Origin of the sequence: Zobellella taiwanensis, from assembly GCF_003012795.1 — a bacterium.
GTDB classification, from domain to species: Bacteria; Pseudomonadota; Gammaproteobacteria; order Enterobacterales; family Aeromonadaceae; genus Oceanimonas; species Oceanimonas taiwanensis.
In genome coordinates this window covers 56,302-167,803 of sequence record NZ_PXYH01000005.1, presented here as the reverse complement: position 1 = coordinate 167,803, position 111,502 = coordinate 56,302, and the positions used below count along the sequence as shown (strand labels likewise).

Genomic DNA, 111,502 nt, shown 5'->3' with positions numbered 1-111,502 from the left:
CTGGCCCGGGTGGACGTGGCCGATCCCCAGTTGCAGAGCCTGGCGGTCCAGCTCGGGCTGCAGGCCCTGCCGGCTCTGGTGGCCTTCAAGGACGGTCAGCCGGTGGATATCCTCGAAGGTCCCCAGGACGAAGCTGCCGTCAGGGCCTTCCTCCAGCCCTATCAGCCGAACGAGGCGGACCTGCTGCTGGAGCAGGCCAAGCAAACCCTAGGGCAGGATCCCCAGGCCGCCTACAGCCTGCTGCAACAGGCCCGCGCCCTGGACGACACCCCGGCCATCCGCCTGTATCTGGCGGAAGCGGCCCTGGCCCTGAACAAGCTGGAAGAAACCAAACAACTGCTGGCCACCATCGGCATGGCCGACCAGGACAGCCAGTACCAGCACATACTGGCGCGACTTGAGCTGGCGGAAGAAGCCGCCGACAGTCCCGAACTGCGCGAGCTGGAGCAGAAACTGGCCGAAGATCCGGACAACATGGCACTGAAAGAGGAACTGGCGGTACTCTTCTTCCAGGCCGGACGCCAGGAAGAGGCGCTGCAACTGCTGATCGAGGTGCTGCAAAAGGATCTGGCCTTCGGCGAGGCCAAAAAACATTTCCTCGACATGCTGACCACCATGGGCGCCGATCCGGTCGCTTCCCGCTACCGCCGCAAGCTTTACAGCATGCTCTACTGACCTCCGGGGACTGGGGGCTGGGGCAAAAATCCCCAATCCCCAATCCCCAATCCCCAATCCCCAATCCCTAATCCCTAAGGCTGCCTCACCAGCTGGCACCGATCACCAGCAGTACCAGCAACGGACACACCAGCCGCACATACCAGGGCCAGATCCGCCAGAACAGGCTGGAGGCAAGCGCCGGCGAACCCTGCACCAGTTCCTCGAACAGTTTGGCCCGCCCCCACATCCAGCCGCCCAGCAGGCAAAAGCCCAGGCCCACCAGGGGCTGGATGTTCTGGGTAGAAAGCCTTATCACAAACCCGAACAGGGTGCCGAAATTCAGGCAGATGACCACGCTGAACAGTGCCAGGACGCTACCCAGCAGCCAGGTCATCCGTGGCCTGGAAGCCTGGAAACGCTCGGTGGCATAGGATACCGGCACCTCCAGCATGGAAATGGATGACGTCAGGGCGGCGATGCCCATCAGCACGAAAAACACCAGCGCCATCACCAGGCCAACGGGTCCCATGGTATCGAACAGGGCCGGCAGTACCACAAACACCAGGGTGTCGGCACTCAGCAGGCTGCCGTCTTCGGCGTAGATGGTAACCCCGTTGTTCATGGCCACGAACATGGCCGGCAGTATCACCAAGCCGGCCAGGAAGGCCACGCCGGTGTCGATCAGCGTCACCTGGAAGGCCGTGTTGGGGATGCTCTCCTGCTTGCTCAGGTAGGAGCCGTACATCAGCATGGAACAACCGCCGATGGTGAGCGAAAAGAAGGCCTGGCCCATGGCACTGATCAGCAGATCCGGATCCATCACCTTGCCGAAATCAGGCACCAGATAATGGCGCAGCCCCGCCATGGCGCCGTCCTGGGTAAGGATGTAAAAGAACAGCAGCAGGAACAACACGAACAACGCCGGCATCAGCCGGGCCGACCAGCGCTCTATGCCTTTGCGTACCCCGGCCTGCACCACCAGTATGGTGAGCAGGTAGAACACCAGGGTCCAGACGATATTGCGGCCCAGACCAAAGGCCTGCAGCCAGGCGGTGGCCGCATCCCAGCCCAGCATACGGGTCAGGCTGGCGGCCAGGAAGGCCAGCAGCCAGCCGGCGACGATGGCATAAAACGACAACACCAGGCTCGGCACCAGCATGCCCGCATAGCCCACCAGGGAAGCCATGGTCTGCTGGCCGCGGCCGCGACCCAGCTTGCGCACCGAATCCACCGGGTTGGCCTGGCCAAAACGGCCTATGGCCACTTCCATCACCAGCATGGGGAAGGCCAGCGCCAGCACCAGCACCAGGTAGGCGATGAGGAAGGCGCCACCGCCGTTGCTCGCCGCCTGGGTGGGGAAGCCCCAGATATTGCCCAGCCCGACCGCTGCCCCGGCGGCGGCCATGATAAACCCGAAGCGGGAGCCGAAATGTTCTCTCACTGTCTGTTCCTTAACGTCTGTGCATGCAAGTGGAAAGTCAGGCCTGGCCGGCCGGCATATCGTCGTGGTGGGGCCAGGCGTTGATCACCGCCTTGACCAGGGTGGCCAGGGGAATGGCGAAAAACACCCCCCAGAATCCCCAGAGTCCGCCAAACACCAGCACTGCCACTATGATGGCGATGGGGTGCAGGTTGACTGCTTCGGAAAACAGGATGGGTACCAGCACGTTGCCGTCCAGCGCCTGGATGATGGCGTAGGCGACGATTACGTAGAAAAAGGGCGGGGTGAAGCCCCACTGGAACAGGGCCACCATGGCCACCGGCACGGTGGCGGCGGCGGCACCGATATAGGGGATCAGCACCGAAAAACCGACCAGCACCGCCAGCAACAGGGCGTAGTTGAGCCCGAGCAGGATAAAGGTGATGTAGCTGACGCCGCCGACAATGAGGATCTCGATCACCTTGCCGCGCACATAGTTGGCGATTTGGCCGTTCATCTCCAGCCACACCCGCGACACCAGCTCCCGATTGCGGGGCAGGAAACGGCTCATGCCGTCCAGCAGGTGGCGCTTGTCCTTGAGCATGAAAAACACCAGCACCGACACCAGAATGAGATAGACCAGCAGCACAGCGGCGTTGGTCAGCGAGCTGATGGACACGCCCAGCACCGCTTCCGCCGATCCCAGCAGCCGGCTGCGCAGATCGTCGAGCACACTCTGCACCAGGGTCACGTCCACCAGCTCAGGATATTGCTCGGGCAGGGTCAGCAGCGCCTCCTGGGTACGGTTGATCATGGTCGGCACCTCCCGCGCCAGGTTGGCGGTCTGCACCAGAAAGGAGGGCACTATGCTCACCAAGGACAACACCAGCAGCAGCGCGAACAACAGCAGCACCACGCCGGCGGCCAGCCCCCGGCCCAGCCCTAGCCGCTCCATCCGGCTGACCGGCCATTCCAGCAGGTAAGCCACCACGATGGCGGCGAAAAAGGGCGCCAGAATATGGCCCATGAAATAGACCACCACAAAGCCGAACAGCAGCAGCAGGAACAGGGCCACCGCCCCCGGATCGGAAAACCGTTGTCGGTACCAGTGCTTGAGGACATCCAGCATGAAGCGCTTTCCTTATGGGTGTTTGGTGATGATGAGTTCCAGCCGGTCGGGATGGTCGGCCACCACCTCGACGCTCTGGCCGGCCCGCTCAAGGTAGCCGGGCAGGTCCTGGCGGGAGCCGGGATCGGACAGTCGCAGCCACAGTTGCTGGCCCGTCCGGGCCGCCTTGAGCCAGAGCTTTACCCGCAACAGTGGCAAGGGGCAGCGCAGGGCGCTGGCGTCCAGCCTGTCCATTCGTCATCCTGCCAAAAAGAAAGCATTATCCCCTCCTTCGCCCCGCCAAACAATGCTTGTTCCGGCCGTACCGGCCGGTTATTCTGCTGGCAAACAGGCAGCAACAAGGTTTTCGCAATGGCTTTTCGCACCACCACAGCGGCCCTGGCCCTGGCCCTGGCCACCGCCCTGCCGGCCGCCGCCGACAACAGCCTGCCCGATATCGGCACCGCCGGGGTCAGCGCCATGTCGATCGAGCGGGAAGCGCGTTTCGGCCAGGCTTTCAGCCGCTTCGCCCGGGCCAACCAGCCGGTGGTGGACGATCCCGTGCTCAACGAGTACGTCACCGGGCTTGGGCTCAAGCTGCTGTCCCAGGCCGATTCAGTACGCTTTCCTTTCCGCTTCCTGCTGATCCGCGACGACAGCATCAACGCCAGCGCCTTCCTCGGCGGCGTGGTGCAACTGCATACCGGCCTGTTCCTCAATGCCGCCAATGAAAGCGAACTGGCCTCGGTCATGGCCCACGAAATCACCCACGTCACCCAACGTCATATTGCCCGCTATCTGGAATCCCAATCCCGCAGCACCCCGCTCACCATCGCCGGCCTGGTCGGCTCGGTGGCGCTGGCCGTGGTCAACCCCCAGGCCGGCATGGCCGCGCTGCAGACCACCCTGGGGCTCAAGATGCAGTCGGCCATCAACTATACCCGGGACAACGAATTCGAAGCCGACCGCCTGGGCCTGCGCCTGCTGTACAACGCCGGCTTCGATCCCAACGCCATGGCCACCTTCTTCCAAAAGCTGGCCGAGCAATACCAGTTCGCCAGCACGCCGCCCCAAATGCTGCTGACCCACCCGCTGCCCGCCAGCCGTATCGCCGAAGCCCGCAGCCGGGCAGCCGAATACCCGGTGCGCCAGTATGCTCCGGATCTGGATTTCCAGTTTGCCAAGGCCAGGATCATGGTGCGCTTCCAGCAGTCGGGAACCACAGAACTGCACAACTACTTCGCCCGCGCCGCCGGAAGCGGCGGCGACTGGCAGCCGGACGCCGCCCGCTACGGCCAGGCGCTCGCCCTGCTGGCGATCAACCGCAACGAAGAGGCGGAGCCGGTGCTCGCCGACCTGGCCGGCCGTCACGGCAGCAACACCTTTGTGCTCGATGCCTTGACCGATCTGGACAACGCCCGCAAACGCCACGACGCCGCCATCGCCCGGCTGCAGCAGGCCGCCCAGCGCCAGCCCGACAACCAGGTGGTCATGATCAACCTGGCCGACAGCCTGCTGCAGGCCGGCCGCCACCAGGAAGCGGCCGAATTGCTCGACGGCTACCTGCGCCGCCATCCGGAAAATCCCCTGGCCTGGGAGCTGATTGCCCAAGCCTACCGGCCGCTCAGCGACGAATCGGCCTTCCGCCAGGCCCAGGCCGAAGTGGCCGCGCTCAAGGGCCGCTACGAGGTGGCGGTGGATCAGATGGAGCTGGCCGCCAACCTGTCCCAGGACGCCATGCAGCGGGCGCGGCTGGGCGCCAGGCTGGAACAGTTGCGCCAGCAGCAGAAGGACTGGGATGCCCTGCGCAACTGATACTCCCTAACCCCGTCGTTATTCCCCCCAGTACAGCGCCCGCCAGTGGTCAATATGCTCGGGGTGCAGCTCTCCCCTGTGCTCGGCCGCCAACCGGCCGTCGGGATCGATCACAAAGGTGGTGGGCAGCACCCGCGGCAGTTCAAAGGGCCAAGGGCCTTCCAGCCCGGCCGCCACCGGCATCAGCATCCGGTATTTTTGCTGCAGTTCGCCCAGAGCCTGGGCCGGCAGGGCATCGAAGCTGACCGCCAGCACAGCGGGCTCGGCGGCCTCGCTCAGGGCGTTAAGCAAGGGCAGTTCCCGCAGGCAGGGAGCGCACCATTCGGCAAAATAATTGACCACCAGCCAACGGCCCTCGTAATCGTCAAGCGCCTGACGCTGACCGTCCGCCAGGGTCAGGGTGGCCGCTTCCCGGCACCCCGCCAGCACCAGCACCGCCAAAAACAGGGCATGATGTTTGCCCATATGCAGTCCCCTTCTATACAATGCCCGCAGCCTTGCCACAGGAGTGAATCATGAGTGTACGTATCTACCATAATCCCCGTTGCTCGAAAAGCCGGGAGACCCTGGCCCTGCTGGAACAACGGGGCCTGACGCCGGAAATTATCAAATATCTGGATACCCCGCCCGATGCAGATCAACTGAAGGTCCTGCTCGAGCAGCTGGGCATGCGCTCGGCGCGCGAGCTGATGCGCACCAAGGAAGAAGAATACCGGACCCTGGGCCTGGCCGAGGTGACCGACGAGGCCGAACTGATCGCCGCCATGGTCGCCCATCCCCGGTTGATCGAGCGCCCCATCGTGGTCAAGGGTGAGCGGGCCGCTCTGGGCCGTCCGCCCGAGCAGGTGCTGGACATCCTCTGATGACCACCGGACTCGCACGCAGGCTGGCGCTGGCCGGCTACCTCGGGCTGATTGCCTGGGTCGGGCTCTGGCACGGGCTGATTTCTCCCCACCCGGAGCTGGGCCCGGGCTTTATGCTGATGCTCTGGCTGCCCTGGCTGTTCATCCCCATGGCCGGCATGCTCAGGGGCAACCCCTATACCCATGCCTGGGCCATTTTCCTGATCATGCCCTACTTCCTGCACGCCCTCACCCTGCTGTGGGTGGATGAGGGCGAGCGATGGCTGGCACTGGTGGAGTTGCTGCTGGCCAGCACCATGTTCGTGGGCAATATCTACTACGCCAAGTTCCGCGGCCGCGAACTCGGCCTCAGCATCCGCAAGAAGAAAAATCAGAATTAGGGACTCGGGACTCGGGACCAGTAATAGTGGCTCTCGAATCCCCAGTCCCTGCCTTGGCGTACCGCCCTACAGTCCCAGGATTTCCCGGGTAAAGGGCAGGCTCAGCTTGCGCTTGGCCTGGAAAGAAGCATTGTCGAGCAGATCAAGGGCGGCCAGCAGGGTACTCATGTCCCGGGACAGGCGGCTGAGCAGCAGCCGGCCTACGTCGGTAGGCAGCTTGAACCCTCGCAGTTCGGCACGCAGTTGCAGGGCGCCGAGCTTGCCCTCGTCGTCCAGCGGCTTCAACTGGTAGGCGACCCCCCAGTCCAGGCGCGAGGCCAGATCCGGCAACAGCAGTCCCAGGTTGCGGGAAGCCGTGCTGGCGCTTACCACCAGCGAGCCGACGCCTTTTTCGCGCCGGCGGTTGAAGAAATTGAACACCGCCCGCTCCCACTCTTCCACTCCGGCGATGGCATCGAGATTGTCGAGGCAGACCAGTGGCAGCAGCTCCATGCCGTCGAGCAGGCGCGGCGACATCTGCCGGTGGCGCTCCAGCGGCAGGCTGGCGGCGGCATGGCCGCAGGCATTGACCTCGGCGCAGGTGGCGTGCAGCAGGTGCGAACGGCCGCCGCCGGCCTGGCCCCAGAGGTAGATCACCTCTTCGCCCTGGCCCACGGCGGCGTTCTTGAGCGCGGTCAGCAGTTGGGCGTTGTCGCCGGGATAGAAGCTGGCAAAGGTCTCGTCATCCGGCAACTGCATGGCCAGGGCGAGCTGCGCCGGCTGTCCCTCGTCCTCGTCTTCCTTATTCAACCTGGCTTCCCGTCCACCGATACATCCGCTCGCCCTGTGCCGTCAGGCCGCTACCGGCCAGCGACCGCAACACCGCCTCGGGCGATGCCGACAGTTGCAGCCTGATCCTGGCCTGATCGCCGGCGCTGTCCAGCAGCAAGGCCCGGCCAACGCCCTCAAGCTCCGCCAGGCGTTGCTCCAGGCGGACGATATCGGCGAACTGGCGCAGCCCGGATACCACTATGGTCAGTTCGCCCGGGCCATCCTGGCCCGGCTCCAGTGCCTGGGCCGGGCGGGGGTTGTCGGGCCGGGGCGGTTCGCGTCCCGCGGCTGCCGCAATCCAGTGGCGATTAACCGCGGCCAGCACGCCGGCAGGCGAGTCTTCCTCGCCCCCGGCCAGGGGGCTGTCTTCACCGGCGGCGAACAGTTGCCAGTGCCAGCGCGACTGGCCCGCCTCAACCGCCAGCCAGTGCCCGGCCCCATAGCGGCCACTGGCCCCGGCCAGGACGCCGGCATCGAACAGCCGTTGCTTGTCGATATCCATGTGCTCCTGCAGATCCCACAGCGGCCACAGCAGCGGCATCGGATACTGCTGCTGTGCCCGCTGCCAGGCGGCGTCGGCTTCGCTCCGGGCCTGGCCCTGCTCGATCAGCCACACCAACAACGCCGGACGCGGCTCGGTCAGCACCGCCAGCCCGGCGCTCTGGAGCAACGGCAGCAGCGCGTCTGGGATGAAGGCCACCCGGTAGCCGCCGGTCGAGCGTTCGTCTCTGTGGTAGCGCTCCCATTCACGTACGATTTCCTCCTGCACCCAGGACCTCCGCTCGCCGGTCAGTCGCTCCAGCACCAGGCCCGCCGCCTGTTCACGGGCCTGCTCAAGGCGGTAGGGGGCGGTATCGAGATGAACCTCGAACACCGATTGTGCCTGGCTGGCAGCAGAAAACAGTACCATCAGCATCAGAAACAGTTTTTTCAGCATGACGTCGCCATCGTTAACGGAGCTTGACGCTCATGATAACCAGAGATCCTCGATCATGGCCAGAATCAATGGCTCCGGGAGCGGGGCAGCACCAGGTTCAGCAGTATGCCGATGATGCCGCACAGGCTGATGCCCTGCAGGCTGAAATTACCGATGCCGAAGGCCATGCCGCCAATGCCAAACACCAGGATCACCGCCACTATGCACAGGTTGCGCGCCTGGGACAGATCCACCTGGTGCTTGATCAGGCTGTTGAGGCCGACGGTGGCGATGGAGCCGAACAGCAGTATCATGATGCCGCCCATCACCGGGGTGGGGATGGTCAGCATCAGGGCGCCGAACTTGCCGACAAAGGCCAGCACGATGGCAAAGCCCGCCGCCCAGGTCATGATCACCGGGTTGAAGTTCTTGGTCAGCATCACCGCCCCGGTCACCTCCGAATAGGTGGTATTGGGCGGCCCGCCGAACAGGGACGCCGCGCCGGTGGCCAGGCCGTCACCCAGCAGGGTGCGGTGCAGGCCGGGTTTTTTGACGTAGTCCTTGCCGGTGACCGAGCTGATGGCCAGGATATCGCCGATGTGTTCGATGGCCGGGGCGATGGCCACCGGGATCATGAACAGCACCGCCTGCCAGTGCCATTCGGGCGCGACAAAATTGGGCAGGGAAAACCAGGCCGCGTCCTTCACCGGGGTAAAGTCCACCACCCCGAACCACAGCGCCAGGCCATAGCCCACCGCGATGCCGGCAGTAATGGGCACCAGCCGGAAGATGCCCCTGGCCATGGTGGACACCAGCAGGGTGGTGACCAGGGAGCCCAGCGACAGCCACAGGGCCACGTCCTGCGGCATCAGCTCGGCGGCACCGTCGCCGGTCTTGCCGATGGCCATGTTCACCGCCAGCGGCGCCAGGCCGAGGCCAATGACCATGATCACCGGTCCCACCACCACCGGCGGCAGCAGCCGGGTGAGCAGGGCGGTGCCGCGCCAGCGCACCAGCTGGCTGAGCAGCACGTAAACGGCGCCCGCCGCCATCAGGCCACTCATGGTGGCGGGAATGCCCCAGGTCTGCACCCCGTAGAGGATGGGGGCGATAAAGGCAAAGGAGGACGCCAGGAAGATGGGCACCTGGCGCTTGGTGCACAGCTGGAAGATCAGGGTACCGATACCGGCGGTAAACAGCGCCACGTTCGGGTCCAGCCCGGTGATCAGCGGCATCAGCACCAAGGCGCCGAAGGCCACAAACAGCATCTGGGAACCGGCCAGGGCCTGGCGCAGGGGAGTATTGGCCACCGCCTGGCCGGCGGCCAGGGCGTCGGTTTGCTCTGCAGGAGTCATTGTCATCAACCTTGGATAAACGGAAAAAAACCGGCCTCAGCCGGTTTTGCCTTGATTACTTGGTGCCAAAAATCTTGTCGCCCGCATCGCCCAGGCCGGGAATGATGTAGCCGTGCTCATCGAGCCGCTCGTCGATAGAAGCACAGTACAGCTCCACATCCGGGTGCGCCTGTTCCAGGGCCTTGATGCCCTCGGGCGCGGCCACCAGCACGATCACCTTGATCTGGTTACAGCCCTGTTGTTTGAGCAGGTCGATGGTCGCCACCATGGAGCCGCCGGTGGCCAGCATGGGATCCACCACCAGTGCCAGCCGTTCTTCGATATGGCTGACCAGCTTGTTGAAATAGTGCACCGGCTGCAGGGTTTCCTCGTCGCGGTAGACCCCCACCACGCTGACCCGGGCACTCGGCATGTGCTCCAGCACGCCGTCCAGCATACCGAGGCCGGCGCGCAGTATGGGCACCACCGTCACCTTCTTGCCCTTGAGCTGGTCCACTTCCACCGGGCCGTTCCAGCCGTTGATGGTGGTCTTTTCGGTTTCGAAATCGGCGGTGGCCTCGTAGGTCAGCAGGCTGCCCACTTCCTTCGCCAGTTCACGAAAGCGTTTGGTGCTGATGTCGGCTTCCCGCATCAGCCCCAGTTTGTGCTTCACCAAAGGGTGTTTTACCTCAACGACTTTCATCAACCCGATCTCCCGACGTATAAAAAAACCGCGGAATGCTAGCATAAAATAGCGTCCTGCGGCAGCCGCACAGGGAAACTTTTAGCAAACGATTGTCTTCCCCGCTCCCGGGCTGCTCACGGCTGTGGCACTGGCCAGCCCATTAAATTAGAATAGCGCCCGAATACATCAGTACCAGCCGGAACAGGCGCCCATTGTCCCCGCCGGCCTTTGAATCCAAAAACAAGGTGATCCCCCGTGACGCAGAACAAACCCCTGAGCTACAAAGACGCCGGTGTCGACATCGATGCCGGTAACGCCCTGGTTGAACGCATCAAAGGCGTTAGCCGTCGTACTCAACGCCCGGAAGTGATGGGCGGACTCGGGGGCTTTGGCGCCCTGTGCCAGCTGCCCACCGGCTATAAAGAGCCGGTGCTGGTGGCCGGCACCGATGGTGTAGGCACCAAGCTGCGCCTGGCCATCGATCTCCAGCGTCACCAGGGTGTGGGCATCGATCTGGTAGCCATGTGCGTCAACGATCTGATCGTGCAGGGCGCCGAGCCGCTGTTCTTCCTCGACTATTACGCCACCGGCAAGCTGGACGTGGACACCGCCGCCGACGTGGTTACCGGCATCGGCGCCGGCTGCGAGCTGAGCGGCTGCGCCCTGATCGGCGGCGAAACCGCGGAGATGCCCGGCATGTACGAGGCCGGCGACTATGACCTGGCAGGATTTTGTGTTGGTGTGGTCGAAAAAAGCGGCATTATCGACGGCTCCAAGGTGGCCGCCGGCGACGCCCTGATCGCCCTGGGCTCGAGCGGCCCCCACTCCAACGGCTACTCTCTGATCCGCAAGATCCTGGAAGTGAGCGGCGCCGACCTGAACCAGCCCCTGGGCGAAGGCACCCTGGCCGATGCCCTGATGGCCCCCACCCGCATCTACGTCAAGCCGGTGCTGGAGCTTATCAAGCAGTTCGATATCCACGCCCTGAGCCACATCACCGGCGGCGGCTTCTGGGAAAACATTCCCCGGGTGCTGCCCGCCAATGCCAGGGCGGTGATCGACGGTGCCAGCTGGCAGTGGCCGCAGGTATTCCAGTGGCTGCAGCAGGCCGGCAACGTGGAAACCTTTGAAATGTACCGTACCTTCAACTGCGGAGTGGGCATGATCATCGCCCTGCCCGCCGAACAGGCCGAGGCCGCGGTCCAGTTTATGCGGGATGCCGGTGAAAACGCCTGGCTGATCGGCCGCATCGACGCCGCCGCCGAGGGTGAAGAACAGGTCGAGATCCAATGAAACGCATCGTCGTACTGATCTCCGGCAGCGGCAGCAACCTGCAGGCGCTGCTCGATCAGGCCGCCGCCGCCCAGTTGGGCGGCGATATCGTCGCCGTGATCAGCAACAAGGCCGAGGCCTACGGCCTGGAGCGCGCCCGCATTGCGGGCGTGCCCACCGCCGCCCTGTCCCACAGGGATTACGCCGACCGGGAAAGCTACGATGCCGCCCTGATGGCGCTTATCGACGGCTACCGGCCGGATCTGGTGGTGCTGGCGGGCTTTATGCGCATCCTCACCCCCGGTTTTGTGCGCCACTACCAGGGCCGCATGCTCAATATCCACCCCTCGCTGCTACCCAAATACCAGGGCCTGCACACCCACCGCCGCGCCATCGAAGCCGGCGACGAGGAGCACGGCTGCAGCGTGCACTTCGTCACCGAGGAGCTGGACGGCGGCCCCGTGGTGCTGCAGGCGCGGGTGCCCATCTTCGAAGGGGACGACGAAGCCGCCGTGGCCGCCCGGGTGCTGGTGCAGGAGCATGCCATCTATCCGCTGGTGGTGCGCTGGTTCTGCGACGGCCGGCTGGCCATGATCACAGGCAAGGCGGTGCTGGACGGCACCGAGTTGCCCGCCCAGGGCCACGCCGAAGACTGACCCAACACGCCCTGCCGCCCCGCGGGCGACAGGGCGCGCCTGCTTACGGCCGCTCCGGCCCTATGTCATCCTCCCGCTCCGGTGCCACCAGCAAGGCGGCATTAATTCCCCTCATCCGGGCGCCGGCCAGCAGGGTGCTGTCCTGATGCAACACCAGCAACGAGGCCCTGTCGGTGGCCACCGCCAACAACGCGGCCAGGGTCCAGCCACCAAGGGGCAGCATGGCGTCCGCCAGCCCGAGCGATGCCAGCACCGGCTCCAGCCCGGCGGCCTGCTCCGCCGGCACGGCAAGCCACAGGGGCAACCGCCCCTGGCGGGCCAACCACCGGGCCCGGAGCACAACCGGCAGATCCCGGCCGGCATCCTCGAATACCGCCAGCACCAGCTCTGCGGGCCGGAAGCGGCGACTCAGCACCAGCCGCGATCCCCCCGATGCCGGCACCTCAGCCAGTTCATCCCCCGGATCGAGCACCGCCACCTGCACCTCGCCCGGCTCCGGGAGCGATGCTGCCTGCAGCCGATCCCGCCGCCCAGACACCATGTCCAGGCTCCATTCCAGGGCACTGTGGCGACCGAGCTGCTCCAGCCGCTGGCGGATATGCTCGTGCCGGCGGCGCAGTTGCAGGCGCAGCCGCTCCGGCTCCAGCGACCGCACCCGGCCTGTGGTCAGGCTCACCTCCCGGGTGCAGGGCAACTCGGCCGAACGCAGCAGGCTTTCGTCCTCGATAAAAACGGCGCGCAGCCGGGCCCCGTGCCGGGCGGCGAACTCGGCCACCCGTTCCAGCATCTCCAGCTCGGCCTGGCTGAGATCCAGATACCATACGATATGCCTGATCATACTTCCTTGTCCGGGCCCTTGGCCCCGTCCTCCTGCTCTGCCGCCTTTTGCCGGCGCTGCACTTCGGCCAGTGCCTGCAACCGCTGCTGCACCAGGCCGTTGACGGTATCGGCGGGATAGTTCCCCTGCGGGTCCGCCTCCCCCACCACCATACCGCTGAGCAGGGCCAGCGCCTCGTCCAGGTGCGCCACCGCATAAATCCTGAACCGCCCCTCGGCCACCGCCCGGCGCACCTCGCGGTTGAGCATCAGGTTGTCTTGATTGGCGCCGGGGATGATGACTCCCTGCTCCGGTGCAAAGCCCCGCGCCCGGCAGATATCGAAAAACCCCTCAATCTTCTCGTTGACCCCGCCGATGGGCTGTACCTGGCCGAACTGATTGATGGAGCCGGTCACCGCCAGTGCCTGGCGCAGGGGCACCCGGCCGATGGCGGAGATCAGGGCGCAGCACTCCGCCACCGAGGCGCTGTCCCCCTCGATCATGCCGTAGGACTGCTCGAAGGCCAGGCTGGCGGACACCGCCATGGGTCCTTCCGGTGCGTAGCGATGGCTCAAAAAGCGCGACAGGATCAACATGGCCTTGGCGTGGATGGCACCGCTGAGCTTGGCCTCCCGCTCGATGTCGAGCACGGCGCCGGAGCCGAGCCGGGCGGTGGCGCTGATCCGCGCCGGCTGGCCGAAGCGGTAGTTGCCCAGATCCAGCACCGTCAGGGCATTGACCTGGCCCACCACGGTGCCGTCGGTGTCGATAAACTTGCTGCCGCGCAACACCGACTCCTCCATCCGCCGGTGAATGCGCGAGGCCCGTGCCCGGGCGGCGTCCAGCGCCTGCTCCACCGCCGCCGCATCTATGCTGGTGCGGCTGCCGTGCTCGGCCCAGTAATTGGCCTCGTGCAGAATGTCGGTCAGTTGCTGGGTCAGCGCCGACAGCCGTTGCTGATCTTCCGCCAGCCGGCCCGAGTGCTCAATCAACCGGGCCACGCCATCCCGGGTGAGCGGCCGCAGATCCTGACGACGCGCCAGCCAGCCGATGAAACGGGCGTAGCGTTGCAGGTTTTCGCTGCTGACCTCGATATCATCGTTGTAGTCCGCCTGCACCTTGAACAACTTGCCGAAGTCCGGATCATAGGCGGCCAGCAGGTAATAGAGCTGGCGATCGCCAATCAGCACCACCTTGAGATCCATGCCGACCGGCTCCGGCTCCAGGGAAATGGTGCTGGCCAGGCTGTAGAAACGTTCCAGGGATTCGATGCGAATCTCCCGGGCGAATAAGGCCCGTTTGAGCACCTCCCAGGCCATGGGTTGCTGCACCAGTTTGCGCACGTCCAGGATCAGGTAACCACCATTGGCCCGGTGCAGGGCGCCGGCCCGGATTAAGGTGAAGTCGGTAACCAGGGCGCCCTGCTGTACATGGTGTTCAACCCGGCCGAGCAGCCGGGCCAGATTGGGCCAGTCTTCATAGATCACCGGGGCGCCGCTGGTATCGGCGTTGTCCACCAGCAGGTTGAGCTGGTAGCGGGCCAGCAACTGGGCGGGCAGCTCCCCTTCGCGCATATGACCGAGCAGCAGATTGACGTTGCCGCTCAAATCCTGCTGTATGGCCTCCAGATGGCGGATCACCGGATCGCAGCCACCGTATTCCCGGCGCAGTTCATCGATGGCGTTACCGCCGGCGAACATCACCATCTCTTCATTCAGCCACTGGATATGCAGCTGGGTTTCGCGCCGCCAGTGGGGGAACTGCTGCAGCACCTCCTGCAGCCGGGATTCGACCCGGGCGATGGCCTGCTCCAGGGCGGAGCGCTCCGCCTCCGGCAACTGGCGGAAAGCGCGGGCATCCAGTACGTCTTCACCCTTGCGCGGCGCCAGGGTAAAGCCGGTGGGGGTACTGATCAGGGCGACCTGCTCGGCCTTGGCCAGGGCCTTGATTTCGGCCAGGGCCGCCGCCTGGCGCTCGGCCAGCTGCTGGTTGAGCTCCTCCAGCCGGGTGCGGTACTCCTCGGTTTCAAACACCGCCGGAATACTCGTCAACAGTTCTTCAACCAGCTTTTCCAGGCTGGCCCTGAAACGCCGCCCCACCCCGGCGGGCAGGCTCAGCAGCGCAGGTCGTACCGGATCGTCGAAACGGTACACATAGCAAAGATCCGGCGGTACCGGCTCGTGGGCCGCCCGGCCGGACAAAAAGCGCTGGATAAGATCGTGCCGGCTGCAAGGTTCCGGCGCCATCATGTAAATATTAAAACCCTGACTGCGAATACCGGTGCCGAAGGACAGCGCCTCCAGCAGTTGCTCCTGGCCGACCAGGGCACCATTGTCGGTCAGTTCATCGGTGGTGGCAAAAGTGAAAACAGCCTCGTCGCAGGCACGATAGAGCCGCTCCGGGGCCAGGGGGGAAACAAAGGTCATGGCTTGCCTCGCTCAACGGTAATGTTGAAAGCGTAGCCAAGATTGCCCCAAAAAAGGGGTCGGAGTCATTTTCTGATGGAAAATGACTCCGACCCCTTTTTTGGGATTGACGGCTAGGCGCCGTTGCCGGCGATACGTTCGCCCAGGTGGAAGAGGTTGAACTCGCCGGGCTGCATCTTGTGCCACTGTTCGTTGTTGGTGAGCGGCTGGGTGGCGATCACGGTAACAATGTCGTTGGGGGTGGTCTCCTGCTGGAAGTCGATTTCCACCTCTTCATCGATCAGGCGCGCCGGGCCGAAGGGAGCGCGGCGGGTGATCCAGTGCAGGTTGTTGCTGCAGTAGGTCATCAGGTATTCGCCGTCGGTGAGCAGCATGTTGAACACCCCCAGGGCGCGCAGCCGGTCGCACAATGTGGCCACGTGGCGAAACATGGCCGCCATGTTGCCGGGCTTGCGCGGATATTTGCGCTCCAGTTCGTGCAGTATCCAGCAAAAGGCCAGCTCGCTGTCGGTGTCGCCCACCGGCTTGTGCCGGCCGGTTTTCAGCTTGCTCTTATAGCCGCTGAGCTGGCCGTTGTGGGCAAAGGTCCAGTAGCGACCCCACAGCTCGCGGGTGAAGGGGTGGGTGTTCTCCAGGGCGATACCGCCCCGGTTGGCCTGGCGGATATGGCTGACCACGGCACAGCTCTTGATGGGATATTCCTGCACCAACTGGGCGATGCGCGACTGGCTGGAGGGCTGGGGATCCTTGAAGGTGCGCACTCCCTTGCCCTCGTAGAAAACAATGCCCCAGCCGTCCTTGTGCGGGCCGGTGCGCCCGCCCCGCTGCATCAGGCCGGTAAAGCTGAAGCAGATGTCGGTTGGTACGTTGGCGCTCATGCCCAGCAGTTCACACATGGCGCTTACCCTTGCTCCATCTCTTTTTCTACCAGCTGGATCAGGATGTGGATAATCTTGATATGCACCTCCTGGATGCGATCCGCATAACCGAAGTGGGGCACCCGGATTTCCACGTCCGCCAGGCCGGCCATCTTGCCGCCGTCCTTGCCGGTGAGCGCTATCACCTGCATGCCCTTGGCCCGAGCCGCTTCTATCGCCTTGAGGATATTGCCGGAGTTGCCGCTGGTGGACAGGCCGAACAACACGTCGCCCTCGCGGCCCACCGCTTCCAGGTAGCGGGAAAACACGTACTCGTAGCCGAAGTCGTTGGACACGCAGGAGATGTGGCTGGGATCGGAAATGGCGATGGCCGGGTAGCCGGGACGGTTTTCCCGGTAGCGGCCGGTCAGCTCCTCGGCAAAGTGCATGGCATCGCAGTGGGAGCCACCGTTGCCGCAGGAGAGCACCTTGCCGCCGGCCTTGAAGCTGTCGGCCAGCAGTTTGGCCGCCCGCTCGATGGCGGCGATATTGGCGTCGTCGGCCAGGAAGCGGTTCAGCACCTCGGCGGCTTCGGTGAGTTCGTTGCGGATCAGATCCTGGTACATGAAATGGCCTCTCACTTGCGGTAAAGGGGCATTTTGGCACAAGTGGCCAAAGTCGGGAAGCGGAGAGCCGGCAGGCTGGAGCCCGCCGGAACGGCGGTCTTCCAGACCCGGCTCAGGATATACACTTTGATAACGACTGCGCAGCTTGATTTAAACACTCGTATGAATTACAACTAGGCAAAACAAGCAGGTCAGACCTCTTACCTAACAGAGTACAAGGAGTCGTTTATGGTTACCGCATTGCTGCTGCTGATCACCTGGGGCACCCTGGCCTATCGCCAGAGCCGGCTGGTGACGGCGTCCCTGCTTACCGCCCTGATCCTGGCCATCGGTACCCTGCTCGGCGAGGTGGGCCCGCTTGTCTGGCTGCTGTTCGCTGTCGTGGCCGGGGTGCTCAACCTGCCGGCCCTGCGCCACGGCCTGCTGAGCCGGCCGCTGTTCAAGGTATACAAGGGGCTGATGCCGGAGATGTCGCGCACCGAGAAGGAAGCCATCGAGGCTGGCACCACCTGGTGGGAAGCCGAGCTGTTCCGTGGCAAGCCCGACTGGCAGACCCTGCACAACTATCCCCGCCCCCGCCTGAGCGAGGAAGAGCAGGCCTTCCTGGACGGCCCGGTGGAGACCGTATGCCGCATGACCAACGACTGGGAAGTCACCCACGAGCGTGCGGATCTGTCGCCGGAAGTCTGGGCCTACCTGAAAGAACACAAGTTCTTCGCCATGATCATCAAGAAGGAATACGGCGGCCTCGAATTCTCCGCCTATGCCCAGTCGCGGGTACTGCAAAAGTTGTGCAGCACCAGCGCCGTACTGGCCTCCACCGTGGGCGTGCCCAACTCCCTCGGCCCCGGCGAGCTGCTGCAGCACTACGGCACCAAGGCGCAGAAAGACCATTACCTGCCGCGCCTGGCCCGGGGCGAGGAAATCCCCTGCTTCGCCCTCACCAGCCCGGAGGCGGGCTCGGACGCCGGCGCCATTCCGGATTATGGCGTGGTGTGCTTGGGCGAATGGCAGGGTAAAGAGGTGCTCGGCATGCGCATCACCTGGAACAAACGCTACATTACCCTGGCCCCGGTGGCCACCGTGCTGGGGCTGGCGTTCAAGCTGCGCGACCCGGAACAGCTGCTGGGCGGCGAGGAAGAGCTCGGCATCACCTGCGCGCTCATCCCCACCAGTACCCCGGGGGTAAACATCGGCCGCCGCCACTTCCCGCTCAACGTGCCCTTCCAGAACGGGCCCACCCAGGGCAAGGACGTGTTCGTGCCCATCGACACCATCATCGGCGGCCAGGAGATGGCCGGCCAGGGCTGGCGCATGCTGGTGGAATGCCTGTCCGTCGGCCGGGGTATCACCCTGCCCTCCAACGGCACCGCCGGCAGCCGGGTGTCGGCCCTGGCCTCCGGCGCCTACAGCCGCATCCGCCGCCAGTTCAAGTTGCCCATCGGCAGGATGGAAGGCATCGAAGAGCCGCTGGCCCGCCTGGGCGGCAACGCCTACCTGTCGGACGCGGCCAGCATGCTCACCGTGACCGGCATCGATCTGGGCGAGAAGCCCTCGGTGATCTCCGCCATCGTCAAGTACCACCTCACCGACCGCAGCCAGCGCAGTATTATCGACGCCATGGACATCCACGGCGGCAAGGGCATCTGCATGGGGCCCAACAACTACCTGGCCCGGGGCTACCAGGGCGCGCCCATCGCCATCACGGTGGAAGGCGCCAATATCCTGACCCGCAGCATGATCATCTACGGCCAGGGTGCCATCCGCTGCCATCCCTACGTGCTGGCGGAGATGCTGTCGGTGCAGGAGCCGGACGCCAAAAAGGCGCTGGCCCAGTTCGACCGGGCCCTGTTCGGCCATCTCGGCTTCGCCCTGGGCAACTTCGCACGCAGCGCCTGGTTCGGCCTGACCGGCGCCCGCCTGAGCCCGGCGCCGGTGAAGGACGCCACCGCCCGCTACTACCGCCAGATGAACCGGCTGTCCGCCAACCTGGGCCTGCTGTCCGACCTGGCCATGGCCACCCTGGGCGGCGAGCTCAAGCGCAAGGAGCGCTTGTCGGCACGCCTCGGCGACATCCTCAGCCAGCTCTACCTGGTGTCCGCCACCCTCAAGCGCTTCAACGACGAGGGCCGCCCGGCCGAGGTGCTGCCGCTGGTGCACTGGGCCTGCCAGGACGGCCTCTACCGGGCCCAGGTGGCGCTGGTGGAGCTGCTCGACAACTTCCCCGCCCGCGGCCTCGGCAGGGTACTCAAGCTGCTACTGATGCCCTTTGGCGCGCCGCTCAAGCGCCCCTCCGACCGGCTGGATCACCAGGTGGCCCGCCTGCTGCAAACCCCGGGCCTGGCCCGCAACAGCCTGGCCGGTGACCTCTACCTCACCGCCGAGGAAGGCAACCCGCTCGGCATGCTGGAGCAGGCGCTCACCGACATCCTGCGCGCCGAGCCGGTGTTCGACAAGGCCACCAGGGCCGTCGGCCGCCGCCCCTTTACCATGCTCGACCAGCTGGCGGAAGAAGCCCTGGCCGCCGGTGCCATCAGCCAGGAGGAAGCGGCCCTGCTGACAGCGGCGGAAGCCAGCCGGCTGCGCACCATCAACGTGGACGACTTCGATCCGCTGGAGCTGGTGGTCAACAAAGCCAGCTTCGACGACTCCATGCTCAACAAGGCCGCCTGAACGGCACACCGGTAAAAAGCCCCGCCCCGCGCGGGGCTTTTTGTTTTATCCTGCCTGCAGCAACGCGGCGACAAACCGCTTGATAATTGATAATCAATATCACTATCATAAACACCATTGCTTACCAACCTTTCCTTTATCATGCTGGAACTGCAAGGTATCCGCGTACACCGCGATAACAGGACCATTTTAAGCCTGGACGAGCTGTCCCTGGCGGCGGATGCCTTTACCGTCATCCTCGGCCACAACGGCTCGGGCAAGTCGACGCTGATGAAGCTGCTGGCCCGGCAGATGCCGCCGGACGAGGGCCGCATCGCCCTCGACGGCCGGCCCCTCGGCCACTATTCCCAGCGCGAATTCGCCCGCCGCATCGCCTTTCTGCCCCAGCGCCTGCCGGAAGTGGCCGGGCTGAACGTGCGCGAGCTGGTGCGGCTGGGCCGGTTTCCCTGGCGCGGCATGCTGGGCCGCTGGCAACGCGCCGACCATGCCCTGGTGGAAGAGGCCATGAGCCATACCCGGGTCGGCCAGCATGCCGAGCACCAGGCCGATCTGCTCTCCGGCGGCGAGCGCCAGCGGGCCTGGGTGGCCATGCTGCTGGCCCAGCAGTCGCCGCTGTTGCTGCTGGACGAGCCCACCTCGGCGCTGGATCTCAGCCACCAGTACGAACTGCTCAAACTGCTGCAAACCCTCAACCGGGAGCAGGGCCGGGGGGTTATCGTGATCCTGCACGATCTCAACCTGGCGCTGCGCTTCGCCGATCGCATCGTCGCCCTGAAACGGGGCCGGCTGCTGTTCGACCGCGCCCCGGCCGAGCTGATGTCGGAGCGGCTGCTGTCCGAGCTCTATAACATTCCCATTCGCCTGATCGACCATCCGGACCAGGATGAAAAGATCGCCGTTGTCGCCTGAGTCATGTTGATGAACACACCCCTTACCCTGTTGTTGCTCCTCCTTGCCGCTTTCAAGGCGCAGGCCATTGACGTTACCGACAGCCTGGGCCGCCACGAATTCACCTCTGCGCCGCAGCGGGTGGTCGCCCTCAACTGGGCCGCCGCCGAGCACCTGCTGGAGCTGGGCGTCACCCCGCTGGCGGTGGCCGACGTCACCGGCTACCGGGAATGGGTGGTGCAGCCGGCCCTGCCCGCCGGGGTCGAGGACGTCGGCATGCGCCAGGAGCCCAACCTGGAGCGGCTGGCGGAACTCAAGCCCGATCTCATCATCAGCGGTGACCAGCAAGGGGATCTGGTGCCCCGCCTGTCCCAGATAGCCCCCGTGCTGCACTTCGAGAGTTTCAGCAGCGGGCACAACAACGCCGAGGCCGCCCGCCGGGTGTTCCTGAGCCTGGCCAGGGTGCTGGACCGGGAGGAGCGGGCCGAGCAACGCCTGGCCGAGCTGGAGCAGGGCTTCGACCAACTGAAGGCCCGGCTGCACGCCCACTTCGGCGACACCTTGCCCAGGGTGACCGTGGTGCGGCTGATGGACAGCAGCCATGTGCGCATCTACGGCGACAACGGCATGCCCCAGTATGCCCTGGAACGCCTCGGTATCGCTCCCGCCCTGCCCCAGCCGGTGAGCCAGTGGGGCCAGGTGCAGAAAAAGCTGACCGATCTGGGCGCCATCCGCGACGGCGTGGTGCTCTATATCGAGCCCTTCCCCGAGGCGGACAAGCTGTTCGCCACCCCGCTGTGGCGGGCCATGCCCTTTGCCCGTGCCGGCCGGCTGGCGGCGGTGCCCTCCACCTGGACCTACGGCGGCGTCATGTCCCTCGGCTACCTGGCCGACAACCTGACCCGGGCCCTGCTGAGCGTGCCGAAGGAATGAGCCGCTACCTGTTGCTGCCGGCCGCCCTGCTGGCGCTGGCCCTGTTGCACCTGCATCTGGAGCCGACGGTCCCCCTCGCCGGGCAATGGGCCCTGCTGTGGGGCGCCGAGCCCGAGCAGTTCGCGGAATTCCAGTTTTTCTACAGCGCCCTGCCCCGGGTGGCCATGGCGCTGCTGGTGGGCGGCGCCCTGGGACTTTCCGGCAGCGTCTTGCAGCAGCTCACCCAGAACCGGCTGGTGTCGCCCATGACCCTGGGCGCCTCGTCCGGCGCCTGGCTGGCGCTGGTGTGCGCCGCCGTCTGGGCGCCCGCCCTGGCGGCCAGCCACGGCCACTGGATTGCCCTGCTGGGGGCGGCGCTGTCGGCGGCGCTGGTGCTGCTGATCGCCGGTCGCCACGGCATCCGCGGCCTGCCGGTGGTGCTGGCGGGCATGGCGGTCAACCTGCTGCTGGGCGCCCTGGCCTCGGGGCTGGTGCTGCTCAACGATCAGTACACCCGCAACCTCTTTATCTGGGGCGCCGGCGATCTGGCCCAGACCGACTGGCACTGGGTGCTCTGGCTGCTGCCCCGGTTGCTGCCGGTGGCGGTGGCTCTGGCGCTGTTCGCGCCCCGGCCGCTGACCCTGCTGCGCCTGGGAGACGACGCCGCCCGCGCCCGGGGCATGAGCCTGTGGCCGGTGCTGCTCGCCCTGCTGGTGGCCGCGCTCTGGCTGAGTTCGCTCGCCACCACCGCCGTCGGCCTGATCGGCTTTATCGGCCTGCTCACCCCCAACATGGCGCGCTTTTTCGGCGCCCGCACCGCCCGCGACGAGCTGCTCTTTTCCACCCTGCTCGGCGGCCTGCTGCTGCTGGCCACCGACGCTATCGCCCTGGGCTTCAGCCGGGTTTCCACCGATCTGGTGCCGAGCGGCGCGGCGGCGGCGCTGATCGGCGCGCCCGCCCTGTTGTGGCTGCTGCGCAGCCGGATGCATGCCCAGGATCAGAGCGCCATCCGCCTGCCCGGCGAGCGCTGGCGGGTCACCCGGAGTCATTGGCTGGCGGTGGCGACCGCCATCCTGGCCCTGCTCCTGGTCAACCTGACCCTGGCGCCCGCCGGCCAGGGCTGGCAGTGGTCCTGGCCCGATGAGCTGCTGTGGTCGCTGCGCTGGCCGCGCCTGCTCACCGCCGCCTGCGCCGGCGCCGGCCTGGCGGTGGCCGGGGTGATACTGCAGCGGCTGATCCGCAACCCCCTGGCCAGCCCGGACATCATGGGCATCTCCGCCGGCGCCACCCTGGCGCTGGTGCTGGGGGTGCTGCTCGGCGGCAACTCCATCCACGACGGCGGCCCGCTACTGGCCTTCGGCGGCAGCATGGCGGTGCTGGCCATACTGCTGCTGCTCGGCCGCCGCCACGGCTACGCCCCGGCGATGATGGCGCTGGTGGGCATCGCTCTCGCCGCCTTCCTCGACGCCCTGCTGCAGTTCACCCTGGCCAAGGGCAACGATCAGGTGTTCGCCATCCTCGGCTGGCTGTCGGGCTCGACCTACCGGGTGAGCGAAGCCCAGGCCGGCTGGCTCACCGCCGGCATACTGCTCACCTGGCTGCTGGCCCTGGCCTCGGGCCGCGGCCTGACGCTGGTGTCCATCGGCGACGGCATCGCCCTCGGCCGCGGCCTGGCCCTGGATCGCACCCGGGTGCTGCTGCTGGTGCTGGTCTCGGTGATCTGCGCCCTGGTCACGGCGGTGATGGGGCCGGTGGCCTTCGTCGGCCTGCTGGCGCCGCACATGGCGAGCCTGTTGGGCGCGCGCAAGGCCGGCAGCCAGCTGCTGCTGGCCTCCCTGCTCGGCATGGCGCTGATGCTGCTGTCGGACTGGCTGGGCCGGGTGCTGCTCTACCCCATGCAGCTGCCCGCCGGCACCCTCGCCTCCATCATGGGCGGCAGCTACTTTATTTACCTGCTGGCCCGCAAGCGGGCGGTGTGAGTACCGCGGCCGGCCCCTGGCCGGTCGCCTGAATGCCTGCCCGGAAACGGGCGGTTAACGACGGGATAAAAGCGCGCGGCGCTGTTCCGGCCGCTCCGGCGGCCAGCCACCGACATGCCGGCACCAACGCGCCCAACACAATAAATACGAACTATTTACTTTTATGTTTATATAATTAATCAGGAGAAATCAGGACATGCCGTTTCAGAAGAAACATATATCCCGGATGATAGCCGCCCTGCTCGCCACCGGCACCCTGGCGCCCGCCCTGGCCCAGGAGGCGCTGGTGCTGAGCACCGTGACCGTCAACGCCGAGCGCGAGAACGACGTCACCGAAGGCAGCGACAGCTACACCACCAAAAACAGCCGCACCGCCACCAAGCTCAACCTGTCGATCCGGGAAACCCCGCAGGCGGTGTCGGTGACCACCCGCACCAAGATGGACGACTTCGCCCTCAACGACGTCAACGCGGTGCTCGACAACACCAACGGCGTCAATGTCGAGCGGGTCGAAACCGACCGCACCTACTTCACCGCCCGCGGCTTCGACATCACCAACTTCCAGTTTGACGGCGTCGGCGCGCCCCTGGTCTACGGCAACGTCTCGGGCGATCTGGACACCGTCCTCTACGACAAGGTGGAGGTGCTCAAGGGCGCCAACGGCCTGATGAGCGGCGCCGGCCAGCCCTCCGCCACCGTCAACTTCGTGCGAAAGCGCCCCACCCAGGAATTCCAGGCTTCGGCCAGGGCCAGCGTCGGCTCCTGGGACTACCGCCGGCTGGACGGCGACATCTCCGGCGCCATCAGCGAACGGGTCCGCGCCCGCCTGGTGGTGGCCGGCCAGGAGAAGGAGTCCTACCTGGATCGCTACCAGCAGCAGCGCGGGCTCTTCTACGGCGTGGTGGAAGCGGATCTGACCGACAGCACCCTGCTCACCCTGGGCCACAGCTACCAGCAGAACAACGCCGACAGCCCGCTGTGGGGCTCGCTGCCGCTGTTCTACAGCGACGGCACCCGCACCGACTACAGCCGCTCCGACAGCAGCGCCGCCGACTGGGCCTACTGGGACGTCAAGGATAACCGCAGCTTCGTGGAGCTGGCCCAGGAGCTGGGCAACGGCTGGAGCGCCAAGGCGGTCTACTCCCACGTGGAAAACGAGTCCGACTCCGAGCTGTTCTACGTTTACGGCAACCCGAATCGCGCTACCCAGGCCGGGGTGTTCAGCTACCCCAGCCAGTACCACTTCAAGACCCGGCAGGACATCGTCGATCTCTATGCCTCCGGCCCCTTCACCCTGGGCGGGCGCGAGCATGAGCTGGTGGCCGGCGCCGGCTGGTCCAGGGCCAACACCCGGGATCACTCCTGGCACGGCGATACCCTGGGCACCGAAGTCGGCGATCTGCACGGCTGGAACGGCAACTATCCCAAGCCCGCGTTCACCATCGACGGCGGCGGCAGCAACTGGACCGACAAGGAGACCAGCCTCTATACCGCCGCCCGCTTCAGCCTGACCGACGACCTCACCCTGCTCGCCGGCGCCCGGCTGTCCAACTGGGACAGCCACGGCACCAGCTACGGCAAGGACAAGGTCAACGAATATAACGGGGTGCTGGTGCCTTACGCCGGCCTGGTGTACGACCTGAACCTGAACTATTCGGCCTACGCCAGCTACACCGAGATCTTCACCCCCCAGTTCGAGATCGACGCCAACGGCGACCGACTCGACCCCATCGAAGGCCACACCATCGAGACCGGCCTCAAGGGCGAATGGCTCGACGGCCGGCTCAACGCCAACCTGGCGCTGTTCCGCACCGAGCAGAGCAATGTGGCCGAAGTGGCGGGCACCAGCGGCACCACCACCCTCTACCTGGCGGTGGACGGCATGACCAGCAAGGGCGTGGAGCTGGAGCTGGCCGGGGAAATACTGCCGGGCTGGGAAGCCAACGCCGGTTACAGCTACGTGGACATCGAGGACAACCAGGGCAACGGTGCCAAGCGCTACACCCCCAGCCAGCTGGTCAAGGTCGCCACCAGCTACCGGCTGCCGGCCATGGAGCAGCTGAAGGTGGGCGCCAACCTGAAATGGCAGGACGACATCGAGGCGCTGGACGGCAACGGCAACCTGGCGAAGCAGGACAGCTACGCCCTGCTCGGGCTGATGGCGAAATACGAGTTCACGCCCCGGCTTGCCGCCACCCTCAACATCCACAACCTGACCGACGAGAAATACCTCACCAGCCTCTACTGGGGCGCGGATCAGGCGTTCTATGGCGCGCCGCGCAACGCCAACCTGTCGGTCAACTGGCAGTTCTGAGCCCCTTGTCTCTCATGCCACCGCCGGTGCCCCGCACCGGCTTTTTTGATCCCGGCTGGTCAGACTCGGCTTTTTAAGTACAATAATTGCAACTTCTTAATACAATATCATCACAGGCTGGGCACATGGATGTAAAAAACCGTATCGCCGCATTGATCGAACACCTGCAGCAGGGGCTACTGGAGCGGGAAACCCCGGCCCGGCTGGCCCTGTTGGCAGCCCTTTCCGGCGAGCACCTGCTGCTGCTGGGCCCGCCCGGCACCGCCAAGAGCGAGCTGTCGCGCCGGCTGTACACCCTGATGGCCGATGGCAGCTATTTTGAACGCCTGCTCACCCGCTTTTCGGTGCCGGAAGAGCTGTTTGGCCCGCTGTCCATCAAGGCGCTGGAGCAGGACCGCTACCTGCGTCAGACTCAGGGCTACCTGCCGGAAGCTTCCATCGCCTTTATCGACGAAATCTTCAAGGCCAACAGCGCCATTCTCAACAGCCTGCTGACGCTGCTCAACGAGCGCCAGTTCGACAACGGCAACGAGCGCCTGCCGGTGCCCCTGGTGTCGGTGATTGCCGCCAGCAACGAGCTGCCGGAAGGAGCCGAGCTCAACGCCCTCTACGACCGTTTTCTGTTGCGTTATCAGGTGGCCCCGGTGGGCGACGAGGCCTTTACCGCCCTGCTCACCCTGAGCCACAGCTATCAGGCCCCGGACCCGAGCCTGCGCCTGACCGGCGAGGAGCTGGCTGCGCTGCGCAAACATGCCGAACAGCTGCCCCTGTCGCCGGCGCTTATTCGCCTGCTGCACAGCCTGCGCCGTTTTCTGGCCGAGCAGGACATTCCTGTGTCCGACCGGCGCTGGCGCAAGGTGGTCAAGCTGCTCAAGGTGTCGGCCTGCTGCAACGGCCAGCCACAGGCGGATCTGCTCGACGCCTGGCTGCTGCCCCACTGCCTGTGGCAACAGCCAGAGCAGCAGGGCCGCCTCACCGACTGGCTGCACGAGCACATTGCCGCCGATCCGGGGTTCAGCCCGCAACTGGTGAGCGAGCTGGTGGACAGCTGGCAGGAACGGCTGGATCAGGACGCCGATCCGGTGCTGCCGTCCCTCAATGAGCAGGGCTACCAGCTGTATCTGGACGAACAGGGCCAGCCGGTGATCGAGGCCAAGGGCCAGCGGCAAAAGCGCAACGAGTCCGGCCAGCTGCTCTATCGCCAGCCCCGGCTGCCCGATGCGGTGTTTACCGAGCAGGAAATTCGCAACCTCGGCGGCAACCGGGATCAGTATCAGCCGCTGATGGAAAGCTACCAGCGTCCCAGCGCCCTGCAGCCCAAGGCCTGGCCCGCCAGCCACCTGGCTTCTCGCCTGCGCCAGCTGGATGAGCGCATTGATGAGCTGGCCCGTTATCTCGAATGGCTCGACACCCAGCAACAGGGTCTGGGCCAGCGTCTGCGCCAGCACCTGTGGCTGAGCCCGGAGCTGGGCGAGCGTGCCCGCGTCCAGCTGGAGCAGCAACAGGCCGCCCTCAGCCGCCAGCACGAGCGGTTGCAGCAACTGCGCCTGGCCTTTGCCGAACTGCCGGTTGAAGGCTGAGATGGCGCCCGCCTACACCGCCGGCCTGGCCCCCCTGAGCGAGCTGCCCGACAGCCTGTTCAGCCTGGTGGTCACTCACCCCCTGGGCAGCCTGCTGCCCCGGGCCAACCAGGTGCTGGCCATGCTGAGAGAGCTCGGGAAGGGCCGGCTGCCGTCCCCCGGCGGCTGGCTCGGCACCAGCACCGAGCGGCGCATTCGCCAGTTGCTGGTGCGCTCCAGTGCGCTGGAATACTGCAAGGACACTCCGGACGTGGCCCGGGCCATTGTGCAGGACGTTTTGCTGGTGCTGGAGCAGGTGGAGCTGGCCTGGCCGGGCACCGCCGGCCTGCTGTGTCAGCAGGGCATCACGCCCGAGCGGGCCGAGCGCCGTGCCCGGGCCCGCCACACCCGCCGGGCCATCAACAAGCTGGCAGAGCAGTGGCAGCAGCGCATCAGCCTGTGGCAAGCGCTGGATGATGTGGCCGAGGAATTCGGTATAGCCCCGGCCATCGGCACCGACAAGGACAGCGGCCACCTGCGGGACAGGGCCTGGTTTGATCTGATCAGGCTGTCCCGCTGGGTGGCGGACATTCGCCAGTTGCAGAAACTGCTCAAACTCATGGGCCAGCAGCGCCCGGATCCGGAACAAAGCGCCAGCTTAAGCCAGTTGCAGCAAATGATGAGCCCGCGCGACAATGGCCCCCGGGAGCGGCGACTACCGGGCATTCCCATGGAAACCCAGGGCATTACCCGCTCCGATAACCTGTCGCGCATGCTGCCACTGGAGGCGGCGCTGCTGGGACACCCGTCATTGCACATGCTGTGGCACGCCCGCCGGGCCGAGCAAAGCCTGCTCAGCTACGCCGTGGCCGGGGTGATGCCCATTGACGCCGGCAACGACTGGCCTCTGCCCCGGGCCGGCAAGGGCGAAGGGCACGGCAAGGGCAGCCAGCAGGGCCCCCTTATTCTGTGCCTCGACACCTCCGCCTCCATGCACGGCCTGGCCGAGCAGGTGTCCAAGGCCATGGTGCTGCAGGCCCTGCGCCTGGCCAAACAGCAGCAGCGGGGCTGTATGGTGTATCTGTTTGGCGGCGCCGGTGAACTGCTGGTGCTGGACAACCAGACCCTGACCCTGCCCGAGCTGCTCGACATGCTGCGCGGCTCCTTCAGCGGCGGCACCGATGTGAGCACCCCGCTCACCGCCGCCCTCACCCGGCTGCAGCAGCAGGAGTGGCGCCAGGCCGACATTCTGCTGGTGAGCGACGGCGAGTTTGAAGTCTCCCGGGAGCTGCAGGCTCAGGTGGAGCACGGCAAGGAGGCGCTGGGGGTTCGGCTGTTCGGCCTGCAGCTGGGCTACGCCACTGCCCTGCACGCCATGCGCAAGGTCTGTGATCTGGTGCATCTGTTCAGCGACTGGCGCAGCCTGGAGCAAGCGGCCCGGGCTTAAGCTTTCACCATCAGCAGCCGGGGTTCACCGGGGCCGAAGTAATCCTCTTCCCGGCCGGCCTCGGCAAAACCCAGACTTTGGTAAAGGTGCAGCGCCGGGTTGTCGGGCAGGACCGTCAGCTTGATGCGCCGGCAGCCCTGCCCCTCAAGGGCGTTCACCGCCGCCCGCAGCAACTGCCGGCCCAGCCCTTGCCCCCGTGCTGCTGGTGCTACCGCCAGCGACAATATCCAGCCCTCGGTCGCGGCTTCCCCCCGGCCCGCCAGTACGTAACCCAGCAGTGCATTGCCACGCTCGGCCACCAGCAAGGAGCCCGGCCACAGATCCCAGGCCTGGCGCAGAAAAAAGTCCGGATAGCCGTGATCGCCAAAACCATCTCGCTCCAGCCCGTGCACTGCGGTCAGATCCTTTTTGACTGCCGTCCTGATGTTCATCCTTCCTCCCGGATCATCCCCTGTTTATTTTGTTAATAATAAGAATTATTATTATTTTTTGTTTTTAATGGTTTCATCATGTCCGCTTTTCAATTACACCTGAGCTATCGCCGGGCTCTGGAAGAAGACGCCGCCGCCGGCCTCGCGGAACAACTGCCCCGCTTATCGAACGGCCGGGGGGCCACACCACTGGAACAGTGGCTGGCTCAGCCCCTGGCCCAGGTTGAGGCCGGACCGGGCAAGGTGCCCCTGTCCCTCGCCCACAAACGGTTGTGCGGCCTGCTGCTGCTGCCTTTGGCCTGCCAGTGGCTGCTCGATGGCCAATTGCCCGACCTGTCCCCGTGCCGCCTGTCGCTGGATCCCGGACAGGGCCATGCCGAGGATGGTCGGGGCTCCGGCATCGCCGCCCTGCAAACCCTGGTGCACGCCATCAACCGGCACTTTCGCGGGCACAAATTGCCACCCCGCATCATCGCCAGCAACAGTGCCGTTTACCTGGCCGCCCCCTGGACCCGGCTCGGCATGGCCCTGCCCGAGCCGGCCCGTTTCGAGGCTCCGGCACGGCAATGGATGGCGCTGTTTGGCGACGACATTGCCGGGGCCATCGACTGGGCCCACTTTCACTGGCCCGACCGGCAATTGTTGCTGCCGCACCGTAAAGACTGCTGCCTGCGCTACAAGGTATGCAATGGCGAGCTGTGCGGCACCTGCAATCGTTACAGCCGCGAGCAAATGGCCGCTAACCTGAGGCAATGGCTGGATAACCAGATCACCACCGGTTAAAAAACAGACAGTTCTCATCCGTGCGCTAAGCTCATAGGTAGGCAGGCAACGGGGAGCCGGAACATGTACTGGCGAATGCTGCTGCTGGCGCTGCTGCTGAGTTCACCGGCACTGGCTCAGGAGCGCTACTGGCAGATCGACATCAAGGGCGCCATCGGTCCCGGCATTTCCGATTACCTGGTCACCGAGCTCAATCAGGCCCAGAGCGAGCAACCCGCCCTGGTGCTGCTGACCATGGATACCCCCGGCGGCCTGTACAGTGCCACTCGCGATATTATCAGCGCCATGCTCGAGTCCAGCGTGCCAGTGGTGGTGTACGTGTCTCCCGGCGGGGCCCGGGCCGCCTCCGCCGGTACCTATATTCTCTACGCCAGCCACGTCGCCGCCATGGCCCCGGGCACCCACCTCGGCGCCGCCACCCCGGTGCAGATAAGCCCTCCCGGCAGCACCGAGCGGCCTCGGGATCGGGCGGATGAAGAGCGGGAAGGCGACCAGCCTGCTCCCGACGGGGGCGCCATGGAGCGCAAGACCCTGAACGACGCCGTGGCCTATATCAAGTCGCTGGCCCAGTTGCGCGGGCGCAACGCCGACTGGGCCGAGCAGGCGGTGCGCGAGGCCGCCACCCTCACCGCCTCCGAGGCCCTGGAGCAGGGGGTCATCGAGCTGGTGGCGGTGGACATTCCCGAACTGCTGCAGGCCCTGGACGGACGGGAAATCAGGCTCCACGACCAGCCCTATACCTTCGCCACAACGGGGCTGCTGGCCGAGCAGCGCCAGCCCGACTGGCGCCAGCGCTTCATCATCATCATCACCAACCCCAATATCGCCTACCTGCTGATGCTGGTGGGCATGTACGGCATACTGCTGGAATTCTACAGCCCCGGCTTCGGGGTGGCCGGGGTGACCGGCGCCATCTGCCTGCTGCTGGCGCTGCTGGCGCTGCAGATGCTGCCGGTGAGCACCGCCGGCCTGGCCCTGCTGTTGCTGGGGCTGGCGCTGATGGTGGGCGAGGCCCTGTCGCCCAGTTTCGGTATTCTCGGTGGCGGCGGCCTGGTGGCCTTTGCCATTGGCTCGGTACTGCTGTTCGACACCCCGGATCAGGCGTTCCGGGTCGCCTGGCCCTTCGTGGCCGCCTTCACCCTGTTCTCGCTCACCCTGGTCCTGGTGGTGGTGCGGCTCATCGTGAAGCAGCGCCGGGCCGCTCCCGTGTCCGGCACCGCCGCCATGGTCGGCGAGCAGGGCATCGCCCTCACCCCCATAGCTCCCACCGGCACCGTGCTGGTGCAGGGCGAACGCTGGCAGGCCCACAGCCGGCAGCCCATAGCCCCAAACCAGGCGATCGTCGTGCTGGCGGTGGAAGATCTTACCCTCAACGTGGCCCCCCTGGAGGAGACCCAGTCATGATGATCGATTTTCTGTATTTTCAGCTGCTGATCGTGATCCTGGTGGTCATGCTGCTCAGCAGCATGTTCCGCATCCTGCGCGAGTACGAACGGGGCGTGATCTTCCTGCTCGGCCGCTTCTACAAGATAAAGGGGCCCGGCCTTATCCTGGTGATCCCCTTCGTGCAGCAAATGGTACGGGTGGATCTGCGTATCGTCACCATGGACGTGCCCTCCCAGGATCTGATCTCCAGGGACAACGTCACGGTGCGGGTCAATGCGGTGCTCTATTTCCGGGTGCTGGATCCGCAAAAAGCCATCATCAACGTGGAAAACTACCTGGAGGCCACCAGCCAGCTGGCCCAGACCACCATGAGATCCGTGCTCGGCCAGCACGAGCTGGACGAGATCCTCTCGGCCCGGGATACCCTCAACAACGATCTGCAGCGCATCCTGGATCAAAGCACCGACAACTGGGGCATAAAGGTGACGGCGGTGGAAATCAAGCACGTGGATCTCGATGAATCCATGATCCGCGCCATCGCCCGCCAGGCAGAAGCCGAGCGGGCCCGGCGGGCCAAGGTGATCCACGCCACCGGCGAACTGGAAGCGTCCAGGCAGTTGCTGGAAGCCGCCCATATCCTGGCCCAGCAGCCCGAGGCCATACAGTTGCGCTACCTGCAGACCCTGACCGAGGTGAGCAGCGAGAACAGCAAGATCATCGTCTTCCCCCTGCCGATGGAGCTGGGGCAGATACTGCAGCGCCTGGCGGGGCAGCATAATCCGGAAGATCCCAAGTCGCCGAGCGAGATGACCTGAGGACGGCGCCCGACACTTCACGCACCGGACATTTTGGGCCAGAATAACCGGCATTCCGGATGATTGATGGGGACCTTCTGATGACATCGCCTTCCGCCTACGGGCAGGGTGACACTTCCTTCCGGGCCGCCGGTGGCGAGCGCGGCCTGCGCCGCCTGGCCGAGGCCTTCTATGCCGCCATGGAACGTCGCCCCGACGCCGCCGCCATCCGTGCCATGCATCCGGACAGCCTCGACGAGAGCACCGACAAGCTGGCCCGCTTCCTGTGCGGCTGGCTGGGCGGCCCGCCCCGCTACCGGGAAAAATACGGCCCCATCAGCATACCCCGGGCCCACGCCCACCTGGACATAGGCCCCGCCGAGCGGGACGCCTGGCTGGCCTGCATGGCCGAGGCGCTGGCGACTCAGGACTACGCCGAGGACTTCAAGCAGTACCTGCTGCGCGCCCTCTCCGTGCCCGCCGAACGCTGCCGCACCCGGGACTGAGCCCCCTGCCGGAAACGGTGCCGGCCGGCGCCGTTCCTCCCCGCTTTTTTCCCCGATAACGCGGAATATCCCCGTGCGCAGCCGCTAGAATACGAGGCTCCGTTAATCGCCATCGGGGCCCTCGCCCTCGATGCCTCGTTCGCCACAGGGACTGTCTCATGAAAACAACCCTCCGCCTTCTCCTGCTGGGCAGCGGCCTCGGCCTGTTCGCCGCCGGTGCCCAGGGCTCCACCCTGGAGCAGATCCAACGCTCCGGTGAATTCCGCTTCTGCTTCGAGTCCGGCTACATGCCCTTCGAAATGACCGACAAGGGCGGCGACTTTATCGGCTTCGACATCGATATCGCCAAGGCCATGGCCAGGTCGGTCAACGTCGAGTTCGTGCCGGTCAACACCGGCTGGGACGGCATCATCCCCGCCCTGCAGACCAACAAGTGCGATCTGATCCTGGGCATGACGGTCACCCCCGAACGTAACCTCAGCGTCAACTTCGCCGAGCCCTATTTCGACGCTGGCCAGACGGTACTGATCCGCCCGGCACTGGCCGACAGCATCGACTCCTATCGCCAGCTGAACGATGAAAACTACACCGTCACCGCCCAGCTCGGCACCACCGGCGAATACGCCATCAAGCGCCACCTGGGCCGGGCCAAGGTGCGGCTGTTCGAAAGCTCCGCCGACGCCGCCCAGGAAGTGGCCAACGGCCGGGCCGACGCCTTCGTCTACGACATCAGCTACAACGCCGTCTACGCCGCCCAGAATCCGGGCCGGCTGGTGCACCTGGACCAGGCCTTCACCTACGGTCCGCTGGGCTGGGCAGTGCGTAAAGGCGACGGGGACTTCCTCAATTTCCTCAACAACTACCTGCGTCAGATCCGGGAAGACGGCAGCTACGACCGGCTCTACCACAAGTGGTTCAAGAGCGACGCCTGGGTCGGCCGGGTACAGTAATCCTCTGGTTGTTGCCGGCGGCCCGGGCCGCCGGCGGGTTTGACGGGAACGAATATGCAGACTGCCAAACAGCGCTGGCTGTGGAACGGGGTCTTTGTGGGCGTGGTGCTCATGCTGGCCGGCGCCCTCTACTGGTCCACCCAGAGCATCGACTACCACTGGCGCTGGGAGCGGGTATTGCCCTATGTGGTGGACAGCTCGCCCCAGTCCATCCGCGCCCCCTTCGACGGCCAGGCCGAACTGGGCGACGACGGCCGTACCCTGACCCTGGTGTCCGATCACGGCGATGCGCCCCTGGTGCTGGACAGCTTCAGTACCCTGCTGGTGGCGGACGGCGATCTGCTGTTCGAGGGGGACGAAGTCGCCAGGCTCGACAGCCTGCGCGCCGGCCCTATCCTCCATGGCATGGTGATGACGCTGCAACTGTCGGTGGTGTCATTGCTGTGCTCCATCCTGCTCGGCCTGGGGTTGGGCCTGGGACGGCTGTCCGCCAACCCGGCCCTGCGCCGGCTGTGCATCCTCTATATCGAGATCATCCGCGGCACCCCGCTGCTGGTACAGATCTTCATCATCTACTTTTTCGTCGGCACCGTGCTGTCCCTGGATCGCTTCACCGCCGGCGCCACCGCCCTCACCCTGTTCAGCGCCGCCTATGTGGCGGAGATCATCCGCGCCGGCATCCAGGCGGTGCCGGTGGGGCAGATGGAGGCGGCCCGCTCCCTCGGCATGAGCTACGGCCGGGCCATGGTCGAGGTGGTGCTGCCCCAGGCGCTCAGGCGCAGCCTGCCGGCCCTGGCCGGCCAGTTCATCAACCTGATCAAGGACTCCTCCCTGGTGTCGGTGATCTCCCTCACCGACCTGACCAAGGCCGGCCGGGAAGTGGTGTCCTCCACCTTCGCCCCCTTCGAGGTGTGGTTCACCGTGGCCCTGCTCTACCTGGTGATGACGGCGTCCCTGTCCTGGCTGGTGCAACGGCTGGAACGGCGCCTGTCGGCGGGACACTAGGAGACCCCATGCAGATAAAACACGCAGAAACCATGCTCCACGCCCACCGGGTCGACAAGGTGTTCGACAACGGCTGCCGGGCGCTCAGCCAGGTGTCGGTGACCCTGCGCCGCGGGGAAGTGGTGGTGATCGTCGGCCCCTCGGGGTCGGGCAAATCGACCTTCCTGCGTACCCTCAACCGGCTGGAAAGCATCAGCGCCGGGCGCATCGAACTCGCAGGCATCGACATTCATGCCCGCAGCACCAACGTCAACCGGCTCAGGGAGCGGGTGGGCATGGTGTTCCAGGGCTTCAACCTCTTCCCCCACAAGACCGCCCTGCAAAATGTGATGCTGGCTCCGCTCAAGGTGGCCCGGCGTCCCCGTGCCGAGGTCGAGCAGCAGGCTCGGGGCCTGCTGGCCAAGGTGGGCCTGGCCGAGCGCATGGACCACTACCCCGCCCAGCTGTCCGGCGGCCAGCAGCAGCGGGTGGCCATCGCCCGGGCCCTGTGCATGCAGCCGCAGATCATGCTGTTCGACGAGCCCACCTCGGCGCTGGATCCGGAAATGGTGGGGGAAGTACTGGAGGTGATGAAGGGCCTGGCCCGGGACGGCATGACCATGGTGGTGGTCACCCACGAGATGGGCTTCGCCCGGGAAGTGGCCGACCGGGTGCTGTTTATGGCCGACGGCCTATTGCTGGCCGAAGACACCCCGGACGGCTTTTTCAACCGCCCCGCCCACCCGCGGTTGCGGCAGTTCTTATCGCAGATCCTCTAACCCATCCACCGCCTCGCCGGTGTTGTTCAAGGTGTGTATGACCAATCCTATTGAAACCCTGCTCGCGCAGTTTCCCCTGGCCATCCTCGACGGCGCCCTGGCCACCGAGTTGGAAAGCCGGGGCTGCGACCTCAAGGATCCGCTGTGGTCGGCCAAGGTGCTGATCGAACAGCCCGAGCTTATCTACGCCGTTCACCACGACTATTTCGCCGCCGGCGCCGATGTGGCCATCACCGCCAGCTACCAGGCCACCTTCGAGGCCTTCGCCCGCCGCGGGCTGGACGCCGGACAGGCCGCCGGCCTGATGCAGCGGGCGGTGCAACTGGCGGTGGCGGCGCGGGACGACTTCTGGCAAGGATTGAGCGCCGAACAGCGCGCCCTGCGTCCCCGCCCTCTGGTGGCGGCCTCGGTAGGCCCCTACGGCGCCATGCTGGCGGACGGCTCCGAATACCGGGGCCATTACGAGCTGGATGAAGCCGGCCTGATGGCCTTTCATCGCCCCCGGCTGGAGGTGCTGCTGGCGGCCGGCGCCGACCTGCTGGCCTGCGAGACCCTGCCCTGCCTGAGCGAGGCCCGGGCCCTGGCCCGGCTGATGGAAGCCCATCCCGGCGCCTGCGGCTGGATCAGCTTCAGTTGCCAGGACGCGGAGCACAACAGCCAGGGCGAGCGGCTGCGCGACTGCGTCACGGCCCTGGCCCCCTTCGACTCGGTGGTGGCGCTGGGCCTCAACTGCACCGCCCCCGAGCACGTGCCCGGGCTGCTGAAATCGGTGCGGGGCGCCACCGCCAAGCCGCTGCTGGTCTACCCCAACTCCGGCGAGCAGTACGACGCCGGCCACAAGTGCTGGCACGGCCCGGCCGACAGCGAACAGTTCGCCCTGGCCGCCGGACGCTGGCAGCGGGAAGGCGCCGCCCTTATCGGCGGCTGCTGCCGCACCTCGCCGGCGGACATCGCCGCCGTGGCCGCCCTGCTGCGCCCGGCGGCGGGATAAGGGTCAGAGCGGCAGGTGCAGCCCGGATTTCAGCACATTGAGCACCACATTGGTGTTCATGCGCTTGATTTCCGGAAACTGGCTCATGGTGGCTTCGGCGATGGCGTCGAATTCGGTCACGTCCCGCGCCAGGATCACCGCCACCAGATCCACCGCGCCGGTCACGTAGAAAATCTGCTGAAAGGTGTCCTGGCCCTGGGCCCAGCGCATGAACCTGTCCATCACCGGGTAGTTTTCCCGCTCGATTTCCAGGCCGACGATAAAGGTCATCAGGTTGTCGAGCTTGCGGTTGTCGACCACCGCCACGTCGGCGCTGATCACCCGGCTCTGGCGCAGCCGCTTCAGCCGCCGCTGCACCGCCGACGGCGACAGCCCTATCTCTTCGGCGATGACTTCGCTGCGGGTCAGGCAGTTGCGCTGCACGATGGCGAGTATTTTGCGATCGAATTGGTCGAGGTTGTCACTCATTGCCGGCTGGATCCCGTCGGATGATTGAAGCCATAAATACGGCTGGACGGCTATTCTAAATAACTCGGCGATCCGGCTCAACCATTGAGAAACACAAAGGCGGCCCCCCGGCCGCCTTTGTGAAGAGCGAGCTATCCCGTCCGGCTCAGCCTTGGGTGTCCAGCGGCTCGAAGCTTTTTACCAGTTCGTCCAGGGCCTTGATCTGGGCCAGGAAGGGCTCGAGTTTGGCCAGCGGCAGGGCGCTGGGGCCGTCGCACTTGGCATGCTCCGGATCCGGGTGGGATTCGAGGAAGAGGCCGGCCAGGCCGGTGGCCATGCCCGCCCGGGCCAGGTCCACCACCTGCTCCCGGCGCCCGCCGGAGGCCTCGCCAAGCGGATCCCGGCACTGCAGGGCATGGGTCACGTCGAAGATGATGGGGGCGCCGGCGGTGGCCTTTTTCATCACCCCGAAGCCGAGCATGTCCACCACCAGGTTGTCGTAGCCGAAGTTGGCGCCACGCTCGCACAGGATCAATTGGTCGTTGCCGCACTCGATGAACTTGTCGACGATGTTCTTCATCTGCCCCGGGCTCAGGAACTGGGGCTTCTTGATGTTGATCACCCGGCCGGTTCTGGCCATGGCTTCCACCAGATCGGTCTGGCGGGCGAGGAAGGCGGGCAGCTGGATCACATCCGCCACCTCGGCCACGGGGGCGGCCTGCCAGGGCTCGTGCAGGTCGGTGATCACCGGCACCTGGAAGGTGTCCTTGATTTCCGCCAGCAGCTTCATGCCCTCTTCCAGGCCGGGGCCGCGGAAGGAGTGGATGGAGGAGCGGTTGGCCTTGTCCCAGCTGGCCTTGAACACATAGGGGATGCCGAGCCGGGTGGTCACCTCGACATAGTGCTCGCAGGCTTTCAGCGCCAGATCCCGGGATTCCAGCACATTGATGCCGCCGAACAGCACGAAGGGCTGATCGTTGGCCACACTTATCTGATTGATCTTGACGGTTTTCATCGCTGCTCCTAGTGGAGGGTTTGGGGGCCCAGATCGAGGGCCGCTATCTGGGCTTTCAGCACGTCGGCCACCGGATCCTCGGGGCAGTGCTGGATGAAGAATTCGAAATCCTCGGCGGCGAGCCGGTGGCAGTCGAGCTGCTCGAACAAAAAGCCCCGGTCACGGCGCGCCACCGGGCAGTCGGGCCTGAGCTTGAGCAACAGCTGGCTGCAGGCCAGGGCCTCGGAAAACTGGCGGCCATTGATAAAGGCCGCTTTGGTCACGTTCAACAGCCGGGTCAGGATGTCCATGGCCCCGGCCGGCTGCAGGTGCTCGGACCTGAGCCGGGCCAGGTTGCCCCGGGCGCCGCGCAGCAATTGTTCCATCTCCCGCCGCCCGAGTGGCTTGCCGGTGAAGGGATCGATCACAGACGGCTCGTCGCCTGCCCAGATCCGCACCAGAAAATGGCCCGGAAAACCAATGCCTTCGGCCCGTATGGCAAACCGTTCGCACAGGTGCAGGATAAGCACGCCCAGGGTCACCGGAATGCCCCGGCGCCGCGCCAGCACCCGATCCAGCAGGCAGTTGTCGACCGAGAAGAACCGCTCCCAGTCGCCGGCCAGCCCCAGCGGCCCGAACAGGGCGGGCAGCAGTTGCCGGGCGGCGTCCCGGCCGGCCAGGGCCTCGGCCAGTTCCCGCTCCAGGGCAAAGAGATCGCGCTCGGCCCTGTCCCGGGCCGCCAGGCCGTAGAGGCTTTCGACCACGTCCAGGGCCAGGGTCATGGGGCTCCTCGGCTCTGGGCCCGCCCAGCCGTCACTGACCTGGGTTTTCAACATCTTGCCTCCCGGGCCACTGGCCCAATGAAATCCGTTCCTGGCCGCCGTAGTCGCGCAGGGTCTCGATCCGGGCAAAACCTTGCCCGGACAGCAGCGCCCGCACCGACTTCCCCTGTTGCCAGCCGTGCTCGAGCAGCAGCCAGCCGCCGGCTTCCAGGTAGACGGGCGCCTGTTCGACCAGGTGGCGCAGATCCGCCAGCCCTTCTTCTTCCGCCACCAGTGCCGAGGTGGGTTCAAAACGTACATCCCCCTGCCGCAGATGGGGATCGGCGGCATCGATATAGGGCGGGTTGGACAGGATCATGTGAAAGCGCAGGCCGGCCAGGGGGGCAAACCAGCTGCCCTCGCGCACCTCTATGGCCAGCCCCAGCCGTTCACTGTTGCGCCGGGCCAGGGCCGCCGCCGCCGGGTTGAACTCCACCGCCAGCACAGTGTATTCGGGGCGCTCGCTTTTCAGCGCCAGGGCAATGGCGCCGGTGCCGGTGCCCAGGTCCGCCAGGGCAGCGGGGCCGGCCGGCAGCCGCGCCAGGGCAGCGTCTATCATCAGCTCGGTATCGGGCCGGGGGATCAGGGTGTCGGGGGTGACCTCGAGCTCCAGCGACCAGAACTCGCGCCGGCCGGTGAGGTGCGCCACCGGCTCGCCCTGCCGCCGCCGGGCCACCAGGGCGGCCAGTTCGGCCTGTTCGCCCGGTGCGACCGGGTATTCAGGCCAGGCCAGCAGGAAACTCCTCGGCTTGCCCAGCACATGGCACAGCAGCACGTCCGTATCCAGGGCGGGCGACTCGCCCCCCGCCAGCTGTTCGCGCAGCCGTTGGCGCAGCTCGGCCAGGGTCATTTACTGTCCCGCCAGGGCGGCCAGCAGGTCGGCCTGGTGCTCCTGCAGTATCGGCTGGGTCAGCATGTCGAGCTGGCCTTCGAGCACTTCGCTCAGCCGGTACAGGGTGAGGTTGATACGGTGATCCGATACCCGCCCCTGGGGATAGTTGTAGGTGCGGATACGATCGGAGCGATCGCCGCTGCCGAGCAGGTTGCGCCGGGTATTCTGCTCCTCCGCATGGCGTTTGTCCTGCTCCGCCTGGGCCAGGCGCGAGGCCAGCACCGCCATGGCCTTGGCCCGGTTCTTGTGCTGGGAGCGCTCGTCCTGGCATTCCACCACCATGCCGGTGGGCAGGTGGGTGATGCGGATGGCCGAGTCGGTCTTGTTGACGTGCTGGCCGCCGGCGCCGGAGGCGCGGAAGGTGTCCACCTTCAGATCCGCCGGGTTGATCTCGGGGGCTTCGGCCTCGGGGATCTCGGGCAGCACCGCCACCGTACAGGCGGAGGTATGGATACGGCCCTGGGATTCGGTTTCGGGCACCCGCTGCACCCGGTGGCCGCCGGACTCGAACTTGAGCTTGCCGTAGGCACCGGACCCCTCGACACGCACGATGATCTCCTTGAAGCCGCCGTGTTCACCCTCGCTGGCGCTGACGATCTCGATACGCCAGCGTTGGATCTCGGCGTAGCGGCTGTACATGCGGAACAGATCGCCGGCAAAGATGGCGGCTTCGTCGCCGCCGGCCCCGGCGCGGATTTCCAGAAAACAGTTGTTGTCGTCCTTGGGATCCCTGGGCAGCAGCAGGATCTGCAGCTCCCGGCCCAGCTCCTCGATGGCGGACTCGGCGGCGTCGATTTCCTCTTCGGCCATGGCCCTGAGCTCGGCGTCGTCTTCCGCCAGCATTTCCCGCGCGCCGGCCAGATCGGCCTCGGCCTGGCGGTAGCGGCCGAAACAGCCCACCACGCCTTCCAGCTGGGCGTATTCCCGGGTCAGGGCCCGGTACTGCTCCTGGTTGTTGATGACGGAGGCCTCGCCGAGCAGCGCCTGCACCTCTTGGTAGCGCTCCTGCAGGCCTTCCAGTTTCTTCAGTATGGATTCGTTCATCGGTGTCTCGCGGCCGGGGGCCTTGTCAGCGCTGGCCCAGGCCCAGGCTGTGGGCCAGTACGGCCAGGAGTTCCTGATCGCCGTCCTTGCCCGCCTGGGCCAGCGCCTGGGTGGGAGTATGAATCAGTTTGTTGGTCAGGCGCCGGGCCAGCTCTGTCATGATTTTGGCCGGATCCTCGCCCTGGTCCAGGGCCTGCAGGGCCCGGCCGAGTTCCTGTTCGCGCATCCTCTCCGCCCCGTGGCGATAGTCGCGGATCAAGTCCACCGACTTGAGCGAACGGAACCAGCCCATAAACTGGTCCCGCTCCTCTAGTATGATGCGTTCCGCCTGGCCGGCGGCGCGCCTGCGGGCCTCCAGGTTCTGCTCGATGATGCCCTGCAGGTCATCCACAGTGTACAGGTAGGCGTCGTTCAGCTCGTCCACCTCGGGCTCGATATCCCGCGGCACGGCGATATCCACCAGCAGTATGGGCTGATGGCGGCGGACCTTGAGCGCCCGCTCCACCATGCCCTTGCCGATGATGGGCAGGGGACTGGCGGTGGAACTGATGACGATGTCGGCCTGGGGCAGGTGCTCGGGGATCTGCTCCAGGGTGATCACCTCGGCCTCGAATTCCCGCGCCAGGTTCTGGGCCCGCTCCAGGGTACGGTTGGCGACCGTCATGCGGGTGACCGACTGCTCCTTCAGGTGGCGCGCTACCAGTTCGACGGTTTCGCCCGCCCCCACCAGCAGCACCCTGGTGCGCCCCAGATCCGAAAAAATGCGCTTGGCCAGGCTGACGGCGGCAAAGGCCACCGACACCGCGCTGGCGCCGATCTCGGTTTCGGTTCGTACCCGCTTGGCCACCGAAAACGACTTCTGGAACAACCGCTCGAGAATGCCCTTGAGACCGCCGGCCTGGTGCGACTGGCTGTAGGCCTGCTTGATCTGGCCCAGGATCTGCGGCTCGCCCAGCACCAAGGAGTCCAGGCCACAGGCCACCCGCATCAGGTGGCGCACCGCCTCTTCGCCCTGATGCTGGTACAGGCAGGAGGTCAGTTCGTCTTCATCCAGGTGGTGAAAATGCTGCAGCCAGTGGCGCACGGCATCGCTTTGCCCCTGGGGATCCAGGCAGCAGTAAAGTTCGGTGCGGTTGCAGGTGGAAACGATCACCGCTTCTTCGACGCCCTGGGTGCCTATCAGCTCCTGCAGCGCCTTGGGGGCGATATCGGGCCCGAACGCCACCCGCTCGCGCAGGGCGACCGAGGCGGTCTTATGATTGATTCCCAGTACCAGCAGGCTCATGAGGGTATTTTGCGGCTCGCAACGTCTTTCCCAAGTAGCCGGCTATTGTACGAGAAAGGGTAAGGCTTTAAAAGGCGCCGACCTTGCCCTTATACTGGCCGCCCTTGTCCGTTGCGGGAGATCCGGCTGTGCGAGCCCTGTTGATGTGTGTTGCCCTGTTATTGCTTTCCGGCTGTGCCTACCGGGCACAGGAAGCTCCCGCCGGCTCCTGGCAGGCCCAGCAGTCGACCCTGGAGCAACTGCGCGATTGGCAGCTGTCGGCCCGTCTGGGCATCATCACCCCCGACGAACGCGGCAGCCTGAGCCTGTTCTGGCGCCAGGAGCGCGACGACTACCGGATGAACCTGACCAACGTGGTCGGCAAGCGGGCACTCGATCTCAGCCGCCGCCGGGGCACCATTCAACTGATCGACAGCGAGGGACAACGGCATAGCGCCGACAACGCCCGCGATCTGGTATACCGCCTGACCGGCTGGGATCTGCCGGTGGAGCAACTGGCCCACTGGATCAAGGGCCTGCCCGGTGAGGCGGACCAGGTTGAATACGATGCTGACGGACGGCCGAAAACCGTCCGCGCCCATGGCTGGCGACTCGACTACCTGGGCTATACCCGTATCGATGGCCTCTGGCTGCCGAGCCGGATGGATCTTAGCCACAACACCACTACCCTGCGCCTGGCCATCAGCCAGTGGGAGCTGAACCCATGATGACACTGCCCGCCCCCGCCAAGCTCAATCTCTTCCTTTATGTCACCGGCCGGCGCGATGACGGCTACCACAACCTGCAGACCCTGTTCCAGTTCCTGGATCACGGCGACGAACTCGGCTTCGAGCCGGCCCCCGATGGCGAGCTGGCCCTGGGCCCCGCCCTGCCCGGGCTGGCGCCGGAGCAAAACCTCATTATTCGCGCCGCCCGCCTGCTGCAGAGCAAGACCGGCTGCACCAAGGGTGCGCGTATCCATCTGACCAAACGGCTGCCCATGGGCGGTGGCCTGGGTGGCGGCTCCAGCGATGCCGCCACCACCCTGGTGGCCCTCAACCGGTTGTGGCGGCTGGGGCTGACCCTGCCGCAACTGGCCCGGCTCGGCCTGCAGTTGGGCGCCGACGTGCCCGTCTTTATCCACGGACAGGCCGCCTTTGCCGAAGGCGTGGGCGAGCGGCTGACTCCGGCCACCCCGCCCGAGCCCTGGTATCTGGTGCTCAATCCGGGGGTGGAAGTGGCTACCGCCGCCGTGTTCCAGGACCCGGCTCTGCCCCGTTCCAGCCCGGTGCTGAGCCTGGAACAACGCCTGTCCCTGCCCTGGGAAAACGATTGCGAGGCCCTGGTCAAAAAGCGCCGGCCCGAGGTTGCCAAGCTCCTCGGCTGGTTGCTAGAATACGCGCCGTCAAGAATGACGGGCACCGGCGCCTGTGTTTTTGCCAGTTTCAACAGCCGCGAAGCGGCCGAAAACGTGCTGGCAAAGGCGCCACCCGGCAGCCAGGGTTTCGTGGCCAAGGGCTGCAACCGCTCTCCCCTGCAGACTGCCCTGGCGGTACTGGATCGGGGACCGTCATCGGACAAGAAAGACCAGGCAGCGATGGCATGAAGGTGGGGGTGGGCCCGCCTTCTCCCTTATCCCGAGGGTCAATCCGCTGCGGCAGTCGCCTGCAGGACGACACGGCCATGGCCGACTTGCCGTCCGGGCCTTCTCGCCCGGCCGCCTGCAGGGCGCTCCGAACCCAGAATTCCAAAAAAGGGCTGGATAGCGGACCCTGGGTCCGCGACACGGGTTCACGGCCCCGTCCAGTCTCGCCACCCATGAAACAACCCCGAGGTTTTCAACCGTGCCCGACATGAAGCTGTTTGCTGGTAATGCAACGCCGGAACTCGCCCAACGTATCGCCGATCGTCTCTTTATCAAACTGAGTGCTGCCGATGTCGGCCGCTTCAGCGACGGCGAAATCAGCGTACAAATCAATGAAAATGTACGTGGCGGCGATGTCTTCATCATCCAGTCCACCTGTGCGCCCACCAACGACAACCTGATGGAACTGATCGTCATGGTGGATGCCCTTCGTCGTGCCTCCGCCGGTCGTATCACCGCGGTGATCCCCTACTTCGGCTATGCCCGCCAGGACCGGCGGGTGCGTTCCGCCCGGGTGCCGATCACCGCCAAGGTGGTGGCCGATTTCCTGTCCAGCGTGGGTGTTGACCGGGTGCTGACCGTTGACCTGCATGCCGAGCAGATCCAGGGCTTCTTCGACGTGCCGGTGGACAACGTGTTCGGTACCCCGGTGCTGCTGGAAGACATGAAGGCCAAAAACCTGAACAACGCCGTGGTGGTTTCCCCCGATATCGGTGGTGTGGTGCGGGCCCGTGCCGTGGCCAAGCTGCTGGACGAAACCGACATCGCCATCATCGACAAGCGCCGTCCGCGCGCCAACGTATCCCAGGTAATGCACCTGATCGGTGATGTGGAAGGCCGTGACTGCGTGATTGTCGACGACATGATCGACACCGGCGGCACCCTGTGCAAGGCCGCCGAAGCCCTGAAGGAGCGCGGCGCCAAGCGGGTGTTCGCCTACGCCACCCACGCCGTCTTCTCCGGCAATGCCGCCCAGAACATCAAGGACTCGGTCATCGACGAGGTGATCATCACCGACTCCATCCCGCTGACCGACGAGATACGGGCGCTGGACAAGGTCAAGCAGCTGACCCTGTCCCCCATGCTGGCCGAGGCTATCCGCCGCATCAGCAACGAAGAGTCCATCTCCGCCATGTTCGAGCACTGATGGCTGAAAGCTAGAAGCTGAAAGTCTAAAAAGCCCGCGTGTTCGCGGGCTTTTTTGTGCCCGGAATGCGGGATTCGGGATTCGGGATTCGGGATTCGGGATTCGGGATTCGGGATTCGGGATTCGGGATTCGGGATTCGGGATTCGGGATTCGGCAGTGAGTGTATTCAGTCCCCAGTCCCCAAATTACCAATAGAACCGCACAAAGTAATAGCCGCTCAGGCCGATGCCGAACGCCACAATGCTCCAGGCCAGCAGTTGAGGACGGATCCACACCAGCACCCGGGCGCCCAGCTTGCCGCCAACCAGGTAGCCCAGCGCCAGCACCAGGCAGGCCGGCCAGTACACCAGCCCCGACAGGGAATACACCAGTATGGTGGCGCCGCTGGCCAGCATCGACAGATACAGCTTGATGGCATGCTGCTGCAGGCTGGAGCCCATGCGCAACTGGCCGGTCAGCGCCATCAGCAAGACCCCCAGGCCGCCGCCGAAAAAACCGCCGTAAAAGCTGCCGCCCAACAGCAACGGCCAGGCACGACGCCTCATTACGAGCTTCCCTTCAAACCCCGACCGGCTCAGCAACTGACGGGCGTAGAGCAGACATACACCCAGCAGCAGCCAGGGTACCAGGTAGTTGAAGCTGTCGGCGTTGAACTGCACCAAGGTCAGCGCCCCCAGTCCCCCCCCGCTCAGTCCGACTATCGTCAGCGCCAGCCAGGGCCCACTGCCGAGCTGGCGGCGCATGCCCCAGAAAGCACTCAAATAGCCGGGCCAGGAGGCCACGCTGGCGGTGGCCACGGCGCCGGTGCTGGGCACCCCTATGGCCAGCAGCGCCGGCAGGGTAAAAAACAGGCCGCCGCCGGCCAGGGCATTGACCAGGCCGGCGAGCAGGGCCCAACCAGAAAGTTCCAACATACGATACGATTCCGTGAACGGCATCCCTGCGGTGAGAAAACAGGCCGGAAAGGCCCGAATGGGTGCAAACGATCATACAGTATATTGTGCACAATATGCGACTTCCTCTCGCAGGCGCCGGCAAGGTGGCCATTATTGCCGCTCTTCATTAGAATATGGCGTCATTTTAACGCCGACTCAGCCTATGCATCCTATCGAACTCATTGTCGGGCTTGGTAATCCCGGCCCGGAATACGCCCATACCCGCCACAACGCCGGCGCCTGGTACGTCACCGAGCTGGCCCGGCTGCACGGTGCCCAGCTCAGGGAAGAGGGCAAGTTCTTTGGCTGGACCGGGCGGGTGCGCATCGCAAACCGCGACGTGCGCCTGCTGATCCCGGCCACCTTTATGAACCGCTCGGGCAAGGCGGTGGCGGCCCTGGCCAATTTCTACCAGATCCCGCCCGAGGCGATACTGGTGGCCCACGACGAACTCGACCTGCCCCCGGGCTCTGCCCGCTTCAAGCAGGGCGGCGGCCACGGCGGCCACAATGGCCTGCGCGACATCATCGGTTGTCTGGGCAACAACAAGGATTTCTACCGGCTACGGCTCGGCATCGGCCACCCGGGGCACAAGTCCCAGGTGGCCGGCTTCGTGCTGACCAAGGCGCCGGCGACCGAACAGAGCCTGCTCGACGCCACCGTGGACGAGGCCGTCCGCGCCACCGATATTTTATTCAGTGACGGTATGACCCGGGCGATGAACCGCCTGCATGCCTTCAATGCCGACTCCACCAAGTAATCTCAGGACACAGTTATGGGTTTTAAATGCGGTATAGTGGGCCTGCCCAACGTGGGCAAGTCCACCCTGTTCAACGCGCTGACCAAGGCGGGCATCGAAGCCGCCAACTTCCCCTTTTGCACCATAGAGCCGAACACCGGCGTGGTGCCGGTGCCGGACAAGCGCCTCGATGCCCTGGCCGAGATCGTCAAGCCCCAGCGCATCCTGCCCACCACCATGGAGTTCGTGGATATCGCCGGCCTGGTGGCGGGTGCTTCCAAGGGCGAGGGCCTGGGCAACAAGTTCCTGGCCAACATCCGTGAAACCGACGCCATCGGCCATGTGGTGCGCTGCTTCGAAAACGACAACATCATCCACGTGGCGGGCAAGGTGTCTCCCCGTCACGACATCGAGGTGATCAACACCGAACTGGCGCTGGCGGATCTGGACACCTGCGAGCGGGCCATCCAGCGCAACGCCAAGAAGGCCAAGGGTGGCGACAAGGACGCCAAGTTTGAAATCACGGTGCTGGAGAAGCTGCTGCCGGCCCTGGAGCAGGCCCAGGTACTGCGCAGTGTCGAGCTCACCAAGGAAGAAAAGGCGGCCATCGCCTACCTGAACTTCCTCACCATCAAGCCCACCATGTACATCGCCAACGTCAATGAGGACGGCTTCGAGGGCAACCCCTACCTGGCCGAGGTGGAGGCTATCGCCGCCGCCGAGCACGCCATAGTGGTGCCGGTGTGCGCCGCCATGGAGTCGGAAATTGCCGAGCTGGATGCAGAGGAAGCCGCCGAGTTCATGGCCGACATGGGCCTGGAAGAGCCGGGGCTGAACCGGGTGATCCGCGCCGGCTACCAGTTGCTCAACCTGCAGACCTACTTTACCGCCGGGGTGAAGGAAGTACGCGCCTGGACCATCCCCGTGGGCGCCACCGCGCCCCAGGCGGCTGGCAAGATCCACACCGACTTCGAAAAGGGCTTTATCCGCGCCCAGACCATCGCCTATGACGATTACATCGCCTACAAGGGCGAGCAGGGCGCCAAGGAAGCGGGCAAGATGCGCTCCGAGGGCAAGGACTATATCGTCAAGGACGGCGACGTGATGAACTTCCTGTTCAACGTCTGAGCCGGCATCCGCCGTTGCAACCAGGCCGGGGACTTCTCCGGCCTTTTGCGTTTTCAGGCCAAAAAACCGGCCTTCCCAACCGGTCCGGCGCTGCCATGCCTAGTTTCTGGCCAAACGGTTGAGAGTGACCTATTTTTCGGGAAAAAACGGTTGACGCTCCGGAGCCGGATACGCATAATGCGCCCCGTCCGGTGACGAGCAGTCATCGACGGCAAAGTGGCTATGTAGCTCAGTTGGTTAGAGCACATCACTCATAATGATGGGGTCGCAGGTTCGAATCCCGCCATAGCCACCACTCTGCTGGGGTATCGCCAAGCGGTAAGGCAGCGGGTTTTGATCCCGCCATTCCCAGGTTCGAATCCTGGTACCCCAGCCATTTTCAGGAAATGATTGAAGAAAAATACGTTTTGATCGCGGTCTCAGTACCCAGGTTCAACGCCGACACCTTCAGTTATTTCAAGATGGCTTGTTCTGTGTTATCACTGTCCGCCATCACTGTTGGGGTATCGCCAAGCGGTAAGGCAGCGGGTTTTGATCCCGCCATTCCCAGGTTCGAATCCTGGTACCCCAGCCATTTTACTGTAAAGCTGGATAAACAGCGGGTTTTTATCCCGGCATCAGTGCCCAGGTTAGTAACTCGGTGCCCCAGCCATTTAAAAACATTGAGGCGACTCAATGCTTATGTGGCTATGTAGCTCAGTTGGTTAGAGCACATCACTCATAATGATGGGGTCGCAGGTTCGAATCCCGCCATAGCCACCACTCTCAGCGGGAGTGGCGAAATTGGTAGACGCACCAGATTTAGGTTCTGGCGCCGCAAGGTGTGCGAGTTCAAGTCTCGCCTCCCGCACCATTCAAAATTGGGGTATCGCCAAGCGGTAAGGCAGCGGGTTTTGATCCCGCCATTCCCAGGTTCGAATCCTGGTACCCCAGCCATATCAAACAAAAAGCCGACCTTTGGGTCGGCTTTTTGTTTTTCGGGACTTGGGATTGGGGATTGGGGATTGGGGATTGGGGATTGGGGATTGGGGATTGGGGATTGGGGATTGGGGATTGGGGATTGGGGATTGGGGATTGGGGATTGGGGATTGGGGATTGGGGATTGGGGATTGGGGAATCGTACCAGTCCCTATTCCCCAATCCCAAGTCCCTGAATTTACAACCCCATGGCGTATTTCATCACCCGGTTTTTCAGCGGGCCGCCATGTTCGGCAGCCTTCAGCCCCAGGTTGCGCAGCAGTTTAAGTGGTGGCAGATCGTTGCTGAAGGCCTGATAGAACAGATCCATGGCGCCCTGCATCAACAGATTGTCGGGCCGGCGCCGGCATTCATAACGCAAAAGCAGGTCGGGGGCGGCAAAATCGGTCCCGCCTTCTACCGCCTGGTGCACCAGTTCGCCAAGCACCATCACATCCTTGAAGCCGAGGTTGACGCCCTGCCCCGCCAGCGGGTTGATGGTATGAGCCGCATCCCCCAGCAGCACCACGGCGCCCTTGACGTACTGATTGGCATGGCGGCGGCGCAAAGGGAAATGGCCCTTGTCCAGCACCCGCACCGGTCCCAGGCGGGCCGGAAAGTGCGCCGCCACCTCATGGGCCAGGGTCTCGTTGCTCAACGCCGCCAGCTGCTCGATCCGTGTCCTGCTGTCGTACCACACCAGGGATGCCTTGCCGTTGCCAAGCGGCAACAGAGCCCGGGGCCCGGAGGGATGGAATTGTTGCCAGGTGATATCCTGCTCCATTGCCTCACCTTCGACACTGATCAACAGGCAATGCTGGGCGTAGTCCCAGGCGGTGACACCGATACGGGCCAGGCTGCGGGTGCGCGACTCGGCGCCGTCACAGGCCAGCACCAGCCGGGCGTGCAACCGCCGCCCGCCGTCCAGCAGTAACTCGGCGCCCCGCTCGTCCCGCGTCATCCCGGCCAGAGCCGCCGGACAGTCAAACACGACATTGCGCCACTGGGCCAGGGCCTGCCAGAGGCCGAGCTGGATCACCCGGTTTTCCACCATAAAGCCCAGATAATCACAATCGAGCTCCCGGGCCTCGAAGCGGGTGGCGAAACCGTCCCATTCGCTCGCCTCCAGCCGCCGGTAGAGCCAGGCCCGCATGGCCGTGATGGCATCCCAGGCCCCAGCCTGCTGCAACAGCCTCACCGAGGCGGCGCTGAGCGAGGAAATACGCACATCATGAGGGTTGCCTGCCTCAAAAGGCCGGGGCGGGCGGCTTTCCAGCACACGGATGGCCAGGCCGCTGGGCGCCAGCAGGGCCGCCGCCAGGGCGCCGACCATGCCGCCGCCGATAATGGCGATATCACAGTGTTCCATCTGTATAACCTCTGGATTTTTGAGCCATTCTAACCCAAATACGGCGTTATTTCGGCATCGTTCTGGCCCGGTTCAGGCTGGATATTATCTGGTCACTGCCGGGAGAAAAGAGTAGAATGCCCGGTCCAAAACGCATGTCCCTTTGCTGTAATCCAAGAGCGCCATGAGCAAAAAACTTCATATCAAGACCTGGGGCTGTCAGATGAACGAGTACGATTCATCCAAGATGGCCGACCTGCTGGACGCCACCCACGGCTACCAGCTCACCGAGGACGCCGAGCAGGCCGATGTGCTGCTGCTCAACACCTGCTCCATCCGCGAAAAGGCCCAGGAAAAGGTCTTTCATCAGCTCGGCCGCTGGCGTCCGCTGAAGGAAGCCAACCCCAGGCTGGTGATCGGGGTCGGCGGCTGCGTCGCCTCCCAGGAAGGTGAAGCCATCCGCTCCCGCGCGCCCTTCGTGGACATCGTGTTCGGGCCCCAGACCCTGCACCGGCTGCCGGCCATGATCAAGTCCGTGCTCGAGGGCCGCGGCGCCCAGGTGGATGTGAGCTTCCCCGAGATCGAAAAATTCGACCGCCTGCCCGAGCCCAGGGCCGAGGGCGCCACCGCCTTTGTCTCTATCATGGAAGGCTGCTCCAAGTACTGCTCCTTCTGCGTGGTGCCCTATACCCGCGGCGAGGAAGTGAGCCGGCCGCTCGACGACGTACTCTTTGAAATCGCCCAGCTCGCCGAGCAGGGCGTGCGCGAGGTCAACCTGCTGGGCCAGAACGTCAACGCCTACCGGGGCGAGACCCATGACGGCGACATCTGCAGCTTCGCCGAACTGCTGCGGCTGGTGGCGGCCATCGACGGTATCGACCGCATTCGCTACACCACCAGCCACCCCATCGAATTCACCGACGACATCATCGAGGTGTACAAGGACACCCCCGAGCTGGTCAGCTTCCTGCACCTGCCGGTGCAGAGCGGCTCGGATCGCATCCTCACCCTGATGAAGCGGCCCCACACCGCCCTGGAATACAAGTCCAAGATCCGCAAGCTGCGTGCGGCCCGCCCCGACATCACCATCAGCTCCGACTTTATCGTGGGCTTCCCCGGGGAAGAGGCGGACGACTTCGAGAAGACCATGAAACTCATCGAGGACGTGGGCTTCGACATGAGCTTCAGCTTTATCTACAGCCCCCGCCCGGGCACCCCGGCCGCCGATCTGCCCGACGACATTCCGATGGAAGAGAAAAAGGAACGTCTGTACCGGTTGCAGAATGTGATCAACAACCAGGCCCAGCAGATCAGCCGGCAGATGCTCGGCTCCACCCAGCGTATCCTGGTGGAAGGCCCCTCCAAGCTCAACCCCATGGAACTGCGTGGCCGCACCGAGAACAACCGGGTGGTGAACTTCGAAGGCCCCCATCGCCTTATCGGCGGTTTTGCCGACGTGGAGATCACCGAAGTGATGCCCCACAGCCTGCGCGGCACCTTCCTGCGCGGCGAGGACGAGATGGATCTGCGCAGCCAGATATCGCCCCAGAGCATCCTGGCCCGTCGCCCCGACGGCGTACCCGACGAAGTCGGCGTGGCCACCTTTACCCCTTAACGACAGCTGTAAGCTATCAGCTTTAAGCTGTAAGACAGACTAAAGTTGTCTGCTATCACCGGGCCCAATTCAGACGATAAGCTCATGTTCAGTCATGGCAATGAACGAGCCCGGTGTTGCGGTCAAACTATCAGTATGACTCCGGCAGGAGTATGTTTGCTTTTAGCTTCAAGCTTACGGCTTACGGCTTAAAGCTTTTTGGCAACAGGAGTTACCTTGACCCCCAACGTCACCCATCTGGAACTCGAGCTGGCGCCGGCGGATGGCCAGCGCCTGGCCAGCCTGTGCGGCCCCTTTGACGACAACCTCAAGCAACTGGAACGCCGCCTGGGCGTTGAGATCAACTATCACAACCAGCATTTTCATGTGGTCGGTCCGGTCGCCGTTACCCAGGCGGTGGGCGAGCTGCTGCGCGATCTCTACCTGGCCACCCAGCCGGTACGGGGCCAGGGCGTACCCGACATCACTCCCGAGCAGGTTCACCTGGCCATCAAGGAAGCCCGGGTACTGGAGCAGGATGACGAATCCGACCCCGGCTATCGCTACGGCAAGGAAGTCACCATCAAGACCAAGCGGGGCCTGATCAAGCCGCGCACCCCCAACCAGGCCCAGTATGTCGCGCATATCCTGACCCACGACATTACCTTCGGCATAGGTCCGGCCGGCACCGGCAAAACCTACCTGGCGGTCGCCGCCGCGGTGGACGCCCTGGAGCGACAGGAGATCCGCCGCATCCTGCTGACCCGCCCGGCGGTGGAAGCGGGCGAAAAACTGGGCTTTTTGCCCGGGGATCTGAGCCAGAAGGTCGATCCCTACCTGCGCCCCCTGTACGACGCCCTGTTCGAAATGCTGGGCTTCGAGCGGGTGGAAAAGCTGATTGAGCGCAACGTCATCGAAGTGGCGCCGCTCGCCTACATGCGCGGCCGCACCCTGAACGACGCCTTTATCATCCTGGACGAAAGCCAGAATACCACGGTGGAGCAGATGAAAATGTTCCTGACCCGCATCGGCTTCAACTCCAAGGCGGTGATCACCGGCGATATCACCCAGATCGACTTGCCCCGCAATGCCAAGTCCGGCCTGCGTCACGCCATCGAGGTGCTGAGCGAGGTGGAAGGGCTGTCATTCAACTTTTTCCGCGCCGAAGACGTGGTGCGCCATCCCGTGGTGGCCCGCATCGTACGCGCCTACGAGGCCTTTGATGATGCGCAAAAGCGCCAGCAAAGCGCGACTCAGACCAAGGGAGAATCCCCTGCATGACCCTGTGGCTGGATTTGCAAATCGCCTGCGATGAGGCGCCCGGCCTGCCCATCGAGCAGGATGTTGAACAGTGGCTTGCCGCCGCCCTGGAGGGTGAGCGGGATGAGACCGAAATCACCGTGCGGCTGGTGGACGAGACCGAAAGCCAGGCACTCAACCGGGACTACCGCGGCAAGGACAAGCCCACCAATGTATTGTCCTTTCCGTTCGAGGCGCCTCCCGGGGTCGAGCTGCCGCTGATCGGCGATCTGGTTATCTGCCGCCAGGTCGTGGAGCGGGAAGCAGCGGAGCAGGGCAAGGCGCCAAAAGCCCACTGGGCGCACATGGTGGTGCACGGCTGCTTGCATTTGCTCGGCTTTGACCATATTAAGGATGACGAAGCCGAAATAATGGAATCCCGGGAGATAGCGATCCTGGCCCGCCTGGGTATCGATAATCCCTATCAAGACGACGATGAAGGTTAACAAGGTCCCATGAGCGACGATAATTCAAACTCAGAAAACGGTTCGTCCAGCAAGAAAAACTGGCTTGAGCGACTTGGCCAGCTTTTTCAGGGCGAACCGAAGAATCGGGAAGAACTGGTAGAAGTCATCATGGACGCGGGCGAGCGCGACCTTATCGATCAGGATACCAAGGACATGATCGAGGGGGTGCTGGAAGTCAGCGAGCTGCGGGTCCGCGACATCATGATCCCCCGTTCCCAGATGGTAACGGTGGAAAAATCCCAGCCGGTGTCGGCGTTTCTGCCGATGATCATCGAGTCCACCCACTCCCGCTTTCCGGTGGTCAACGAAGACAAGGACCACATCGAGGGCATACTGCTGGCCAAGGATCTGCTGCAATACGGCTTCGGCCTGACCGAGGAGCCCTTCTCCATCGACAAGGTACTGCGCCCGGCAGTGGTGGTGCCCGAGAGCAAACGGCTCGACAAGTTGCTCAAGGAATTCCGGGAAGAGCGCTATCACATGGCCATAGTGGTGGATGAATTCGGCGGCGTGTCCGGCCTGGTGACCATAGAGGATATCCTCGAACTGATCGTCGGCGACATCGAGGACGAGTACGACGCCGAGGAAAGCGCCGAAATCCGCCAGATCAGCAAGCGGGTCTATGCGGTGGCCGCGCTCACCGACATCGAGGACTTCAACGAATTCTTCCATACCCACTTCAGCGACGAAGAAGCCGATACCATCGGCGGCATGGTGATGCATGCCTTCGGCCACCTGCCCGCCAAGGGCGAGCAGGTCGAGATCGAGGGATTCGTGTTCAAGGTGGCCCACGCCGATCGTCGACGCTTGCTGCAGTTGCAGGTTAAGATACCGGACAATCAGGAAACCTCCTCTTCGGAACCGGTATAAGTGCACAGATTGCTGCCCATCCTAGGGGCCCTGCTCAGCGGGGCCCTCGGCGTTTTCGCCTTCAGTCCGTTCGATCTCTGGCCCCTTGCCCTGGTGTCTCTGCTGGGCCTCTTCGTGCAGGCCACAGCCCCCTCGCCCGCCCTGGCGGCCCGGCGCGGCTTTGCCTGGAGCCTGGGACTCTATCTGCCGGGACTGTGGTGGATCCACAACAGCATGACCCTGTTCGGCGGCCTGCCGCTGGTCGCCGCCTTCCTGCTGGTGGCGTTGCTGGCCGCCTATTTGTCCCTCTACAACGCCCTGGCGCTGTGGCTGGCACGTCGCTATGTTGCCTCTCCCCTGGCCCGCCTGCTGTGGGTGCTGCCGGTGCTGCTGGTGGCCGCCGACTGGCTGCGGGGCTGGGTGCTGACCGGCTTTCCCTGGCTCTGGTTCGGCTACAGCCAGTTGGACGGCCCCCTGGCGGGACTGGCGCCGCTGTTGGGGGTTCAGGGTATCAGCTGGGTGCTGGCCTTCAGCGCCGGTGCGCTCTGCCTGCTGGCAACCCAGCGCCGCTGGCAGCCTGGCCTGCTCGCCCTGCTGCTGTGGGCGCTGGCCTATGGCAGCCAGCTGCTGCACTGGGTCAGCCCCACCCAGACCCAGCGCCTGGTTCTGGTACAGGGCAATATCGAGCAATCCCTGAAGTGGATCCCCGGCCAGCTGGAACTGAGCCTGGAGCGCTACCTGGAACTGACCCTGCCGGAGCTGGACGCCGACCTGGTGGTCTGGCCAGAATCGGCACTGCCCGCGTCCGAGCAGCAACTGGCTCCCTGGCTTGGCCAGGTCGACCAGCTGATGCATGAGCGCGGCCAGAGCCTGCTCACCGGCATCGTTTCCCGCCCGGCCGAGGGGGAAACCTACAACGCGGTGATCGGCCTCGGCGACGGTCGCTACCAGCCCGGCCACGACAATCGTTACTACAAACAGCAACTGGTGCCCATCGGCGAATTCGTGCCCTTCGGCGACTGGCTGCGCCCGCTGGCGCCCTTTTTCAACCTGCCCATGTCGTCCTTTTCCCGGGGCGAGGCGGGGCAACCGGATCTGGCCGGCGCCGGCCATCGTTTCAGCGTAGCCATCTGCTACGAAGTCGCCTTCCCCGGCCTGGTGCGCGACAACCTCAAGGCCGATACCGACTACCTGCTGACGGTCTCCAACGACACCTGGTTCGGCCAGTCCATCGGCCCCTGGCAACATCAGCAAATCGCCCGCATGCGCGCCCTGGAGCTGGGGCGTCCCCTGGTCCGCGCCACCAACAACGGGGTTACCCTGGTCACCGACGAAAAGGGGAGGATCACCGCCAGCCTGCCCCAGTTCGAAGCGGGGGTACTCAGGGCCGAGGTGACCGGCATGACCGGCCTGACACCCTATGCCCGTTTCGGCAACCTGCCCCTGCTGGGCTGGCTGGCCCTGTGCCTGGCCTTTGCCGCCTGTTGCCGGCACCGGCCCGTCGGTGCCTTCGGGCTGGAGCCGGGCCGGCGGCTGTTCAAGTAATTCAGGGGGTCAGCGGGCGGCGGATAAAAACGTCGTGGCCGCATTCGAGGCAGCCGGTGAGTACCTCGGGATGGGTAATTTCATGGCGGTGGGCGCACAGGGTACAGTCGTAGAATCCGGGCCCCACCACCTCACCGGCCCGGTATTCACCATGATGGGCCAGATCCTGGGCAAACTCCTGCCATTCCAGCCGGCTCTTGTCGGTAGCCCCGGCCAGCCAGCCCCACACGGTTTCGCGGATGCGCCGGTAGAACAGGCTGTCCCGGAATTCCTCACCGCTGTACTCGGCCAGGTCCCGCTTGACGTACTCGGCGATCAGCGCCAGCTCGTCCCGGGTCAGATCCCCGGCCGCTTCCATGTAGGCCTGGGTTTTTTCTACCAGCTCCTTAAGGGTGGTGTCCTCCGCCTGCCGCCACTGGCGGTGCAACTCCTCCACAAAGGCCTCGTAACCTTTTTTATGCTTGTCCCCTTGCTCGCTCATGGTGCTTTCCTCCGTGCTGCCGGGAGGGGGCGCTATTGTTGCAGGCTACCCCCTGGGGTATTCTATGCCGATTTATCGCTGGTGTTACCACCCCATTAACGGAACCGGACGTCACTAATGCAAGAGCAATTCAATCCCCAGAATATTGAGCCTGAAGTGCAACGCTTTTGGGCCGAAAAGCAGACCTTCAAGGCAACCGAACACGCGGGCAAGGACAAATTCTACTGCCTGTCCATGTTCCCCTACCCCTCAGGTCGGCTACATATGGGGCACGTCCGTAACTACACCATAGGCGACGTCATCTCCCGTTATCAACGGTTGCAGGGCAAAAATGTGCTCCAGCCCATCGGCTGGGATGCCTTTGGCCTGCCCGCCGAAAACGCCGCCGTCAACAACAAGACAGCGCCGGCACCCTGGACCTACGAAAACATCGACTACATGAAAAACCAGCTCAAGCGACTGGGTTTTGGTTACGACTGGGACAGAGAGCTGGCTACCTGCACCCCCGAATACTACCGCTGGGAGCAGTGGTTCTTTACCAAGCTGTATGACAAGGGCCTGGTCTACAAGAAAACCTCCTCGGTCAACTGGTGCCCCAACGACGAAACCGTGCTCGCCAACGAGCAGGTCAACGACGGCTGCTGCTGGCGCTGCGACACCCCGGTGGAGCAGAAGGAAATTCCCCAGTGGTTTATCAAGATCACCGACTATGCGGAAGAGCTGCTCAACGACATCGACCACCTGGACGGCTGGCCCGAGCAGGTCAAGACCATGCAGCGCAACTGGATTGGCCGCAGCGAGGGCGTGACCCTGCGCTTTGCGGTGGCAGGCAGCACCGACAGCTTTGAGGTATACACCACCCGCCCCGACACCCTGTTTGGCGTCACCTACGTGGGCATTGCCGCCGGCCACCCGCTGGCTGCGCGCGCTGCCGAAAACAACCCGGCCCTGGCCGCCTTTATCGACGACTGCCGGCACAACAAGGTGGCCGAGGCCGAGATGGCCACCATGGAGAAGAAGGGCATGGCCACCGGCCTGATGGCGGTGCACCCGCTCACCGGCAAACAGGTACCCATCTGGGTCGCCAACTTCGTGCTGATGGATTACGGCTCTGGCGCCGTGATGGCGGTGCCCGCCCACGACCAGCGCGACCATGAGTTTGCCGGCAAATACGGCCTCGACATAGTGCCGGTGATCAAGCCCGCCGACGGCAGCGAACCGGACGTAAGCACCGAGGCCTATACCGAAAAGGGCGTGCTGTTTCACTCCGGCGAATTCGACGGCCTGAACTTCGAGCAGGCCTTTGACGCCATCGCCAAAACGCTGGAAGAAAAGGGCCTGGGCCGGCGCACCGTCAACTTCCGCCTGCGCGACTGGGGGGTGAGCCGCCAGCGCTACTGGGGCGCGCCCATTCCCATGCTCAACCTGGAAGACGGCACCGTGGTCGGCGCGCCGGAAGAGTCCCTGCCGGTGGTGCTGCCGGAAGACGTGGTGATGGACGGTATCCAGAGCCCGATCAAGGCCGATCCCGAGTGGGCCAAAACCACCTACCACGGCCAGCCGGCGCTGCGGGAAACCGACACCTTCGACACCTTTATGGAGTCGTCCTGGTACTACGCCCGCTACTGCAGCCCCGACTACGATCAGGGCATGCTGGACGTGGAAAAGGCCAACTACTGGCTGCCGGTGGATCAGTACATCGGCGGCATTGAGCACGCCTGCATGCACCTGCTGTATGCCCGCTTCTTCCACAAGCTGCTGCGCGACACCGGCCTGGTGGAGTCCGACGAGCCGTTCAAGCGCCTGCTGTGCCAGGGCATGGTGCTGGCCGATGCCTTCTACTACACCGACGACAAGGGCGGCCGCACCTGGGTCAGCCCGCTGGACGTGACCCTGGAGCGGGACGAAAAGGGCCGCATCAAGAAAGCGGTGGACGCCGAGGGCCGCGAGCTGGTGCACACCGGCATGACCAAGATGTCCAAGTCCAAGAACAACGGCATCGATCCCCAGGTGATGGTGGACCGCTACGGCGCCGACACCGTGCGGCTGTTCATGATGTTCGCCTCCCCCGCCGACCTCACCCTGGAATGGTCCGACTCCGGCGTCGAGGGCGCCCAGCGTTTCCTCAAGCGGTTGTGGAAACTGGTGTACGAACACCAGGCCCGGGGCCCGGTTGAAGGCCTGCGGCTGGCAGAGCTGAGCGGCGAGCAAAAGACCCTGCGCCGGGAAGTACACAAGACCATCAACAAGGTGAGCGACGACGTGGGCCGGCGCCAGACCTTCAACACCGCCATCGCCGCCATCATGGAACTGCTTAACCTGCTGGCCCGGGTGGACATGGCCGACGCACAAAACCGTGCCCTGCTGCAGGAAGCCCTGGAAGCCGTGGTGGTGATGCTGCATCCCATCGTGCCCCATACCTGCTTCAAGCTGTGGCAGGCCCTCGGCCGGGAAGATATCGATCATGCCAGCTGGCCGGTGGCCGATCCCGAAGCCCTGGTGGAAGAGGAAAAACTGGTGGTGGTGCAGGTCAACGGCAAAGTGCGCGGCAAGGTGACCGTGGCCGCCGACGCCAGCCAGGACACGGTGGAAGCCGCCGGCAAGGCAGAGGACAATGTGGCCCGCCATCTGGACGGCAAGACCATTCGCAAGGTGATTTACGTACCGGGCAAGCTGCTGAATATCGTGGCTAACTGATAGCTAGAAGCTGGAAGCTGGAAGCTGGAAGCTAGAAAGAAGCATGGCACCACAGGCTCGTGCTTCTTTGTTTTTCTTCCGGCTTCAGGCTTCCGGCTGTGTTTTAAGGAGTTGTGATGTTCACTCGAATCAAGGCCATTATGCTGCTGTCGCTGACCCTGCTGCTGACCGCTTGCGGTTTCCAGCTCAGGGGCGGCGACAACCTGCCCCCCGAGCTGCACCGCCTGGTACTGGCCGGGGACGATAAAACCCCCTTCTACCGGCTGGTGTCGGCGCGCCTGCTGCGGGCCGGGGTCCAGCTGGTGGAAGCCGATGGCGCCACGCCCGTGCTGACCATAGCCCCCCTCGGCCAGAGCAACACCACCGCCTCGGTCGACACCCGGGCCGACACTCTGGAATACGCCATGCGTTTTGGCACCCGCTTTACCCTGGATGTGCCCGGCGAGCCGCGCCAGGCGTTCAATGTGGCCTTCAACCGCAGCTTTCTCGACAAGTCCGATCAGGCACTCGCCTCCAGCCGTGAGCAGCAGCAATTGCGCGAGCAGATGGAACACGAGGCCGCCGAGCAGATCGTCCGCCAGTTGAGCCGCCTGTCGTTCTGATGCGCCTCTATCCCGAGCAGTTGCCGCAGCACCTCCAGGGCGGCCTCTCGCCCTGCTATTTCGTCTACGGCGACGAACCCCTGCTGAAAATGGAAGCCCTCGACCTGCTGCGCCGCACGGCGCGCGCCCAGGGTTTCGACGAACGCCACCGCTTCGACGCCGACGAGGGCCTGGACTGGGATGCCCTGTTCGACGCCAGCCAGGCCCTGAGCCTGTTCAGTCGCCGCCAGATCATCGAGCTGGCGCTGCCCGACAAGCTCGACAAAACCGCCTCGGACCGGCTGCGGGAACTGTTGCGCCAGTGTCACCCGGATCTTTTGCTGCTGATAAGCGGCCCCCGACTCAACCAGCAGCAACAAAAAAGCGCCTGGTTCAAGGCCCTGGCCGAGACCGGCCCCACGGTTGCCGTGCTGTCGCCCAATCCGCGCCAGCTGGTGCGCCTGCTTGAGCAGCGGCTGCGGGACGCCGGCCTGAGGGCCGAGCCGGACGCCCTGCACTGGCTGGCCCACGCCTTCGAGGGCAACCTGCTGGCGGCGGCGGGAGAAATCGAAAAGCTCGCCCTGCTCGCCCTCCCCCAGCCGCTGACCCTGGCCACCCTGCAACAGCAGGTGCAGCCGCATCACCATTTCAACCCCTTCCAGTTGCTGGATCCGCTGCTGCAGGGCAAGGTCAGGCGCGCCTGCCGCATCCTGCTGCAACTGCGCCAGGAAGGGATCGAGGCAGGCATGCTGTGCCACCTGCTGGCCCGCGAGCTGGCAACCCTGGACAGCCTGCAGGCCCACTTGCAGGCAGGCCAGCCCTTTCACCAGGCCGCTGCCGCCCTGCATGTCTGGTCCAGCCGCCAGCCATTGTTGCAGGCGGCCCTGGGCCGGCTGCCGGCGGCCAAACTGGCCGCCCTGGGCACCCTGCTGGCCGCGGCCGACGCCGCCCTGGCCGACTTTGACGACGATGCCGCCTGGCGCTGGCTGTACGCGCTGTGCATCGGTTTTCTCGACGACCAACCACCGACCATACTGCCATGACCGCACCTATCGGCCTGCTCGGAGGCACTTTCGATCCCATCCATATCGGCCATCTGCGCACCGCCATCCAGAGCATGGAACGGCTCGGGCTGGCCGAGGTCCGCCTCCTGCCCAACCATATACCGCCCCACAGGGCCACCCCCGCCAGCGCCCCGGCGCACCGCCTGGCCATGGTCCGGCTGGCGGCGGCGGCGACCCCGGGGTTGACGGTGGATGCGCGCGAACTCAACCGCCAAACCCCGTCCTACACCATAGACACCCTGATTGAACTGCGCCGGGAACTGGGCTCGCGGCCACTGTGCTTTCTTATGGGCATGGACTCCCTGTGCGGGCTCAATGGCTGGCACCGCTGGCGGGAATTGCTCGATCACGCCCATCTGGTGGTCAGCCACAGGCCCGGCTGGCAACCCGCATTCAACCCCGAGGTCGAGGCCCTGTTCCACCGCCACGGCACCCGCGACCGGGAGCGGCTGCATCACCAGCCGGCCGGCTGCATCCATCTGCTCGACAACCCCGAACTGGAGATCTCGTCCAGCCGGCTGCGCGAATGCATCCGCAGCGGGAACAATCCACAATATTTGTTGCCGGAAACGGTAGCGGACTACATTCGCGAACAGGGACTCTACCAGGGGCCCGTGCTATAATCCGCCGCCATCGAGAACTGAGGAGAACCGCCCCTTGCAAGGTAAAGAACTGCACGATTTTATCGTCGACAAGCTCGACGATCTCAAGGCCCGGGACATCCAGATCCTGGACGTGACCGGCAAATCCAGCATCACCGACTGCATGATCGTCTGCTCCGGCAACTCCAGCCGCCACGTCAACGCCATTGCCGAACACCTGGCCACCGAGGCCCGCCATGCCGGCCTGCACACCCTGGGGGTGGAAGGCCAGGGCGCCGGCGAATGGGTGCTGGTGGATCTGGGCGACGTCATCGTGCACGTGATGCAGGAAGAAACCCGCGATTTCTACCAGCTTGAAAAACTCTGGGGTGGCAGCGCCGTCGGAGCCCTGGCGGGATGAAACTGCAGTTGCTGGCGGTCGGCACCCGGATGCCGGCCTGGGTCACGGCCGGCTTTCAGGAATACCAGCGCCGCTTTCCCCGGGACCTGCCCCTGGAATTGCTGGAAATCCCCGCCGGCAAACGCGGCAAGAATGCCGACATCGAGCGTATTCTGCACAAGGAAGGCGAGCAGATGCTGGCCGCCGCCGGCCGGTCGGCCCGGCTGGTAACCCTGGACATTCCCGGTCGTCCCTGGACCACGGAGCAACTGGCCGAGCAACTGACCCGCTGGCAACTGGACGGGCGCGACGTGGCCATCCTCATCGGCGGTCCCGAAGGCCTGGCGCCGGCCTGCAAGGCCGCCGCCGAACAGTCCTGGTCGCTGTCGCCGCTGACTCTGCCCCATCCCCTGGTGCGGGTGGTCGCTGCCGAAAGCCTGTACCGGGCCTGGAGCATCAATAACAACCATCCCTACCACCGAGAGTAAGAATGGCAAAAGGCCGGGTAAAGATGCGCGATCACGGCGCCGAATCCTCTCTGCACTGGCGCCGGACCCTGGTGGCCTTTGTGGGCATAGTGCTGCTCATGGGGGTGCTGTTCACCAACCTTTACCACCTGCAGGTCAACGAGCACCAGGATTACCAGACCCGCTCCAACGACAACCGCATCAAGGTAGTGCCCATCGCCCCCACCCGAGGCCTTATCTATGATCGTAACGGCGTGCTGCTGGCGGAAAACCGCCCCATCTACAGCCTGGAGATCACTCCCGAACAGGCCGGGGATCTGGAACAGGCCGTCGCCCGGCTGACCGACCTGCTTGGGCTCGAGCCCGAGCTCGGGCAGCGCTTTTTCGACGATGTGCGCCGCCAGCGCCGGTTCAATCCCGTGGTACTGGTCAGCCGCCTGACCGAGGAGCAGGTGGCCCTGTTCAGCATCAACCAGCACAAGTTTCCGGGCGCGTCCATCGAAGCCTACCTCAAGCGTTTCTATCCCTACGGCGATACCTTCACCCATGTGCTGGGCTACATGGCCAAGATCAACGATCGGGATGTAGAGCGGCTGCGTACCGAAAACAAGCTGGCCAACTACGCCGCCACCCGGGACATCGGCAAACTGGGGGTCGAGCGTTACTACGAGGATCTGCTGCACGGCCAGGTCGGCTTTCAGGAGGTGGAGGTCAACAACCGGGGCCGGGTGATCCGCACCCTCAAATACCAGCCGCCGGTGCCCGGCAGCGACATCTACCTTAACATCGATATCCGCCTGCAACAGCGGGCCCAGCAGTTGCTGGCGGGAAAACGCGGCGCCGTGGTAATGATGACCCCGCGCGACGGCCGGGTCTTGGCCCTGATGTCCAACCCCAGCTATGATCCCAACCTGTTCGTGCACGGCATCAGCGGCCCCGACTACCGGGCCCTGCTGGAAAATCCGAACCGGCCGCTGATCAACCGGGCCAGCCAGGGCATCTATGCTCCCGCTTCCACCGTCAAGCCCATGCTGTCGGTGATGGGGCTGAACGAGGGCGCCATCACGCCGGCCACCCGCTACTTTGGCGGACCCTATTTCCAGATCCCCAACACCAGCCGCAAGTTCCGCGACTGGCGTCGCTGGGGCCACGGCTGGATGGACGTGTACCGGGCCATCGAGATCTCCGCCGATACCTTTTTCTATGACCTGGCCTACCGGCTGGGCATCGACACCCTGCACGACTACATGAGCCGTTTCGGCTTCGGCCAGGCCTCGGGTATCGATCTGCACGAGGAAGCCAGTGGCATCATGCCCTCCCGGAGCTGGAAGCAGGCCCGCCACAAGCAGCCCTGGTATCAGGGCGATACCATATCGGTGGGCATCGGCCAGGGTTACTGGACCGCCACTCCGCTGCAGCTGGCCCGGGCCACCTCCATCATGGTGGACCACGGCGACACCGTGCATCCCCGCCTGCTGCACGGGATCGCCATCGACGGCGAAAAGGTGGAGATGCCCATCAGCCATGGCGACCCCATAGTACTGCGACAGGAAAGCTACTGGGACGTGGGCCTGGCCGGCATGTACCGGGTGATCCACGGCAGTGAGGGCACGGCGCGCAAGGCCTTTGCCAATACCCCCTACCAGGCGGCCGGCAAATCCGGGACCGCCCAGGTGTTCAGTCTGGCGGAGAACCAGCAGTACGATCACGAAAACACCCAGGAACACCTGCGCGACAACGCCCTGTTCGTGGCCTACGCGCCCTTCGAGGATCCCCAGGTGGTGGTGTCCGTGGTACTGGAAAACGTGGGCGGTGGCAGTACCCACGCGGCCCCGGTTGCCCGCGCCATGCTCGACGCCTACCTGCTGCCCGATCCACCGCCGGCCGAGGAGGCCGCCACCGATGAATAAGCACCATCGCCGCCGTCCCCTGGGCGAGCGCCTGCACCTGGACTGGCCGCTGCTGCTGGCCCTGCTGGTCCTGCTTTCGGCCAGCATGGCCGTGCTCTATTCGGCCAGCGGCGAAGATCTCGCCTCCCTCACCCGCCAGGGCATCCGCATCGGCCTGTCGCTGGTGGTCATGGTGGTGCTGGCCCAGTTGCCGCCCACCTTCTATGCCCGCTGGGCGCCCCCGGTATTTCTGCTGGGCGTGGTGCTGCTGGTGCTGGTGCTGCTGGTGGGCGACATCGGCAAGGGTGCCCAGCGCTGGCTGGAAATCGGCTCCTTCCGCTTCCAGCCCTCGGAAGCACTCAAACTGGCCATGCCGATGACCATCGCCGCCTACATCAGCCGCTATCCGCTGCCGCCCAGCCTGCTGCACGTCTTCCTTGCCTTCCTGCTGGTGCTGGTGCCGACCCTGCTGATCGCCAAGCAGCCCGATTTGGGCACGGCCGTGCTGGTGGCCGCTTCCGGCCTGTTCGTGATTTTTCTGGCCGGCATGTCCTGGCGGCTGATCCTGGTGGCCATCGCCGGGCTGGCGGCGTTTTTGCCGGCGCTGTGGTTTTTCCTGATGCACGATTATCAGAAGCGGCGGGTCCTGACGCTGCTCGACCCGGAAAGCGATCCCCTGGGCGCGGGCTATCATATCATCCAGTCGAAAATCGCCATCGGCTCAGGCGGCCTCTGGGGCAAGGGCTGGCTGCAGGGCACCCAGTCCCAGCTGGAGTTCCTGCCCGAACGCCACACCGATTTTATTTTCGCGGTACTGGCGGAAGAATTCGGCCTGATTGGCGTCAGCCTGCTGATGCTGCTGTATCTGTTCATCATCGGCCGCGGCCTCTACATTTCGGTGCAGGCCCAGGGCGCCTTTCCCCGCCTGCTGGCCGGCGCCCTGACGCTGACTTTTTTCGTGTACGTGTTCGTCAACATCGGCATGGTCAGCGGCCTGCTGCCGGTGGTGGGGGTGCCCCTGCCGCTGATAAGCTATGGCGGTACCTCCATGGTGACACTGATGGCCGGATTTGGCATTCTCATGTCCGTCCATACCCATAAGCGCCTGTTGGCCAAATAACAAGGAATTCCGAATGCGCCTTGCCTTCCTCCCCGCCGCCCTGTGGCTGGCCTTCTCCGCCCAGGCAGCGGAGCCCGACAGCGAACAGCAGCGCTGGCTCGACGATCTCGCCAGCCGGTTTGAACTGCCCCTTGAGGAGCTGGAGCAGGCGGTGGCGCAGGCCAGCTATCAGCAATCGATCATCGACGCCATGACCCGGCCGGCGGAAGCCAAGCCCTGGCACCAGTACAGACCCATCTTCCTCACCGAAAAACGGCTGCAACAAGGGGTGGAGTTCTGGCAGCAACACCAGGAACTGCTGGCGCGGGCCGAGCAGGAACTGCAGGTGCCGGCCCAGATCATCGTCGCCATCATCGGCGTCGAAACCTTCTACGGCGCCCATATGGGCGGGCACCGGGTGCTCGACGCCCTCTACACCCTGGGCTTTCACTATCCGCCCAGGGCCGATTTTTTCCGCTCCGAGTTCGGCCACTACCTGCAACTGGCCCGGGAGCAGGGCTGGCCGCTGGCACAACAAAAAGGCTCTTATGCCGGCGCCATGGGCATGGGCCAGTTCATCTCTTCCAGCTACCGCCACTACGCGGTGGACTTCAACGGCGACGGGCATACTGATTTGTTCGAGGCCACCGACGCCATCGGCAGCGTGGCCAATTATTTTCATGAACACCGCTGGCAATGGGCCGAGGACGTCGCCTACCCGGCCCGGGTTATCGATGCGGACACGGCCGACGCCCTGCTGGCACCGGCTCTGGAGATCGACAAGACCTGGGCGGAGCTGGCCGCCGCCGGCATCGTCATCGACGCCCAGCTCAACGCCGATACCCCGGTCAAGCTGCTGAAACTGGACAGCGCCGAGGGCCCGGAATACTGGGTGGTGCGGCATAACTTTTACGTTATAACCCGTTATAATCGCAGTCCTCTGTACGCCATGGCCGTATACCAACTGAGTGAGCAAATCAGACAGGCTTATGAACAACAGCGCTAAACGCCTCATCTCCCTGGCCGCCCTGCTGCTGGCGGCCTGTGCCGGCCAGCCGGAGCGCGAGCCGGGCAAGGACGCCGCCTGGGACAAGGAAACCGCCGGCGGCCGCTACGCCCTGCGCCAGGACAAGGCGCCGGGTGAAATGCCGGACATGTCCCACGTCAAGGACGCCCAGCCCCGCTTTGAACCCTACAGCCGCCAGGGCAACAAGGATTACAACGTCTGGGGTGCCGACTATGAAGTCTGGCGCGACGTACAAAATTACCAGGACGAGGGCCTGGCTTCCTGGTACGGCGCCAAATTCCACGGCTACCATACCTCCAACGGCGAGGTTTACGACATGTACACCATGACCGCGGCCCACAAGCACCTGCCGTTGCCTTCTTTCGTACGGGTAACCAATACCGAAAACGGCAAGCAGGTGGTGGTCAGGGTCAATGATCGCGGCCCCTTCCACGGCGGACGTATCATCGACCTGTCCTATGCCGCCGCCTGGAAGCTGGGCATGCTAGAAAAGGGGACGGCACCGGTGCGCGTGGAACTGATCAAGATCACGCCCAATGCCGAGCAGACCCGGCTCGCCAATCAGGCGCCCGGCAAGCATATCCAGCTGCTGGCGACCCGCTCCGCCGATACCGCCAAGGAGCTTGCCGCCCGCCTGAGCAAAGAGTATGGTTTCCCCGCCCGGGTGGAGCGCCAGTCCGAGTGGTACAGGTTGCAAATGGGGCCTATTCCGGTTACCAAAACGGATGATACCCTGGCCCGGCTCATCGCCGAAGGCTATTCCCAGGCGTATTTCCTGAACTAAACGGCATTTTATTCATCTTAAAACGGCAGCCACCGCCGGACGCGAGCCGCGCAACGGGCGGTGGCTTCCCATCCATTTTTTAAAAACAGGGATCCGACAGACGTTATGCGTATGGTTAACACTCTCCCCACCCTTTTCCTCGCCGGCATGGTGTCCTTCGCCAGCCAGGCGCAAAGCGTAGCTCCCATGATCCCCGAACCGCCGGCCATCGCTGCCAAGTCCTATGTATTGATGGACTACGCCAGCGGCCAGGTGCTGGTGTCCGAGAATGCCTATGAGCGCCTGCCGCCCGCCAGCCTGACCAAGATGATGACCTCCTACATCCTCGGCCAGGCGCTGGAAGAGGGCAAGGTCAAACGGGAAGACCTGGTGACCGTCAGTGAAGCCGCCTGGGCGCAGAATTTTCCCGGCTCCTCGGTCATGTTCCTGGAGGTGGGCAAGCAGGTCAGTATCGACGATCTCAACCGCGGCATCATCATCCAGTCCGGCAACGATGCCACCGTCGCCGTGGCCGAGCACCTGGCCGGCAGCGTCAACTCCTTCGCCGACCTGATGAACTCCTGGGCCGCCCGCCTGGGGATGAAGGACAGCCACTTCGTCACTCCCCACGGCCTGTACAGCGAGGAGATGTACACCACCGCCTACGACATGGCCCTGCTCGGCCAGGCGCTGATCCGCGATGTGCCCGAGGAATACGCCATCCATTCCGAGCGGTCGTTCACTTTCAACGGCATTACCCAGCACAACCGCAACTCTCTGCTGTGGGATCAGTCCCTGAACGTGGACGGGATCAAGACCGGCCATGTCAGCGAGGTCGGCTACAACCTGGTGTCCTCCGCCACCAAGGACGACATGCGGCTGATCGCCGTGGTGATGGGTGCGGCCAACGAGCGGGTCCGTGCCGCCGAAAGCAAGAAGCTGCTGACCTACGGTTTTCGCTTCTACCAGACCCTGACCCCCTACGAGGCGGGCAGCAAGCTGGTTGACCAGCGTATCTGGATGGGCGACAAGGACACAGTAGCGCTCGGCGTCGACCAGGCGGTAGCGGTGACCATTCCCCGCGGCCAGGCCCAGAACCTGCAGGCCGACTTCACCCTCGATCAGGCACTCAAGGCGCCCCTGGCCAAAGGCCAGCCGGTGGGTACACTGCACCTGCGCCTGTCCGGCCAGGATGTTGCCACAGTGCCGCTGGTGGCACTGGAAGACATCGAGCAGGGCGGCCTGTTCAGCCGGCTGGTGGATTACATCAAGCTGCTGATCCAGGGCCTGTTCAGCTAATACTGCCGGGGCCGGCCCGGCGCCGGCCCCATCCGCACTCCCCCGTCCAATACCCCTGCAAGTTGTCGGTTTCAGATTAGCCGTTTTTATGATAAAAATGCGGCACAGGCTCTGGAAACCCTTTCCATCCCCAATCGAATACCGCTGTCTTGAAGGTTGCCATGAATACCAAATTTGATGAGTTGCTCGAATTTCCCTGCCGCTTTCCGTTCAAGGTACTGGGCCTGGCCGACGAGCGCCTGCCCGACCTGGTCGTGGAAGTGCTGCAGCAGCACGCCCCCGGCGATTACAGCCCCAAGGTCCGCCCCAGCAGCAAGGGCAATTACCATGCGGTCAGCGTTCAGGTTACCGTACACAGCAAGGAGCAGATTGAGCGGCTGTATCAGGAACTCGGCAAGCTGGATCTGGTCAAGTACGTACTCTAGGACATCACCATGCAGCAGGAGCAACTGACGGTAAGGAACTGGGGACTGGCTTCTTACGAGCATGTCTGGCACACCATGCAGGCCTTCACCGACCGGCGCGATTCAGGCACCCGGGACGAGTTCTGGCTGGTGGAGCACCTGCCGGTGTTCACCCAGGGCCAGGCCGGCAAGGCCGAGCATGTGCTCAACGCCGGCGACATCCCGGTGATCCAGGCCGACCGCGGCGGCCAGGTCACTTATCATGGCCCAGGCCAGCTGGTGCTTTACCTGCTGCTGGACGTGCGCCGCCGCAAACTCGGTGTGCGCAACCTGGTCACCGCCATGGAAGAGTCCATTGTCGGCCTGCTGGGTGAATACAATATTGAGGCCTACGCCAAGCCCGACGCCCCCGGTGTCTACGTGGCCCAAAGCAAAATTGCCTCCCTTGGCCTGCGGGTACGGCGCGGCTGCTCCTTCCATGGCCTGGCGCTGAACGTCAACATGGATCTCAGCCCCTTCCTGCGCATCAACCCCTGCGGCTACGCGGGCATGGCCATGACCCAGTGCTGCGCCCTCGGCGGCCCCCAAACCATTGAGGAAGCCCAATCCCGGCTGGTACCCTTGCTGGCAGAGCAGCTTGGCTATCAACATCTCTACTACACCACAGAGAAACTGAAATTATGAGCAAACCCGTACGCGTCGAGCCCGGCGTAAAATTGCGTGACGCCGACAAGATGGCCCTGATCCCGGTCAAGTACATGCCGGAAGCGGAAGAGGAAGTGCTGCGCAAGCCGGAGTGGATGAAGATCAAGCTTCCTCCCAGCAACCAGCGCATACAGGGGCTCAAAAACATCATGCGCGAGAACAAGCTGCACTCGGTGTGCGAGGAAGCCTCCTGCCCCAACCTGCCCGAGTGCTTCAACCACGGCACCGCCACCTTTATGATCCTGGGCGCCATCTGTACCCGCCGTTGCCCCTTCTGCGACGTGGCCCACGGCCGCCCGCTGGCGCCGGATCCGGAAGAGCCGGCCAAGCTGGCCAAGACCATCAAGGAGCTGGGCCTGAAATACGTGGTGATCACCTCGGTGGACCGGGACGATCTGCGCGATGGCGGCGCCCAGCACTTCGCCGACTGCATCCGCGCCATTCGCGAGCAAAGCCCCAACACCAAAATCGAGATCCTGACCCCGGACTTCCGCGGCCGCATGGACACGGCGCTGGAGATCCTCAAGGACACCCCGCCGGACGTGTTCAACCACAACCTGGAAACCGCGCCGCGCCTGTACCGGGTGGCCCGCCCCGGCGCCGACTACAAGTGGTCGCTGGAGCTGCTGCGCCGGTTCAAGGAAATGCATCCCCAGGTGGCCACCAAGTCCGGCCTGATGATGGGTCTCGGCGAAACCAACGAGGAAATCGTGGAGGTGCTCAAGGATCTGCGCGAGCACAACGTCACCATGTTGACCCTGGGCCAGTACCTGCAGCCCAGCCGCCACCACCTGCCGGTGAAGCGCTACGTGCCACCCGCCGAGTTCGACGAGCTGAAAGCCGTGGCCGACAGCATCGGCTTCAGCCACGCCGCCTGCGGCCCCTTCGTGCGCTCTTCCTACCACGCGGATCTACAAGCCCAGGGCGTGGAAGTGAAATAAATACCTGAAGAGTGAGGGGGTATCGCCTCCAGCCTGATAGCAAAAAAAGGAGCCTTTTGGCTCCTTTTTTTTAATGTGCAACTATCGGCTCAGGCCTGGCGTCGGGCGGTGACTGCGTCCGCCAGTTGGGCCAACAGGGCTTCGGTGTCTTCCCAGCCGATGCAGGCGTCGGTAATGCTCTGGCCGTAGGTCAGCTCGCAGCCTTCCTGCAGGTCCTGGCGCCCTGCCACCAGGTGGCTTTCCACCATGACGCCCATAATGGCCCGTTGACCGGCGGCCAACTGGCCACAGACGTCCTCGCACACCACCATCTGGCGCTGGTACTGCTTGCTGCTGTTGGCGTGGCTGAAGTCGATCATCAGCTTCTGCGGCAGGCCGGCCTTGTCCAGCCCCTGGCACACCGCCGCCACGTGCTCGGCACTGTAGTTCGGCTCCTTGCCGCCGCGCAGTATGATATGGCAGTCCGGGTTGCCGGCGGTGGACACGATGGCCGAATGGCCGAACTTGGTCACCGACAGGAAGTGGTGGGAAGCACTGGCTGCGCCGATGGCGTCTGCCGCCACCTTGATGGTGCCGTCGGTGCCGTTCTTGAAGCCCACCGGACAGGACAGGCCAGAGGCCAGCTCACGGTGTACCTGGGATTCGGTGGTGCGCGCACCAATGGCACCCCAGCTCATCAGATCCGCCACATACTGGGGCGTGATCATATCGAGGAACTCGCTGGCGGTAGGCAGACCCAGATCGTTGAGATCCAGCAGCAGCTTGCGGCCGATGCGCAGGCCATCATTGATCTGGAAGCTGTTGTCCAGGTAGGGGTCGTTGATCAGCCCCTTCCAGCCCACCGTGGTGCGCGGTTTTTCAAAGTAGACCCGCATCACGATTTCCAGCCGGTCGGCGTACCGATCGCGCAGCGGCTTGAGGCGCCTGCCGTACTCGATGGCGGCCTGGGGGTCGTGAATGGAGCAGGGCCCGATCACCACCAGCAGGCGATCGTCTTCGTCGGTGAGGATACGGTGAATGGCCTGGCGGGACTCGAACACCGTGGCCGAGGCGGTATCGGTAGCCGGGTATTTCTCCAGCACCGCTATCGGCGGCAAAAGTTCCTTGATCTCGTTGATACGGATGTCGTCGGTTTGAAAATGCATGGGCAACCCTGATTGCTTTGGCCGAGCCGTGGCTCGTCGTTATCGGAAAGGAATGCTTTCAATCTATCCCGAGCAAGGTCCGGCTGTAAACGCCGGATTGCCCGCAAAGGCCAATTGTCCGATAGGAACGACCGATACATTCGATAGCGAAGAACCGCTGGATAAAATACTGATAATCATTATCATTTAAATCATACCCCAGCCGGAGCACGCCATCATGTACAAAACCCTGACCTTCGCCCTAGTGCACTTCACCGTCGCTTTCAGCGTGGCCTGGCTGTTGTCGGGCGATCTGATGATTGGCGGCCTCATCGCCCTGATCGAACCCATGGTCAACACCCTCGCCTACTTTTTTCATGAAAAGGCCTGGAGCCGTTTTGGCCGTTCGCCCAAGCCGGCACTGGACAACAAGGGCCTGGCGGTGTGAACATGCAGACCACACTCCCTGATGAGACGGCCCCATGAGCTATTCCCTTACTGCCGCCGACAAGGCGAACGCCCTGAGCCTGCGTGACGACGAGCGCTTCAATCATTTCGTGGCCCGGGTGTGCGAGCACCAGGAGCTGTGGATCCTCACCGACGAGCACGGCTGCATGATGCTGACTTCGGACGACGACGAGGACTGCATCCCGGTCTGGCCCCATCCCGACTATGCCCGCGACTGGGCGGTGGGCGACTGGAGCCAGTGCAAGCCCGAGGCCATCAGCCTCCAGGTATGGCTGTCGCGCTGGGTGCCAGGCATGGAAGAAGACGAACTGCTGGTGGCGGTGTTCCCCACGCCCGACGAAACCGGGGTGGTGGTCGACCCCCATGAACTGCAGGAGGCCATCGGCCGCAAGCAGACATTGGGGCGGCGCAACTGATGCAGCTCTGGGTGGACGCGGACGCCTGCCCCAAGGTGATCCGCGACATATTGTTCCGCGCCGCCGAGCGCACCCAAACCCCGCTGGTACTGGTGGCCAACCATCCCCTGCCGCTGCCCGCCTCCCGGCTGATCCGGCAGGTCCAGGTGGCCAAGGGCTTCGATGTGGCCGACAACGAAATCGTGGCCCGGATAGAGGCCGGCGATATTCTCGTTACCGGCGATATCCCGCTGGCCGCCGAGGCCCTGGACAAGGGGGCCCGGGTGCTGAGCCCGCGCGGCGAGCGTTTCGAACCGGGCACCATCCGGGCCAAACTGACCCTGCGCGATTTTATGGATACCCTGCGCGCCAGCGGGGTGCAGACCGGCGGCCCGCCCAGCCTGAGCCCCGCCGACCGGCAGGCCTTCGCCAATCAGCTGGACCGACTCTTGAGCCATAAGCCATAAGCGGTGTCAGTCACTCGCTGTGAATTGTCTTGCCGCAACGATGCTTACCGCTCCTGAAAAGAGGTAACACCATGTTCAGAACCCTGACCATTATCCTGGCCACCCTGTGGCTCACCGCCTGCGCCGGCGTCAGCCAGTACAGCGTCTCCGAAAGCGAGCTGGAAAAGGCACTCTATACCCAGTTGGAAGAGCAGGCCCCCCGCTTTACCCAGGGCCTGGTCGAAACCCGCATCGATCGGCTCGACCTGAACATAGGTCCGGACGGTCGCCAGGTCGTGCGCCTGGATATCAGCGGGGAAACCGCCATCAATGCGTTGATTGCCAGCTTTCCGGCCGCCCTGGATCTGGTCATAGAGGGCCGTCCCGTCTACGACCGCCAGAAGAACGCCATTTTTATCCGCGATCTGGATCTGCTGCAAAGCAAGGTCGACGCCTTCGGCTACCAGGGTGACGTGGCCGCCGCCTCCGCCGGCATGATGCAACTGCTGCGCGCCGTGCTTGAGAATCAGCCGGTCTATCGCCTTGACGACAACCGCTACGGCTGGCTGAAAACGGTGCCGGTGGCCATGGATATCGCGCCCGGCCGGCTGGTGTTCAGCCCCCGTTTCAGCGACTAGGAACAGGCCGCAAGGCCAGGGTCGCGCGGTATTTTCCCCAGCCCGATCTCTGGCCTTTCTCTCAAAATAACGTACATTATGGGCAATCGACCGCTCTTGAACAGGCAGGTGTCCCATTAACGCTGCAATACTGATGGTGTTTATCCCCACCTTTTTCTTTGTGTCCGTCACCCCCGGCATGTGCATGACCCTGGCCCTGTCCCTGGGCATGACCATAGGGGTCAAACGGTCCTTGTGGATGATGCTCGGCGAGCTGGTCGGCGTCGGCCTGGTCGCCTGCCTGGCGGTGATCGGGGTGGCGGCCATCATGCTGCAATATCCCGAGCTGTTCCTGCTGCTCAAATACGGCGGCGGCCTTTACCTGGCCTGGCTCGGCATCCAGCTGTGGCGCTCCCGGGGCAAGCTGGCTCTGAACCCGGTGGACACAGGGCCCCGCCATATCCCGGTGACCACCCTGATAAGCCAGGGTTTTATCACCGCCATCGCCAATCCCAAGGGCTGGGCCTTCTTTATCGCCCTGCTGCCGCCCTTTATCAACAACCAGGCTCCCCTGGCGGGCCAACTGGTCACCCTGGTGTCCATCATCCTGCTGCTCGAGTTTTTGTGCCTGCTGCTCTACGCCAGCGGCGGCCGGACCCTGAGCCGGGTGCTGATGCAAAAGGGCAAGGTGCAGTTGATGAACCGCATCGCCGGCAGCCTGATGCTGGGCGTGGCCCTGTGGCTGGCGCTGGGCTGAAACGCCAGGGAGCCCTGGCGCTGCTGCTGGTGGTGCTGGTCACGGCCCTGTGCCTGAGCCAGCGCCTCGGCCTGCTCTCCCACTGCCCGCAACAGCCCGGCAGCGAAATCCTGGCGCTGACCGAAGACAGCGGTCAGTGCTCCCTGTCGGAACAACTGCTGGGCAAACTCTGGCAACTGCTGGAGCCCTTGTTGCTCGGCCTGCTGCCGCTGCTGCTGTGGTTCTGGCCACCGGTTCGCCTCCTCCGGCGCCGGCATCCGCCTCCCGGGTCGGTGCACCGCTGCCGCCGCCACCTGTTGCTGTGCGTGTTCCGGGAATGATCATTAACGCTCGTTTATCCCCCTTGCGTTAACCACCGGAGAAAATATCAGTGTACCGAATCCTTTTACTGCTCCCCCTGCTGCTGTTGTCCCTGTCGCCGCGAGCGGCCGACACCGGCTGGCTGCAGGCTCCGGAGCATCCCCCTGTCCAGGTGCGCCTGGTCCAGGCCGCCCCCTATGATGCCGACGCCGGCCACTATCCCACCCTGCTGCAGGTGCGCCTGGCCGACGACTGGAAAACCTACTGGCGCTCCCCGGGCGAGGGCGGCATAGCGCCCCGCCTGCAGTGGCAGGACTCGGACAACGTGGCCGAGGTCGATTGGCGCTGGCCGGGCCCGGAGCGCTTTCACCTGCTCGGGGTCGAGACCCAGGGCTACCAGCGCGACGTCGACTTTCCGATCCTGATTCGCCCGGCCGACGCCGACCGGCCGGTACGCTTCGACGCCCTGCTCACCCTGCCCAGTTGCACCACCATCTGCGTCTTGACCGAATACCGGCTGCAACTGACGCTGGATCCCGCCCCGATCCTCGACGATGTCCTCAGCCACCGCTACCAGCAGGCCCTGTCCCGGGTACCGAGGGCCGCCAGTTTGATCAGCGCCGGCGACTGGCATTGGGATCCGGAGCGCCAGCAGATAGCGGTACGCCTTGAGCATGCCCGGGACTGGCAACAGCCCGAAATCTTTGTCGACGACACGGAAGAGGCGGTGTTCAGCCAGCCCAGCCTGCATATCGAGGGCAAACGGCTGGAGGCTCGCTTCAAGGTCGGCAGTTGGGATCCGGAGCTGGATCTGGATGGCCGGGCACTGCGGGTGACGGTCACCGACCAGGCCCTGGCGGAAGAGCTGCAGGGACAGTTGCAGCGCGCCCGCCTGGCACCGCCCGCAGGAGGTCCCGGCCTGGCCCTGGTGCTCGGCTATGCCCTGCTCGGCGGCCTCATCCTCAACATCATGCCCTGCGTGCTGCCGGTACTCGGCCTCAAACTCAACAGCCTGCTGCTGGGCCATCGCTCGCGCGCCCAGGTGCGCCGTCCCCTGCTGCTGTCTGCCGCCGGCATTCTGCTGTCATTCTGGGGACTGGCCGCCTTTATGCTGATCCTGACCTGGTCCGGCGCCCGGCTGGGCTGGGGCATCCAGTTCCAGCAACCGGGCTTTATTGGCTTTATGCTGCTGGTCACCGCCCTGTTCTCCCTCAACCTGTTCGGCCTGTTTGAAATCCGCCTGCCGAGCCGGCTCGGCACCTGGCTGGCGACCCGCCCCGGCCAGGGCGACGGCGGCCACCTGTTGCAGGGCATGTTTGCCACCCTGCTGGCCACCCCCTGCAGCGCTCCCTTTCTGGGGACCGCGGTGGCGGCGGCGCTGGCCTCCTCGCCCCTGGTGCTGATCGCCATCTTCACCGGACTGGGGCTCGGCATGGCACTGCCCTGGCTGCTGCTGGCGCTATTTCCCGGTTTTGTGCGCTTTATGCCCAAACCGGGCCCCTGGATGGTAACCGTCAAATGGCTGTTCGGGCTGATGCTGCTGGCCACCAGCCTGTGGCTGCTGTCGTTGCTCGCGCCCTGGCTAGGCCAGGGTCCGGCACTGGCGCTGGCGGCCCTGCTGGTGCTGCTGCCCTTGTATTCACTGCTGCGACGCCATGGCGGACGCGGCCTGCTGTTCGGCCTGGCCGGGCTGCTGCTGCTCGCCGCCGCCGCCGGTACCACCGCCCTGCTAACCCAGTCCAGCTGGGTCAGTCCGGTCAAGGATGAACTGGCCTGGCAACCGCTGGATCCGGCGCGCATCGCCCGGGAAGTGGCGGCGGGCCGGCGGGTGTTCGTGGACATCACCGCCGACTGGTGCATTACCTGTCAGGCCAACAAGATAGGGGTGTTGCTGCGGGAGCCGGTCTATGGCGCCCTGCAGCAGGAGGACATGGTGCTGATGCGCGGCGACTGGACCCGCCCGGACGCCATGATCACCGACTACCTGCGCCAGCACGGTCGGGCCGGCATCCCCTTCAACCAGGTGTTCGGCCCCGGCCTGCCCCGGGGACGGGAGCTGGAGGTGCTGCTCACCACCAACCAGGTGATGGACGCCCTCGCCGAGGCGCGGCAATGAGCCGGCCTTGGCGAAAGCGGCTGCGCTCCGCCATCGGCTATTTGCTGTTGCTGGCGGTGGTGGTGACGGCAGTGGATCTGTGGCGCAGCCGGGACATGCCGACGGCGCTGGCGGTGTTCGACCCCCTGGCCACCCTGGAGGGAGAGGCACTGGATCTGGCCGAACTCAGCCGGGAAGAGCCGGTGCTGATCTATGTATGGGCCAGCTGGTGCGGGGTCTGCCGGCTCGTCTCCCCCATGGTCAACCTGGTGGGCGCGCCCGTGGTCAGCATTGCCATCGCCTCGGGCCCGGACGCCCGGGTGGCAGGCTACCTGGCCCACCACGGTTACGACTTTGCGGTGGTCAACGACGAGCATAACATCCTGGCCCGCCGGCTCGGCATCCAGGTCACCCCCACCCTGCTGGTGGCAACCAAAGGGGAACTCAAGTACGCCACCACCGGCTTTACCACCCTGCCGGGCATGTACCTGCGGCTGTGGCTGGCACGCCTTGGCCGGGATTAGGGACTGGAAGCTGGGAAGAATAACATCCCCGGCCCCCGCGTTTAAAACAGCACCCGCCGGCCCTTGATGCAGTCCCGGCACACCGGCTCGCCCTGCAGCGAGCCCAGGACTTCCGGGGCACAGCGCTTGCCACAGCCGCCGCACTCCCGGAACGACTTGAGCCGCAGCGCTATGGTGTCGTCCACCAGGGTCAGCAACTGCTCCAGGCTGCCGCCGCGCTCCAGGACTATGCCCTGGCAGCGGGGCTTGGGGGTCTTGATGTCGTGGTGACGCCACTCCATGGCCGGCAGCAGCACTTCGGCCCGATCCGGCTGGAAGGACACGATCACCAGCACAGGATCGCCGATAAACAGGCTTTGGGCTCCCTGCACCGGGTAGTTAAGATGGCTGAGCAGGTGTTGACGCCAGGACTCCAGCGTCGGCGACAAGGGCATCGCCAGCAACAAGGCATCCAGCAACTTGGACGGCATAACACGCGTTCTCCCCTCACAAAAAACCATCCGGCCCGGCACCCGGGCCGGGCCGGGCTCTCAGGAGCGGATCAAATAATCCGCCTGACCGATCCACTTGTAGCTGGTCAGCTCTTCCAGCCCCATGGGACCACGGGCGTGCAGCTTCTGGGTGGACACCGCCACCTCGGCGCCCAGGCCGAACTGGGCGCCGTCGGTAAAGCGGGTGGAGGCGTTGACGTACACCGCCGCCGAGGGCGCGCCGTTGATAAAGCGCTCGGCGCTGGCCAGACTGTTGGTGAGGATGGCGTCGGAATGGCTGGCGTTGTAGGCACGCAGGTGGGCCAGCGCCTCGCCCACATCGCTCACCAGCTTGACCCCAAGGGTCAGGCCCAGCCACTCGGTGTCGAAGTCGCCTTCACCCGCCTCGCGCACCCGGGCCGGACCCGACTGCAGCAGGGCCAGGGCTGCTCTATCGGCCACCAGCTCCACCCCTTTCGCCGCCATGCGCTCGCTCAGGCGCGGCAGCCATTGGGCCGCTACCGCCTCGTGCACCAGCAGGGTATCCAGGGCATTGCAGGCGCTCGGCCTGTGGGTCTTGGCGTTGTCAACGACCTCGATGGCGCGCACCAGGTCGGCGCTCTCGTCCACAAAGGTGTGGCTGATGCCAAAGCCGCCGATGATCACCGGTATGGTGGACTGCTCCTTGCACAGCTGGTGCAGGCCGGGGCCGCCGCGGGGGATGATCATGTCCACGTACCTGTCGAGCCGGAGCAGGCCGCTCACCCACTCCCGGCCCGGCTCGCCGATGTACTGTACGCAGCCTTCCGGCAGCCGGCTCACCGCCAGCGCCTGGCGGATCACCTTGACCAGCTCCTGGTTGGTGTGGAAGGTCTCCCGGCCGCCGCGCAGTATGCTGGCGTTGCCGGTCTTGAGGCAGAGGGCGGCGATGTCGATGGTGACGTTGGGCCTGGCCTCGTAAATCACTCCCACTACGCCCAGCGGTACCCGCCGGCGCGACAGCCGCATGCCGTTTTCCAGCACCCGGGAGTCCAGCTCGGCGCCCACCGGATCCGGCAGCCGTACCACGTTGCGTACGTCGTCGGCGATGGCCTTGAGCCGGGCCGGGTTCAGCATCAGCCGGTCCAGCATGGCCTCGCCGATGCCGCTTTCCCGGGCGGCCTGCAGATCCTTTTCGTTTGCCGCCAGTATGGCGTCGGCACCGGCTTCCAGGGCCTCGGCCATGGCCAGCAGGGCGGCGTTCTTGGCCGCGGTCGGGGTTTCGGCCAGGATAAAGGCGGCGTCGCGGGCCGCCCGGCCCATCTGTTCCAGATTCATGTCATTTCTCCTACAAGAGCACCAGATCGTCCCGATGGATGGCCACGCTGCCGTAGCCATAGCCCAACAGGGATTCAATTTGCTCCGAGTGTTGTCCTTTGATCTTGTTCAGGTCGAGGGCGTCGTAGCGGCAGATACCCCGGGCCAGTTCGCGGCCTTCGGGGTTGACGATGCGCACCGCCTCGCCCCGGCGAAAGCGCCCCTCTACCCGCACTATGCCCTTGGGCAGCAGGCTGGAGCCCTTGTCCCTGACCGCCTTGACCGCGCCGGCGTCAATGTGGATCTCGCCGTGGGGCGGCGGGCCTGCCAGTATCCAGCGCTTGCGGCTTTCGAGTGGCGTGGCCAGGGCCGGAAAGCGGGTACCGACCCGCTCGCCCTCGGCCAGGCGGCCGATCACCTCCGGCACCTGGCCGGTGGCGATCACCACATCGATGCCGGCCCGGCGGGCCACGTCCGCCGCCTGCAGCTTGGTGGCCATACCGCCGGTGCCCAGGCCGCTGACGCTACCGCCCGCCAGGCGGCGCAGAGTGTCGTCTATGGTCTGCACTTCTTCAATCAGCTGGGCATCGGGGTTGTTGCGGGGGTCGGCGGTAAACAGCCCCCGCTGATCGGTGAGCAGGATCAGCAGATCGGCCTCGGCCAGAATGGCGGCCCTGGCCGACAGGTTGTCGTTGTCGCCCACCTTGATCTCGTTGGTGGCTACCGCATCGTTTTCGTTGATCACCGGAATGATGCGGTGATCGAGCAGGGCCCGCAGGGTATCCCGGGCGTTGAGATAGCGCTCGCGATCCTCCAGATCGGCCCGGGTCAGCAGTATCTGGCCGACATGCAGGCCGTAGATATTGAACAGCGACTGCCAGGTCTGGATCAGCTGGGTCTGGCCCACAGCCGCCAGCATCTGCTTGTTGGCCATGGTGCCGGCCAGCTCGGGAAAGCCCAGGTGCTCGCGGCCGGCGGCAATGGCCGCCGAGGTCACCACTATGATCTGGTGGCCGGCCCGGTGCAGGCTGGCGCACTGGCGCACCAGCTCCACCATGTGCGCCTTGTCCAGGTGGCGGGTGCCGCCGGTCAGCACACTGGTGCCCAGTTTTACAACTATGGTTTTGCCTTTCATGGAACGCCCTGCGGCTCCTTAACTAGACAGCAATGCCGGCATCAAGCCGGCAGGATATGATAACGACGAAGAGACCGCGCTCGGCCAGGCAGGCCATCAAGACATCAGGCGGGACTCAGCAAATGCTTGTCACCAAGACGGGGAGACGGGGCTGCACTGAGCGACAGGCCATCGAGGCAGGTGGTGAGCTTGTCGTGGAAGTCACGCAGGGTACGCGCCACTTCCTCTTCATGCTTGCGGGGCAGGGCCTGCTCCTGCCAGCGGCCGGCGGCGTCGAAAAAGCCGAGCCGGTAGTCGAACTCGAACCGGTTCGCCTCCCGGGGGCTCAGCACCAGCCACCAGCCCCAGAACTCGCGCTTTTCGGGCGCCGCCTTGGCACTGGCACAAACCGCCAGGCAGTCAAAGAAATAACGCTGCTCGTCCGACTGCTCGCTGCGCAGATAGGGGCCTATGGCCGCGAATTTGCGCACCAGCCGTTGATGATTCACCTTTTCAGTACTCATACCCGTCTCCCTGGTAACTGGTCTATATGTAACGTTTTTTCGCCCGGGGGTAAAGGTCGTCCTGGCCCGGCGCATAAAAAACCCGCGCCGCTCCTTGCCCGGCGCCTAAAGGTGATCTACCAGCCAGTCCCGGGCCCGCCCCAGGGCGCTGGCGTAAAGCTCGAACAAGGGCAGTTTGTCCAGCACCAGGGCCTGACCACCCCGGCTGGAGGCGGCCAGGGCCTGTATGTCGGCCTCGGGACAGATAAAGTCCCGCTTGTGGCCGATACTCAATATGGGCACAGTACTGCGGTGGCCCATCAGCCCCTGCGCCTTGAGCGAAAATCCCCGGCAGTGGTAATAAAGCTGTTCCCAATCGTTGCTGTTCAGGCCCATGCGGTTGGCTATGGTGTCCCTGAGCATGGGCGGGGTCTGCATGAAACGTTCCCGGTCGCTGAAAAACAGGTTGGCGGCCCCGGCGATGCTGACCACGGTACGCAGCCGGAACGGTTCGAGAAAGGCCAGCCGCGCCGCGACATTGCCGCCCATGCGCACGCCCAGCAGCGCCACCCGGCGCTCGTCCACCCAGGGGATCTGCGGCACATACTCCAGCACCGCCTGGTGCAGGCGGCTGCTGTCCTGTACCAGGGGCCAGTGGGAGGAATAGCCGACACCGGGCATATCCACCGTCAGCATGGCAATGCCGGCGGGGGCCAGGTATTGTTCGTAGAACCGCCAGAAATCGAGCTGCAGGCTGTCCAGGCTGCCGCTGACGATCACCAGGGGAGAGCTTCGCTCCAGCGTCGGCAAATGCAGGTAGCCCTGTACCTCCTTGCCGTTATAGGGAATACGCAGCTCCTTGAGCGGCACCGCCAGCAGCTGCCCCGCCTGGCGATAGGCCTGGTTGGCCAGCACTTGCGCCTGCAGGCCCAGCACATCTCCCCTGAGATGGGGATAGCTGGCCAGGGCAAAATAGCGGGCCGCCGCCAGGAACTGCGCACGGGCCCGCTCCGGGTCGCGGGCCAGGCACTGCAGGGCCTGCTGCTGGGCCTCGGCGCCCAGCCGGCTCCACTCAAACACCCAGTTGCCGCTCTTGTATTCGGCCACCGTATCCAGCCACTGCTCGCTCGAGCGCGGCCCCCGGGCCACGGCAATGCGCGCCAGGGTGGCTTCGATCTCAATGCTGTCGGTACCTTGCCAACGCCAGAAGGCCCGTTTTTGCAGGCGGTAGAAACCGGGCAGGTGGGCACCGTCCACATAGGGTGCCGGCGGCCCCGAACTGGGCTGGCGCGGGCCGGCAAAGGAAATGGTGGAGGTTTCGGGCACCTGCTCCACCCGGCTGAACAGGCGCTCGGTCAGGTTGCTGTCCGGCTCTATCATGGTTTACTCCCGGTCGCTGGAGCACAAAAAAGGCTCCCGAGGAGCCTGTTTTATCACGATTTGTCCTGTTCACACAAAGGCGCTACAAAGGTCACGCTCATGTCCCAGGGCTGCTCTATCCAGGTATCCTGGCCCACCCGTACCTCGAAGTCGTCGACCAGCGGCTCGCCCTTGGGCTTGGCGAACACGGTGATGAACTTGCCCCTGGGATAGAGTTCGCGGATCACCCGGGCGGTATTGCCGGTGTCCACCAGATCGTCGACAATCAGAAAGCCCTCGCCATCGCCGGACACCTTTTTCAGCACCTGCAGATCGTCCCGCTGTTGGTTGTGGTCGTAACTGGAAATACACAGCGTATCCACATGGCGGATACCCAGTTCGCGAGCCATGATGGCCGCCGGCACCAGGCCGCCGCGGCTGACGGCAATAATGCCCTTCCACTGGCTGGCGGGCAGTTGGCGTTGGGCCAGCTTACGTGCTTCGCGCTGAAATGAGTCCCAGGTGACGACAAGTTTGTTGGGCATAAAAGAACCTTTGGGTGTTGGCTTTAAGACAAAATGGTCACCGTCGGCCCACCGGGCGCGCTCCCGCCGGGCGGCGGCATCCGCGGCGGACGACGAGCAAACAATGGGCGCATTATAGAGATCGCGCCCATTGTTGACCAGAGTTACAACTTTTTATTGCCGCCGCCCTATTAGACTAAAGGGCTAGTCGGGCAGATCGCATTTTTGCCATCCCCGGGCCGAAAAGCCCCGCCGTCCCCTTTAGAATAGCGCCACAACGCCGGGCACCGGGCGCCCGTGCCATGCCAACAGAGGTACAAGGACGTGAAATTGCTACGCTCTCTTTCCATAGCCAAACGGCTTTATCTCAACCTGCTGCTGCTGTCGGCCGGCATCGTAGGGGTTACCCTGCTGATGCTGTGGCTGTTCTACCAGGGCCTGGTGGAGGAGAAACGCACCCAGGCCCTGCGCCAAGTACAGTCGGTGGTCAGCCTGGCCGGCTTCTACCACGACCAGCAGCAGCGCGGCGAGTTGTCCGAGCAGCAGGCCCGCCGCCAGGCCCTGGCGGCCATTGCCGGGCTGCGCTACGGCAATGACGACTACTTCTGGATCAACGATCATCAGCCCCGCATGATCCTCCACCCCATCAGGCCCGAGCTCAACGGCAGCGATCTGCAAGGCTTTACCGATCCCGACGGCAAGGCGCTGTTTGTGGAAATGGTGGAGCAGGTCAAACGCGCCGGCGGCGGCTTTGTCCATTACCTCTGGCCCAAGCCGGGTCGCGAGGAGCCGGTGGAAAAAGTGTCCTATGTGGAGCTGTTCGCGCCCTGGGGCTGGATTATCGGTACCGGCATTTACATCGATGACATCAACACCCAGCTGGCGGCGGTGGCCACCCGGGTGATGAGCCTGATGCTGCTGCTCGGCGCGGTGGCGGTGCTGATTGCGGTGGCGCTGATCCGCAGCATACTGCATCCGGTGGGGCAGACCGTCAGCGCCCTGCGCGATATTTCCCACGGCGACGCGGATCTGCGCCGCCGGCTCGACGAAACCGGACGCGATGAAATCACCCAGCTCAGCCAAAGCTTCAACCAGTTTTGCTCGCGCCTGGCAGACACCATCCGCCAGATCTCCCCCATCAGCCACCAGGTCGGCGAGGCCTCCGCCCGGCTGGCGGAAATCGTGCGCCACAGCCGGGGGCTGTCCGAACAGCAGTCGGCGGAAACCGAAAAAGTCGCCGCCGCCATGCAGCAAATGCTGGCCACCAGCGGCGAGGTGGCTCGCTCCGCCGAGCAGGCCGCCGCCGCCAGCCAGGACTCCGCCAACGCAGCCCGGGAAGGTGCCGGCAAGGTGGCCAACAGCCGCCAGACCGCCTCCGCCCTGGTCTCCGAACTGACCGGCGCCCAGCAGCGGCTGGGCGCCCTGGCCGAACGCACCCAGGAAATCGGCACCGTGCTCGATGTGATCCGCGCCATCGCCGAGCAGACCAACCTGCTGGCGCTCAACGCCGCGATTGAAGCGGCCCGGGCCGGCGAGCAGGGCCGCGGCTTCGCGGTGGTGGCCGACGAGGTACGCAACCTGGCGACCCGGACCCAGAGTTCCACCGACGAAATCCAGCACATCATCCAGGGGCTGCAGCAGGAAGCGGGCGATACCGTACGCCAGATGACCGGGCTGATGCAGTACGCCCAGGACACCCAGGGGACGGCGGAGCTGGCCGGCGAGGCGCTGACGGCGATCAACGCCAGCATGGCGCTGATCAACGACATGAACAGCCATATCGCCACCGCCGCCGAGCAGCAACGCCAGACCACGGAAGAAATGAGCCGCAACCTGAGCCGGCTGAGCGAGCTGGCGGAAGACGTAAAAAACCGCACCCAGGACACCGACAGCGCCGGCGAGGCCCTGTCACTGCTGGGACGCAAGCTGTCGGCCGAAATCGAGGTGTTCAAGGCCTGAGGCCGGCACAGCCACTTAACCTGAAAATGTGAGCCAGGCCGGCATAATATTTCAAAACATTAAAGGATTTCAGGTAAATGATAGATAAGCAGCGGGGCGGGGGATAAGCTATCGGCCTTTCCCGATCGCCAACAAGGTATGCCATGAGCGACATCCGACAGCTTGACCCTGCCCTGCTGTGGCAGTTTTTCGACACCCTGTGCCGTATTCCCCACCCCTCCGGCCACGAGGCGGCACTGCGCCGGTGGATCGCCGACTGGGCACGGGAGCGGGAACTGGACGTGCGCCAGGATAATATCGGCAACCTGATCATCCGCAAGGCTGCCAGCCCCGGCCTGGAGCACCTCAAGGGGGTTGTCCTGCAGGCCCATATGGATATGGTTCCCCAGGCCAACGCCGACAGCGGGCACGATTTCACCCGGGATCCGATCCAGCCCTGGATCGACGGCGACTGGGTCCGCGCCCGGGGCACCACCCTGGGCGCCGACAACGGCATCGGCCTGGCCGCCTGCCTGGCGGTGCTGGCCGACGATCAAGTGCGCCACGGTCCGCTGGAAGTGCTGCTGACGGTGGACGAGGAAAGCGGCATGACCGGCGCCTTCGGCCTGGAGCCGGGCCTGCTCGAAGGCGAGATCCTGCTCAACACCGACTCGGAGCAGGACGGCGATGTCTACATGGGCTGTGCCGGCGGTGTCGACGCCAACATCATACTGCCTTACCAGGCCAGTGCCCTGCCCGATGGCCAGGAAGCCTGGCAACTCACGATCGGCGGACTGCGCGGCGGCCATTCCGGCATCAACATTCATCAGGGCCGGGCCAGCGCCACCCGCCTGCTGGCGGAGCTGCTGGATGACGCCACCGCCGCCGGCGCCGGCCTGGCGGCGCTGGAAGGCGGTACCCTGCGCAACGCCATCGCCCGGGAGGCCGGCGCCCTGCTGGTGTTGCCGGCAGGCCAGGGCGCACGCCTGCAAGCCCTGGTCGATGCCCGCCAGGCCCAATACCGGGAGGAGTTTGCCGGTGTGGACGATCATATCCACCTGTCGCTGGTGCCGGCCGGGTTGCCCGAACGGGTGATGAACCCGGAGCAGCAGGCCCGGCTGGTACGCGCTCTGCTCGCCTGCCCCCACGGCGTGCTGGCCATGAGCCGGCAGTTGCCCGAGGTGGTGCAGACATCCAGCAACCTGGGAGTGATCAAGACCGAGCACGACCATGTCTATGTGCAGTGCCTGATCCGCTCCCTCGACGACGGCGGCCGGGATCGGGTGGCGCGGATGACGGCGGCGGCCTTCGAGCTGGCCGGCGCCCGGGTCAGCCTGGACGGCGCCTACCCGGGCTGGCGGCCGGATCCGGCCTCGCCGGCCATGCAACTGGTACTCGACACCCACCAGGAAGTGTTCGGCAGCCTGCCGGCGGTGAAGGTGATCCACGCCGGGCTGGAATGCGGCCTGTTCAAGGCGGCCTATCCGCACTGGGACATGGTGTCGTTCGGCCCGACCATACAGGGCGCCCATTCACCCGACGAGAAGGTCAATATCACGGCGGTGGCGCGTTTCTGGCGGTTGCTGGTGAAGGTGCTGGCCCGCATCCCGCCACGCGACAGCTGACGACCCGCGGCAGCCGGTGCGGCCCTGTGCAAGGCGCGGGTTTTGGCTTATGCTCTGGCCGGAGAATCCGGCAGAGGAAAACCGTCATGAAACCCGCTCCCCTTTTACTGCTGCTGAGTGTGTTGGCCGCGCCCGCGCTGGCCGAGGGCCTGCTCAACCGGGCCGTCGGCTTTGGCCGCGAACTGCTCGATGAAACCCGCAAACTGGCGCCCGGCGTGCAATACGACAAACGCCACGAAACGCCCGCCCCGGTCACCCGGCCGGATGACGGCCGCGATGCCCCGGCCCTGGAGCCGGCCCTGGAGCCGGCCTCCACGCCGGGTGCTGCCGTACTGACGCCGCCTTCCCAGCCCGCCCCCGCCACGCCCCAGAGCAACCAGGGCTGGTTTGTGGAAGAGGATCATCTGAAGTGAAGGGACTCGGGACTCGGGAAATAATGCAGGCTTGGGTTGTAATAAGCGAAGCCCGGATTGATTCACGCTGAACGAATCAGGAACGGCAAACAGCACTCACATCCCCAGTCCCTATTCCCCACGGATTTAATCCCCCCACTCAAATCCCAGTTGGGTGCCCAGCCCTTGTTCAGCCAGCTCGGCGCTCACCCCTACCAGCCGAACTCCCCGGCCTTCGGCGCGCTCCCAGGCCTGTTCGCACAGTTTCAGCGCCGAATCGAGCTCAAGTACAGCGGTGCGCCGCGACAGCGTGGTCTGCTCAAAATCCGCGAATTTAAGCTTGATGCACAGGCCGCGAATGGCCCGGCCATCCAGCCGGCGCTGCAACTCGGGCCAGAGCCGTTGCAGCACCTCGGCACCCTGCTCTGGAGTATGAAGATCGCTGGCCAGGGTGGTTTCCACCCCCACCGACTTGCGCACCCGCTCGGTCTGTACCGGTCGCTCATCAATCCCCTGGGCCCGCTGCCACAGCAGATGACCGAATTTGCCAAACCGACGCGCCAGGACCTCTTCCCCCGCCGCCACCGCCTGAGCGCAGGTTTCCAACCCCATGGCGGCGAGCTTTTCGGCGGTTTTTTGGCCCACACCGGGGATGCGGGCCAGGGCAAGCCCGTGGACAAACTCCGCCACCGACGCCGGCGGCAGCACAAAGAGACCGTCCGGCTTGTTGACTTCGGAAGCGATTTTGGCCAGAAACTTGTTGGGCGCCACGCCCGCCGAGGCGGTCAGTTGCAGCTCCTCCCGGATGGCCCGGCGGATATCCCGGGCGATCAGGGTGGCACTGCCGCCAAACAGCGGGCTGCCGGTCACGTCGAGGTAGGCTTCGTCCAGGGAAAGGGGCTCCACCAGGTCGGTGTAGCGGTGAAAGATGGCCCGGATCTGCTGGGAGACCCGCTTGTATTCGGCCATGTTGCCAGGGATCAGCAACAGCTCAGGGCAGAGCTTGAGCGCCTGGTGGCTGGCCATGGCCGAGCGCACGCCATAGGCCCGGGCCGGGTAGTTGCAGGTCGCGATCACCCCCCGCCGGCTGGCGCTGCCGCCGATGGCAATGGGAATGTCGCGCCACTCGGGATGGCCGCGCATTTCCACTGCGGCGAAAAAGCAGTCCATATCGACGTGGATGATCTTGCGCATAAAACAAAGCGGTAAGCTTTAAGCGATCAGCTGTAAGCAGCCCGAGTGCGTTAATAAATAATAAGTCCAGCCAAGCAACGTAACAAATAAGACCGTAAGCCAGAACCACAGACTGCTTCGAGCAGCTTATGGCTGACAGCTTACGGCTTATAGCTGTCTTTTAGATAATGCGATTCTCTTCCAGCATCTTGCGGCGGGCTTCTTCCTTGGCCATCTTTTTCTTGCGGTTGTCGCACGGATCGGGACAGTCGCAGGCCTTTTCCACGCCGATGCTGCCCAGACCGCCGCAGGAGCCGGCAATAGTTTTGCGCTGGATGATGTAGCCAATGGCCATGGCGGCAATCACCAGGGCAAAGACTCCGAAGGTAATCAGAAAATACAGCATATCAACCTCTTAGATACTTCTCGAAGGCGCTGGACATATCCACCCTGAAACCGTCGCCCGTCTTGGTAAGCAGATAGACCGCCAGCCCCTGCTCCTCGGCAAACGCCAGTGCTCGTTCCGTTCCCATCACTGTCAGCGCCGTAGCCAGGCCGTCCGCCATCATACAGGATGGGTGGATCACTGTCACCGATGCCAACTGGTGGGTGATCGGCCTGCCGGTGGCCGGATCCAGGGTGTGGGACAGCCGTTTGCCGTCGAGCTCGTAGTAATTGCGGTAATCCCCCGAGGTGGCCACGCTGGTGTTGGCCAACGCCACCACCTGCTGCACCATGCCTTCACCCGGGCCGGGTCGTTCCACCGCAATGCGCCAGTCCTGGCCATGGGCATTAACGCCGCGGGTTCTCACTTCGCCACCGATTTCCACCAGGTGGTTGGTCAGCCCCTGCTCGGAGAGGTATTCAGACACCACATCCACCCCGTAGCCCTTGGCGATGGCCGACAGATCCACATACAGGCCGGTCAGGGATTTTTGCAGAAACTCCCCCTCGGCCCTGATGTGCACGGAAAGGTGTTCCAGCCCGGTTTGCGCCCTGGCCTCCGCCAGCCGCTCGTCACTGGGGATCTCGGTCGGTCTGGCATCGGGACCAAAACCCCACAGGTTGACCAGCGGGCCCACGGTTACGTCCAGGGCGCCCTCGGTCTGCCGCCCCAGCTGCAGGGCCGCCGTCACCACCCGGGCGGTATCCGCCGATACCGCAAAGGGCGTAGCGTCTTCATGCCGATTGAACCGGCTGAGCTCGGAAGTCTTGCGGTAGGTGGACATCTGCTCGTTGACCCGTTCCAGCCTTCGGTCGATTTCCGCCTGCAGCGCATCACGCTGGCCGTCCTCTGCCCCCACTATCTTCACCGAGTAGTAGGTGCCCATGGTATCGCCGGTCAGGTGCAGCTGGGGCCGCTCGGTCGCCGCCGGCTGGCAGGCCGCCAATAAAAAGGCCAGCCCCAGGGGGGCCAGCCAGTTTCGTACAGGAAGTTTCATCAGTGTTTGACCACTATCGTTTAACCACCAAAGTCATCCAGCAGGATGTTGTCGTCTTCCACGCCCAGGTTCTTGAGCATGTTGATCACGGCCGCGTTCATCACGGGCGGACCACACATGTAGTACTCGCAATCCTCGGGCGCGTCGTGATCGCGCAGGTAGTTCTCGTACAGCACGTTGTGGATGAAGCCGGTATAACCGGTCCAGTTGTCACCGGGCTGGGGATCGCTTAGTGCCACATGCCACTTGAAGTTGTCGAACTGCTCCTGCAGGCCGTCGAAGTCTTCCACGTAGAACATCTCGCGCTTGGAACGGGCACCGTACCAGAAGCTGATCTTGCGCTTGGAGTGCAGGCGCTTGAGCTGATCGAAGATGTGTGAACGCATCGGCGCCATACCGGCACCACCACCGATAAACACCATCTCGGCATCGGTGTCCTTGGCGAAGAACTCGCCGAAGGGGCCGGAAATGGTGGCCTTGTCGCCGGGCTTCAGTGACCAGATGTAGGACGACATCTTGCCGGGAGGCGCGCTCCAGTTGCTGGGCGGCGGGGTCGCGATCCGCACGTTCAGCATGATGATGCCTTCTTCTTCCGGGTAGTTGGCCATGGAGTAGGCGCGGATGGTTTCCTCGTCTACCTTGGACTCCAGATCGAAGATCTTGAACTTGTCCCAGTCTTCCCGGTATTCCTCGGGCACGTCGAAGTCCTTGTACTTGACGTGGTGGGGCGGCGCCTCGATCTGGATGTAACCACCGGCACGGAAAGGCACGCTTTCGCCGTTGGGGATCTTGAGCTTGAGTTCCTTGATGAAGGTGGCCTTGTTATCGTTGGAGATAACTTCGCAGTCCCACTTCTTGATGCCGAACACTTCTTCCGGCAGCTCGATCTTCATGTCCTGCTTGACGTTGACCTGGCAGGACAGACGCTCGCCGTGGCGCGCTTCGCGCTTGGAGATGTGATCCAGCTCGGTGGGCAGGATTTCGCCGCCCCCCTCGATCACGCGCACCCGGCACTGGCCGCAGGAGCCACCGCCACCACAGGCAGAAGAGACGAAGATACCGTTGGCGGCCAGGGCGCCCAGCAGCTTGACGCCGGCGCCGGAGGTGATCGCCTTTTCGGGATCGTCGTTGATGCTGATAGTCACATCCCCTTCCGCGACCAGCTTGGACTTGGCAAACAGGATAACGCTTACCAGGACCAGCACGATCACGGTGAACATGACCACGCCTAGAATGATTTCCATCGTTTATTCCTTTTCCGTCACTGGGTTTACAGAGATATGCCAGAGAAAGACATAAAGCCGAGGGCCATCAGGCCGGCGGAGATAAAGGTAATCCCCAGACCGCGCAGCCCGTCGGGCACATCCGCATACTTCATCTTCTCACGCAAACCGGCCAGCAATACGATGGCCAGCATCCAGCCGATACCGGAGCCGAAACCGTATACCACAGACTCGGCAAAGTTGTAGTCACGCTGCACCATGAAGGACACGCCACCGAAGATGGCACAGTTTACGGTGATCAGCGGCAGGAAAATGCCGAGGGCGTTGTACAGCGCCGGGAAGAACTTATCCAGCAGCATTTCGAGGATCTGTACCAGCGCCGCAATTACCCCGATAAAGGTAATGAAGTTCAGGAAGCTCAGATCCACGCCCTCTGCCAGGGCACCGTCCTTCAGAATGAAGTTGTAGATCAGGTTGTTGACCGGCACTGAAATGGTCAGCACCACGGTCACCGCCACCCCCAGACCGAAGGAGGTTTTGACCTTCTTGGACACCGCCAGGAAGGTACACATCCCCAGGAAGAAGGCCAGTGCCAGGTTCTCGATAAAGACGGCACGGACAAACAGACTCAAAAAATGTTCCATGTTACTCCTTCGCCTCCACCTGTTCGGGACGGAAGGTACGCAGTACCCAGATAAAACCACCGATGATGAAGAAGGCGCTCGGCGGCAGCAGCAGCAGGCCGTTGGCCTGGTACCAACCACCGTTCTTGATCAACGGCAGGATTTCGATGCCGAACCAGGTGCCGGAGCCAAACAGCTCACGGATGGTCGCCACCACCAGCAGGATCAGGCCGTAGCCCAGGCCGTTGCCGATACCGTCGAAGAAGGACATCATGGGCGGGCTCTTCATGGCGTAGGCCTCGGCGCGTCCCATCACGATACAGTTGGTGATGATAAGCCCCACAAACACCGACAATTGCTTGGAGATGTCATAGGCATAGGCTTTCAGGATCTGATCCACCACGATAACCAGGGAGGCGATGATCGCCATCTGGGCGATAATCCGCACCGAGTTGGGGATATGGTTGCGGATCAGCGAGATGAACAGGTTGGAAAACGCCGTTACCGCGATCACCGCCAGCGACATGACGAAGGCGGTCTGCATCTGGGAGGTCACCGCCAGGGCCGAGCAAATCCCCAACACCTGCAGGGCGATGGGGTTGTTGCCGATAATGGGCCCGAACAGCACCTTTTTCATTTCAGCTTTATCAGCCATTGTTCAGCTCTCCTTCACGAACCTTGGCCAGGAAAGGACCGAAGCCTTTCTCACCGAGCCAGAATTCAAAGGTATATTGCACGCCGTTGGAGGTCAGGGTGGCGCCGGACAGGCCATCCACGCTGGAAGGCGCTCCCTGGGGAGCTCCGCCTTTCACCACCCGCAGCGCCGGCTGGCCGTTGTCGTCAAACAATTTCTTGCCAACGAACTGGGCACGCCAGGCCGGGTTTTCCACCTCGCCGCCGAGTCCGGGAGTTTCACCCTGCTCGTAGTAGGTGATGCCCTTGATGGTGTTACCGTCGGGCTCGACCGCCACAAAGGCGTACATGGTGGACCACAGCCCCTGGCCGTGCATCGGCAGTATGATGCTTTCCAGTTCGCCGTTCTCGTCCTTGGCCAGGTATACCGGCACAAGGTTGGCGCGGCGGCGGATGCCGGCCGGATCTTCATCCGGGCTCAGGGCGATGCTGGTGGACGGATCCTTGGCGGCATTGCGCTGGTTGTAACCGGCGGCGGCCTGATCGGTGAGTTCACCGGTAGCCAGGTCGAGCAGGCGGGCGTCGATGAAACGCTCGTAGTTTTCCGCCACGTTGGCACGGCCCAGGCCGGCCACTTCCACAATGTTGGTCTGCACGTCCAGCGCCTGGTTACGCTGTTGGGTCGGCTTGAGCAGCACGGCGGCGCCGGATACCACTATGGAACAGACCAGGCAGAGACCGCCGACGATGGCAAAGGTCCTGCCGATAGTTTCTTTCTTAGCCACGGGCCAGCCTCCGTTTGATGTTTGCCTGAACCACAAAGTGGTCGAACAGGGGCGCGAACAGGTTGGCGAACAGAATGGCCAGCATCATGCCTTCGGGGAAGGCCGGGTTGACCACCCGGATCAGCACCACCATGACGCCGATCAGGGCGCCGTACCACCATTTACCCTTGTTGGTAAAGGACGCGGAGACCGGGTCGGTGGCCATGAACATCATGCCGAAGGCGAAGCCGCCCAGTACCAGGTGCCAGTGCCAGGGCATGGAGAACATGGGGTTGGTGTCGGAGCCGATGACGTTGAACAGGGTCGCGGTCAGCACCATGCCGATCATCACGCCGCCCACTATCCGCCAGGAGGCGATGCCCATATAGACGATGAACAGGCCGCCAATCAGGATGGCGAGGGTGGAAACCTCCCCGATGGAGCCCTGAATGTTGCCGACAAAGGCATCCATCCAGCTGATCACGGTGCCGGTGTTGACGTCCATCAGCGCGGCCTGGCCGCCTGCGGCCCACTGGCCCAGGGCGGTGGCGCCGGAGAAACCGTCAACCGCGGTCCATACGGTGTCGCCGGAAATCTCGGCCGGGTAGGCGAAGAACAGGAAGGCCCGTCCCGCCAGAGCGGGGTTGAGGAAGTTCTTGCCGGTGCCGCCAAAGATTTCCTTGGCCATGACCACGCCGAAGGTAATGCCCAGGGCCGCCTGCCACAAGGGCAGGGTGGCGGGCACGATCAGCGCGAACAGCACGGAAGTCACGAAGAAGCCTTCGTTGACCTCGTGCTTGCGCACGGTGGCGAACAGCACTTCCCAGAAACCACCGACCACGAACACGGTCAGGTAGATGGGCAGGAAGTAGGTAGCGCCGAGCAGCAGCTTGCTGCCCCAGCCGGCGCCTTCACCCAGGGTTGCCCCCAGGGCCTGGGCCAGGCCGTAGCGCCAGTTGCCGTCGATGATGCCGGCCAGTTCCGCCGGGCTGTACAGGCTGGAGAGGGCCGCAATGGCCTGGCCGCCGGCGTTGTACATGCCGAAGAACATGGCCGGGAAGGTCGCCAGCCACACCATGATCATGATGCGCTTCAGGTCGATGCTGTCACGCACATGGGAGGCGTTGCGGGTCACCATGCCCGGGGTATAGAGCACGGTCGCCACCGCTTCGTACAGGGCGTAAAACTTTTCGTATTTACCACCCGGCTCGAAATGGTGTTCGATCTTTTCCAGAGTGTGCTTCAAACTCATTTCTCTTAGCCCTCTAGCTCAATCTTGGTCAGACACTGGCGCAGCACCTGGCCGTAATCGTACTTGCCCGGGCACACATAGGTGCACAGTGCCAGATCTTCTTCATCCAGCTCCAGGCAGCCCATGGTCTGGGCGCTGTCGGTGTCGCCGGACAGCAGATCACGCAGCAGCAGGGTCGGCAGTATGTCCAGGGGCATGATGCGCTCATAGTTGCCGATCGGCACCATGGCACGGCTGGAGCCGTTGGTGGTAGTGGTCAGATCGAACAGCTTGCCCTTGGTCAGGTGGCTCAGGTAGGCGCGGGTCACCGAAAACTTGTTGGCGCCCGGCGCCAGCCAGCCCATGAACTCCTTCTCGCGGCCTTCCTTCAGTACGGAAATCTGCAGATGGTAGCGACCCAGGTAGGCATGGGGACCGCTGGCGGTGGTACCGGACAGCACAGAGCCGGAGATCACGCGGTTTTCTCCGTCCTGCAGCTCGCCGGCGGTCAGCTCGTCGAGGGAGGCACCGATACGGGTGCGCAGCAGGCGAGGCTTGTTGACCACGGGACCGCCCAGGGCTACCACGCGATCGGTGTGCAGTTCACCGCTGGTGAACAGCTTGCCGAAGGCAATGACGTCCTGATAGTTGATGTACCACACCACCTTGCCGGGCACGACGGGATCGATAAAGTGGATGTGGGTGCCCGGCAGGCCGGCGGGATGCACGCCGACGAAGACGTGTTCCTTGATGTTGCCGGCGGAGGCCTGGGGCAGACTGCCTTCCCCTTTGCACACATTAACCTGGCCATCGGTCAGCCGGCTCAGCACCTGCAGGCCATCGGTAAACGCCTGGGCGTTTTCCTTGATGATCAGCTCGGCATTGGCACACAGCGGGTTGGTGTCCATGGCGGTCACGAAGATAGAGCGGGGGGACGAACCCACGGCAGGCACCTTGCTGTAAGGGCGGGTGCGCAGGGCAGTCCACATACCGGATTCCACCAGCTGCTCTTGTACGGTTTCACGTTCCAGTTTGGCCAGGTCGGCAGAGCTGTAGCTTTTGAAAGTAATCTGCGCTTCGCTGTCATCGACGGCAATGACCACGGATTGCAGTACACGCTTGGCGCCACGGTTGATTTCAACCACTGTACCGGCGGCGGGAGCTGTGAATTTGACGCCAGGATTCTTCTTGTCTTCGAAGATCACCTGACCCTTCTTGACGCGGTCCTCTACCTTGACATGCATGGTAGGGCGCATTCCCACAAACTCCTCGCCCAGCGTAGCAACACGTTTGATGGCAGGGCCATCGTAGATTACTTGCTCTGGGGCCCCGGCGATTGGGAGGTCCAGTCCTTTTTTAATTGTAATCATACTCACTTGCACTACTTGTTAGGGGAAGACAGGTACTTGCCATGCGGACATGACAACATGCTGATGAGTCGCTACCGGCTTGCCTTTATCGCCCTGACAACAGCACGACTACAGTCCGGTAACATCCAGCCCGATTTAAAAGGCGCGTAATTCTAGCACTTTTAAAGCTGTCGCTGCCATGGCAATCGCTAAAAATTAGCGGCTTCGCCGGCACAATCGGCGCCAGCCGCGCTCCGGCTAGCAAAAATAAGGCCATGATTTTTAAAGCAAGATTATGCTTTGGTGGTAGCCGGTCCGGAAACGGGACCGGTTTGCCCCGCCGGCCTTCATAACAAATTTGCTAATCCGGGATAACAGCCGTTCAGGCCGACACGCCGCCCTTGCCCATGCAGTTGGGGCTGGCGGGCACGCCGCCACGGGCCTGCCACTCGGCCGGGGTCAGGGTATGCAGCGCCAGGGCGTGTACGCCGCCGGCCAGCTCGTCGGCCAGCAGGGTGTTGAGGGTGCGGTGGCGGGCCAGCAGCCGCTGTCCGTCAAAGGCATCACTCACCACCACCAGCTTGAAGTGGGTTTCCGAGCCCGGCTCGACCCGGTGCATATAGCTTTCGTTAATCACTTCCAGGTGCTCGGGCGACAGCGCCGCCCTGACCTTGTGCTCTATGGTGCTTTGCATCGACATGGCATTCTCCTCGCGATGAATCAGGACAGATGACAGGGGCGGCAGCCCGCTACTTTCACCCGGGGTTTCGCCGGCGAAAGGTCAGGTTGATGCGCACTCCCTCGGCCCGGGCCATTCTGGGCAGGGCGTGGCGCCAATGATGCTGCATTTCCCCCGCCATCACCAGCAGGCTGCCGTGCTCCAGTAACAGCTCCCGTTGCTCCCCCGCTTCATGGCGCAGCAAAAAACGCCGGGGTTGCCCCAGGCTGACCGAAGCAATCATGGGGTTGGGGCCCAGCTCCGGCTCGTCGTCAGCGTGCCAGCCCATGCTGTCCTGACCGTGGCGATAGCAATTGAGCAGCACACCGTCAAAGGACTGGCCGCAGATACTTTCCAGCCGGCCGGCCATGGCTTGTACCAAGGGATGCCAGGGCACCTGTCGTCGTTCACGGCCCGAGTAACGGTAGGGCCAGTCGCCCATCCAGCAGGACAACCGGGGCTCGTTCACCTCCTGGCCAAACATCCGCAGCCGGTGCTGCTGCCAGGGAATGTCGTGCGCCAGTGTTGCCTGCCAGCAGTCCGCCTCGGCGCGAAAGGCGTCGGGCCACCACAGCAAGCGCCCCTGGTTCAGTGCCAGCCACTCGGGCCCGGACCACAACCCCATGCTGATTTTCCCCCTTAAACTGGTAAACTGCCGCCCTTTGCAATCATCGGGCATCATTCCATGAATCATCACTTTCCCCTGCCCCAGGGCGGCGAGCTGGAGCTGCACCGCTACCCGCGCCAGGCCCGCCACGGTCTGCAGGCCTGGGAGGCGGCAGACGAATATATCATGAACGAGCTGGCCGCCCTGGACTGGGACCGGACGGCCCCCCTGGTGATTCTCAACGACGCCTTTGGCGCCCTGACCCTGGCCCTGCACCAGTACCGGCCTCACACCGTGACCGACTCGCGCATTGCCGAGCTGGCCCTGGCCGCCAACGCCGCCGACAATCACCTGGCGCCCGACTGGCAGTCGCTCACCAGCCTGGAGGAGCTGCCCGAGGCGCCCGGCCTGGTGCTGATGAAGCTGCCCAAGAGCAACGCCCTGCTGGAGCACCAGCTCGCCGCCATCAGCCGGGTGGCCGGACCCCAGACCCTGATCGTGGCCGGCGCCAAGGCCCGGGACGTGCACAACTCCACCCTCAGGCTGTTTGAGCAGTTCCTCGGCCCCACCCACACCAGCCTGGCCTGGAAAAAAGCCCGGCTGATCTTTGCCCGCCGGGACATGACCCTGGCGCCCTCGCCCGCTCCGGCCCCCCTGAGCTGGAAGCTGGAGGGCAGCGACCTCACCCTGTACAACCATGCCAATGTGTTTTCCCGCGCCAGCCTCGACATCGGCGCCCGCTTTATGCTGGAGCACCTGCCCGCCAACCGGCCGGGCAGGGTGATTGATCTGGGCTGCGGCAACGGCGTGCTGGGGCTGATGCTGCTGGCGCGCAACCCGCAAGCCACCGTCACCTTTGTGGACGAATCCCACATGGCCATTGCCAGCGCGCGGCTGAATGTGGCGCGCAATTTGCCCGAGGCCATGGACCGGGCCCGCTTTATGGTCAATAACTGTCTCGACGGCCTGGCCCCCGACAGCGCCGATCTGGTGCTATGCAATCCGCCCTTTCACCAACAACAGGCCATTACCGATCATATTGCCTGGCAGATGATGACCGACGCCCGCCGGGTGCTGCGCCGGGGCGGCGAGCTGCTGCTGGTGGGCAACCGCCACCTGGATTACCATCACAAGCTCAAGCGGCTGTTCGGCAACCAGCGGCTGGTGGCATCCAACCGCAAATTCGTTATCCTGAAAGCCATCAACACCTTATAAAGGAATACCTGCATGAACGCCATCAAGTGGTTTACCCTCCCCCTGCTGTTGCTGGGCCTGGCCGGTTGCGCCAGCTACTACCCCATCGCGGTCGACGTCAGCCCCTCGGTCGAGGTGGGTGGCGGCGTCTACCGGGGCCAGGCCATCGCCCTCTCCAGCCGGGACGGCAGGGCCAACGACTTCATCATCCAGATTGAGCAACAGGGCAAGTCCCCGGTGGTGGTGGGAGCCGCCAACAACCTCAAGGTGCAGCTGGAGCAGGCCCTGGCCCAGGGGCTCAGCACCCAGGGCGCCTTTATCGAACAGGGTGCCGCTACCCGTATCGACATGGAGCTGCAGGAAGTGCTGGCCCGGGTGATCCGCGGCCACATAAGCTATGACGTGGTCCAGCAACTGCGTCTCCAGCTGACCCTGGAGCGCGGCGGCCGAACCCTGACCAAGCAATATCGCCGCAGTGCCCAGGAGGAATTTCCGGGTCGCCTGCACCCGGAGCTGGACAAGGTGAAGGAAGCCCTCAATAAACAACTGTCGCTGATGGTACAGGACATGCTGGCCGACCGCGACGTGCAGAACTTCATCAACGGAGGCTGACCCCATGGCCCGTCTGTTCCTGTTGCTGGCGGCGCTGTTGTCCGCCGCCACCCACGCCGGCCCCAGGGTCGAACTGATCACCAGCCACGGCACCCTGCAGCTGGAGCTCGATGACCAGGCCGCCCCCGCGACCGTGGCCAACTTTCTGCGTTATGTGGAAGACGGCAGCTACGACGGCAGCCTGTTCCACCGCCTGATCCCCGGCTTTGTGGTGCAGGGCGGCGGTTACGGTGCCGACTATGCTCCCCTGCCCACCTATGATCCGGTGCAGAACGAGTCGGCCAACGGCCTGTCCAACCTGGCCGGTACCCTCGCCATGGCCCGCACCCAGGATCCGGACAGCGCCACTCGCCAGTTTTACATTAACCTGGCCGACAACCGGTCCCTGGATGCAGGCGCCGGGCCCGGCTACACCGTGTTCGGCAGAGTAGTGGAAGGTGAGGAAGTGCTCGCACGCATGGCCGCCGAGCCCACCGGCATCAATGTGCAGTTGCGGGCCCGGGACATGCCCCGCCAGCCCATGGTGCTGCAGCAGGCACGCCGGCTGGATGGGGACTGAGCCATCAAGTCGCTGGCCCTGAAACTGCCGCCAGGCCTGCTGCTTTATACCGAGCGGCGGGTGCAGGTCATGCTGGCGCTGGGGTTTTCCTCCGGCCTGCCGCTGCTGCTGGTGTTCGGCACCCTGTCGTTCTGGCTGCGGGAAGCCGGTGTCAGCCGCACCAGCATCGGCTTTTTCAGCTGGGTGGCGCTGGCCTACGGCGTCAAGTGGCTGTGGTCCCCGCTGGTCGACCGGCTGCCCCTGCCCTGGCTGTCGCGCCGGCTGGGCCGGCGGCGCAGCTGGATGCTGTGCTCCCAGTTGCTGATCATGGCCGCCCTAGCGGGCATGGCCGTATCCGACCCCACCACCCGGCTTTATCCGCTGGCGCTGTTCGCGCTGTTGGTGGCCTTCGCCTCCGCCACCCAGGACATCGTGATCGACGCCTACCGCATCGAATCGGCGCCGGAGCGGCTGCAGGGCGCCCTGGCCGCCGCCTATATGGCCGGCTACCGGCTGGCGATGATCCTGGCCGGCGCCGGGGCGCTGGCCATTGCCGCCTGGGCCGGTTCGGATCTGGGTTACGATGCCGCCGGCTGGCGTGCCGCCTACCTGAGCATGGCGGCCCTGATGCTGGTGGGGGTGCTGACCTGCCTGTTACTGCACGAGCCCGAGGTAGACCTGGCCGCCCAGCAGCAGGCCCAGGCGGAACACAGGCGGGAGCTGGTCGCGCGGGGCTGGCCCCGGCCGGCAGCCGCCCTGCTGGCCTTTCTACAAAGCGCCGTGGTGGCGCCCTTCGCCGAGTTCTTCGGCCGCTTCGGACGCCAGGCACTGCTGATCCTCGGGCTGATCGCCTGTTATCGCATCTCGGATGTGGTGATGGGGGTGATGGCCAATCCCTTTTACGTGGACATGGGTTTCAGCAAGTCGGAAATCGCCACCGTCACCAAGGTATATGGCGTACTGATGACCCTGGTCGGGGCAGCCGTTGGCGGCGTGCTGGTGAACCGGTTCGGCACCCTGCGCATCCTGATGCTGGGCGCCGTGCTGGCGGCCGCCACCAACCTGCTGTTTGCCCTGATGAGCCTGCTCGGCGCCGACGTGCGCCTGCTGACGCTGATCATCTCCCTCGACAACCTGAGCGCCGGCATCGCCACCGCCGCCTTTATCACCTATCTGTCGGGCCTGACCAACCTGGCCTTTTCTGCCACCCAGTACGCCCTGTTCAGCTCGGTGATGATGCTGTTGCCCAAGTTTCTCGCCGGTTTCTCCGGCCTGGTGGTCGACGGCATCGGCTACGCCGGCTTTTTTACCGCCTCCGCCGCCATCGGCCTGCCGGTACTCTGGCTTATCCTGCGGGTCGAGCGCCTGGCCCGGCGCTGACTCTGCAGGCCCTGTCACAAAACTGAAAAGGCGCAATCGTTTGCGGTCTTGCGCCGTTTTTTCACCCGCCTAGACTCCCTTCCACCCTAGGGATTCCTGCCTCGACGATTAAGGAAAACCTTGTCATTTCAAATGAAGAAGAGACAGACAGATGGCTAAGATGCTTACCAACCTGGTCGCCGCCGGCGTGCTGGCCGCCCTCGCCACCCCCGCGGCCCTTGCCGCCAACTACGGCGACGACATCCACAAGAACGACTACAAGTGGCTGCAGTTCAACCTGATGCGCAGCGAAGGCAACAAGATCCCCTTCGGCGCCCAGGACACCACCTACCTGGAAATGGAATTCGGCGGCCGCTCCGGCCTGTTCGATCTCTACGGCTACCTGGACGTGTTCGACATCTTCGACAGCAAGGGCGACGACCGCTACGGCGGCGACAACTTCTTCTTCAAGTTTGCGCCCCGGCTGTCCCTGGATGCCCTGACCAAAACCGATCTGTCCTTCGGCCCGGTGCAGGAGCTGTATATCGCCACCGTCACCAACGTGGCCGACAGCGGCGCCTTCGGCGGCCTGTTCGAGCATTACGTGGGCCTGGGCTCCGACATCCAGGTGCCCTGGTTCGGCAAGATGGGGCTCAACCTCTACGGCCGCTACGTGCGCGAAAACTACGGCGCCCCGGACGAGGGCAAGTGGGACGGCTACATGGTCTCCACCAACTGGTTCAAGCCCTTCCACACCTTCGACAACGGCAGCTTCGTGGCCTACCAGGGCTACCTGGACTACAAGTTCGGCGCCGATACCGTGGGCGGCGTGGCCGGTCGCAGCAGCAATGCCCTGGAATGGTTCAACGGCATCTACTGGCACTCGGAGCGCTATGCCGTGGGTTATGGCGCCAAGGTGTACAACAACATGGCCTTTTATCAGGACGGCAACGGCTCCGGCCTGGAGCAGGACACCTCCGGCCTGGGCCACTACTTCTCCGTCACCTACAAGTTCTGACAAGACAAAGGGGCCATTCGGCCCCTTTCCATTCAATCCCGGAAATTGTTGAACTGCAGCGGCTGCTCCAGCTCCTGCTGGCGCAGCAGGGCCATCACCTGCTGCAGGTCGTCGCGCTTTTTACCGGTCACCCTGAGCTGATCCCCCTGGATCGCCGCCTGCACCTTGATTTTGCTGTCCTTGATGAGCTTGACCAGCTTTTTGGCCAGGGTGCTGTCGATGCCCTGCAGGAAGCTGACATCCTGGTAATAACGCTTGCCCGAATGCACCACCGCGGCCTCATCCAGCACCCGGGTATCTATGTTGCGCTGGATCAGTTTGGCACGCAGTATGTCGAGCATCTGCTGCAGCTGGAACTCCGCCTCGGCGCCCAGCTTGACCTTGCCCTCGCCCAGCTCAAAGCTGGCTTCCACCCCGCGAAAGTCGAAACGGGTGGTCAACTCCCGGTTGGCGTTCTCCACCGCGTTGCGTACTTCATTCATTTCCACTTCGGAGACAATATCAAAAGACGGCATTCTGGACTCCTCCCGGCCGCGCTGCAGATACCGCTGGCAGCGACGACGGTTCACGGCTAACGTATTAGGTTCAAATAGAAGGCGATAATAACAAAGATCCGGGAGAGAGTGATGCGCGAATGGACCATACTGGGGGCCGGTGCCCTGGGCTGCACCCTGGCGGCACTGTTGCGGGAACAGGGCGAACAGGTGGCGCTGCTGCTGTCGGAACGCCACCGCGGCCATCTGCACCCGACCTTCGAATTCATCGCCCTCAACGAGCGGCGCCGCCTGGTCGCCACCCGGCCGCGCTTTGCCCACCAGGCCGCCGACATCCAGTGCCTGGTGGTGATGACCAAGGCCTACCAAGTGCTGGAGGCGCTGGCCGGCCTGGCGGCCTTGCCCCCACAAAGCCCCATAGTGTTGCTGCACAACGGCCTGGGGGTGGCCGAGCAGGTCGCCCGACGCTTTCCCGCCAATCCGCTGCTGGTGGGGGTCACCAGCCACGGGGCCATGAAGGAAGGGGAATGGGTGGTGCGCCACACCGGGCGCGGGGAAACCTGGCTGGGGCCGGCCAACACCGCCGCCCGTGCCCATGCCGGGCTGGCCCGGCCGCTGGCCCGCGCTCTGGGCCACGCCGAGTGGAGCGAGGACATACGCCGGCTGCAGCACCGCAAGCTGTCGATCAACGCCGTGATCAACCCGCTGACCGCCTGCCATCATATCCGCAACGGCCAGTTGCACGAGCCGCGCTTTGCCGAGGTACTGGCCCAGCTGAGCGAGGAAGTACACCAGGTGCTGGCACGGCTCGGCGAAGAAGAAAGCCTGGAGCAGTTCCGCCGCCGGCTGAACGCGGTGATCGAGCTGACCGCCACCAACTACTCCTCCATGCACCAGGACCTGGCCCACGGCAGGAAAACCGAAATCGAGCAGATCACCGGCTACCTGCTCAGCCACGCCGGCACACTACCGATGCCGGTCTGCCGGCAGTTATATAACGAAGTAAAAAGGCTGGGCGGGTGAAAAAGCGGGCAGGCCGCCCGCCCCCCATGGCCGAATTAAGGCCGGTACACCTTTACATTCTCAAAACCCTGCTCCTTGAGCTGTATCGCCTGCAACCGGCTCATGACCCCCCGGGCACAATACAGCAGGTAGGTTTTGTCCGGGTCCAGCTCGCCGAACTGGTGCGCCAGGCGGAAAAACGGCAGGTGCACCACCTCCCGGCCCTCGACCACCAGTGGCGCCAGCTCTTCTTCCTCGGGCGCGCGGATATCAAGGATCACCTCCCGCTCGCCGGCCTGTTCGCTGAATTCCACTTCCGGCAGCGACCATACCCGGCCCAGATCCCGCACATCTTCCACAAAGGACGCCTGGATGGCGGTGTCGAGCACCCCGAAATCGAAGCGGGCCTCTTCCTGCTCGACCCGGGACAGGTCCGCCTTGATGGTCGGCTTTTGGGAAATGACGCCGCAGTACTCGGGCATCTTTTCCGCAAAGGGAGCGGTACCGATGGTCCTGGCCTGATCGATGATCTCCTGCTTGTCGCTGGCGATCAGCGGGCGCAGTATCAGGGTGTCGGTAACCCGGTCGATGACATTGAGATTGGTGACCGTCTGGCTCGACACCTGGCCCATGGACTCGCCGGTCACCAGGGCGTTGATCGCCAGCTTTTCCGCCACGGCGGCGCCGGCACGCATCATCATGCGCTTGAGCACCACGCCCATGTGGCCCTTGTCTATCTTGTCCAGGATCTCGGTCACCACCCCCTCGAAGGGCACCGAAATAAATTTGACCCGGTGCGAGGCACCGTATTTCTGCCACAGGTAATGCACCACCTCGCGCACCCCGGCCTCGTGCTCGCGCCCGCCCAGATTGAAAAAGCAGTAGTGCACCCGGCTGCCGCGCTTGATGAACTGGAATGATGCCACACCCGAATCGTAGCCACCGGACATCAGGCTGAGCACGCTCTCCTGGGTGGCGATGGGAAAGCCGCCCAGGCCCGCGTGTTGCTCACTCACCAGGTACAGCCGGTCGCCATCCAGCTCCAGGTTGACCTGCACATCGGGCTGTTTGAGTTTCACGCCGCCGGTCTCGCAGCGCTGGTTAAGGCCGCCGCCGACATAACGCTCCACATCCAGCGAGCTGAACGACTGCTGGCCCCGGCGCTTGGCGCGTACGCAGAAGGTCTTGCCTGCCAGTGCCTCGCCGAACATGGCCTGGGTGTGAGTCAGGATGTCGTCGAGGGAGTCGACCCTGAATTCCTTGACCTCCAGGAACGACTGGATGCCGGGAATGCACGACAGCGCCGCCACCATGGCTGCACGGTGTTCGTCGGTAAAGATGTTGCTGCGCACGATCAGCTTGTCCCAGTCGGCGCGGATCTTGATGTGTTCATCCAGGGGCTTGAGCACATTGCGGATATTGCCTTGCAGGATTTTACTCATGCGCTGGCGCACCGACTTGCTCTTGATGGTGATTTCCGGATGGAGCTTGATAATAAATTTCATGATTCGGGACGCCCGGGACAACAAAAACGAAAGCCCGGCATTATACACAACGCCGGGCCCGCGGTTAAAACAATAGCGATTTTTTAGGGGGCGACTACGTCGAGGGGATCCGTGTAGCTGGGTTTGCCCTGGGAAATGGTGATCTCAACCCGCCGGTTGCGGCTGCGGTTGGCGGCAGTGTCGTTGGGCACCAGCGGCCGGGTATCGGCCAGGCCCACCACCACCATGCGGCTGTCGTCAAAACCGTCCACCCGCAGCAGTTGATCGGCCACCGCCAGCGCCCGCTGGGTGGACAGCTCCCAGTTGGAGCGGAACAGCTCGTTGCTGCTGCGGATATCGTCGGAATGGCCGGACACCAGGATTTCGCCGGGCAGATCCTTGACCAGGGCGCCAATCTGGCGCACCACCGGCCAGAACTGGGGCTGCAGGAAGGAAGAGCCCGCCGGGAAGGAGGCATTCTCCTTGATGCGGATAATAATCTGCTGGCCCAGCACCTCGATTTCCAGGGCATCCTGCTGGATGGCACTGCTCAGCTCCTGGGCCAGCTCCTGGGCCACGCTCAGGGTCTGGGGATCGGTCTGGGGGATTTCCGGCTGCTCGCTGCCGCTCAGGTTGCCCTGCTCCCGATTCTGGCCGGCAGCGCGCTCTTCCTGGCCGGCCTGAAACTCCAGCTCGGTCAGGGTGGAGTCGGTGGTGTGTTGCATCACGGTGTCGATGGGCGTGGGCTCGGGCCGGCCGGGGCGAAACTCCAGCGCAATCACCGAGGTGCCCTTGGGGATTTCGGTCACCTCCAGCTGGTTCTGTACCCCGAAGGCGTATTTCATGCTGCCGGCAATTTGCTTGAACTTGAGCACGTCCATTTCGGCAAAGGCCAGCAGCAGCACGAAAAAGCTCATCAGTATGGTGGCCAGATCGGCGAAGGTGGTCATCCAGGCAGGGGCGCCGGAGACCGATTGCTGCTTTTTCTTCTTGCCGCTCACCTACTCCTCCTTGGGACGCTTGGCATCGGCCAGGTAGTTCTCCAGCAGGCTTTGCATCACCCGCGGATTCTGTCCGTCCTGAATGCTCATGATGGCGTCGAGGATCAGCGTGCGGTTAAGGCGCTCTTCCCCCGAGCGCAGTTCCAGTTTGTCGGCAATGGGCAGCGCCACCATGTTGGCCAGGATGGCGCCGTACAGGGTGGTGAGCAGGGCAATGGCCATGGCCGGGCCGATGGCCTTGGGATCGTCCATGTTGGCCAGCATGGCCACCAGGCCGATCAGGGTGCCTATCATGCCCATGGCCGGAGCCACATCCCCCAGGGCCCGAAAGATCCTGGCCCCCTGCTCCTGACGCTCGGCGTTGAGATCGATGTCCTTTTCAAGCGCCGCCTTCACCACCCCCTGATCGTGGCCGTCCACCAGCATGTTGACCGCCTTTTGCAGAAAGGGGTTGGTGATCTCCGCCTCCTCCAGCGCCAGAAAACCGCCCTTGCGCGCCGCATCGGCCAGCTGCACCACCCGCTCGATCAGCTCCTCGGGCTTTTCCAGCTTGAATATAAAGGCCTTGCCCGCCACCTTGGCGGCGCCCAGAAACTGGCCCAGGTTGAACTTCATCATGACCACAAACAATGAGCCGACCAACACAATGAAAATGGACGGCACATCCACATACATGGTGATGCCGCCACCCAGAACCATCGCCATGGCGATGAATGCCAGTCCACCGATCAATCCGATTAGTGTTGCCAGATCCAAAACAGGGTCCTCATTGTTATTGCGGGCAAAAACAGCACCGATGATACCTTGTTGAGACTCACGTTGTCGCTCCTGATATTATCGGCAGGGTCCAATTTTTTTTTAGCCCGCCGAAGAGCGGAGAGGCGGGCGGCAACGCTATACCTTTCGCCAAAGGCCCGGCGGCGGTGTTAGTATTGCACCCGATTTTGCACACCAAACGACAGAGGATCCCCGTGGCGACCAAAAAACCGGAAAACATGGATTTTGAAAGCGCCCTGGCCGAGCTGGAAAGCCTGGTCGGCCAGCTGGAGCAGGGCGAGCTGAGCCTGGAACAGGCGCTCAAGTCATTCGAACGGGGAGTCCAGCTGGTCCGCGCCGGCCAGCAGCGCCTGGACCAGGCCGAACAGCAGGTACGGATCCTGATGCAGGACGGCGCCACCCTGGCCCCCTTCGCCCCGTCCGGGGAGGATGCCCAGTGATCCCGATACAGCAGCATTACGCCCGGCGGACCGACGATACCCTGCGCCGGGCCATCGCCCGGTTCGACCGGCTGGCCCCCGAGTTGCGGGAAGCCATGGAATACGGCCTGATGCAGGGCGGTAAACGGGTCCGCCCCATGCTGGTGTACGCCAGCGCCGACCTGCTCGGCGCCGGCCAGAGCCCGGTGGCGGACGCGGCGGCGGCGGCAGTCGAGTGCATTCACGCCTATTCCCTTATCCACGACGACTTGCCGGCGATGGACGACGACGATCTGCGCCGGGGCCAGCCTACGGTGCACAAGGCCTTTGACGAAGCCACCGCCATCCTCGCCGGCGACGCCCTGCAGACCCTGGCCTTCGAACTGCTCGCCGAACAGCCGGAAAACGCCGCCGACACCGGCCGCCGGCTGCGCATGGTACAGGAGCTGGCCCGGGCCAGCGGCTATGGCGGCATGTGCGGCGGCCAGGCACTGGATATCCGCCACGAGGGCAAGGCCATCGACCGCGAGACCCTGGAGCGGATTCACCGGCACAAGACCGGTGCACTGATCCGCGCCGCCGTGCGCCTGGGCGCCTTGTGCTCCCCCACCCTGCAGGAAGCCGAGCTGGCGGCCCTCAGCCGCTATGCCGAGGCCATTGGCCTGGCCTTCCAGGTGCAGGACGATATCCTCGATATCACCGCCGACACCGCCACCCTGGGCAAGACCCAGGGCAAGGACCTGGTCCAGCAAAAAAGCACCTATCCCGCCCTGCTCGGGCTGGACGGTGCCCGCCGGCTGGCCGAGTCGCTCTACCAGGACGCCCTGGCGGCGCTGGCCGAACTCCCCTACCCAACTCACACACTGGAAGCCTTCGCCCGCTACATCGTCAAGCGCGAGTACTGAGGCGAGCACAACGACAAGCCTATGAGTCTGAACATTGCCGATTACCCGACCCTGGCGCTGGCCAACCTGCCGGAAGAGCTGCGCAGCCTGCCCCAGGACAGGCTGCCCGCCCTGTGCGAGGAGCTGAGATCCTATTTGCTGCACTCGGTCAGCCGCAGCAGCGGCCACCTGGCCTCGGGGCTGGGCGTGGTGGAGCTGACGGTGGCGCTGCATTATGTGTACAAGACCCCCTTCGACCGCCTGGTGTGGGACGTGGGCCACCAGGCCTACCCCCACAAGATCCTCACCGGCCGGCGCGAGCGCATGGGCAGCATCCGCCAGTACCAGGGCCTGCATCCCTTCCCCTGGCGGGAAGAAAGCGAATACGACACCCTGTCGGTGGGCCACTCCAGCACCAGCATCGGCGCGGCGCTGGGCATGGCCATTGCCGCCGACGAGGAAAAGCAGAACCGCAAGGTGGTGGCGGTGATCGGCGACGGCGCCCTGACCGCCGGCATGGCCTTTGAGGCCCTGAACCACGCCGGCGATCTGCACAAAGACCTGCTGGTGGTGCTGAACGACAACGAAATGTCCATTTCCGAGAACGTGGGCGCGCTCAACAACCACCTGGCCCGCATCATGTCCGGCTCGCTGTACAGCACCTTGCGCGAGGGCGGCAAAAAGGCGCTGGAAATATTGCCGCCGCTGAAGGAGCTGGCCCGGCGCACCGAAGAGCACCTGAAAGGCATGGTGGTACCCGGCACCCTGTTCGAGGAATTCGGCTTCAACTACGTGGGCCCCATCGACGGCCACGACATCAATACCCTGGTGGACACCCTGCGCAACATGCGCAAGCTCAAGGGGCCCCAGTTCCTGCACGTGATGACCCGCAAGGGCAAGGGCTACCTGCCTGCCGAACAAGACCCTATTGGCTACCACGGTGTGCCCAAATTCGATCCGGCCACCAACAGCCTGCCCAAAAGCGCCCCCGCCAGCCCCAGTTTCTCCGCCATTTTCGGCAACTGGCTGTGCGATATGGCCCGCGACTGCAACAAGCTGATGGCCATTACCCCGGCCATGCGCGAAGGCTCGGGCCTGGTGCGCTTCTCCCGGGAATTTCCCAAACGCTACTTCGACGTGGCCATTGCCGAGCAGCATGCCGTGACCCTGGCCGCGGGCCTGGCCATTGAAGGCAAAAAGCCGGTGGTGGCCATTTACTCCACCTTTTTGCAGCGCGCCTACGATCAGCTGATCCACGATGTGGCGCTGCAAAACCTGGACGTGCTGTTTGCCATCGACCGCGCCGGCATTGTGGGCGCCGACGGCCCCACTCACCAGGGCGCCTTTGACTTGAGCTTTATGCGCACCGTGCCCAACATGGTGATCATGACCCCGGCGGACGAAAACGAATGCCGGCAAATGCTCTACACCGGCTATATGCACCCCGGCCCCGCCGCCGTGCGCTACCCCCGCGGCAGCGGCCGGGGGGCGGAGATCGACGCCACCATGACCGCCCTGGAGCTTGGCAAGGGCCGGCACCTGCGCCAGGGCGAACGCGTCGCATTGCTCAACTTTGGCACCCTGCTGCCTGCCGCCGAAGCCGCCGCCGAGGCCTTGAATGCCACCCTGGTGGACATGCGCTTTGTGAAACCCCTGGACGAAGCCCTGGTGCTGGCGCTGGCGGATGAGCACGAGCTGCTGGTGACGGTGGAAGAAAACGCCATTATGGGCGGCGCCGGCTCGGCGGTGAACGAGTGCCTGATGCGCCATAAAAAGCCGGTGCCGGTGCTGAATTTGGGCTTGCCCGACTACTTTATCGAGCAGGGCAGCCAGCAGCAGATTTGGGCCAAGCTGGGCCTGGATGCCGACGGCATTACCCAGGCGGTACAGGACTATCTGGCCCGCTGAGGTTCTTTGGAGCGCGGGCAACCTGCCCGCCTATTAGCACCTTGCCCCGTTAACACGGGGCACCTAGCCCTCCATCACCAGCGTGACCGCTATGGTCGCCATCATCACCCCCACCACAAACTCCAGCACCTTCCAGGCCTTTGGCCGGCTGAACACCGGGGCCAGCACCCGGGCGCCGTAACCCAGGCTGAAAAAGAACACCAGCGAGGCCGACATGGCCCCCAGGGCAAACAGCCCCTGAGCCTGATACTGGGTTGAAATGGAGCCCAGCAGCACCACCGTATCCAGATACACATGGGGGTTAAGCCAGGTAAAGGCCAGACAGATAGCCACGGTTTTAAGCAGCGATTGCTGGACATCCCCCGCCGCCGTCATGGCATGGTTGTTACCAAAAGCCGATTTAAAGCTTAACAGCGCATACACCGCCAAAAAGGCCGCACCCGCGTAACGGGCCACCGTCTCAATGGCCGGAAACTGCTTTACCATGGCACCAAAGCCCGCCACGCCAAGGGAAATAAGCAGTGCATCGGACAGGGCACACACCGCACACACCACAAACACATGATGGCGTTTAATGCCCTGCTTGAGCACAAAGGCATTTTGCGAGCCAATCGCCAGGATCAGGGAAAAGCTGAGGGCAAAGCCGGAGAGAAAGGTGGACATGAAGTGAAAGCGCTCTGTGCAGAAGTAAACCCGCAATGGTACAGGCCAGCGCGGTTAAAATGTAGCTTCAATCGTGCTGACGACCATAAATAATGGCAATGGCCTGATTACCCGCTGCATACCAGCCGGTTGTGAACACCCACAACACCGAGTGCGCGTTGGCGCATCAACTGCACGCTTTTATTATTAGCCCAACCACCACCAAAACGACAAATATACGTAACAGGACACTCCCCACAGGTTGCTGGGAACTCGTGGCGGAACCCTTTTTAGACGAAAGGTCAGCATCGGCGCGATATACGGACGCGAACACCACGGGAATTGGGCTCCTTCCTTCGGTGAGCAATCTTTTTACATGTGCAGTGTACTTGTGGCCGGAATCAAGCAGCGGAGCCAAGTCTTGAGCATCTTCTTCAGGCACGAAGCCAATCTGCTCCCCGCCCGATATAACCACCTCAACCGCGTTGCGGCTATGGACATTGTCGTTCTGGTGGCGAGTATTGAATAATGGCGGGGTCTGGGGCCGTTCCCGCCTTCGCAGGAGCGACGCATGAAAGTGCGGGAATGACGGTAAACAGGCGGCTCGTAGCCCCAGAAGCAACAGCGGGGATTGCCGCAGCTGACCGTCACATGCCAGGGCTGGCATGTGCCGAGCGCCCCAGAGATGGGTTTGAAGCGTGTCAGCGGAGCGCAACCGCGCTGTTGCTTCCCATTGCGTTCGCGGATTGTTCCGCCCATAAAAAAACCGCTGCCGAAGCAGCGGTTTTTATGGAAGTAAGCGGGGTTAGCCGGGCTTACTTCTTGGCTTCAGCGGCCTTGCGCTCTTTCACCTTCTCAACCACCTTGTCGGCCACGTTGGCGGGGCAGGCAGCGTAGTGAGAGAATTCCATGGAGAACTGGCCACGGCCAGAAGTCATGGTGCGCAGGGAGCCGATGTAACCGAACATTTCGGACAGGGGTACGTCGGCCTTAACGCGTACACCGGTCACGCCGGCAACCTGATCCTTGATCATGCCGCGACGACGGTTCAGGTCACCGATAACATCACCCACGTGATCTTCCGGAGTGAACACGTCCACCTTCATGATCGGCTCCAGCAGCTGGGGCTTGGCCTTCGGCAGAGTCTGACGGAAGGCGCCACGAGCGGCGATTTCGAACGCGATGGCGGAGGAGTCAACGGCGTGGTAGGCACCGTCGGTCAGCTCGAACTCGATGTCCAGCACCGGGAAGCCGGCGATGGGACCGGTGCTCATCATGCTGGCTACACCCTTTTCGATGGCGGGCCAGAATTCCTTCGGCACGTTACCACCCACCACGGAAGACTTGAACACCAGGCCGGTGTTGGCTTCGCCCGGACGGATAACGTAGTCGATTTTACCGTACTGGCCGGAACCACCAGACTGCTTCTTGTGGGTGTAGCTGTCTTCCACTTCGGCGGTGATGGTTTCGCGGTAGGCCACCTGGGGCTCACCCACAATCAGCTCAACGCCGTAGGTACGCTTGAGAATGTCGACCTTGATGTCCAGGTGCAGTTCGCCCATGCCTTTGAGGATGGTTTCACCGGAGTCTTCGTCGGTTTCAACGCGGAAGGTCGGGTCTTCGGCAACCAGCTTGCCGATGGCCACGCCCATCTTCTCGGAACCGCCTTTGTCCTTCGGCGCAACGGCGATGGAGATCACCGGCTCGGGGAACACCATGGCTTCCAGGGTGCAGGGGTGCTTGACGTCACACAGGGTGTGACCGGTCTGCACGTTCTTCATGCCGATGATGGCGATGATGTCGCCGGCCTGGGCGGAGTCCAGTTCGCTGCGCTGGTCGGCATGCATTTCCACCATGCGGCCGATACGCTCGGTTTTGCCGGTGGCGCTGTTGAGGATGGTGTCACCCTTCTTGATGCGGCCGGAGTAGATACGCACGAAGGTCAGGGCGCCGAAACGGTCGTCCATGATCTTGAATGCCAGCGCCTTCAGCGGGGCATCGGCGTCAACGATGGCGAACTCACCGGTTTCCTTGCCTTCTTCGTCGGTCAGCGGCTGCGGATCAACTTCGGTCGGGCTCGGCAGGTAGTCGTTCACGGCGTCCAGCACCAGCTGCATGCCCTTGTTCTTGAACGCGGAACCACAGTAGGCCGGGAACAGGGCCATGGTGCGGGTACCCTTGCGGATGCAGCGCTTGATGTCCTCGATGGAGGGCTCTTCACCTTCCATGTAGGCTTCCATCAGGTCGTCGTCCTGCTCTACGGCACTTTCTACCAGCAGCTCGCGGTACTCTTCAACCTGGTCAACCATGTCGGCCGGCACGTCTTCGATGGTGTACTTCTCGGGGTCACCGGAGTTGTCCCAGATGTAGGCCTTGCGGGTCAGCAGGTCTACCACACCCTTGAACTCGTCTTCGCGGCCGATGGGCAGCACCATGATCACCGGGTTGGCGGCCAGCACGTCGCGGGTCTGCTGAACCACGCGGAAGAAGTCGGCACCCATACGGTCCAGCTTGTTCACGAAGATCAGACGGGCAACGCCGGATTCGTTGGCATAGCGCCAGTTGGTTTCGGACTGGGGCTCAACGCCGCCGGAACCACAGAATACGCCGATACCGCCGTCCAGCACTTTCAGTGAACGGTACACTTCAACGGTGAAGTCAACGTGTCCGGGGGTGTCGATAACGTTGAAACGGTGACCTTTCCAGAAGCAGCTGACGGCTGCGGACTGGATGGTAATACCCCGCTCGGCTTCCTGCTCCATGAAGTCGGTAGTGGACTCACCGTCGTGGGTCTCGCCTGCCTTGTGGATTTTACCGGTCAGCTTGAGGATACGTTCGGTAGTGGTGGTCTTGCCCGCGTCAACGTGAGCAAAAATACCGATGTTTCTGTAATGAGATAAGTCAGACATGATGCAACTTTATATGGTT

The 111,502-nt window shown here is 64.1% G+C and carries 112 protein-coding genes and 6 tRNA genes (1 of these 118 cut by a window edge); 71 read left to right on the top strand and 47 right to left on the bottom strand.

Annotated elements, in window-relative coordinates:
* Positions 1-675, top strand: partial view of a tetratricopeptide repeat protein gene (locus C7I36_RS05580; protein ID WP_106452736.1) — the 3' portion only. 162 nt of this gene lie to the left of the window's left edge; only the last 675 of its 837 coding nucleotides appear in the window; its start codon lies beyond the left edge, outside the window; the stop codon is at positions 673-675.
* 85 nt (positions 676-760) lie between these two features.
* On the opposite strand, the gene C7I36_RS05575 is transcribed toward C7I36_RS05580, so the two are convergent.
* Genes C7I36_RS05575 through C7I36_RS05565 form a run of 3 tightly spaced genes read right to left on the bottom strand, consistent with a single transcriptional unit; the run spans position 761 to position 3,440 of the window.
* The gene (locus tag C7I36_RS05575) at positions 761-2,098 is read right to left on the bottom strand and encodes a sodium-dependent transporter (RefSeq protein ID WP_106452735.1); all 1,338 of its coding nucleotides are present in this window, start codon (positions 2,096-2,098) and stop codon (positions 761-763) included.
* A gap of 37 nt (positions 2,099-2,135) precedes the next feature.
* On the bottom strand, positions 2,136-3,206 hold the full coding sequence (locus C7I36_RS05570; RefSeq protein WP_106452734.1) for an AI-2E family transporter: 1,071 nt from the start codon (positions 3,204-3,206) through the stop codon (positions 2,136-2,138).
* Positions 3,207-3,218: 12 nt separating this feature from the next.
* A complete protein-coding gene (locus C7I36_RS05565) occupies positions 3,219-3,440 on the bottom strand; it encodes a sulfurtransferase TusA family protein (protein ID WP_106452733.1) in 222 nt (73 codons plus the stop codon).
* Between the two features lie 117 nt (positions 3,441-3,557).
* Here C7I36_RS05565 and bepA point away from each other — a divergent pair, with 117 nt between their 5' ends.
* A complete protein-coding gene (gene bepA, locus C7I36_RS05560; protein WP_106452732.1) occupies positions 3,558-5,000 on the top strand; it encodes a beta-barrel assembly-enhancing protease in 1,443 nt (480 codons plus the stop codon).
* Between the two features lie 18 nt (positions 5,001-5,018).
* Here the strand turns inward: bepA and C7I36_RS05555 are convergent, their stop codons facing one another.
* Positions 5,019-5,465 carry a TlpA family protein disulfide reductase gene (locus C7I36_RS05555; protein ID WP_106452731.1) on the bottom strand — a complete coding sequence of 149 codons (447 nt, stop codon included), beginning with the start codon at positions 5,463-5,465 and terminating at the stop codon, positions 5,019-5,021.
* Positions 5,466-5,512: 47 nt separating this feature from the next.
* Between C7I36_RS05555 and arsC the strand changes: the two genes are divergently transcribed.
* The gene (gene arsC, locus C7I36_RS05550) at positions 5,513-5,863 is read left to right on the top strand and encodes an arsenate reductase (glutaredoxin) (RefSeq protein WP_219899599.1); all 351 of its coding nucleotides are present in this window, start codon (positions 5,513-5,515) and stop codon (positions 5,861-5,863) included.
* On the top strand, positions 5,863-6,243 hold the full coding sequence (locus tag C7I36_RS05545; RefSeq protein WP_106452729.1) for a DUF2069 domain-containing protein: 381 nt from the start codon (positions 5,863-5,865) through the stop codon (positions 6,241-6,243). Before arsC ends, C7I36_RS05545 begins: the two co-directional genes overlap by 1 nt.
* Before the next feature lie 66 nt (positions 6,244-6,309).
* Here the strand turns inward: C7I36_RS05545 and hda are convergent, their stop codons facing one another.
* The 4 genes from hda to upp all read right to left on the bottom strand — a co-directional run bounded on the left by hda (position 6,310) and on the right by upp (position 10,006).
* Positions 6,310-7,032, bottom strand: coding sequence for a DnaA inactivator Hda (gene hda / locus C7I36_RS05540; protein ID WP_106452728.1), 723 nt, complete (start codon positions 7,030-7,032; stop codon positions 6,310-6,312).
* Complete coding sequence (locus tag C7I36_RS05535) at positions 7,025-7,990, bottom strand: DUF2066 domain-containing protein (protein ID WP_106452727.1); 966 nt, start codon at positions 7,988-7,990, stop codon at positions 7,025-7,027. The genes hda and C7I36_RS05535 overlap by 8 nt, the downstream gene beginning before the upstream one ends.
* 65 nt (positions 7,991-8,055) lie before the next feature.
* Entirely contained in the window at positions 8,056-9,324 is a 1,269-nt protein-coding gene (locus C7I36_RS05530) for a uracil-xanthine permease family protein (protein WP_106452726.1), read from the bottom strand.
* 55 nt (positions 9,325-9,379) lie between these two features.
* The gene (gene upp, locus C7I36_RS05525) at positions 9,380-10,006 is read right to left on the bottom strand and encodes a uracil phosphoribosyltransferase (protein WP_106452725.1); all 627 of its coding nucleotides are present in this window, start codon (positions 10,004-10,006) and stop codon (positions 9,380-9,382) included.
* Between the two features lie 237 nt (positions 10,007-10,243).
* Between upp and purM the strand changes: the two genes are divergently transcribed.
* Both purM and purN read left to right on the top strand, forming a co-directional pair.
* Entirely contained in the window at positions 10,244-11,281 is a 1,038-nt protein-coding gene (gene purM / locus C7I36_RS05520) for a phosphoribosylformylglycinamidine cyclo-ligase (protein WP_106452724.1), read from the top strand.
* Positions 11,278-11,916, top strand: a complete 639-nt coding sequence (gene purN / locus C7I36_RS05515; RefSeq protein ID WP_106452723.1) for a phosphoribosylglycinamide formyltransferase — start codon at positions 11,278-11,280, stop codon at positions 11,914-11,916. Before purM ends, purN begins: the two co-directional genes overlap by 4 nt.
* A gap of 43 nt (positions 11,917-11,959) precedes the next feature.
* On the opposite strand, the gene C7I36_RS05510 is transcribed toward purN, so the two are convergent.
* From C7I36_RS05510 to lpcA, 4 genes are all read right to left on the bottom strand, one after another.
* Positions 11,960-12,754 (bottom strand): hypothetical protein, encoded by a 795-nt coding sequence (locus tag C7I36_RS05510; protein ID WP_106452722.1) that lies wholly within the window; start codon positions 12,752-12,754, stop codon positions 11,960-11,962.
* Complete coding sequence (locus C7I36_RS05505; RefSeq protein ID WP_106452721.1) at positions 12,751-15,159, bottom strand: Lon protease family protein; 2,409 nt, start codon at positions 15,157-15,159, stop codon at positions 12,751-12,753. Before C7I36_RS05505 ends, C7I36_RS05510 begins: the two co-directional genes overlap by 4 nt.
* A gap of 113 nt (positions 15,160-15,272) precedes the next feature.
* Complete coding sequence (locus tag C7I36_RS05500; protein ID WP_106452720.1) at positions 15,273-16,055, bottom strand: class II glutamine amidotransferase; 783 nt, start codon at positions 16,053-16,055, stop codon at positions 15,273-15,275.
* Positions 16,056-16,060: 5 nt separating this feature from the next.
* Entirely contained in the window at positions 16,061-16,642 is a 582-nt protein-coding gene (lpcA, locus tag C7I36_RS05495) for a D-sedoheptulose 7-phosphate isomerase (protein ID WP_106452719.1), read from the bottom strand.
* 228 nt (positions 16,643-16,870) lie between these two features.
* Between lpcA and fadE the strand changes: the two genes are divergently transcribed.
* The 7 genes from fadE (at position 16,871) to C7I36_RS05460 (ending at position 28,414) form a co-directional block, all read left to right on the top strand.
* Positions 16,871-19,315 (top strand): acyl-CoA dehydrogenase FadE, encoded by a 2,445-nt coding sequence (gene fadE, locus C7I36_RS05490; protein ID WP_106452718.1) that lies wholly within the window; start codon positions 16,871-16,873, stop codon positions 19,313-19,315.
* Positions 19,316-19,456: 141 nt separating this feature from the next.
* Complete coding sequence (locus tag C7I36_RS05485; RefSeq protein WP_106452755.1) at positions 19,457-20,224, top strand: ABC transporter ATP-binding protein; 768 nt, start codon at positions 19,457-19,459, stop codon at positions 20,222-20,224.
* A 9-nt stretch (positions 20,225-20,233) separates the two neighbouring features.
* Positions 20,234-21,136, top strand: a complete 903-nt coding sequence (locus C7I36_RS05480) for an iron-siderophore ABC transporter substrate-binding protein (protein ID WP_245880039.1) — start codon at positions 20,234-20,236, stop codon at positions 21,134-21,136.
* The gene (gene fhuB, locus C7I36_RS05475) at positions 21,133-23,094 is read left to right on the top strand and encodes a Fe(3+)-hydroxamate ABC transporter permease FhuB (protein WP_106452717.1); all 1,962 of its coding nucleotides are present in this window, start codon (positions 21,133-21,135) and stop codon (positions 23,092-23,094) included. The genes C7I36_RS05480 and fhuB overlap by 4 nt, the downstream gene beginning before the upstream one ends.
* 196 nt (positions 23,095-23,290) lie before the next feature.
* Positions 23,291-25,408 carry a TonB-dependent siderophore receptor gene (locus C7I36_RS05470; protein WP_245880038.1) on the top strand — a complete coding sequence of 706 codons (2,118 nt, stop codon included), beginning with the start codon at positions 23,291-23,293 and terminating at the stop codon, positions 25,406-25,408.
* A gap of 125 nt (positions 25,409-25,533) precedes the next feature.
* Positions 25,534-26,988 carry an AAA family ATPase gene (locus C7I36_RS05465; protein WP_106452716.1) on the top strand — a complete coding sequence of 485 codons (1,455 nt, stop codon included), beginning with the start codon at positions 25,534-25,536 and terminating at the stop codon, positions 26,986-26,988.
* A 1-nt stretch (position 26,989) separates the two neighbouring features.
* Positions 26,990-28,414: a VWA domain-containing protein gene (locus tag C7I36_RS05460; RefSeq protein ID WP_106452715.1), complete on the top strand. Its 1,425-nt coding sequence runs from the start codon at positions 26,990-26,992 to the stop codon at positions 28,412-28,414.
* On the opposite strand, the gene C7I36_RS05455 is transcribed toward C7I36_RS05460, so the two are convergent.
* Positions 28,411-28,845 carry a GNAT family N-acetyltransferase gene (locus tag C7I36_RS05455; RefSeq protein ID WP_106452714.1) on the bottom strand — a complete coding sequence of 145 codons (435 nt, stop codon included), beginning with the start codon at positions 28,843-28,845 and terminating at the stop codon, positions 28,411-28,413. The two genes, C7I36_RS05460 and C7I36_RS05455, sit on opposite strands and share 4 nt — an antisense overlap.
* Before the next feature lie 78 nt (positions 28,846-28,923).
* Here C7I36_RS05455 and C7I36_RS05450 point away from each other — a divergent pair, with 78 nt between their 5' ends.
* The 8 genes from C7I36_RS05450 (at position 28,924) to mmuM (ending at position 36,018) form a co-directional block, all read left to right on the top strand.
* The gene (locus C7I36_RS05450; RefSeq protein WP_106452713.1) at positions 28,924-29,628 is read left to right on the top strand and encodes a (2Fe-2S)-binding protein; all 705 of its coding nucleotides are present in this window, start codon (positions 28,924-28,926) and stop codon (positions 29,626-29,628) included.
* A gap of 63 nt (positions 29,629-29,691) precedes the next feature.
* Positions 29,692-31,032 carry an NfeD family protein gene (locus C7I36_RS05445; RefSeq protein WP_106452712.1) on the top strand — a complete coding sequence of 447 codons (1,341 nt, stop codon included), beginning with the start codon at positions 29,692-29,694 and terminating at the stop codon, positions 31,030-31,032.
* Positions 31,029-31,829, top strand: coding sequence for a slipin family protein (locus C7I36_RS05440; protein WP_106452711.1), 801 nt, complete (start codon positions 31,029-31,031; stop codon positions 31,827-31,829). Before C7I36_RS05445 ends, C7I36_RS05440 begins: the two co-directional genes overlap by 4 nt.
* An 80-nt stretch (positions 31,830-31,909) precedes the next feature.
* A complete protein-coding gene (locus C7I36_RS05435) occupies positions 31,910-32,314 on the top strand; it encodes a group II truncated hemoglobin (RefSeq protein ID WP_106452752.1) in 405 nt (134 codons plus the stop codon).
* 158 nt (positions 32,315-32,472) lie between these two features.
* Complete coding sequence (locus C7I36_RS05430; RefSeq protein ID WP_106452710.1) at positions 32,473-33,264, top strand: transporter substrate-binding domain-containing protein; 792 nt, start codon at positions 32,473-32,475, stop codon at positions 33,262-33,264.
* Positions 33,265-33,318: 54 nt separating this feature from the next.
* Positions 33,319-34,269: an amino acid ABC transporter permease gene (locus C7I36_RS05425; RefSeq protein ID WP_096779673.1), complete on the top strand. Its 951-nt coding sequence runs from the start codon at positions 33,319-33,321 to the stop codon at positions 34,267-34,269.
* An 8-nt stretch (positions 34,270-34,277) separates the two neighbouring features.
* The gene (locus tag C7I36_RS05420) at positions 34,278-35,027 is read left to right on the top strand and encodes an amino acid ABC transporter ATP-binding protein (protein ID WP_342749481.1); all 750 of its coding nucleotides are present in this window, start codon (positions 34,278-34,280) and stop codon (positions 35,025-35,027) included.
* 37 nt (positions 35,028-35,064) lie between these two features.
* Positions 35,065-36,018 (top strand): homocysteine S-methyltransferase, encoded by a 954-nt coding sequence (gene mmuM / locus C7I36_RS05415; protein ID WP_106452709.1) that lies wholly within the window; start codon positions 35,065-35,067, stop codon positions 36,016-36,018.
* 3 nt (positions 36,019-36,021) lie between these two features.
* Here the strand turns inward: mmuM and C7I36_RS05410 are convergent, their stop codons facing one another.
* From C7I36_RS05410 to hemA, 6 genes are all read right to left on the bottom strand, one after another.
* A complete protein-coding gene (locus C7I36_RS05410; RefSeq protein ID WP_106452708.1) occupies positions 36,022-36,486 on the bottom strand; it encodes an Lrp/AsnC family transcriptional regulator in 465 nt (154 codons plus the stop codon).
* A gap of 145 nt (positions 36,487-36,631) precedes the next feature.
* Positions 36,632-37,480 (bottom strand): 3-deoxy-8-phosphooctulonate synthase, encoded by an 849-nt coding sequence (kdsA, locus tag C7I36_RS05405; protein ID WP_106452707.1) that lies wholly within the window; start codon positions 37,478-37,480, stop codon positions 36,632-36,634.
* A gap of 8 nt (positions 37,481-37,488) precedes the next feature.
* Complete coding sequence (locus tag C7I36_RS05400; protein ID WP_106452706.1) at positions 37,489-38,295, bottom strand: SirB1 family protein; 807 nt, start codon at positions 38,293-38,295, stop codon at positions 37,489-37,491.
* Positions 38,273-39,130 (bottom strand): peptide chain release factor N(5)-glutamine methyltransferase, encoded by an 858-nt coding sequence (prmC, locus tag C7I36_RS05395; protein ID WP_106452705.1) that lies wholly within the window; start codon positions 39,128-39,130, stop codon positions 38,273-38,275. Before prmC ends, C7I36_RS05400 begins: the two co-directional genes overlap by 23 nt.
* Positions 39,131-40,216, bottom strand: coding sequence for a peptide chain release factor 1 (gene prfA / locus C7I36_RS05390; protein ID WP_106452704.1), 1,086 nt, complete (start codon positions 40,214-40,216; stop codon positions 39,131-39,133).
* Between the two features lie 25 nt (positions 40,217-40,241).
* Complete coding sequence (gene hemA / locus C7I36_RS05385) at positions 40,242-41,501, bottom strand: glutamyl-tRNA reductase (RefSeq protein WP_106452703.1); 1,260 nt, start codon at positions 41,499-41,501, stop codon at positions 40,242-40,244.
* A 128-nt stretch (positions 41,502-41,629) separates the two neighbouring features.
* On the opposite strand from hemA, the gene lolB reads away from it, so the two are divergent.
* From lolB to C7I36_RS05370, 3 genes are all read left to right on the top strand, one after another.
* Entirely contained in the window at positions 41,630-42,208 is a 579-nt protein-coding gene (gene lolB, locus C7I36_RS05380; RefSeq protein WP_146137311.1) for a lipoprotein insertase outer membrane protein LolB, read from the top strand.
* A complete protein-coding gene (ispE, locus tag C7I36_RS05375) occupies positions 42,205-43,086 on the top strand; it encodes a 4-(cytidine 5'-diphospho)-2-C-methyl-D-erythritol kinase (protein WP_106452701.1) in 882 nt (293 codons plus the stop codon). Before lolB ends, ispE begins: the two co-directional genes overlap by 4 nt.
* Before the next feature lie 238 nt (positions 43,087-43,324).
* A complete protein-coding gene (locus C7I36_RS05370) occupies positions 43,325-44,272 on the top strand; it encodes a ribose-phosphate pyrophosphokinase (RefSeq protein WP_146137310.1) in 948 nt (315 codons plus the stop codon).
* Between the two features lie 186 nt (positions 44,273-44,458).
* On the opposite strand, the gene C7I36_RS05365 is transcribed toward C7I36_RS05370, so the two are convergent.
* On the bottom strand, positions 44,459-45,187 hold the full coding sequence (locus C7I36_RS05365; protein WP_106452699.1) for a sulfite exporter TauE/SafE family protein: 729 nt from the start codon (positions 45,185-45,187) through the stop codon (positions 44,459-44,461).
* A 184-nt stretch (positions 45,188-45,371) separates the two neighbouring features.
* Between C7I36_RS05365 and pth the strand changes: the two genes are divergently transcribed.
* The 8 genes from pth (at position 45,372) to C7I36_RS05325 (ending at position 48,011) form a co-directional block, all read left to right on the top strand.
* Positions 45,372-45,968 carry an aminoacyl-tRNA hydrolase gene (pth, locus tag C7I36_RS05360; protein ID WP_106452698.1) on the top strand — a complete coding sequence of 199 codons (597 nt, stop codon included), beginning with the start codon at positions 45,372-45,374 and terminating at the stop codon, positions 45,966-45,968.
* Positions 45,969-45,983: 15 nt separating this feature from the next.
* Positions 45,984-47,075, top strand: a complete 1,092-nt coding sequence (ychF, locus tag C7I36_RS05355) for a redox-regulated ATPase YchF (RefSeq protein WP_106452697.1) — start codon at positions 45,984-45,986, stop codon at positions 47,073-47,075.
* A 218-nt stretch (positions 47,076-47,293) separates the two neighbouring features.
* Positions 47,294-47,370, top strand: a tRNA-Met gene (locus C7I36_RS05350).
* A 6-nt stretch (positions 47,371-47,376) separates the two neighbouring features.
* Positions 47,377-47,451, top strand: a tRNA-Gln gene (locus tag C7I36_RS05345).
* Between the two features lie 123 nt (positions 47,452-47,574).
* Positions 47,575-47,649, top strand: a tRNA-Gln gene (locus tag C7I36_RS05340).
* 111 nt (positions 47,650-47,760) lie between these two features.
* Positions 47,761-47,837 (top strand) — tRNA-Met (locus tag C7I36_RS05335).
* Positions 47,838-47,843: 6 nt separating this feature from the next.
* Positions 47,844-47,928 (top strand) — tRNA-Leu (locus C7I36_RS05330).
* Between the two features lie 8 nt (positions 47,929-47,936).
* Positions 47,937-48,011, top strand: a tRNA-Gln gene (locus C7I36_RS05325).
* Between the two features lie 220 nt (positions 48,012-48,231).
* Here the strand turns inward: C7I36_RS05325 and C7I36_RS05315 are convergent.
* On the bottom strand, positions 48,232-49,401 hold the full coding sequence (locus tag C7I36_RS05315) for an FAD-dependent monooxygenase (RefSeq protein ID WP_106452696.1): 1,170 nt from the start codon (positions 49,399-49,401) through the stop codon (positions 48,232-48,234).
* Positions 49,402-49,564: 163 nt separating this feature from the next.
* Between C7I36_RS05315 and miaB the strand changes: the two genes are divergently transcribed.
* From miaB to lnt, 5 genes are all read left to right on the top strand, one after another.
* Positions 49,565-50,995, top strand: a complete 1,431-nt coding sequence (gene miaB, locus C7I36_RS05310) for a tRNA (N6-isopentenyl adenosine(37)-C2)-methylthiotransferase MiaB (protein WP_106452695.1) — start codon at positions 49,565-49,567, stop codon at positions 50,993-50,995.
* Positions 50,996-51,211: 216 nt separating this feature from the next.
* Entirely contained in the window at positions 51,212-52,255 is a 1,044-nt protein-coding gene (locus C7I36_RS05305; RefSeq protein WP_106452694.1) for a PhoH family protein, read from the top strand.
* Positions 52,252-52,719 (top strand): rRNA maturation RNase YbeY, encoded by a 468-nt coding sequence (ybeY, locus tag C7I36_RS05300; protein ID WP_106452693.1) that lies wholly within the window; start codon positions 52,252-52,254, stop codon positions 52,717-52,719. Before C7I36_RS05305 ends, ybeY begins: the two co-directional genes overlap by 4 nt.
* 9 nt (positions 52,720-52,728) lie before the next feature.
* Positions 52,729-53,610, top strand: a complete 882-nt coding sequence (gene corC, locus C7I36_RS05295) for a CNNM family magnesium/cobalt transport protein CorC (RefSeq protein ID WP_106452692.1) — start codon at positions 52,729-52,731, stop codon at positions 53,608-53,610.
* On the top strand, positions 53,611-55,134 hold the full coding sequence (gene lnt / locus C7I36_RS05290; RefSeq protein WP_106452691.1) for an apolipoprotein N-acyltransferase: 1,524 nt from the start codon (positions 53,611-53,613) through the stop codon (positions 55,132-55,134).
* Between the two features lies 1 nt (position 55,135).
* Here the strand turns inward: lnt and C7I36_RS05285 are convergent, their stop codons facing one another.
* On the bottom strand, positions 55,136-55,615 hold the full coding sequence (locus tag C7I36_RS05285) for a zinc ribbon-containing protein (protein WP_106452690.1): 480 nt from the start codon (positions 55,613-55,615) through the stop codon (positions 55,136-55,138).
* Positions 55,616-55,732: 117 nt separating this feature from the next.
* On the opposite strand from C7I36_RS05285, the gene leuS reads away from it, so the two are divergent.
* The 14 genes from leuS (at position 55,733) to lipA (ending at position 69,532) form a co-directional block, all read left to right on the top strand.
* Positions 55,733-58,312 carry a leucine--tRNA ligase gene (gene leuS, locus C7I36_RS05280; protein WP_106452689.1) on the top strand — a complete coding sequence of 860 codons (2,580 nt, stop codon included), beginning with the start codon at positions 55,733-55,735 and terminating at the stop codon, positions 58,310-58,312.
* 116 nt (positions 58,313-58,428) lie between these two features.
* Positions 58,429-58,914 carry an LPS-assembly lipoprotein LptE gene (locus C7I36_RS05275; protein WP_106452688.1) on the top strand — a complete coding sequence of 162 codons (486 nt, stop codon included), beginning with the start codon at positions 58,429-58,431 and terminating at the stop codon, positions 58,912-58,914.
* Positions 58,914-59,936 carry a DNA polymerase III subunit delta gene (gene holA / locus C7I36_RS05270; protein WP_106452687.1) on the top strand — a complete coding sequence of 341 codons (1,023 nt, stop codon included), beginning with the start codon at positions 58,914-58,916 and terminating at the stop codon, positions 59,934-59,936. Before C7I36_RS05275 ends, holA begins: the two co-directional genes overlap by 1 nt.
* Entirely contained in the window at positions 59,933-60,580 is a 648-nt protein-coding gene (gene nadD / locus C7I36_RS05265; protein WP_106452686.1) for a nicotinate-nucleotide adenylyltransferase, read from the top strand. Before holA ends, nadD begins: the two co-directional genes overlap by 4 nt.
* A 34-nt stretch (positions 60,581-60,614) precedes the next feature.
* On the top strand, positions 60,615-60,959 hold the full coding sequence (gene rsfS, locus C7I36_RS05260) for a ribosome silencing factor (protein ID WP_106452685.1): 345 nt from the start codon (positions 60,615-60,617) through the stop codon (positions 60,957-60,959).
* Positions 60,956-61,426, top strand: a complete 471-nt coding sequence (gene rlmH / locus C7I36_RS05255; protein WP_106452684.1) for a 23S rRNA (pseudouridine(1915)-N(3))-methyltransferase RlmH — start codon at positions 60,956-60,958, stop codon at positions 61,424-61,426. Before rsfS ends, rlmH begins: the two co-directional genes overlap by 4 nt.
* A 2-nt stretch (positions 61,427-61,428) precedes the next feature.
* Complete coding sequence (gene mrdA, locus C7I36_RS05250; protein ID WP_106452683.1) at positions 61,429-63,315, top strand: penicillin-binding protein 2; 1,887 nt, start codon at positions 61,429-61,431, stop codon at positions 63,313-63,315.
* Complete coding sequence (rodA, locus tag C7I36_RS05245; protein WP_106452682.1) at positions 63,308-64,414, top strand: rod shape-determining protein RodA; 1,107 nt, start codon at positions 63,308-63,310, stop codon at positions 64,412-64,414. The genes mrdA and rodA overlap by 8 nt, the downstream gene beginning before the upstream one ends.
* Before the next feature lie 13 nt (positions 64,415-64,427).
* Positions 64,428-65,399: a lytic murein transglycosylase B gene (gene mltB / locus C7I36_RS05240; RefSeq protein ID WP_106452681.1), complete on the top strand. Its 972-nt coding sequence runs from the start codon at positions 64,428-64,430 to the stop codon at positions 65,397-65,399.
* Positions 65,383-66,204 (top strand): septal ring lytic transglycosylase RlpA family protein, encoded by an 822-nt coding sequence (locus C7I36_RS05235; protein WP_106452680.1) that lies wholly within the window; start codon positions 65,383-65,385, stop codon positions 66,202-66,204. Before mltB ends, C7I36_RS05235 begins: the two co-directional genes overlap by 17 nt.
* A gap of 105 nt (positions 66,205-66,309) precedes the next feature.
* Positions 66,310-67,482, top strand: coding sequence for a serine hydrolase (locus tag C7I36_RS05230; protein ID WP_106452679.1), 1,173 nt, complete (start codon positions 66,310-66,312; stop codon positions 67,480-67,482).
* A 161-nt stretch (positions 67,483-67,643) separates the two neighbouring features.
* Positions 67,644-67,907, top strand: a complete 264-nt coding sequence (gene ybeD, locus C7I36_RS05225) for a DUF493 family protein YbeD (protein WP_106452678.1) — start codon at positions 67,644-67,646, stop codon at positions 67,905-67,907.
* A 9-nt stretch (positions 67,908-67,916) separates the two neighbouring features.
* The gene (lipB, locus tag C7I36_RS05220) at positions 67,917-68,570 is read left to right on the top strand and encodes a lipoyl(octanoyl) transferase LipB (protein ID WP_106452677.1); all 654 of its coding nucleotides are present in this window, start codon (positions 67,917-67,919) and stop codon (positions 68,568-68,570) included.
* A complete protein-coding gene (gene lipA, locus C7I36_RS05215; RefSeq protein ID WP_106452676.1) occupies positions 68,567-69,532 on the top strand; it encodes a lipoyl synthase in 966 nt (321 codons plus the stop codon). The genes lipB and lipA overlap by 4 nt, the downstream gene beginning before the upstream one ends.
* A gap of 89 nt (positions 69,533-69,621) precedes the next feature.
* Here the strand turns inward: lipA and aroG are convergent, their stop codons facing one another.
* Positions 69,622-70,677, bottom strand: coding sequence for a 3-deoxy-7-phosphoheptulonate synthase AroG (aroG, locus tag C7I36_RS05210; protein ID WP_106452675.1), 1,056 nt, complete (start codon positions 70,675-70,677; stop codon positions 69,622-69,624).
* A gap of 217 nt (positions 70,678-70,894) precedes the next feature.
* Here aroG and C7I36_RS05205 point away from each other — a divergent pair, with 217 nt between their 5' ends.
* From C7I36_RS05205 to C7I36_RS05170, 8 genes are all read left to right on the top strand, one after another.
* Entirely contained in the window at positions 70,895-71,104 is a 210-nt protein-coding gene (locus tag C7I36_RS05205) for a DUF2061 domain-containing protein (RefSeq protein ID WP_106452674.1), read from the top strand.
* A 34-nt stretch (positions 71,105-71,138) separates the two neighbouring features.
* Positions 71,139-71,540 (top strand): DUF2750 domain-containing protein, encoded by a 402-nt coding sequence (locus C7I36_RS05200; RefSeq protein WP_106452673.1) that lies wholly within the window; start codon positions 71,139-71,141, stop codon positions 71,538-71,540.
* A complete protein-coding gene (locus C7I36_RS05195) occupies positions 71,540-71,986 on the top strand; it encodes a YaiI/YqxD family protein (protein ID WP_106452672.1) in 447 nt (148 codons plus the stop codon). The genes C7I36_RS05200 and C7I36_RS05195 overlap by 1 nt, the downstream gene beginning before the upstream one ends.
* Positions 71,987-72,057: 71 nt before the next feature.
* Positions 72,058-72,603 carry a YceB family lipoprotein gene (locus C7I36_RS05190; protein WP_106452671.1) on the top strand — a complete coding sequence of 182 codons (546 nt, stop codon included), beginning with the start codon at positions 72,058-72,060 and terminating at the stop codon, positions 72,601-72,603.
* Positions 72,604-72,736: 133 nt separating this feature from the next.
* Positions 72,737-73,339, top strand: a complete 603-nt coding sequence (locus tag C7I36_RS05185) for a LysE family translocator (RefSeq protein WP_106452670.1) — start codon at positions 72,737-72,739, stop codon at positions 73,337-73,339.
* Positions 73,321-73,659: a hypothetical protein gene (locus C7I36_RS17400; protein WP_106452669.1), complete on the top strand. Its 339-nt coding sequence runs from the start codon at positions 73,321-73,323 to the stop codon at positions 73,657-73,659. Before C7I36_RS05185 ends, C7I36_RS17400 begins: the two co-directional genes overlap by 19 nt.
* 50 nt (positions 73,660-73,709) lie before the next feature.
* On the top strand, positions 73,710-75,755 hold the full coding sequence (locus C7I36_RS05175; RefSeq protein WP_245880037.1) for a protein-disulfide reductase DsbD family protein: 2,046 nt from the start codon (positions 73,710-73,712) through the stop codon (positions 75,753-75,755).
* On the top strand, positions 75,752-76,258 hold the full coding sequence (locus tag C7I36_RS05170; protein ID WP_106452668.1) for a protein disulfide oxidoreductase: 507 nt from the start codon (positions 75,752-75,754) through the stop codon (positions 76,256-76,258). Before C7I36_RS05175 ends, C7I36_RS05170 begins: the two co-directional genes overlap by 4 nt.
* A 41-nt stretch (positions 76,259-76,299) precedes the next feature.
* Here C7I36_RS05170 and C7I36_RS05165 read toward each other — a convergent pair whose 3' ends face one another.
* The 6 genes from C7I36_RS05165 to gpt form a co-directional block, all read right to left on the bottom strand.
* Positions 76,300-76,728, bottom strand: a complete 429-nt coding sequence (locus tag C7I36_RS05165; RefSeq protein ID WP_106452667.1) for a hypothetical protein — start codon at positions 76,726-76,728, stop codon at positions 76,300-76,302.
* A 60-nt stretch (positions 76,729-76,788) separates the two neighbouring features.
* Positions 76,789-78,045 carry a glutamate-5-semialdehyde dehydrogenase gene (locus tag C7I36_RS05160; protein WP_245880036.1) on the bottom strand — a complete coding sequence of 419 codons (1,257 nt, stop codon included), beginning with the start codon at positions 78,043-78,045 and terminating at the stop codon, positions 76,789-76,791.
* A gap of 10 nt (positions 78,046-78,055) precedes the next feature.
* Positions 78,056-79,159, bottom strand: coding sequence for a glutamate 5-kinase (gene proB, locus C7I36_RS05155; RefSeq protein ID WP_106452665.1), 1,104 nt, complete (start codon positions 79,157-79,159; stop codon positions 78,056-78,058).
* Positions 79,160-79,263: 104 nt separating this feature from the next.
* Positions 79,264-79,662, bottom strand: a complete 399-nt coding sequence (crl, locus tag C7I36_RS05150; protein WP_106452664.1) for a sigma factor-binding protein Crl — start codon at positions 79,660-79,662, stop codon at positions 79,264-79,266.
* Positions 79,663-79,767: 105 nt separating this feature from the next.
* A complete protein-coding gene (frsA, locus tag C7I36_RS05145) occupies positions 79,768-81,021 on the bottom strand; it encodes an esterase FrsA (protein ID WP_106452663.1) in 1,254 nt (417 codons plus the stop codon).
* Positions 81,022-81,074: 53 nt separating this feature from the next.
* On the bottom strand, positions 81,075-81,545 hold the full coding sequence (gene gpt / locus C7I36_RS05140; protein ID WP_106452662.1) for a xanthine phosphoribosyltransferase: 471 nt from the start codon (positions 81,543-81,545) through the stop codon (positions 81,075-81,077).
* Between the two features lie 303 nt (positions 81,546-81,848).
* On the opposite strand from gpt, the gene C7I36_RS05135 reads away from it, so the two are divergent.
* The 3 genes from C7I36_RS05135 (at position 81,849) to C7I36_RS05125 (ending at position 85,500) form a co-directional block, all read left to right on the top strand.
* The gene (locus C7I36_RS05135) at positions 81,849-83,483 is read left to right on the top strand and encodes a methyl-accepting chemotaxis protein (RefSeq protein WP_106452661.1); all 1,635 of its coding nucleotides are present in this window, start codon (positions 81,849-81,851) and stop codon (positions 83,481-83,483) included.
* A 143-nt stretch (positions 83,484-83,626) separates the two neighbouring features.
* Entirely contained in the window at positions 83,627-85,087 is a 1,461-nt protein-coding gene (locus tag C7I36_RS05130) for an aminoacyl-histidine dipeptidase (protein ID WP_106452660.1), read from the top strand.
* Positions 85,088-85,173: 86 nt separating this feature from the next.
* On the top strand, positions 85,174-85,500 hold the full coding sequence (locus C7I36_RS05125) for a hypothetical protein (RefSeq protein WP_106452659.1): 327 nt from the start codon (positions 85,174-85,176) through the stop codon (positions 85,498-85,500).
* Positions 85,501-85,626: 126 nt separating this feature from the next.
* Here C7I36_RS05125 and dinB read toward each other — a convergent pair whose 3' ends face one another.
* From dinB to C7I36_RS05070, 11 genes are all read right to left on the bottom strand, one after another.
* On the bottom strand, positions 85,627-86,673 hold the full coding sequence (gene dinB / locus C7I36_RS05120; protein ID WP_106452658.1) for a DNA polymerase IV: 1,047 nt from the start codon (positions 86,671-86,673) through the stop codon (positions 85,627-85,629).
* Between the two features lie 160 nt (positions 86,674-86,833).
* Positions 86,834-87,058 (bottom strand): (Na+)-NQR maturation NqrM, encoded by a 225-nt coding sequence (nqrM, locus tag C7I36_RS05115; protein ID WP_106452657.1) that lies wholly within the window; start codon positions 87,056-87,058, stop codon positions 86,834-86,836.
* Between the two features lies 1 nt (position 87,059).
* Positions 87,060-88,094, bottom strand: a complete 1,035-nt coding sequence (locus C7I36_RS05110; RefSeq protein WP_106452656.1) for an FAD:protein FMN transferase — start codon at positions 88,092-88,094, stop codon at positions 87,060-87,062.
* Positions 88,095-88,114: 20 nt separating this feature from the next.
* Positions 88,115-89,338, bottom strand: a complete 1,224-nt coding sequence (gene nqrF / locus C7I36_RS05105; protein WP_106452655.1) for an NADH:ubiquinone reductase (Na(+)-transporting) subunit F — start codon at positions 89,336-89,338, stop codon at positions 88,115-88,117.
* Between the two features lie 26 nt (positions 89,339-89,364).
* On the bottom strand, positions 89,365-89,961 hold the full coding sequence (gene nqrE, locus C7I36_RS05100; protein WP_106452654.1) for an NADH:ubiquinone reductase (Na(+)-transporting) subunit E: 597 nt from the start codon (positions 89,959-89,961) through the stop codon (positions 89,365-89,367).
* Between the two features lies 1 nt (position 89,962).
* Positions 89,963-90,595, bottom strand: coding sequence for an NADH:ubiquinone reductase (Na(+)-transporting) subunit D (locus C7I36_RS05095; protein ID WP_106452653.1), 633 nt, complete (start codon positions 90,593-90,595; stop codon positions 89,963-89,965).
* Positions 90,588-91,358: a Na(+)-translocating NADH-quinone reductase subunit C gene (locus tag C7I36_RS05090; protein WP_106452652.1), complete on the bottom strand. Its 771-nt coding sequence runs from the start codon at positions 91,356-91,358 to the stop codon at positions 90,588-90,590. The genes C7I36_RS05095 and C7I36_RS05090 overlap by 8 nt, the downstream gene beginning before the upstream one ends.
* Positions 91,351-92,589 (bottom strand): NADH:ubiquinone reductase (Na(+)-transporting) subunit B, encoded by a 1,239-nt coding sequence (locus tag C7I36_RS05085; RefSeq protein WP_106452651.1) that lies wholly within the window; start codon positions 92,587-92,589, stop codon positions 91,351-91,353. Before C7I36_RS05085 ends, C7I36_RS05090 begins: the two co-directional genes overlap by 8 nt.
* Positions 92,590-92,594: 5 nt before the next feature.
* Positions 92,595-93,938, bottom strand: coding sequence for a Na(+)-translocating NADH-quinone reductase subunit A (locus C7I36_RS05080; RefSeq protein WP_106452650.1), 1,344 nt, complete (start codon positions 93,936-93,938; stop codon positions 92,595-92,597).
* A 361-nt stretch (positions 93,939-94,299) separates the two neighbouring features.
* The gene (locus tag C7I36_RS05075; protein ID WP_106452649.1) at positions 94,300-94,617 is read right to left on the bottom strand and encodes a BolA family protein; all 318 of its coding nucleotides are present in this window, start codon (positions 94,615-94,617) and stop codon (positions 94,300-94,302) included.
* Between the two features lie 55 nt (positions 94,618-94,672).
* Complete coding sequence (locus tag C7I36_RS05070; RefSeq protein WP_106452648.1) at positions 94,673-95,260, bottom strand: alpha-ketoglutarate-dependent dioxygenase AlkB family protein; 588 nt, start codon at positions 95,258-95,260, stop codon at positions 94,673-94,675.
* 60 nt (positions 95,261-95,320) lie between these two features.
* On the opposite strand from C7I36_RS05070, the gene C7I36_RS05065 reads away from it, so the two are divergent.
* The 5 genes from C7I36_RS05065 to C7I36_RS05045 all read left to right on the top strand — a co-directional run bounded on the left by C7I36_RS05065 (position 95,321) and on the right by C7I36_RS05045 (position 99,963).
* Entirely contained in the window at positions 95,321-96,457 is a 1,137-nt protein-coding gene (locus C7I36_RS05065; protein WP_106452647.1) for a methyltransferase, read from the top strand.
* Between the two features lie 12 nt (positions 96,458-96,469).
* Positions 96,470-97,048: a YajG family lipoprotein gene (locus tag C7I36_RS05060; RefSeq protein WP_106452646.1), complete on the top strand. Its 579-nt coding sequence runs from the start codon at positions 96,470-96,472 to the stop codon at positions 97,046-97,048.
* A gap of 4 nt (positions 97,049-97,052) precedes the next feature.
* Positions 97,053-97,607 carry a peptidylprolyl isomerase gene (locus C7I36_RS05055; RefSeq protein ID WP_106452645.1) on the top strand — a complete coding sequence of 185 codons (555 nt, stop codon included), beginning with the start codon at positions 97,053-97,055 and terminating at the stop codon, positions 97,605-97,607.
* Between the two features lie 12 nt (positions 97,608-97,619).
* Entirely contained in the window at positions 97,620-98,966 is a 1,347-nt protein-coding gene (locus tag C7I36_RS05050) for an AmpG family muropeptide MFS transporter (RefSeq protein WP_425445032.1), read from the top strand.
* Between the two features lie 151 nt (positions 98,967-99,117).
* The gene (locus C7I36_RS05045; RefSeq protein WP_106452643.1) at positions 99,118-99,963 is read left to right on the top strand and encodes a nucleoside-specific channel-forming Tsx family protein; all 846 of its coding nucleotides are present in this window, start codon (positions 99,118-99,120) and stop codon (positions 99,961-99,963) included.
* A gap of 32 nt (positions 99,964-99,995) precedes the next feature.
* Here the strand turns inward: C7I36_RS05045 and C7I36_RS05040 are convergent, their stop codons facing one another.
* Positions 99,996-100,478: a YajQ family cyclic di-GMP-binding protein gene (locus tag C7I36_RS05040; protein WP_106452642.1), complete on the bottom strand. Its 483-nt coding sequence runs from the start codon at positions 100,476-100,478 to the stop codon at positions 99,996-99,998.
* 111 nt (positions 100,479-100,589) lie between these two features.
* On the opposite strand from C7I36_RS05040, the gene C7I36_RS05035 reads away from it, so the two are divergent.
* The gene (locus C7I36_RS05035) at positions 100,590-101,480 is read left to right on the top strand and encodes a ketopantoate reductase family protein (RefSeq protein WP_106452641.1); all 891 of its coding nucleotides are present in this window, start codon (positions 100,590-100,592) and stop codon (positions 101,478-101,480) included.
* A 35-nt stretch (positions 101,481-101,515) separates the two neighbouring features.
* Here the strand turns inward: C7I36_RS05035 and thiI are convergent, their stop codons facing one another.
* The 3 genes from thiI to pomA form a co-directional block, all read right to left on the bottom strand.
* Entirely contained in the window at positions 101,516-102,964 is a 1,449-nt protein-coding gene (thiI, locus tag C7I36_RS05030) for a tRNA uracil 4-sulfurtransferase ThiI (protein WP_106452640.1), read from the bottom strand.
* 83 nt (positions 102,965-103,047) lie between these two features.
* On the bottom strand, positions 103,048-103,893 hold the full coding sequence (locus tag C7I36_RS05025) for a flagellar motor protein MotB (protein WP_106452748.1): 846 nt from the start codon (positions 103,891-103,893) through the stop codon (positions 103,048-103,050).
* Between the two features lie 51 nt (positions 103,894-103,944).
* Positions 103,945-104,700 carry a flagellar motor protein PomA gene (pomA, locus tag C7I36_RS05020; protein ID WP_106452639.1) on the bottom strand — a complete coding sequence of 252 codons (756 nt, stop codon included), beginning with the start codon at positions 104,698-104,700 and terminating at the stop codon, positions 103,945-103,947.
* A 215-nt stretch (positions 104,701-104,915) separates the two neighbouring features.
* On the opposite strand from pomA, the gene xseB reads away from it, so the two are divergent.
* From xseB to dxs, 3 genes are read left to right on the top strand one after another with little or no spacing between them, the layout of a single operon-like run.
* Positions 104,916-105,161, top strand: a complete 246-nt coding sequence (xseB, locus tag C7I36_RS05015; RefSeq protein WP_181256300.1) for an exodeoxyribonuclease VII small subunit — start codon at positions 104,916-104,918, stop codon at positions 105,159-105,161.
* The gene (gene ispA, locus C7I36_RS05010) at positions 105,158-106,045 is read left to right on the top strand and encodes a (2E,6E)-farnesyl diphosphate synthase (protein WP_106452638.1); all 888 of its coding nucleotides are present in this window, start codon (positions 105,158-105,160) and stop codon (positions 106,043-106,045) included. Before xseB ends, ispA begins: the two co-directional genes overlap by 4 nt.
* Positions 106,046-106,066: 21 nt before the next feature.
* Positions 106,067-107,932, top strand: a complete 1,866-nt coding sequence (gene dxs, locus C7I36_RS05005; RefSeq protein ID WP_106452637.1) for a 1-deoxy-D-xylulose-5-phosphate synthase — start codon at positions 106,067-106,069, stop codon at positions 107,930-107,932.
* Between the two features lie 63 nt (positions 107,933-107,995).
* Here dxs and C7I36_RS05000 read toward each other — a convergent pair whose 3' ends face one another.
* The 3 genes from C7I36_RS05000 to fusA form a co-directional block, all read right to left on the bottom strand.
* A complete protein-coding gene (locus tag C7I36_RS05000; RefSeq protein WP_106452636.1) occupies positions 107,996-108,595 on the bottom strand; it encodes a LysE/ArgO family amino acid transporter in 600 nt (199 codons plus the stop codon).
* Between the two features lie 166 nt (positions 108,596-108,761).
* A complete protein-coding gene (locus tag C7I36_RS17960) occupies positions 108,762-109,241 on the bottom strand; it encodes an HIRAN domain-containing protein (RefSeq protein ID WP_146137308.1) in 480 nt (159 codons plus the stop codon).
* A 148-nt stretch (positions 109,242-109,389) separates the two neighbouring features.
* Positions 109,390-111,483: an elongation factor G gene (gene fusA / locus C7I36_RS04990; RefSeq protein ID WP_106452634.1), complete on the bottom strand. Its 2,094-nt coding sequence runs from the start codon at positions 111,481-111,483 to the stop codon at positions 109,390-109,392.
* Between the last annotated feature and the right edge of the window lie 19 nt (positions 111,484-111,502).

What these genes read in the sequence shown, in the direction of transcription:
- C7I36_RS05570 (WP_106452734.1), bottom strand. Translation starts at nt 3,206, where the DNA reads ATGCTGGATGTCCTCAAGCACTGGTACCGACAACGGTTTTCCGATCCG.
- C7I36_RS05565 (WP_106452733.1), bottom strand. Translation starts at nt 3,440, where the DNA reads ATGGACAGGCTGGACGCCAGCGCCCTGCGCTGCCCCTTGCCACTGTTG.
- bepA (WP_106452732.1), top strand. Translation starts at nt 3,558, where the DNA reads ATGGCTTTTCGCACCACCACAGCGGCCCTGGCCCTGGCCCTGGCCACC.
- C7I36_RS05555 (WP_106452731.1), bottom strand. Translation starts at nt 5,465, where the DNA reads ATGGGCAAACATCATGCCCTGTTTTTGGCGGTGCTGGTGCTGGCGGGG.
- C7I36_RS05545 (WP_106452729.1), top strand. Translation starts at nt 5,863, where the DNA reads ATGACCACCGGACTCGCACGCAGGCTGGCGCTGGCCGGCTACCTCGGG.
- C7I36_RS05535 (WP_106452727.1), bottom strand. Translation starts at nt 7,990, where the DNA reads ATGCTGAAAAAACTGTTTCTGATGCTGATGGTACTGTTTTCTGCTGCC.
- C7I36_RS05530 (WP_106452726.1), bottom strand. Translation starts at nt 9,324, where the DNA reads ATGACTCCTGCAGAGCAAACCGACGCCCTGGCCGCCGGCCAGGCGGTG.
- upp (WP_106452725.1), bottom strand. Translation starts at nt 10,006, where the DNA reads ATGAAAGTCGTTGAGGTAAAACACCCTTTGGTGAAGCACAAACTGGGG.
- purN (WP_106452723.1), top strand. Translation starts at nt 11,278, where the DNA reads ATGAAACGCATCGTCGTACTGATCTCCGGCAGCGGCAGCAACCTGCAG.
- C7I36_RS05510 (WP_106452722.1), bottom strand. Translation starts at nt 12,754, where the DNA reads ATGATCAGGCATATCGTATGGTATCTGGATCTCAGCCAGGCCGAGCTG.
- C7I36_RS05505 (WP_106452721.1), bottom strand. Translation starts at nt 15,159, where the DNA reads ATGACCTTTGTTTCCCCCCTGGCCCCGGAGCGGCTCTATCGTGCCTGC.
- C7I36_RS05500 (WP_106452720.1), bottom strand. Translation starts at nt 16,055, where the DNA reads ATGTGTGAACTGCTGGGCATGAGCGCCAACGTACCAACCGACATCTGC.
- lpcA (WP_106452719.1), bottom strand. Translation starts at nt 16,642, where the DNA reads ATGTACCAGGATCTGATCCGCAACGAACTCACCGAAGCCGCCGAGGTG.
- fadE (WP_106452718.1), top strand. Translation starts at nt 16,871, where the DNA reads ATGGTTACCGCATTGCTGCTGCTGATCACCTGGGGCACCCTGGCCTAT.
- C7I36_RS05485 (WP_106452755.1), top strand. Translation starts at nt 19,457, where the DNA reads ATGCTGGAACTGCAAGGTATCCGCGTACACCGCGATAACAGGACCATT.
- C7I36_RS05480 (WP_245880039.1), top strand. Translation starts at nt 20,234, where the DNA reads ATGAACACACCCCTTACCCTGTTGTTGCTCCTCCTTGCCGCTTTCAAG.
- fhuB (WP_106452717.1), top strand. Translation starts at nt 21,133, where the DNA reads ATGAGCCGCTACCTGTTGCTGCCGGCCGCCCTGCTGGCGCTGGCCCTG.
- C7I36_RS05470 (WP_245880038.1), top strand. Translation starts at nt 23,291, where the DNA reads ATGCCGTTTCAGAAGAAACATATATCCCGGATGATAGCCGCCCTGCTC.
- C7I36_RS05465 (WP_106452716.1), top strand. Translation starts at nt 25,534, where the DNA reads ATGGATGTAAAAAACCGTATCGCCGCATTGATCGAACACCTGCAGCAG.
- C7I36_RS05460 (WP_106452715.1), top strand. Translation starts at nt 26,990, where the DNA reads ATGGCGCCCGCCTACACCGCCGGCCTGGCCCCCCTGAGCGAGCTGCCC.
- C7I36_RS05455 (WP_106452714.1), bottom strand. Translation starts at nt 28,845, where the DNA reads ATGAACATCAGGACGGCAGTCAAAAAGGATCTGACCGCAGTGCACGGG.
- C7I36_RS05450 (WP_106452713.1), top strand. Translation starts at nt 28,924, where the DNA reads ATGTCCGCTTTTCAATTACACCTGAGCTATCGCCGGGCTCTGGAAGAA.
- C7I36_RS05445 (WP_106452712.1), top strand. Translation starts at nt 29,692, where the DNA reads ATGTACTGGCGAATGCTGCTGCTGGCGCTGCTGCTGAGTTCACCGGCA.
- C7I36_RS05440 (WP_106452711.1), top strand. Translation starts at nt 31,029, where the DNA reads ATGATGATCGATTTTCTGTATTTTCAGCTGCTGATCGTGATCCTGGTG.
- C7I36_RS05435 (WP_106452752.1), top strand. Translation starts at nt 31,910, where the DNA reads ATGACATCGCCTTCCGCCTACGGGCAGGGTGACACTTCCTTCCGGGCC.
- C7I36_RS05430 (WP_106452710.1), top strand. Translation starts at nt 32,473, where the DNA reads ATGAAAACAACCCTCCGCCTTCTCCTGCTGGGCAGCGGCCTCGGCCTG.
- C7I36_RS05425 (WP_096779673.1), top strand. Translation starts at nt 33,319, where the DNA reads ATGCAGACTGCCAAACAGCGCTGGCTGTGGAACGGGGTCTTTGTGGGC.
- C7I36_RS05420 (WP_342749481.1), top strand. Translation starts at nt 34,278, where the DNA reads ATGCAGATAAAACACGCAGAAACCATGCTCCACGCCCACCGGGTCGAC.
- mmuM (WP_106452709.1), top strand. Translation starts at nt 35,065, where the DNA reads ATGACCAATCCTATTGAAACCCTGCTCGCGCAGTTTCCCCTGGCCATC.
- C7I36_RS05410 (WP_106452708.1), bottom strand. Translation starts at nt 36,486, where the DNA reads ATGAGTGACAACCTCGACCAATTCGATCGCAAAATACTCGCCATCGTG.
- kdsA (WP_106452707.1), bottom strand. Translation starts at nt 37,480, where the DNA reads ATGAAAACCGTCAAGATCAATCAGATAAGTGTGGCCAACGATCAGCCC.
- C7I36_RS05400 (WP_106452706.1), bottom strand. Translation starts at nt 38,295, where the DNA reads ATGTTGAAAACCCAGGTCAGTGACGGCTGGGCGGGCCCAGAGCCGAGG.
- prmC (WP_106452705.1), bottom strand. Translation starts at nt 39,130, where the DNA reads ATGACCCTGGCCGAGCTGCGCCAACGGCTGCGCGAACAGCTGGCGGGG.
- prfA (WP_106452704.1), bottom strand. Translation starts at nt 40,216, where the DNA reads ATGAACGAATCCATACTGAAGAAACTGGAAGGCCTGCAGGAGCGCTAC.
- hemA (WP_106452703.1), bottom strand. Translation starts at nt 41,501, where the DNA reads ATGAGCCTGCTGGTACTGGGAATCAATCATAAGACCGCCTCGGTCGCC.
- ispE (WP_106452701.1), top strand. Translation starts at nt 42,205, where the DNA reads ATGATGACACTGCCCGCCCCCGCCAAGCTCAATCTCTTCCTTTATGTC.
- C7I36_RS05365 (WP_106452699.1), bottom strand. Translation starts at nt 45,187, where the DNA reads ATGTTGGAACTTTCTGGTTGGGCCCTGCTCGCCGGCCTGGTCAATGCC.
- pth (WP_106452698.1), top strand. Translation starts at nt 45,372, where the DNA reads ATGCATCCTATCGAACTCATTGTCGGGCTTGGTAATCCCGGCCCGGAA.
- ychF (WP_106452697.1), top strand. Translation starts at nt 45,984, where the DNA reads ATGGGTTTTAAATGCGGTATAGTGGGCCTGCCCAACGTGGGCAAGTCC.
- C7I36_RS05315 (WP_106452696.1), bottom strand. Translation starts at nt 49,401, where the DNA reads ATGGAACACTGTGATATCGCCATTATCGGCGGCGGCATGGTCGGCGCC.
- miaB (WP_106452695.1), top strand. Translation starts at nt 49,565, where the DNA reads ATGAGCAAAAAACTTCATATCAAGACCTGGGGCTGTCAGATGAACGAG.
- ybeY (WP_106452693.1), top strand. Translation starts at nt 52,252, where the DNA reads ATGACCCTGTGGCTGGATTTGCAAATCGCCTGCGATGAGGCGCCCGGC.
- corC (WP_106452692.1), top strand. Translation starts at nt 52,729, where the DNA reads ATGAGCGACGATAATTCAAACTCAGAAAACGGTTCGTCCAGCAAGAAA.
- C7I36_RS05285 (WP_106452690.1), bottom strand. Translation starts at nt 55,615, where the DNA reads ATGAGCGAGCAAGGGGACAAGCATAAAAAAGGTTACGAGGCCTTTGTG.
- leuS (WP_106452689.1), top strand. Translation starts at nt 55,733, where the DNA reads ATGCAAGAGCAATTCAATCCCCAGAATATTGAGCCTGAAGTGCAACGC.
- C7I36_RS05275 (WP_106452688.1), top strand. Translation starts at nt 58,429, where the DNA reads ATGTTCACTCGAATCAAGGCCATTATGCTGCTGTCGCTGACCCTGCTG.
- holA (WP_106452687.1), top strand. Translation starts at nt 58,914, where the DNA reads ATGCGCCTCTATCCCGAGCAGTTGCCGCAGCACCTCCAGGGCGGCCTC.
- nadD (WP_106452686.1), top strand. Translation starts at nt 59,933, where the DNA reads ATGACCGCACCTATCGGCCTGCTCGGAGGCACTTTCGATCCCATCCAT.
- rlmH (WP_106452684.1), top strand. Translation starts at nt 60,956, where the DNA reads ATGAAACTGCAGTTGCTGGCGGTCGGCACCCGGATGCCGGCCTGGGTC.
- mrdA (WP_106452683.1), top strand. Translation starts at nt 61,429, where the DNA reads ATGGCAAAAGGCCGGGTAAAGATGCGCGATCACGGCGCCGAATCCTCT.
- rodA (WP_106452682.1), top strand. Translation starts at nt 63,308, where the DNA reads ATGAATAAGCACCATCGCCGCCGTCCCCTGGGCGAGCGCCTGCACCTG.
- mltB (WP_106452681.1), top strand. Translation starts at nt 64,428, where the DNA reads ATGCGCCTTGCCTTCCTCCCCGCCGCCCTGTGGCTGGCCTTCTCCGCC.
- C7I36_RS05235 (WP_106452680.1), top strand. Translation starts at nt 65,383, where the DNA reads ATGAACAACAGCGCTAAACGCCTCATCTCCCTGGCCGCCCTGCTGCTG.
- C7I36_RS05230 (WP_106452679.1), top strand. Translation starts at nt 66,310, where the DNA reads ATGCGTATGGTTAACACTCTCCCCACCCTTTTCCTCGCCGGCATGGTG.
- ybeD (WP_106452678.1), top strand. Translation starts at nt 67,644, where the DNA reads ATGAATACCAAATTTGATGAGTTGCTCGAATTTCCCTGCCGCTTTCCG.
- lipB (WP_106452677.1), top strand. Translation starts at nt 67,917, where the DNA reads ATGCAGCAGGAGCAACTGACGGTAAGGAACTGGGGACTGGCTTCTTAC.
- lipA (WP_106452676.1), top strand. Translation starts at nt 68,567, where the DNA reads ATGAGCAAACCCGTACGCGTCGAGCCCGGCGTAAAATTGCGTGACGCC.
- aroG (WP_106452675.1), bottom strand. Translation starts at nt 70,677, where the DNA reads ATGCATTTTCAAACCGACGACATCCGTATCAACGAGATCAAGGAACTT.
- C7I36_RS05205 (WP_106452674.1), top strand. Translation starts at nt 70,895, where the DNA reads ATGTACAAAACCCTGACCTTCGCCCTAGTGCACTTCACCGTCGCTTTC.
- C7I36_RS05200 (WP_106452673.1), top strand. Translation starts at nt 71,139, where the DNA reads ATGAGCTATTCCCTTACTGCCGCCGACAAGGCGAACGCCCTGAGCCTG.
- C7I36_RS05195 (WP_106452672.1), top strand. Translation starts at nt 71,540, where the DNA reads ATGCAGCTCTGGGTGGACGCGGACGCCTGCCCCAAGGTGATCCGCGAC.
- C7I36_RS05190 (WP_106452671.1), top strand. Translation starts at nt 72,058, where the DNA reads ATGTTCAGAACCCTGACCATTATCCTGGCCACCCTGTGGCTCACCGCC.
- C7I36_RS05185 (WP_106452670.1), top strand. Translation starts at nt 72,737, where the DNA reads ATGGTGTTTATCCCCACCTTTTTCTTTGTGTCCGTCACCCCCGGCATG.
- C7I36_RS05170 (WP_106452668.1), top strand. Translation starts at nt 75,752, where the DNA reads ATGAGCCGGCCTTGGCGAAAGCGGCTGCGCTCCGCCATCGGCTATTTG.
- C7I36_RS05165 (WP_106452667.1), bottom strand. Translation starts at nt 76,728, where the DNA reads ATGCCGTCCAAGTTGCTGGATGCCTTGTTGCTGGCGATGCCCTTGTCG.
- C7I36_RS05160 (WP_245880036.1), bottom strand. Translation starts at nt 78,045, where the DNA reads ATGAATCTGGAACAGATGGGCCGGGCGGCCCGCGACGCCGCCTTTATC.
- proB (WP_106452665.1), bottom strand. Translation starts at nt 79,159, where the DNA reads ATGAAAGGCAAAACCATAGTTGTAAAACTGGGCACCAGTGTGCTGACC.
- crl (WP_106452664.1), bottom strand. Translation starts at nt 79,662, where the DNA reads ATGAGTACTGAAAAGGTGAATCATCAACGGCTGGTGCGCAAATTCGCG.
- frsA (WP_106452663.1), bottom strand. Translation starts at nt 81,021, where the DNA reads ATGATAGAGCCGGACAGCAACCTGACCGAGCGCCTGTTCAGCCGGGTG.
- gpt (WP_106452662.1), bottom strand. Translation starts at nt 81,545, where the DNA reads ATGCCCAACAAACTTGTCGTCACCTGGGACTCATTTCAGCGCGAAGCA.
- C7I36_RS05130 (WP_106452660.1), top strand. Translation starts at nt 83,627, where the DNA reads ATGAGCGACATCCGACAGCTTGACCCTGCCCTGCTGTGGCAGTTTTTC.
- C7I36_RS05125 (WP_106452659.1), top strand. Translation starts at nt 85,174, where the DNA reads ATGAAACCCGCTCCCCTTTTACTGCTGCTGAGTGTGTTGGCCGCGCCC.
- dinB (WP_106452658.1), bottom strand. Translation starts at nt 86,673, where the DNA reads ATGCGCAAGATCATCCACGTCGATATGGACTGCTTTTTCGCCGCAGTG.
- nqrM (WP_106452657.1), bottom strand. Translation starts at nt 87,058, where the DNA reads ATGCTGTATTTTCTGATTACCTTCGGAGTCTTTGCCCTGGTGATTGCC.
- C7I36_RS05110 (WP_106452656.1), bottom strand. Translation starts at nt 88,094, where the DNA reads ATGAAACTTCCTGTACGAAACTGGCTGGCCCCCCTGGGGCTGGCCTTT.
- nqrF (WP_106452655.1), bottom strand. Translation starts at nt 89,338, where the DNA reads ATGGAAATCATTCTAGGCGTGGTCATGTTCACCGTGATCGTGCTGGTC.
- nqrE (WP_106452654.1), bottom strand. Translation starts at nt 89,961, where the DNA reads ATGGAACATTTTTTGAGTCTGTTTGTCCGTGCCGTCTTTATCGAGAAC.
- C7I36_RS05095 (WP_106452653.1), bottom strand. Translation starts at nt 90,595, where the DNA reads ATGGCTGATAAAGCTGAAATGAAAAAGGTGCTGTTCGGGCCCATTATC.
- C7I36_RS05085 (WP_106452651.1), bottom strand. Translation starts at nt 92,589, where the DNA reads ATGAGTTTGAAGCACACTCTGGAAAAGATCGAACACCATTTCGAGCCG.
- C7I36_RS05080 (WP_106452650.1), bottom strand. Translation starts at nt 93,938, where the DNA reads ATGATTACAATTAAAAAAGGACTGGACCTCCCAATCGCCGGGGCCCCA.
- C7I36_RS05075 (WP_106452649.1), bottom strand. Translation starts at nt 94,617, where the DNA reads ATGTCGATGCAAAGCACCATAGAGCACAAGGTCAGGGCGGCGCTGTCG.
- C7I36_RS05070 (WP_106452648.1), bottom strand. Translation starts at nt 95,260, where the DNA reads ATGGGGTTGTGGTCCGGGCCCGAGTGGCTGGCACTGAACCAGGGGCGC.
- C7I36_RS05065 (WP_106452647.1), top strand. Translation starts at nt 95,321, where the DNA reads ATGAATCATCACTTTCCCCTGCCCCAGGGCGGCGAGCTGGAGCTGCAC.
- C7I36_RS05060 (WP_106452646.1), top strand. Translation starts at nt 96,470, where the DNA reads ATGAACGCCATCAAGTGGTTTACCCTCCCCCTGCTGTTGCTGGGCCTG.
- C7I36_RS05055 (WP_106452645.1), top strand. Translation starts at nt 97,053, where the DNA reads ATGGCCCGTCTGTTCCTGTTGCTGGCGGCGCTGTTGTCCGCCGCCACC.
- C7I36_RS05045 (WP_106452643.1), top strand. Translation starts at nt 99,118, where the DNA reads ATGGCTAAGATGCTTACCAACCTGGTCGCCGCCGGCGTGCTGGCCGCC.
- C7I36_RS05040 (WP_106452642.1), bottom strand. Translation starts at nt 100,478, where the DNA reads ATGCCGTCTTTTGATATTGTCTCCGAAGTGGAAATGAATGAAGTACGC.
- C7I36_RS05035 (WP_106452641.1), top strand. Translation starts at nt 100,590, where the DNA reads ATGCGCGAATGGACCATACTGGGGGCCGGTGCCCTGGGCTGCACCCTG.
- thiI (WP_106452640.1), bottom strand. Translation starts at nt 102,964, where the DNA reads ATGAAATTTATTATCAAGCTCCATCCGGAAATCACCATCAAGAGCAAG.
- C7I36_RS05025 (WP_106452748.1), bottom strand. Translation starts at nt 103,893, where the DNA reads ATGACCACCTTCGCCGATCTGGCCACCATACTGATGAGCTTTTTCGTG.
- dxs (WP_106452637.1), top strand. Translation starts at nt 106,067, where the DNA reads ATGAGTCTGAACATTGCCGATTACCCGACCCTGGCGCTGGCCAACCTG.
- C7I36_RS05000 (WP_106452636.1), bottom strand. Translation starts at nt 108,595, where the DNA reads ATGTCCACCTTTCTCTCCGGCTTTGCCCTCAGCTTTTCCCTGATCCTG.
- C7I36_RS17960 (WP_146137308.1), bottom strand. Translation starts at nt 109,241, where the DNA reads ATGCCAGCCCTGGCATGTGACGGTCAGCTGCGGCAATCCCCGCTGTTG.
- fusA (WP_106452634.1), bottom strand. Translation starts at nt 111,483, where the DNA reads ATGTCTGACTTATCTCATTACAGAAACATCGGTATTTTTGCTCACGTT.